The following is a 111,884-nucleotide window of genomic DNA, read 5'->3' on the forward strand; positions in this document are numbered from 1 at the left end:
GGGTCGTGACGTGCGCTTCGAATGGGTCAAGGGACACGCCGGGCACGATCTCAACGAGGCCGCCGACGTCCGCGCGAACGCCGCGGCGAAGGCGTATCAGCAGAAGTCCGAGCCCGACCGCGGGCCCGGGTTCACGGCCGGTCGCGCGAGTCCGCAGCCCGCGGCCCCGGCTCCCGTCTCAGCACCCCGATGGGCCGAGGCGATCGACCTGCTCGCCGGCCTCGACGCCGAGGACGACGCACCCGTCGAGGTCCGTCTCACGCTCACCCCCGCCGAGCACGCCCGTCTGCGCGGCCGCGCCGCGGCGCAGGGCCTCTCGCTCGACGAAGCTCTGCGCCGCCTGATCTGACGCCTCAGCCCCGCGGGGGCGAGTCCGGGTCGACCGGCACCATCGCCTCCGGCGGCGACTCCGGATCCACGCCGACATCCGCCCCCTCGCCCGTGCCATCGTCGGCATCCGCATCCTTGATGATGTCGATGGCCGAGGTGGTGGCGGCGTAGGTCTCGGCGAGAGAGTCGTCGAGCTCATCCTCGTCGACCCACGGATGGTCATCCTTGGAGTGGTCGTAGGCGACCGGTACGAGCGCGAAGTCGCTGCCGTAGCCGCTCAGCCCCGCGCGCACGCTGTGCCGCACCGCACTGCGCGCATACTTGTCGCGCAGGATGAGCGGATCGTTGCGGAGGTCTTTGAAGAACGCGATCATCATGAACGCCATGATCACGGCGAAGGGCAGCGCGGCGATGATCGTCACATTCTGCAGCGATTTGAGGCCCGAGCCTTCCTCTCCGGTGATCAGCAGCACGGCCGCGATGACGCCCACGAGCGTGCCCCACACGACCGCGACCCAGCGCGACGGGTTCGGGCGGCCCTGCTGCGAGAGAGTGCCCATCACGAGCGAGGCCGAGTCCGCGCCGGTGATGAAGAAGATCGCGATGAGCCCGATCAGGGCGACACTGGTGATCATCGGCAGGGGGAGGTTGCCGAGCACGCCGAAGAGCACCTCCTCGGGCGGGTCGACGATGAGGCCCGCGCCGTTCATCTGCTGGTCGATGGCGGTGGCACCGAAGATCGCGAACCACACGAGCGAGATGACCGCCGGCACGACGATGACCACGGACACGAACTGGCGCAGGGTGCGACCGCGTGAGATGCGCGCGATGAACATGCCCACGAAGGGCGACCACGAGATCCACCACGCCCAGTAGAAGATGGTCCAGCCCGAGAGGAACGCCTGCGCCTCGGGCCCCTGCGAGCCGGAGCGGCCGATCATCTGCGGCAGATCGCCGATGAACTCCACGGCCACGGCCGGGATCATGTTGAGGATCAGCAGCGTCGGCCCGACGAAGAACACGAAGAACGCCAGGATGATCGCGGCGACCGCGTTGATGTTCGCCAGCGCGCGGATGCCCTTCGAGACGCCCGAGACGGCCGACGCGATGAAGCAGGCCGTGAGCACGGCGATGACGATGATGAGGATGCCGTTGCCGAGCTCGCCGATGCCGGAGACGATCTCGACGCCGTGGCCGATCTGCAGCGCGCCAAGTCCGAGCGAGGCCGCCGTGCCGAACAGCGTCACGATGATGGAGAAGATGTCGATGGTGCGGCCCACCGCGCCGTCAGTGCGCCCACCGGGCAGCAGCGGCGCGAAGATCGACGAGATCAGAGGTGTACGCCCGCGACGGTATGCACCGTAGGCGATCGCCCCGCCGACGAGGGCGTAGAACGACCACGCCTGCGGACCCCAGTGGTAGAGCACCTGCGCCTGGGCCTGGTGCATCGCCTCGAGCGTGTTCGCCTCGACGGTGCCCGGCGGCGGGTTCTCGAAGAAGGTGAGCGGCTCGGCCGCTCCCCAGAACACCAGCCCGATGCCCATGCCGGCGGCGAACAGCATCGAGATCCAGGAGAACATCGAGAACTCGGGCTCTTCGTCATCCCGGCCCAGCGGGATGCGTCCGAAGCGACTGAAGCCCACGACCAGCATGAAGATGAGCACGGTCGTCGAGATCGAGGTGAGGAAGAACCCGAGGTTCGTGACGACCCAGTCCAGCACCGTCTTCGTCGTGCCGGCGAGGTTGTCGCCCGCGAACACGCCCCAGGCGATGAACGCGAGCGTGAAGGTGACCGCGATGCCGAACACGAGCGGGTCGGTGCGGTAGGTGCGCCCGGTGTCTTCGACGGCGACGCCGGGCACGAGAGCCGGATGCACGGAGTCCCGACCGGGCCCGCGCGTCACCCCCTCGATGATCTTGTGGGCCGCCGTGGCGGCCCGACCAGCAGGGCGTCCGTTCCGGGTGTCCATGCCCTCGATACTTGCACACGGCCTCCGACGCGGGTGGTCGGAGGCCGTGCGCGCAGGGGTCACCGACCGGCGAGCACCTCGTGCTCGAGGCGGGCGAACGAGGCCTCCATGCCGTCGGCCATCCCCGTGGCGAGGATCATGTCGCGGGTCTCGAGGTCGGGGTATTCGATGAGCACGGTGACCAGGGTCGCGCCGTCTTCCTCGTAGAGGTTCAGGTCGTTTATGGTCTCGATCGGCTGCCCCTGCATCCGCTCGGTCGTGACGGCCCGGCGGGGTTCGTCGACGAGCAGCACCTCGCCCTCGAAGCCGAAGGGCTCGCCCTCGGTGTCACCGACGGGCGCCCACGAGGTGCGGTAGCTCTCGCCCACCGTCGTGGACATGACGCACTCCGTCATCTCCCAGCCGTCGGGCCCGAGCATCCACTGCCGGACGAGGTCGGGATCGTGATGCGCCCGCCACACCAGCTCACGCGGCCCGTTCACCAGCCGGGTGATCCGCACGTGCGTGTCGTCGATCAGTTCGACGCGGGTGCCCTTGCCCTCGGCGTACTCGCGGAGATCCTGCAGCACGGCGTCGAGCTGATCCATCGCCATGCGCGTGCCCTCGACCGCGCCCATCGCGACGACCTGTTCCAGGGCATCCGCGCTGTCGAAGTAGCTGGTGTTGACCATGCGCGAGCCGGTGCTGGTCTCTTCGAACGTGAAGCTCATCCGCATCGCGGGGAACCCGTCGAGCGGCTTGCCCTCGTCGTCGACGAACGAATCGAGCACCTCGAAGCCGCGCGGCTCGTCGATCGAGAGGAACTCCCATGAGCCCGATGACTTCTCCCCGCGGGGACTGGTCATGAAGTACTGCGCCCGCCCGCCGACCGTGAAGTCGAACTCGCGGAACGTGGAAGGCCAGCCAGGAGGGCCCCAGAAGCGCTCGAGCTGACGCGGCGTCGTGAACGCGTTCCAGACGCGCTCGACGGGAGCGGCGAACTCGGCCGTGACGGTCATCGTGAGCGCCTCGGGGTCAGTGGTGATGTCGGTGACAGGCATGATCATGCTCCTTGCGGATCGGATGCCGGCGGTTCTGCCAGCAGGTCGTCGAGACGGGCGATCCTGGCCCGCCACAGGTCTTCGTATCGGGCGAGCAGCGCCCTGGCACGCGCGATCATCTCGGGATTCGCGCGGACGAGCCGCTCGCGTCCCTCGGCGCGCTTGATGATGAGGCCGGCGGCTTCGAGCACGGCGACGTGCTTCTGCACCGCCGCGAACGACATGTCGTAGTCGCCCGCGAGAGTCGACACCGACTGCTCGTCCGTGATCGTACGGCGCAGGATGTCGCGTCGCGTCGCCGTCGCCAATGCGTGGAACACACGGTCGATCTCCGCTTCGCCCAGTTCAATTTGTGCAACCATTTGGTTGTACGTTACGACGGCGGGAATGCCGTGTCAAGAGCGTCGTCGCATCAGACCTGACGGGCGACACGGGATCTATCAGCGGGACACGTTTCGTGGCCGCAGGCGACATCGAGTGGCTGCTTGACACGCCGGCTGGCAGCGCCTGCGTTGAAGGGGTTGGCGAGCATCTGCTGGATCGTCGGCAACCCCGGGGACTTCGCAGTCCGCTCGGGTCGGCGACGATCATTGCGAACCGATCGGTGTGGCCGATAGTAGCAGTTCGTCAGTGCTCGACAGACCAGTCAATGTCGGGAGAGTTCAGCAGAACTTCGGTCGTCTTGCCAACATGGTCAGCCAGCAACGAGGCGGCGAGGGCAGCATCACGAGCAAGTATGGCCTCGACGATCGCCCGATGCTCGCCGCTGATGTCGCGCGCCTGCCTGTCAGCGAATGCCAGCGACCAACGCCGGTACACCTCGGCGGAGTCACGTAGCTGCGCCGCCACAGCGGACAGCCGATCGCTGCCACAACCACGCAGCAGAGTCTCATGGAACTCCCGGTGGACGTTTGCCCACTCATCGCTCGACTCGTCGTACTCGCAGGACGCGAGACGGTGGTGCGCGGCGAGCACTTCGGACTCCCACGCGATGTCCTTGCGGTTCACGGCATAGGTGATCGCGAGACCCTCGATACCACAGCGAGCAACCGTTAGATCTTCTAGATCGGTTGCCGAGAGCGACATGACTGCGTAGCCGGATTGATGCGTCAGGGAGATCAGTCCTTGCTCAACCAGCCGTGACAGCGCTTCGCGGATGACGCCGACGCTCACGTCGTATCGCTTGCAGATCTCGTTGAAGCGGAGGCGTTCACCGGGACGTAGCACGCCATGCAGGATGTCGGCGCGCATGCGGTCGAAGGTCGCCTGCTGGCGGGACTTCGCCTGTTGGCGGGGCTTCGCCTGCTCGATCGTCACAATCCGCTCCTTTGCCTGGCACGCATCGTATGCGTTGAGAACTGACTGTAGTCGTAGTCGGATGGTTTTCGGAAGTCATTGACAGTTTCGAAATTTATCCCTACTGTCAGACCAACGGTCCGGAAAACGAAGATGGAGGGCAATGATGCCGAAGGGCAACCGAGCACGGCAGCAGCCGCTGGTCGCACCAAAGTTCCACCACACGACCTTCACCACCAAGAAGCTCGATCGGATGGTGGAGTGGTATTCGACAGTCGTCGGCCTGCGCCCGGTGTTCCACGGCGAGGGCGGTGCCTGGCTGACGAACGACGAAGCCAATCACCGCATCGCGCTGCTCGCGCCGCCGAACCTGAAGGACCCGGAGGACAAGGGTCATACCACCGGCCTGCACCACACTGCCTTCGAATACCCCGACTTCGACGCGTGGCTGAACAACTACATCCGGCTGCGCGACCTCGGCATCCTGCCGTTCCTCCAGCTCGATCACGGCATGACGGTGTCGCTCTATTACCAGGACCCGGACGGCAACGGCGTGGAGATCCAGGTCGACGCATTCGGTGACTGGTCGGAGTCATCGGCGTTCATGTTTTACTCCATCGAGTTCGCTAACGACCCCGTCGGCGAGCACTTCGACGCGGAGCAAATGGTCGAGGCGCGCGAGGGCGGTCTCTCGTTCGAGGAGATCCACCGTCGGGCCCGTGCGGGCGAGTACCGCCCCGAGATCATCCCCGAGATCTACCTGCCCGAGCTCTACTGAGCCACCGGCCAGAACAGAAGGACAAGCGATGAGAATTGCGAATGTTGACGGCCGCGCGACGCTGGTGCTCGAGGCCGGTGCGGGTGCGGATGTCTTCACGGCATCGGCGGGCCAGTTCGGTCCCGATCCGCACGGCATCTTCGAGCAGTGGGCGGAGTTCCGTACGTGGGCGAACAACGTGAACGCGAAGGTCGACGTGCGCTTCGATGCCGAGCAGCTCGGGGCGCCGGTGCCGTCACCTCGACAGATCTTCGCAATCGGGCTCAACTACGACGCGCACGCGAACGAGTCCGGCTTCGCGACGCCGGAGCAGTTGCCGCCCGTCTTCACAAAGTTTCAGAGCTCGCTCAGCGGGCCGCAGACGACGGTGATGCTGCCCGAGGGCGGCAACACCGACTGGGAGGTCGAGCTGGTCGCGGTCATCGGGCAAACCGCGCAGGACGTCCCGGTCGACCGCGCTTGGGAGTACATCGCCGGTCTCACCGTCGGGCAGGACATCTCGGAGCGGATCGTGCAGCTCCGCCCGCCGGCACCGCAGTTCGGGCTGGGGAAGTCATTCGCGGGGTTCGCGCCGACCGGACCATGGGTCGTCACGCCCGATGAGTTCGCCAATCCCGATGACCTCGAACTCGGCTGCGAGATCGACGGCGAGGTCGTGCAGCAGGGCCGCACGAGCGCCCTCATCTTCTCCGTCCCCGAGCTGCTCTCCGAGCTGTCGAGGATCGTCACTCTGTACCCGGGCGACCTCATCTTCACGGGCACGCCCGCCGGTGTCGGCATGGGCCGAGAGCCGCAGCGGTTCCTGCAGGACGGCGAGCACCTCCGCAGCTGGGTCGAGGGCATCGGTGAGCTACGGCAGACCTTCGTCTCACCGTCAGCCCTGCGCATGCAGCACTGAAACCCATCGGACGAGCAGTGTTCACAGCAACGCTGAGAGAGGCCACGTGGCAGACCATGGACACATCGCATGCACCCGCACCAACCGATGCGGCAGAGACGGTCGTTCGAGTCGACGACCTGACCCACTGGTTCGCTTCGTCGCAGTCAACGCACGTCGCATTGAAGTCCATCGACCTCGAGGTACCCAAGGGTCAGTTCCTCTGCCTCGTGGGCCCCAGCGGCTGCGGCAAGACGACCCTGCTCAACATGATCTCCGGAGCCCTGCGACCCGAGCGCGGATCCGTCAACGTCAACACTCAGAAACCTCGAGCATCCGCCGTGGGCTATATGTTCGCCCGGGATTCGCTGATGCCGTGGCGCCCCGTCCGCACCAACGTCGCCTATGCGCTCGAGCTCCGAGGCGTCCGCAAGCAGGACCGTCTCGCCCGTGCCGACGAGATGCTCGAGCTGGTCGGCCTCGGCGGCAAGGGCCACCTGCATCCGCAGCAGTTGTCGCACGGCATGCGGCAGCGCGCCAATCTCGCCCGCACCCTCGCTCTCGACCCCGAGTTGATGCTCGTCGACGAGCCCTTCGGCGCACTGGACGCGCAGACCAAGGCGCGACTCCAGGGGGAGTTCCTCCGCATCTGGGAGGGCACGGGCAAGACCGTCATCTTCGTCACCCACGATCTGAGTGAAGCCGCGCTGATCGCCGACCGCATCGTCGTGATGGGCGAGGGCGAAATCCGCAAGGACATCACGGTCGACTTCGAGCGACCCCGAGACCTGGACAAGCTCCGGTTCGCCAGCGGATACCAGGACCTCGTGCACTCGCTCTGGGGTCTGTTCTCGAGTGGGGAAGAGCAATGACCAGTGCAACGGCCACCATAGTCACGCAGAACGCGCCCGCCGAGCTTGCTCGGGCAATCGAAGGCTCGCAGCAGCGGGCGAAGCGCAAGAAGACGAAGTGGAGCGCGCTCACGGTTGCGCTGCAGGTGCTCAGCCTCGTCGTGGCGTTAGGCATGTGGGAGTGGGCTGCTGCCAGCGGCAGCATCAACACGCTCTTCTTCTCGCAGCCGAGCGCCATCGGCACCTTCGCCATCGCGAATGCAGAGGGACTGTGGAATGACACGTTGGCCACGCTCCGCGCGACCGTCTTCGGCTTCGCCATCGGCAGCGTCGCGGGGGTGGCGGTCGCGTTCTTCATCACCTCGATCCCGCTACTCGATCGTGTGCTGCAGCCATGGATCTCGGTGCTGATGAGCATCCCGCGCGTCGCGCTCGCACCGCTGTTCCTTCTCTGGTTCGGCATCACCGAGACATCGAAGGTGGCGCTCGCGGTCTCCATCGTCTTCTTCATGGTGCTGGTGTCGACCGCAGCCGGCCTGAAATCGGTCGCGCCCGATCTGCTCGCGCTGGGCAAGGCGTTCCATGCCTCGCCGTGGCAGCGCTTCCGCACCATCCTGCTGCCCTCGTGCGTGCCCTCGATCTTCGCGGGCCTGCGCCTCGGCGTCGTGACGGCCATCCTCGGCGTCGTCTCGTCGGAGATGGTCGCCTCGAGCAACGGCCTCGGCCAGCGCATCGTCCTGTACGGCCAGAACTTCCAATCGGCAGGTGTCTTCGCCGTGCTGGCGCTGCTCGCGATCATCACCGGCGTCATGACGGCGCTTGTCGCATGGTCGGAGCGATACCTGCTGCGGTGGCAGGCCATGTAGTAACCCAATCGCGGGGACGTCAGCGACGACGCCCGCAGCGCATCAACCCGGTAGTTCCAAAGGAGGACACACCATGCACAAGCACACCCGCATCACCCTCGGCACGGTCGGAGCGCTCGCACTCGCGCTCAGTCTGGTCGCCTGCAGCACCGGGGGCCACACTCCCAAGCCCAGCGGCAGCGATCCGACGGGCGAGCCGACGGAGCTGATCACCGTCAACTACAGCGCTCCGGTCCCTGGCGCCCTGCCGTTCCTGCCAGTCGATATCGCCGCCGCGCAGGGCTTCTTCGAGGAGGAGGGCATCGAGCTTGTCGTCACGCAGACCTCGGCGCAGGCACTCCCCGCGGCGCTCACCTCTGGTCAGATCGACATGACGGCGGACACGGCGTACAACGTTGGCCGCTACCTGGAGAACGGCGTCGAAGTGCGCTTCGTCTCCGGTCTCAACGACAACGTCGACTTCACGCTCCTCGCCGCGGACGGGGTCGATATCCCCGGCCCCGATGAGGTAGGCGGCTGGCGAGCCTCGATCGAGGCTCTGCGCGGGCTGCGTATCGGCACAGCGGCGCAGGCCGGGCCCATCGGCCTCACGGTCGCTGCGCTACTCGAGGAAGCCGGGGTCGAGGAAGGCGAGTACACCTTCGTCGACACGCCGGGCGCCGCGGCAGGCAACGCACTCGAGGCCGGCCAGGTCGATGCTGTGTTCTCCGGCGGCGGGTTCGACGCACCGCTGGTCGCCAACGGCCTCGCCACACACGTCCTCTCGTTGGGCACTGATATCCCCGACATCTTCGGGGACCAGGTGAACGCCGCGCTCACGATGACCGCCACTTTCATCGAGGAGAACCCCGAGGCGCCGGCGCGCGTCCAGCGCGCCATCGCTCGCGCGATGGAGTACATCCAGGATCCTGCGAACATCGACTCGGTCGTCGCCGACGCCATCGCCTCGGGCACGCCCGAAACAGACGAGCTCGCGGAGAAGATCCAGTCGTACGCTTACTCAGCCGCGCTCTCGATCGACGGTATCCAGGCAGCGCTGGAGTGGGCGAACCGGGCAGGTATCAGCTCGACCGTGATCGACGCGAACGACTCGATCGCCGAAGGGGTCGAGACCGTATGAGCGACAGCGCGGCCCGCGACGGACTGGACGAGGCCCAGCGAGCGGTCTACGACGCCATCCTGAACGGGCCGCGTGGTGCGGCATCGCCCTTCCCGCTCACCGACGAAACTGGGAATCTCCAGGGGCCCTTTGGGATCATGACCAGGTTCCCCATGATTGGCGCTGCCTTGCAGGAGCTCGGATCCGCCATCCGCTACCGGACGAGCCTGACGCAGCGACAGCGCGAGCTCGCTATCCTGCGCGTCGCCGCAGCAACCGACTCCGGCTTCGAGGTGCATGCCCACCGGCTCGTCAGCCTCGCCGTTGGCTTCACCGCAGCCGAGGTGACCGCGGTGCTCAATGGGCGGTACGAAGCCGCCGACGCACTCGAAGGCGACGTCCTGCGCCTCACTGATGCGCTGCTGGCCGGTGGGGGCACCGCCGGAGTCGCACTTCGGCTCGGGGAGCAGGCGGCCGCAGAGGTGGTCACTCTGGTCGGCTACTACCGGCTTCTCGCGCAGCTAATGGAGTGCTTCGAGGTCGGCGTGCAGGCGGCAGAGGCGGAGCTGATATCGGTGCGCGCTGACCCGGACCATCTAATCGACGTCGACCTCTACGGCGCGCCTACCGTAGACGCACCCCTGATCATCTACCTCCATGGCGGCGGCTGGACCGGGGGCAGCCGCAAAGACCATGCCGAACGCTTCCACGCGCTCACGGCGCGTGGAATCTCCGTCGCATCCGTCGACTATCGACTCGCGACCGAAGCCCCGTACCCGGCCCAGCTCGATGACGTGCGGGCCGTGCTCGATTCGCTCGACCGGCAGGACAGACCGACGTTCCTCATGGGTGCGTCTGCCGGGTCGACGCTCGCCGCGCTCGCGGCCTTCAGCGGCCAACTCCACGTCGACGGCTTCATCGGGCTGTTCGGTCGCTACGACATCAGCAGCGCGGGGGACGCGCTAAGACCAGCAGCCGGGCTCAAGTTGCCGCAGGAGATCGTCGACGCCCTCGCCGCGGGGCCGTCGCTGTCGCCGAAGCATCGCGTGGCCATACTCGCCGGCGTTGATCCTGAGCACGCCAGTCACGACGAACTCGCCGCCGTCAGCCCGATCGCACACCTGCATGCCGGCGCTCCTCGCATGCTGCTCATCCACGGCACCGGCGACGCAGTCGTCGACCATCGCCACTCGATCCGTCTCGCGGAGCACGCCAGTCGGTTGGGTGTCGCGTGCGACCTGCGACTGCTGCCGGGCGAGAACCACGAAGCACCCGCCTTCGCCACAGACGCTGTGGTCGACGAGATCGCCGACTTCATCCACCGTAACTTGCACTACTAGTACCAAGGGAACTCACCATGGACACTGACGTTATCGTCGTCGGCGGCGGCCCCTCCGGCCTCGTCACGGCCATCGAAGCAACCCTACAGGGCGCCCGCGTCACCGTGCTCGAGCGCCGCACCGCACCCGTGCAGTCGCGCGCCGGCACCGTGCTACCGCGCGTGCTCGACCTGTTCGACTACCGCGGGCAGGCCGAGCGCTTCATCGGCCGCGCCCGTGACATCCGCCCCAACCCGTTCCTGACGTTCCATATCTGGGCGGGGATGCAGCCGGTGCACTGGCGCAACATCGACGTGAGCTACCCCTACCGCCTGATCCTGCCGCAGAACCACACTGAGGAAGTGCTGCTCGAGATCGCGCGCGAGGCGGGCGTCACGCTCCTGCACGGCCACACAGTCACGGGACTGACCCAGGATCCGGACGGCGCTGCGGTGACCGCGGCCCTGGAGGACGGCGGCGAGGTCGAGATCAGCGGCCGCTACGTCGTCGGCGCCGACGGCGGCAGGAGCATCACGCGCACGCTCGCCGACATCCCCTTCCCTGGCCACGACGGCACGTTCACGGGCATCATCACCGATCTGCCGCTCGCGATGAACTGGCCCGCCGGCCGCGCGATGACCGACAACGAGCACGGCTGGGGCGCATCCTTCCCGTTCGGTGACGACGGCACCACGACTCGCTTCAACTTCGTGCACGCAGAGCGCCGTCACGCCGACAAGTCGGAACCGGTGACGGCCGACGAAGTGCGTCGCTGCCTCAAGGAGATCTGGGGTCTCGAGCTCGAGTTCGACGACGTCGTGTGGGCCTCTCGCTTCACCGACGCCATGCGCATCGCCGATCGACTGCGCGAGGGCCGGGTCTTCCTGGTCGGCGAGAGCGCTCGCATCCACTACCCGGCCAGCGGCGTCGGCATGAACTTCTGCATCCAGGACGCGTTCAACCTCGGTTGGAAGCTGGGCCGCGTGGTCGCAGGGCTGTCGCCCGACGCGGTGCTCGACACCTACGAGAGCGAGCGCAGGCCGGTCATGGAGGCGCTGCTGGAGAGCGTGCAGGCGCAATGCGCCGTGCAGTTTGACTTCAGCCCGGAGGGCATCAGCTTCCGCCGCATGTTCGCCCGCGACATACTTCCGGCCGAGCAGGTCAACCGCGAGATCGGGCTCCAGCTCAACGGACTCACGTCCCGCTACACCGGTGCGAGCGACCACCCGGCGGTCGGGCTGCCCCTTCCGCCTGCGATCCTGCAGACCGTGGAGGGGTCGGTGCGCGTGGCGGAGCTGCTCCATTCCGGCACCTTCGTGCTGTTGGACCTCACCGGCGGAAACGCGTTCGACGGTGTGGAAGTGCCCGGCACGACCGTCGTGACCGGCGTGCTCCCCGACGAACCTGATGTGCTCCGCGGCGTGACCGCCGTGGTCGTCCGCCCTGATGGCTACGTGCACTGGGTGACGACGGATACGTTGCCGTCGGCTGACGAGGCAGGGGCCCAGTTGGCGACATGGGCATTAGCATGAGCACTGCGTCGCGGCTGCTCATCACCGACGCCACCATCGTCTCCGTCGACCCTGGCATCGGCGTCGTCCCGGTCGGCGACATCGCCGTGGAGGACGGCGTGATCACGGCGGTCGGACCGGGGCAGCCGCGCGAGGGCGCGATTGTGATCGACGGCAGCGCGTGGATCGTCGCACCCGGTTTCGTGGACACACACCGTCACACCTGGCTCAGCGCGATCCGGCACAGTTATGGCGACGTCGATCCGCTGCGCTACTTCAAAGAGGTGCTCGGCGGAGCCGGTCCCCGGTACAGCCCAGAGGACGTCTACGCAGCGACCCGGCTAGGCGCAGTGTCGGCGCTCAGCTCCGGGACCACCACGCTGATGGACTGGGCGCACATCCAGAACACGCCCGACCATGCCGACGCCGGGCTTGCCGCGCTCACCGAGTCAGGCATTCGTTCGATCTACGGGCATGGCTGGCCGATGACGACGGACGGTGCCTGGACGAGCAGCAGCGAGCTTCGACACCCGGACGACATCTGGCGGCTCGCAGACATCATCGATGGGCAGGAGCGCACATCGCTCGCGCTCGCGGCTCGCGGGCCGGAGATGGCAGTCGCCGACGTCTGGGAGCACGAGCTGCGGCTCGCGCGCGAGCTGGGCATACGCACCAGCGTGCACGTCGGTGCGTATGCGCCTAACGCGCGGGCCCGCGCTGTCGAGGCCTATGCCCAGCGCGGCCTGCTCAGCGACGACATGACCTTCGTGCACTGCTCGAATACCAGTGACGAGGAGATCGCGATGCTCGCCGAGGCGGGCGCGACGGTCTCGCTCGGCGTACATTGCGAACTCAACTCGCAGGGCATCGGCGACGTCCCGCTCGACCGCCTGCTCGCCCACGGCGTCCGCCCGAGCCTCAGCGGTGACAACGAGACGAAGTGCGCCGGTGACATGTTCACACAGATGCGATCGCTGTTCGCCTACTACCGCTCGTGGGTCGGCGGCCGCCACAGCTCGATCGCCGATCCACACCCGCTCACGCTGCAGGACATGCTCGAGTTCGCCACCATCGAAGGCGCACGTGCGGTCGGCCTGCAGGACTCCATCGGCTCCATCACGCCGGGCAAGCAAGCCGATTTGATCTGTCTGCGTCACGACGACCTGAACATCGCCCCCGTCACCGACCCGGTCGCGGCCATCGTGCTGGGCGCGCACGAGGGCAACATCGACACGGTGTTCGTCGCGGGGGAGCAGCTCAAGTCGGGCGGGCGGATGATCCGCGCCGATTCCGCCGAGACGGTCCGACTGGCACTCGAGGCGCAGCAGCGGCTCTACCCCGAGTGGGATCTCCGGCCGTGACCGCCGCGCCAGCGGTAGCTGCCGCTGATTCTCCCAGTTGCGTTAGCGGTACTTCGGGACTGCAGTACCCCTACTCGTGCAACAATCCCTCTCGCATCGCGGGACGCGCGCGGTCGCCCAGAAAGGCGTCGACCTCGGCAGCGGTCGGGGCGGTGCTCGGGCCGCGCCGGGTCACGGTGATGGCGCCGGCGGCGTTGGCCCGACGGCAGGCATCCACCCACGAGGCGCCTGCGGCGATGCCCGCGAGCAGCGCGCCCGTGTGGGTGTCGCCGGCGCCGTTCGTGTCGACGGGCTTCTGCGGAAAGCCCGGCACGTAGGTGGCCTCGCCCTGCACCGAAACCGCGCACCCCTCCGGCCCGTCGCGCACGATGGCGACGGCGCCCTCGCGCAGCACCGGCTCGAGCGCACGCGCCTGCGCGGCGATCTCGCGCTCGTCGGCGTCGGCAGGAGCGGGGGTCGACAGCACCGCGAGCAGATCTGTCGCCTCTTCGGCGTTGCTCGTCCACACATCCGTGCGGGCGAGCATCGCATCGCGCACCTCGGCCGGCAGCGTCGCGAAGGCCGCACCGGGGTCGAGCACGACGACCGCCTCGGGCGGAAGGGTGGCCATCCATCCCAGCAGCGGGTCGCGGGTCTGCGCCACGGCGAGCGAGTATCCGGTAACGCAGACGAGATCGCCCGGCTGCACGTCGGCGGTCGAGAGCGACTCGACCGTGATGTCGCGCTCCGCGCCGAGGGTCGTGACGAAGGTGCGCTCGGCGGTCGGTTCGACGAGCACGACGCAGACCCCGGTGTCACGGTCGGTCACCGGCGGGGCGGATGCCGTGATGCCGTCGGCCGCCAGCGCCGCCCGGATCAGGTCGCCGCGCGGGCCCGTGCCGTGTGCCCCGGCGTGCACGCACGCGGCGCCCAGGCGCGTCGCGGCCAGCAGCACCGTGACTGCACCGCCGGCGTAGTCGGCTACGGAGTTCGCCATGACGTTCTGTCCCCGCGCCGGAAGCTCCGGCACCTCGACCACCTGATCGACCAGCGCCTGCCCGGTGTGGATGACGCGCGGGCGTCGAGTCGGGCCGGCATCCGTGCGCATGCGGTCAGCCTACCCAGAGCCGCGTCCGTGCTCCTATCCTTGTTCCTCACGCGGCGTTCCTCGCTCACGCCCGGAAGGAGGTCGCCCCATGCCCATCAGGATCGACAATGTCGGCATCGCCGTCGACGACATCGAAGCGGCGATCTCGTTCTTCACCGACCTCGGGCTCACCGTCCTCGGCCGCGACACCGTGAGCGGCGAATGGGCCGACCAGGCGGTGGGGCTGGACGGCAATCATGCCAAGATCGCGGTGCTCCAGACCCCCGACGGTCACGGACGCCTGGAGTTCTTCGAGTACATCCACCCAGATGCCATTGAGACGCACCCGACGATGCCGAACGAGATCGGGATGCACCGCGTCGCGTTCGCGGTGGATGACATCGACGAGGCGCTGGCGATCGCAGCCACGCACGGCTGCTATCCCCTGCGCGGCGTGGCCACGTATGAAGACGTCTACAAACTCACCTATCTGCGCGGACCCAGCGGAATCCTGGTGATGTTCGCCCAGAATCTCACTGCGCAGACGACCTGAGGACGCCTTACGACAATGAATGCCATCATCGACAGCCTGCCCGCAGACGCCACACACCGCGACGCCGAACGCGCCTTCCGCGAAGCGGGCTGGACGCCGTGCGGCGAGGGCGACTGGGCGATCGCCCTGCGCTCCCCCGATGGCACGGCTGCCGTGCGGATCAGCCCGTTCGACCCGGTCGGGCCGTACACCGCTGCGCTGTATCGCGAGGCGGCGCACACGCGTCAGGTTCCGCAGCTGTTCGCTCATCGCCGGCTCGCAGGCGGAGGTGATCTGCAGATGTTGGAATGGCTGAACGAGGTCGACGAGCAGGATGCCGTCAGGTTCCACACCGCGATCGCCGAGCGCGAGACGCACGTCGCGGAGCTCGTCGACATCGTGCGCCGCATCCATGCCGATGCTGTCAGGGAACTGCCGTGGTGCGGTCCGCTCGATCAGAATCCGTCGAACATCATGCGTGGCAGCGACGGGCGTCTCGTCGCGTGCGACCTCTATTACGCGGACGGCCCCGACCTGTACGCGACCGCGGGGTCTGACCCGGCGGGATTCGCCGCACGGATGCCGGAACCCGAGCGCCGGTATATGACCGAGATCCCGCTCGCGTGCTCCGGCCCGTGGGATGCCGCGTCGCGCGAGGCGATGCGGAAGGGCCTCGCCGAGGCGGACGCCGCAGCGGCCCGGAGGGAGTAAGCGCGCCCCGGGGAATCGCTCCTGGAGAAGCAGGTCTCAGGCCCGGTCGTGGAGAGTGATCCGATACCCGTCGGGGTCAGCGAATGTGAAGGTGCGCCCGAACGGACCGTCGATGGGGGCAGACACGATCGTATGACCGTCGGCGACGAGCGCATCGTGGATGGCCTGGGGATCGGTGGCGTGCAGCCAGATCGCCGCACCGATGCCCGGGTGCGGCACGGAGCCGAGGTCAGTGCCCTCGACGACCTCGCGCAGCGCGAACGCGATGGGCGTGGTCTCGAAGACGACCGCATGCGGCGGGCCCACCTGCGAACGGACGAGGCCGAGGTAGTGCTCGTAGAACGCCTGCGATGCGTCGAGGTCGCGGGCCTGCAGAGAGATGAAGTCGGGACCGGTGACGGGCATGGGATTCTCCTTCGTTTGCATGTCAGTTTTCTGACATGTCTGACGGTATGTCAGAATACTGACATGAGTCAGGACGGAAGCGGCATCGACCTGGAGACGTCACTGGGGTATGTGCTCAAGGAGGCTTCGAGCGCGCTCCGTACGGCGATGGAGGCGGTGCTGCGTCCGCTCGGGATGACCATCACGCACTACTCGTGCCTCGAGCTGCTCGCCCAGCGTCCCGGCATGTCGAACTCCGCGCTCGCGCGCGGCACCTTCGTCACGCGACAGTCGATGAACGTCCTGCTGCAGACGCTGGAACGAGACGGTTATGTCACGCGACCCACCGAGGCTCCGGTCGGCAAGGTACTGCCGGTGCAGTTGACGTCACGGGGGCGACGCCAGCTCGAAACGGTGAGCACCGCGGTGCGATCGGTGGAAGAGCGGATGCTGAGGGGCATGAGTCCGGATGAACAGAAGAGCACGCTAAAGGCTCTGCGCGGCATGGTGGCGGCGTTGCGGGACTGATCTCGGACCGAAGGCGCAATGACGCGGCTCCTTTCAATGCATCCGGAAGCAATGACTGACCTCCTCCCCCGAGGCGACAGCTCGTGCTGTCGCCTCGTCAAGCGTGACGAACCTTGCGTTCTCCGCCGCGAGAAGTTGCTCTTGACGACCTGCCGGGCACCCTGGATCACGACGGGCGGGAAGGTGCTGGACGCGATGCTCGAGGGCTGACGATCCAACGAGCGCTGGATATCGTCGTACACGACCGAGAGGTAGCATGCGAGGCCATGGGGAGGATCGTGCGCGCTAATCCGACGCAGGCGGCCGCAAGAGCTCGATGACCTGCTCAATGTGTTTCGCCATGTCAAGGTCGGGATCGAGGAGCCAGAGCGGTTGCAGCCCGTCGGCCAGGGCATGCAGCGTGCGGACGATCCACTCCGCCGACAGGTCGTCGCGCAGCACTCCCTCGCGCTGCGCTTTCTCGACCCAGCCGACCGAGGCGGACTCCATGCGGTCGGTGCGTTCGAGGAAGAAGTCGCGCGCCGGATGCTCGGGCTCTCCCACTTCGATAGCGAGTTGTGCATACAGTCTCACGAGAGGCACTCGTGCACCCCGGTCATAGGCGTCGCGCACGCCGGCGAACGCGTCGAAGATCCGCTTCTGGGAGACGTTACCCCGAGGCGAGGGGGCAGGCGGAGACCATGTGGTCAAGAAGCGGCAAAGAGTACGTCGATCAACTCACGCAGTTCGTCGTCGGCCAACGATCCGAGGTCTGTCACCCTGGACTCGAACTGCACACCCTTGAGCCCAGCCCGAACAATGTCGCGCCGCGGCAAGTCCTTCTGCGTAGATGCGATCTGCTCGCTGATGAACCTCGCGAGCCGATGGTCTGAGGAGAGGTTGCGGTCGATGAGACCGACGAGATCATCTTCGAAGAGTTCAACCTCCGGATCATACAGGAGGGGGCCAAGAACCACAGAGCGCAGGTATGCCCGATAGAACACATTTCGACGCCCCGCAAGAAACCGATCGGGGGACAAGCGGCCGTGCTTGTCGAGCGGAAATCGTCGAACCGCCAGATCTGGGAGAATCGCGATCGTGAGATACGACCACATGCCAGGATGTGCTGCTTGCCCTCGGAGATCGTCCGAGAACCACAGCGCAAGGCTCTCCCCGGCGAGCAGGTCGAACTTGCGATCGTAGTTGCGCTGTCCGGTGGCCACCGTCGACAGTTGCTCACGCATCTCGTTGCGAAGAGCCGCGAGCTCCATCACGGTCACTGTACCGGCGCCGCCTACTCCGAAGTACGCCCGCGGGTGGTGCGTGCCATGGGTGAAGCTTGGCGGCGGCTGCCCCATTGCAACTGCATTCTCGAGTTCCGTGAACGCCCGGCGCGCATCATCCGTTGAGAAGCGTGGGTAGATCGCACCCATCGTCACGCCACCTCCGTCATGAAGCTACTGGCCTCCCGAGCCCGATCGATGAGGTTCATGGCGTCCTCGCTGGCGATTCGCAGTGCGAGTTCGAGGTCGAATCCGAGCACGGACGCGACGTGAGAACAGAACGCCGCGAAGGACGTGACGTCCGTTTCGGCGCATTCAGCGACGAAAGTCGGGGAGTATCCATCGCGTACGGCGGCCAATTGAAAGAGCGCCGCCGAATAGATATCGGCCTGAATCGCCTGATAGATCCACCGTGGTGCCGATCCGTCGAGGATTGTCTCAGCCGCGGCCAGATCGATGTTCACGTAGAGCCTCATCGCCGAGCTAAGCCCCCACGCAGGCTCGGCATCGTGAGCAACATCCACTTGCCAGGGGACTCGCCGCCGCCCGGTTTCGGCAAAGCTCACTGCTGAGGTCGGGAACGCTTCACCGAGGCGCTCGAACGGTATCTTGATCGTTGCGGGCAAGCTCCAAAGGCGCGCCGCGTGGTGTACGCCGCGAGCAGGGTCTGGATGCCCGGTACGTCCGGGGCCGACCACTGCAACATCCAGCAGTGCCTCGACGGCGACCGCATCCCCGTCGACCTTGATTTCCACCTCCGCCGACCAGGTCTGCCCGTCGTGGGCGAAAGGGGACTCGCCTCGCCATTTCTCTCTGGCGACCAGACAAGTCACGTCACCTACGAGCACAACACTCTCATCCACGGGAATGCCGCACTCATCCCAGAACTCCGGCGCGAGCTCGGCACTGACTCGGATCACGAGGTCTTGCCCAGGTTCCCATTCATCTGGAAGTTCGTTCAGCTCGACTTCGGGATTCACGCACCGAACCCGCACCGTGACAGAGCGCTGCGCAGGAACTCGGTACGGGCGCGACTCATTAGCTGGCATTGTCGACGCTCGCATTCATCTCGATGAGCAACGCGCGCCGAGAGGGTCCGACAACAGTGACGGTCTGAGCCAGATTGCCTTTGGCCCGCGCCTTCCCACCCCCTAGATCGCTTGCGCGATCCCAGACAGACAGCAGGTCGTTGGCAGGAAGCCTCATACGGGCGCCGTCGTCGCCGACAACGGAGACAGCGACATCGACGATGAACTCGCCCTCTCCGTCTACAAGAAAGCCGATCTGCTGCTGTTGTCGACCGTCCGAGAAGGTCCTCACGAGGCGGGGAGCTTCGACTGAGATCAGCTGTCTGCGTGAACTACGGCGACCCGCCGCTGGCGGGGTTCGAGGCTTCGATGAGGGCTTCTCTTCCGGCTTCGATGGGAGCAGCATCCCGAGCATGCGGGCAACCGTGCCGACGCCGCGCCGCGCTGAGGCGCCGGGATGTGCCACGTCCGCCGGCTCCGGAACGACGAAGGTCTCCCGGAGAATCGCGCGAACCTTGTTGCGCATGGCACGGATCACGAGCCCTGTCTCACCGCCGGCACTGCTCACCCACATGTCGTGGGCAGGCGGCTCGGCGTCAGCAAAGGTGCGGTCCCACTCACGCGCCGACTTGAATACGGCGACCCAATCGAAGATCGGGGATGCCGTGTGGTCCGACCAATCATCCGTGGCAACAACGAGCTCTGCCTGGTCACGCATCATCGCGATTCGTTGTACCGAGTCGTCGTCCCACACGGGGTCCAGATCGTCCTCGTCGAGCCGTGCTTCCAAAGCCTTCAATCTCTTTACAACCGCGAGGTGCCCGATCGTTTTCCGGTTGCGTACCACGGCGTGCACCTCGACCGGCAATCCAGATGGTGCAATCACGGGCGCTTCATCGTCGCGCACACGAGACCGAATCGCGTTGAGTCCCGCACCCCAGGACGCCAACGCCCCAGGGGTGTCGCCAACCAGATCGACGTTCTGTTCGTGCACCCGCAGCTCGAGCGGCATGGGCGGACGAGCATGGCCAGGCGCCACGATCAGTTTGGGCCACAAGTGCAGTCGCATGGCTCTTCGTGCTTCTCGGGCGAATTCGTGCTCGAGGGTCGTTGGATCCCCGTTTCTCAGCTCAGCGGAGTCGGGCTCATCGAATTCTCCGTTGCGCGGCACGGAGATGAGCGGATCCAGGATCAACAATGAGGTCCCGGTCTCGTCCCCCTCGAAGTGCCGGGCGAAGAAACGTTCGCCGTACGCCTGAGCGACGTCACCGATCAATGGTGCAACCAGCCCGTCCTCGCCGGCTCCCCACCAGTGTCGACCCGTGAACTGCTTGCCTTCCGAAACGTAGGACTCGTGGAATGCCGAAACGACGAGCCGATATTCGAGGCCATCCCGACCATCCCGGCAGCGGCTCCAGAAGAGGACAGTTCCTTGAGCGCTGAACGCGTATGCCGCCGTCTTTCCGAATCCGTACGTTCCACCACCCTTGCCGTCATCGCGCGGGACACCCACCTTGAGAATGAGGTCTTGAAAATTGCACGGCTCGCCGGGAGACGTCGGCGAGAGATCGGTCGGTCCATCGAGCCCGCTCGTCCCTCGGTCGAATACTTCGAGAACATGCAAGTTGTTGACACTGGGAACGCGGTGCCTCCCCGATCGCTGTCGCCCTGTTGCGAACAGCCGGTCGAGATCTGCTCGAAGACGAAAATCGACACGGCGCAGATGCGCACCGTATAGCGGATGGCTGCCGTCGACGCGCGCATCCCAACTGTTCTGAGCTGTCTCGCGGATCAAGACCTCAAGCGGCGACAAATCCGTCCGTCCGAGCAATCGGTCTCCGCCAGTACCGTCCATGTCACCTGCTTGGAACTGCTTGGGAAACCAGAGAAGCGGTTCGATGATCTTGTCCACGCTCACAGCGACTCCAACACGCGGCGCTGCTCGTCCTCCGGGAGCGCATCAGGACATGCGTCAAGGAGGAGCTGATAACTAAGGCGATCGACTCCCTTCAACGACGCAGAGTCCAGTCGGGAGGCCCGCAAACCGGGGAACTCGTCGGACACGAGGTGCAGGCGACGTTCCGTCACCACGAGTCGAAGAGAATCATCGAGAACGAGCGGCTCCTCGTCGTCCACGCGTTCCCGAAGCAAGTCGCTGCTCGCACCGGCCGCGCTTAACTCCCGGACGATATCGGCGATGGTTTCGCCTTCGTCGGATTCTTCCACGCGCAACGACAGGAGGTGCAATTCATGCCCGCTCGGGGGATCCAATTGGTAAGCGCCGTGGATCGTAACTTTCGGACTTCCCGTGCCACCGTATGTCTTCACTTCGAGCGCGTTCAGCTGGGAGAAATCGTGGCGATGCCCCTGGGGCCCTCTCCACAAGGAAACCGCGTCGGTCCCCCGTAGCCGAACGACCTCACGAAGTACGACGAGTTCGCCGAACAAGCCGATCAATGCCTGGCGGCTCAAGCCTGCTTTCCCAGATTGAAGAGCTCGATGCCAATCATCGACGACCTTGGAGACTTCGAGATATACGGTGCCATGCTTCTCGTCGACGCGATCGAGGACCTCGCCGACGAGCGACAGGAAAGTCGATCGCAGGTCGGGGTCGGGGCATTCAATCTTGATCCGTTCTCGCGGAGCATCAGACGACTGCGGAATCCAACTGATCGGCAATGCGCCTCCGACCTTCGGCTCTATCCGCGGGAGTTCCTCCGGACGCTCCACCACAAAGGACAGCCGGTCGGCATAGTCGAGTACCAGGAGAGCCTCACGCATGTGCCAGTCAGGCCCAAGCCGTCGCGCTTTGCTGACTTCGAGCGTCGGCGACTCCTGCAGTAGGGCCCGCAGCGCCTGTTCCACCCGCGAATGGCCGTTGCTCACGACTCACCCTCCCCAGCTGCGAAGTCGGCCTCATCGTCGATGATCTCGGTGTCTCCGTCCTCGTTCTCGTCATCACCGGAATCGAAGATCGATCGGAGCGTAACTGCGTAGTGATCACCGTCCCGTTCGAAAGCGGCCGGTGGGAAGACGACTGCGACACCGATCGGATGACCGGGTGCTTCCATCGCACCTCGAGTCTTCATCGATGAAGAACTGGGTTGCGAGTTCTTCCCGACGGCGTACAGGATGACCAGGCCGTTGTCTGGGCGGACTGCACGGCGGAAACGCTTCACAGCTTGTGCATCGCTTGTGTTGAGCGAATCGAAGTCCGACCGGATCGTATCGTCGAGACGCCCATTCCGACCAAGGATGGTGAGATCAGCCGTCGAGTCCGCGCTCGACATCAGCGCGCGTATGTTCACGATGTCGGCTCCCGCCTCCATGGCCTCGCGGAATCGAGTCTTGTCCCACTCGATGCTCAGAGGCGTGCGGCTAACCACATTCACAACGATGCCCGGGCCGTACTCGAACTGGGCTCCGTTGCTCGCAGGACCGGATACAAGGACCAGATCCCAGGACTTTCCTTCTCCGTGTTCATCCGTCCACTTCTTCATCGCCTCCGGTTGCAACGCGACGTCGACCGAGAACACGCCGTACTTGTCGAGAAACGCGATGAGATCTGCGTGCGAGAGGCCCTCGAAGAGATGTGATGCGGCAACGCCTCCCGACGCGCCCCCGACCGAGTCGAGGGGCGAACCCTGTGCAGCCGCTCGACCAACCAGGTCCCGTACCGCCTGCTGCTGGCGGTCAACACCCGCTTGCGAACGGTCGAGGTAAATGGTCTGTCGACGGTTCCCTCCGAGACCCGTGTGCACGAGGTCGGCGAAGTCCATCTTGCCTGCACCGGTGATCTGCAACCGTCCCTTGTGCCCGCGCACGGGAATCGCGATGTCCGCCGGCGTCTTCCCCTCGCTGACCAGCATGGCGATGTCCTCGCGGAGCTCTCGCTCAACGAGAGCGAGGTGGGCGTAATCGTCGAGCATCCCAGGCGCCGCCCAGACGCGGGCCAGGTCTCGATAATGCGGGCGGAACCCGAACCATCGTCCCATTTGCAGAAGTGTGTCGTACGCGTTCGAGGTTCGGAGGAAGAACGACACCACGAGGCCCTCGAGTGTCAGCCCGCGGGACAGCGTCCCACCCCCGATCGCTATGACGGTCTGCGGGTCGTCGTCCGGGTACGACACGCGGTTGTTCGACGTTCCGTTGTCGACCCGCACCTGCACGCGGGAGAGCAAGTCGTCGACCACGTCCCAGATCTCGAACCACTCGGGCAGGACTTCGCCATCGCGGAGCTCAGACGCGCGATCGATCTCGTCATCGAAGACTGTCCGGAATTCCGGCTGCCGACGATCGGTCTCCAACGCTATGTCCTTGAGAAAGTCGACGACGATGTCACGAAGACGATCATGCGCGTCGACCCGATGCGAGGTATGAAGAAGCATCGATGAGTGTTGCGAAGTCCCGGTACGAATCTGTCGGATCGCAGTCGCGATCAGGAACCACTTGATAGCAACGCTGAGAGAGCAGGTGATGCTCGGATCATAGTCCGTCAGGTCCCGTCCGGTCGGCGCGAGAATCGCGGCTTCCTCATCTGGAACGGTGCGGGCAAGGGCATCCGGCGAGACGCCTTCTTCATCATCGACTCCGGACGTGTCGAAGTATGTGTCCGCGCCCATGTACCCGGTCGGGCGAGGCAGCACCATCGCGAAGTCATCGGGGTACAGATCGCTCTCGTCGTTCGGATTCGTGAAGATAGTGGCGAACGGCGTCGCCGTGTAGGCGACATAGGTTCCCGTCCTCACCTCTGACCAGATATCGCGAATGCGTTGATTGATCGTTGAAACAAGGTTCTTGGCACCCTTGGTGTTCGGCGTCGCCTGATCCGACTCGTCGTCGATGATGAGCACCGCGCGCGACAGGAGCATCTGCGGGTCTTTCTTCGAAATGTCCTTCAGATAGGCGAGGACGTTCGCGAGTCGCCTCTCATTCTTCTTGACGACCATGATGATCGTGTTCGCCTGATTTCCGACCGGGCTGACCGGGTTGCTCGGCGCAATGTCGGAATCCACACTGGTCAGCGGGTACCACGCGACGCCGCCGTCCTTGAGCTCCCGCAACTGAAGGTCTCCGTCCAGCCGGGACTGCGTTTGCGCTCGAAGGTTCGAGTGCATCCCCGCGAGGACGATCACGATGCGGTACCCAGCGTCGACGGCTTTCGCGACGAGCCCGGCATAGTTCGCTGTCTTGCCGGACTGCACGTAGCCGACGACGAGCCCCTTTCGCTTGTCTCCTCGCTCCAGCGGGTTCGCACACTGCGACAGGATCTGGGACGTCGATTCGTCGACGCTGTCAGCCGCAACTGCAGGTAGGCGCGAGGCAAGCTTTACGCGATAGACGGGCCAGATTCCCTTCAAGCTCTTCGGACCGCTGTACCAGGCGATTCTCTTCCGGTCTCCGATGAGGCTACTGGCGGCGACAAGATCTTCGATCCTCTCGCGCTCGGCCGCGAGATGGGTTCGATAGGCATCTGGGAAGTCCGGATCCATAGCCGCAAAGTTGCTGAGGAGCTCAGCATCTCGCGTTTCAGGATCCCGTCCGGCTTGTTTCGCCTGCAAGGCTTCGAACATCGCCTTCAGCTCATCGAACCCAAACCCTGACATCATGTCCCCCGCTCAGATCATCGAGCGCTGATCTAGGCGCCCACGGCTACATTCATATCCGATTGCTCCGACATCGCGCGGGACGCCACTCATCGCGCTTTCGACGACCTGGGCATCTGAGAACGACCCGCCGTCTACCCGTTCCTCCGAGCCTCCTCCTAGTTGACGGCTTGCTCCCGGCGCGACGTGAGCATCTCCCGCAGATCGATATTCGGTTCCACCGAGGGGTACTCAACGCCCGCGAACGACTTGAACAGCGCCACGAAGATCGCTTCCGCCCCCTTCACCGGAACAGCCATTCCGACCTGCTTCCGAACGCTGTCCTTACGCCCGTGGAACACGAACTCGTCAGGAAACGACTGCAGTCGTGCCCGCTCACGGTTCGTGAGGGCTCGATTCTGCACCCAGTGGTACATGTGCGATCCGCCACCGCCAGCGCCCGTCACGGTGTAGGCAGGCTTACCCGGTTCGAGCCTCTTGTACGTCGTGCTGATGGTCGTCCGCGTCTTGATCTTGAGGTGCTCGGGCATGATCTCGAGTGCGCGCGGGGAAAAAGCGTGCTCCCCGGGGAGGATATAGCTCAATCGCTCCACCACGTTGTCCGACTGCCGGGTGTACTCATGGTTCGGAGCACCGACCATGATCCGCGGTTCGCTCAACGCCTTCTCCGCGGAGACGTCTTGCCCGGCATAGATCTCCGGAGACGGAACGCGGAACACTGTGTAGAGATCGCTGCGAACCCCGACGATCACGATTCGCTGTCGACGCTGAGGCACACCGTACTCGTCAAAGGAATAGAGGTGAGGGACGAGGCGATAGCGCAAACCGGGCGCCGGCTCCTGCAGGTGCGCAAGGATCTGCTTGAACGCTTCCCCTTCATTGGCTCCACGTAGCCCGGAGACGTTCTCCGCGACGAACCACTTGGGGCGCTTAGTGGCGAGGACCTTCACCCCATAGGTGTACAGCGGACCGTACTCGCCGTCGAGCCCCTTCCACTCGCCTACCAAGCTGTAGTCATTACACGGGAAACCGAACGCGAAGCCGTCGACGGGACCAAGTGCGTCGATGTTCAGATCGTGCACGTTCTGATGAACGGTTCCGCCACCGGCCTCGGGCAACTCGTCAGCAGATTCGACGACCACAGCATGATCACCGTACGCGGGAACGAGAATATTGTTGCGATAAGTCATGCAGGTATCGCGGTCGTAGTCATTCGCCCACGCGTGCTTGAGCTCGACGCCTTCGATGGTCGCCGCCGCCCGGCGAGCACCTAGCGCCATACCACCAGGCCCACTGAACAGCTCGCCCATCCGGAAATGAAGATCAGACAAAGCTCGCTCCTCGATCATCGAACTCTCCTAAGCAGCCTACCCTGGTTCCGCGGTTGCAGTAGCTCGACCGCGCCGGGGTGGCTCTTCGTATATTAGTTCGAACGTCAGACATTGCGGCACAACTCGCTTCCGAACCGCGCCGTATGCTCATGAGATGTCCTGGGCGAGCACCGAAGGCTCTCGTCGGTCGATGAGAGCCAACCGACGTCGCGACACGAAGCCTGAGCTGGCTATCCGCTCGCCCCTTCACGCAGCTGGGCTCCGCTACCGTGTGGACTTCGCACCGCTCGGCGGAAGACGCCGCGCAGATATCGTGTTCACGCGGTGGCGAGTCGCAGTGTTCGTCGACGGATGCTTCTGGCACAGGTGCCCCCTTCACGCGACCTATCCCAAGCGCAATTGCGACTACTGGTTGCCCAAGCTCCAACGAAACATCGACCGCGATCGGGAAACCGACGAACAACTGAGGTCCTCTGGCTGGATCGTCGTCCGGTGCTGGGAGCACGACCCTCCAGTCGAAGTCGCGAAGAGAATCGAACACCTCGTCCGCAGGCTGCGAACGTAAGTGCCCAGCACAGACCGCGAATGCCTCGTTGCGACGAGACTTCAGTTCCCCCCTCATCCCATCGCTAGGTTGATGTCATGGCCCGCATACGAGAGTTCATCCAAGGCGACCGTGAAGTCAAACCGCCGCTGTCCGAGGTCGATGCCTACGTGCAAGAGGTCCGCGACGCAGAGGGGAACCTCTTCGTGTACCTCTACAACTACAGACAAGGCGGACCTGGCCCCGGCGACAGCCCGACCCAGAGCATCCATTTCGATGTGAGGGCGGCACGCGAGTTCAAGAAGCTCCTCGAAGACGCGTTCGGCCCGCTGTAGCCGCCCCTCCCATGCCCTCCCCTCAGACTCTCGCAGCGCTCCGCGCCTTCGTCGAAGCGCGCGAGTGGGACCAGTTCCACAGCCCCGAGAACCTGGCGAAGAGCATCTCGATCGAGGCCGCGGAACTTCTCGAGCTCTTCCAGTGGACGCCTGATGCGGACCGGGCCCGCGTGGAGGAAGAGCTCGCCGACGTCGTCACGTACTGCATCCATCTCGCGAATGCGCTCGGCGTCGACCTCGACGACATCGTGATGCGCAAGCTGGCATCCACCGAGCAGAAGTATCCGGTTCGCCTCGCCAAAGGGCGCGCCACGAAGTACACGGAACTCGATGAGGTCGCAGACGGCGGCGAGGAAGAAGAATGACCGGGTTCAGCATCCAGCGCCTGCCGTTCGAGAAGACGGCGGTGGATGCCTGGGCACGCGACGACGCACGCCACCCGAACTGGCCGGTCGTCTACGTCATCGACAGCTCGGGCACCAGGCGCAAGCTCTACGTCGGCGAGACGGTGAGCACCGCGACTCGCATGCGCCAGCACCTCACCGGCTCCAAGAAGAACGAGGGCCTCGACTCGATCCGCGTAGTGATCGACGAACGGTTCAACAAGTCGGTGTGCCTGGATCTCGAATCTCACCTCATCCGCTGGTTCCACGGCGACGGGCGGTACGAGCTGCTCAACGGCAACGACGGGCTCACCGACGCCCAGTACTACGACCGCGCCCTATATCGCGAGTCGTTCCGCGACGTGTTCGAGGCCCTGCGCGCCGAGGGACTGTTCTCGCGCAGCATCCCGCAGATCGAGAACTCCGATCTGTTCAAGCTCTCGCCGTTCAAGGCGCTCAACGACGACCAGGCCATCGCCATCACCGACGTCATCGAGGGCCTGCTCGCCGACATGGAGGATGCCGACAGGCGCTCGACGCTCGTCGTTCAGGGCTCGCCGGGTACGGGCAAGACGATCATCGCGATCTTCCTCATGAAGCTCCTCGCCGACATCCGCGACCATCAGGATCATGACGACGTGCAGCCCGACTCGATCTTCGCCGACTTCTTCGTGCCCGAGAACCGCGAACTGCTCGCGGATCTGAGAATGGCGCTCGTCATCCCGCAGCAATCGCTGCGCGAGTCGGTGAAGAAGGTGTTCACGAAGACGCCGCGCCTCGACCCATCGATGGTGCTCACGCCGTTCCAAGTGGGGGAGTCGGATGCCGCGTTCGACTTCATCCTCGTCGATGAGACCCACCGACTCGGGCAGCGCGCGAATCAGGCGTCGGGGGTTCAGAACCGCAAGTTCCGCGACATCAACATCGCGCTGTTCGGCGAGGACGATCCGCGGTACACCCAGCTCGACTGGATCAAGGCGCGCAGCCGACACCAGCTGCTGCTAGTTGACGGCGAGCAGAGCGTGCGTCCGCACGATCTCTCGCCCGCCATCCGCACGCGCGAGGTGCGCGCAGCCCGCGATCAGCATCGCCAGTACCGGCTCACGACGCAGATGAGGGTTCGTGCCGGCGCGGACTATGTCGAGTACGTGCGGGCCCTGCTGCGGGATGAGCGGCCTGTTCGCCCCGATCTCGGCGACTACGACCTTCGGATGTTCGACGACCTGGGCGAGATGCAGGCGGCGATCCGGGCGAGGGATGCCGAGGTCGGCCTCTCGCGCCTCGTCGCCGGGTACGCGTGGGACTGGGTGTCCCGCCGCGATCCTCAGGCTTTCGACATCACGCTCGACGGCATCCGCCTGCGGTGGAACAGCACTGACAAGGACTGGATCAACGCGCCCGGCTCGCTCGACGAAGTCGGTTCGATCCACACCGTACAGGGCTACGACCTCAACTATGCCGGCGTGATCATCGGTCCCGACCTGCGCGTCTCACCGGCCACCGGGCACATCGTCACCGACTGGGACGCGTACCGTGACAAGAAGGGCAAGGAGCGCACCGGGCATCTCGCGGCCTCGTTCGGCGACGACGACCTGCTCGTATTCATCCGCAACGTCTACGGCGTGCTCCTTACGCGGGGCATGCTCGGAACGTATGTGTACGTGTGCGACCCAGAGCTGCGCGAGCGCCTGACGCGGCTGCTCGCCTGAGCACTGTTCGCGCGTATCCACAGAGGCTCGCACAATGTCGGGCGCGACCGATACGCTCGCACCACCTCGAAATCGAGGTCGTCTCGCCTACTGAGATGAAGACCATACGGAACCGGAGTGAACAATGGCGAACGAGACGAACATCACCGTGGTGGGCAACCTCACCGGCGACCCCGAGCTGCGCTTTCTGCAGTCCGGCATCGCCGTGGCGAGCTTCACGATCGCGAGCACACCGCGTACGTTCGACCGTCAGGCGAACGAGTGGAAAGACGGTGAGGCGCTGTTCATGCGCTGCTCCGCGTGGCGCGAGCTGGGCGAGAACGCCGCAGGATCGCTGACCAAGGGTATGCGCGTGATGGCGACAGGCAAGCTGCAACAGCGCAGCTACCAGGATCGCGAAGGCAACAACCGCACGAGCATCGAGCTGACCGTCGACGAAATCGGCCCGTCGCTGCGCTTCGCGACGGCGCAGGTCACACGCGCGCAACGCGGGGGCGGGCAGTCCGGTGCGCCGCAGGCCCAGCAAGGCGCACCCGTCGCGGCCGGAGTACCCGCTGGCGGAGCCGACACCGGCGATGCCTGGGCGACCCCCGGCGGCGGCTGGGCCCCGGACGAGGGCGCGGACACACCGTTCTGAGGCGACGGGGTGCCCGCGTTCACGCGTCGTGGGCGCCCTGTCCTTCATCCTGACTCGGCGCCGAACGCCGAGCTGTTCCTTCAGGGCTCCGATCGTGCGATGGCCGACGCACGTCAACCTCCCATCGGACCGACGGTGCTCGCTGCCTACGCCTCCCCGGGCCACCGGCGGGTGCGGCGCCAGGTGTCGATGGCCATGAGTGTCGGGGTCATGTCGTACGTGCGCAGGTTGAGGCGCAGGGTCTTGCCGGAGGAGAACTGCAGCATGAGCATCGGCTGGCCCTTGACCGGTCCCGTCCGGAAGTCGGTCACGTCGGTGTACGGATGCACCAGCTCACGACCGAGGCCGGTGCGGAAGGCGATCTCGCGGGCACGGGGCGCCACATACCAGTTGCGGTAGACGATCACGAAACCCAGCCCGACGACGAACACTACCGAGCTGGCGATGCGCATCGGCCAGAGTCCCTGCGCCTCCCACGCGGTGAACCCGGCGAGCGCCATCACCCCGCCGGTTGCGACGAGAATCCATCCCGCGATCGCGACGAACACGGGCAGACGCAGACGATCGGGATGCGTTCGTGAGCGGTTCGGCAGCCGCGAGATCCACCACATTCCGCCGATGACCACGATCACCGCGACGGCGATGATCGCGAACTTGACCGCGGCGAAGGACATGAGGCGAGCCTACGGGGACGAATGGCTGAACGAGGCGACGAGACCGGGGACGGATGGCTGGCCAGGGCGGCGCCACACCGACGACACGCCGATGCACTCCATGGATTCGGGCATTTTCGGCTGTGATGCTCAGCCAGGTGCACTCGTGCTCGAGGCAGGGATCAGCCATCCGTGCCACCGCGGAGGCAATGATCACCGCCCGGGACTCGATCGGCCCGGAAACAGCGCGGCGAGCAGGGGAAGCACCGATGCGCCGACGAGGATCCAGCCGAGCACGGGGACGACGGGAACGATGAGGGCCCCGCCGACGAGCAGCGCGGCGAACAGGATCGCCCACAGCACGCGCCGCGCGAGGCGCAGCAGGCGGTCGAGGCGGCGTTCAAGGCGACTGGTGTCGAACGTCACCGTCCCCTCATCGATGCGGGTGATGACGTCGTCGATCCGCTTCGGCAGGCGCCAGGCCACGCTGACGGACTCGAGCGCACGATGCGCCGTCTCCTGCACGACGCTGCCGCTCTCGTCGCGGAGGAGCTTCGTCGCGTACGGCTCGACCGAGTCCCAGATGTTGAACTCGGCATCCAGGCCGCTGCACATCCCCGACGTGAGCGAGACCGCGCGGATGAGCAGTAGCAGGTCTTCGGGCAGCTGGAACGGCAGCGCCCGCACCATGTCTCCGAACTCCTCGGCGAAGTCACGGAACTCGCGCGGATCGACATCCTTCAACTGCGCGAAGCCCATGCCGCCGAACCTTTCGAAGAGGGCGCCGAGCGCACGCTCGAGCCCGGCCGTATCGGCGCGGGGCAGTAGCACGCCGATCTCCTTCGCGGCGGCGACCATCCCGCGCCCATCGCGTGCGGCAACGGCGATCACGAGCGAACGCAGTCCGTGGCGCAGGTCAGGCGAGACCTCGGTCATCATCCCGAAGTCGACGAACGTGAGCCGCCACGGCGCGGAGTCTGTCGGCGCGGCACCGGGTCCGCACGGTGTCACGAAGATGTTGCCGGGATGCGGATCGGCATGCACGAAGCCGTGAGTGAACAGCTGATCGAACATCACCTCGGCGAACGCGCGCGCCACCTCGGCCGGATCGATGCCCGCCGCGCGCAGCGCATCCGCGTCGTTGATCTTGATCGCCGTGACATCCGACAGGGTCAGCACCCGCCGGGTCGTGCGCTCCCAGGCCACCTCAGGGGTGTCCACCCGCGGATCGCCGGCAAACGCCTCGGCGAAGCGCGCGGCGTTCGCCGCCTCGTGCAGATAGTCGATCTCCTCACGGCTGGTCTGCGCGAACTCCTCGACCAGCGCCGGCGCGTCCACCCTCTCGGCGACGAATCTCACCCGCTGCGTCCACCGGGCCACGCGCCGCAGCGCGGACAGGTCGGTCGCGACGACCCCGTCGATACCCGGACGCTGCACCTTGACCACGACATCCTCGAACCCGGTATCGCCGGCGTCCTGTGCCGACAGCCGCGCCCGATGCGCCTGTCCCAGCGACGCAGCGGCAAGCGGCGCCGCCTCGAACGACGCGAAGACTCTCTCCAGCGGCGCTCCCAGCTCGGCCTCGGCGAGCGCGCGGATCTCGGCGAACGGCACGGGCGGCACCTCGTCCTGAAGCCCCGCGAGCTCATCGGTGATCTCGGGCGGCAGCACGTCCAGCCGCGACGACATGAACTGGCCGACCTTGATCATGAGTCCGCCGAGTTCCACCGCCAGTCCGTGGAACCGCCGCGCGAAGCGCCGCATCCGCGCCGCGCGTGTGCGCTCGGCGATGCCTCGCATCCCGATCCTGGGCAGGATGAGCTCGAACCACCAGACCGAGGCGAACTCGCGCGCGGCGAAGAGCAGGATGCGACGGTACCGGGCACGGTGGCGCGCGGGCACCCGATCGGCAGGGTCGGTTGCGGGCGCGGGGTCGGCCGACGTCATCGGACGTCAGTCGGCGAGGATCGTGTAGAGCCTGCGCCGAGCCTCATCGAGCACGGCCACGGCCTGGTCGATCTGCGCGGGCGATCCCGACCGCTGCACCTGCGCGACGGCGGCGGCGAGGTCCACACCTGCCTTGGGCAGCGCGCCGAACGGCGGGGCCGGCTTGGCCGTTCCGGTCTCCCACGGCAACGGCTTCTCCTCGCCTTCGGCGGCCTCGCGCCCGGCATCGGTGAGCGAGTACGTCTTGCGGCCGCTGCGCTCCTCGGCCTCGATGAGCCCCTCATCGGCGAGCAGCTGCAGCGTCGGGTAGACCGATCCGGCGCTGGGCTTCCACGCGCCCTCACTGCGATCTTCGATCTCCTGGATGATCTGGTACCCGTGCATCGGCTGTTCGGCGAGCAAGGCCAGCACGGCGGTGCGCACGTCTCCCCGGGCCATGCGGCTCGGTGCCGGGCGCTGGTCGAACGCCGACCGCAGCTGGTCCATGACCTCCCAGAGTCCCGCCCCGGCGCGGCCGAACGCGGGCCCGAACCCGTTCATCGGGTTACCAGGGCCGCCGGAGCGCTCTCCGCCGAAACCCCTCGATCCGTATCCGTCCATGACGACCTCCTCGATCCGGCCCGCATGCGCGAGCGATAGCTCGACGATATATCGCTATGTATCGGAACGGAAGTGTTTCGGGCAGATGCTCAGGGTTCGCCGCGACAGCGGGGACGGATGGCTGAACGGCACCGTCGCGGGTGGGACAGATGGCTGAGCGAAACGGGCCGATCACACCGACACGCCACCGCGAGGCCGCGACACGCCGTTGGGTCTCAGCCATTCGTCCCCGCCGGCCGCTTGCCGCTCAGCCATCCGTGCCCCGGATCTGCCGAGACCGCCGCCCCCGTAGACTGAACGTGCCCCGCCGGCCCTTCCCTTGGAGTGCGCGTGACCGCCTCGAACACCCCCACGACCCACGTCCCCGACTCGGTCGAGAACGCCCTCGCGACTCCCGAGAAGGAGCAGCCGTACGCGGCCCTCGGGCTCAAGCCCGAGGAGTACGAGCAGATCAAGACGATCCTCGGCCGCCGCCCCACGAGTGGCGAGCTGGCGATGTACTCCGTGATGTGGTCGGAGCACTGCTCGTACAAGTCGTCCAAGAAGTACCTGCGCCGCTTCGGCGAGAAGGTCTCCGACGAGATGCGCGAGCGCCTCATGGTCGGCATGGGCCAGAACGCCGGCGTCGTGGATGTCGGCGAGGGCTGGGCGGTCACGTTCAAGGCCGAATCGCACAACCACCCGTCGTTCATCGAGCCGTTCCAGGGTGCGGCGACGGGCGTGGGCGGCATCGTCCGCGACATCATCTCGATGGGCGCGCGCCCGGTCGCGGTGATGGATGCGCTCCGCTTCGGCGCCATCGACCACCCCGACAGCGCCCGCGTCGTGCACGGCGTGACGGCCGGCATCAGCTTCTACGGCAACTGCCTGGGCCTGCCCAACATCGGCGGCGAGACGGTGTTCGACGCCGTCTACCAGGCCAACCCGCTCGTCAACGCCCTCGCCGTGGGCGTCCTCCGCCACGAAGACCTGAAGCTCGCCAACGCCACCGGCGTCGGCAACAAGGTCGTGCTCTTCGGCGCGCGCACGGGCGGCGACGGCATCGGCGGCGCCAGCATCCTGGCCTCCGACTCCTTCGACGACGGCGGCCCCACCAAGCGCCCCGCGGTGCAGGTCGGCGACCCGTTCGCCGAGAAGGTGCTCATCGAGTGCTGCCTGGAGCTGTACAAGAAGGAGCTCGTGGAGGCCATCCAGGACCTCGGCGCCGCGGGTATCTCCTGCGCCACGAGCGAGCTGGCCGCGAATGGCAACAGCGGCATGCGCGTCTCACTCGACGACGTGCTGCTGCGCGACCCCACGCTCACCGCCGAGGAGATCCTCATGAGCGAGTCGCAGGAGCGGATGATGGCGATCGTCGCCCCCTCTAAGCTCGACGCGTTCATGGAAGTCGTGAACAAGTGGGAGGTCGAGACGAGCGTGCTCGGCGAGGTCACCGGCGACGGCCGGCTCGTCATCGATTGGAAGGGCGAGCGCATCGTCGACGTCGACCCGTCGACCGTCGCCGTCGACGGCCCCGTGTACGACCGCCCCGTCGCCTACCCGACGTGGATCGACGCACTCCAGGCGGATGCCGCCGAACTCCTGCCCCGCTCGAACGACCCCGAGGTGCTGCGCGAGCAGTTCCTGCAGCTGCTGGGCTCGCCGAACCTCGCCGACACCCGCTGGATCACCAACCAGTACGACTACTACGTGCTCGGCAACACCGCCCTGGCCTTCCCCGACGACGCCGGGATGATCCGCGTCGATGAGGAATCGGGCCTGGGCTTCGCGATCTCCACGGATGCCAACGGCCGCTACTGCCAGCTCGACCCCTACGCGGGCGCGCAGCTTGCCCTCGCCGAGGCGTACCGCAACGTCGCCGTCACCGGCGCCGAGCCCACCGCGATCACCGACTGCCTCAACTTCGGCTCCCCGGAGAACCCCGAGGTCATGTGGCAGTTCGGGCAGACGGTCGACGGGTTGGCCGACGGATGCTATGAGCTGGGCGTACCCGTCACCGGCGGCAACGTCTCGTTCTACAACCAGACCGGCGACGTGCCGATCCACCCCACCCCGCTCGTGGGCGTCATGGGCATCATCGACGACGTCTCGCGCCGCATCCCCTCCGGCTGGCAGGACGAGGGGCAGAACATCTACCTGCTCGGCGTCACCGACACCGAGCTTTCCGGCTCCGCCTGGGCCGACGTGATCCACGACCACCTCGGCGGGCTTCCGCCGCGGGTGGACCTCGCCGGCGAGAAGCGGCTCGCAGGGTTGCTGGCCGCAGCGCGCGACGAATGGCTCATCTCCTCCGCGCACGACGTCTCCGAGGGCGGGCTCGGCCAGGCGCTCGCCGAGGGTGTCATGCGCTTCGGCGTTGGCGCCCGCGTGTGGCTCACCGAACTGATGGAGCGCGACGGGGTGGATGCCGCAGCCGCGTTGTTCTCCGAGTCGACCGGCCGCGTGATCGTGACCGTGCCGCGCGAGGAAGACGTGAAGTTCCGGGGGCTCTGCGAAGGGCGCGACTACCCCGTGCTGCGCATCGGCGTGACCGACACCGAAGCGGCACTCGAGGTGCAGGACGTCTTCACCCTCACAGTCGACGAACTGCGCGCGACCTCGCAGGCGACGCTGCCCGCCGCATTCGGGCCGACGGTGACCGAGGAGACCAGCGCATGAGCGACGAGCCGACCGAGGACTACGGCGACCTCGGCGAGCGCCGTAACCACCGCATCCGCGTGATCGCGTGGGTGACGATCGTCGCGCTGATCCTCGTGGGCGGCGGCTCGACCGCGATCACCCTGCTTTTGGGCTGAGGGGCACCGACGGCTCAGCTCGCGGCGGGCTCCGACTCCCGGCCGTTCAGCACTGCAATCACCTGCGCCTGATCCCCGCGCGCCTCGCCGTAGCGCAGGAACTTCACGCGCTCGACCTGCACCTCGGTGACATCCGGCTGGGCCTCGAGGAGCCTCATCGTCTCGTCGATGTAGTCATCCAGCGGCATGGCGTTCGGGTCCTCCGCGTGCCCCGGCATCAGGTCGGTCTGCACGGACGGCGGCACCAGCTCGACGATGTGCACGCTCGTGCCCTCGAACTGCAGCCGCAGGGTCTCGCTGAGCTGGTGGATCGCCGCCTTCGTCGCGTTGTACGTGGGCGTGAACCGCAGCGGCGCGAACGCGAGTCCGGATGAGACGGTCATGATCGTGGCATCCGGCTGGGCGAGCAGGTGCTCGGCGAACGCCGCGATGAGCCGGATCGGACCGAACAGGTTCGTCGTCACGGTCGCCTCGGCCGTCTCGAGGAAGCCGCCGGGCATCGTCCAGTCCTCCGCCCGCATGATGCCTGCCATCGGGACGACCACGTTGAGATCCGGATGACGGGAGATGACTTCCGCCGCCGCAGACGCGATGGAGGCGGAATCCGACGTGTCGATCCGGATCGTGTCGATCCCCGGATGCTGCACCGCGATCTCGTTGAGCAGCGCAGTGCGGCGACCGCCGACGATCACCTGATTGCCGGCGTCCTGTAGCCGCAGCGCGAGGGCGAGACCGATGCCGCTGGTCGCGCCGGGGATGAAGATGGTGTTTCCGTTGATTCGCATGTTTCGAGTGTCAGCATCCTGCGAAGCGAGCGGCAGAGAGCGCTTGTCGGGGGACTGGCGATCCCTGGATGCCGTGACGTGAGACGCGCATGATGGAGCCATGGATCGTGAAGCCCTCGCCGAGTTCCTGCGCACCCACCGGGAGCAGCTGCATCCGAGCGACGTCGGCCTGCCCACCGGTGTGCGGCGGAGAGCACCGGGGCTGCGACGTGAAGAGGTCGCGCAGCTCGCGCTGATGTCGACCGACTACTACACCCGGCTCGAGCAGCAGCGCGGCCCGCAGCCCAGCACGCAGATCCTCACGTCTCTCGCCCGGGGCCTGCGCCTGTCCTCCGACGAGCGGGACTATCTGTACCGGGTCGCGGGCCACGCCGTCCCAGACCGGATCGGCCCGTCCGATCACGTCGCCCCTGCGCTGCGGCGAGTGTTCGACCGGCTCGACGACGCCCCGGCACTGATCATCTCCGGTCTCGGCGAGACACTGGTGCAGAACGATCTGGCGGCGGCCCTGCTCGGTGACAACGTGGGCCTGCCCGGCTTCGAGCGGTACGAGCCGTACCGCTGGTTCCTGCAGCCGGAGCGCGCCCGCGCCCACTACCCCGAGGACGATCACGCACGCAACAGCCGCGCGCAGGTCGCGGGTCTCCGCGCCGCGTACGGCGCGATGGGTCAGAGATCGGCGGCCGGAGCGCTCGTGGCCGAGCTATCGCGGCACAGCGAGGAGTTCCGGGAGCTGTGGGACCGGCAGGAAGTCGCACAGCGGTTCGCCGACCACAAGACGCTGATCCATCCCGAGGTCGGATCGATCGCGGTCGACTGCCAGGTGCTGTTCACGGAGGACCGCGGGCAGGCGCTGCTCGTGCTCACCGCCGCCCCGCGCAGCGAGGACGAGGAGAAGATCAGGCTCCTGCGGGTGGTCGGCGCGCAGCGGTTCTGACGCGACCCCGCCGACTCACCCCTGCCCGAACTCGTATCCGTTGCGGATCAGATCGTGCAGCCAGCCGCTGGTAGCCTCGGCCCTCGAGTGCACGACGACGTGGTGATTCCACCTGTTCTTCGCCACCTGGGTCACGCTGCGGAAGTGCTCGTCATCGATCTCTCGATCGAGCGTCACCGACAGATCCAGGATGCCGTCGGCGGTCTTCTCATACGTCCACAACCAGAGGAACTTCCGCTTGATACCGAAGCTCAGCTGAGACTTCCGCTCCGTCGTCACCGGACCGAGCCCTTCGGTGAACTCGACGAGCGCATCGGCGTACGTCTGCGTCCGCGGCTTGCCGGTGAAGTCGCAGGTCATCCTGTTCGAACCGGGCATGCGTCCACGGTACGCCCGGTCTCTCCGAGCCGCCTCACGCCGAGTCGGACTTGCGGCCACCCGCCTCGAGCTTGTCGCCGGCAGGAAGTTCCTGGTGGCCGCCGAACTGCAGCCGCATCGCCGAGAGCACCTGGTTGGCGAACTGGTCCTCATCGCGCGAGGCGAAGCGCTCGAACAGGGATGCGGCGAGCACGGGCACCGGAACCCCCACGTCGACGGCGGCCTTGACGGTCCAGCGGCCCTCGCCCGAGTCGGAGACCCGCCCGGCGAGTCCGTCCAGCGTCGGATTCTCCTGCAGAGCCGCCGCAGTCAGATCGAGCAGCCACGACGAGATGACCGATCCGCGACGCCAGAGCTCCGAGACCGCCGCCGTATCGATCGGGAACTGATAGAACTCGGGCTCTTCGAGCGGCGCCACTTCGGCGGAGTGCTCGGCCTCGCGCACGCCGGCATCCGCGTTCTTGAGCAGATTCAGGCCCTCGGCGATCGCGGCCATGATGCCGTACTCGATGCCGTTGTGCACCATCTTGACGAAGTGCCCCGAGCCGGCGGGACCGGTGTGCAGGTAACCCTGCTCCTCCGGTGCGAGTTCACCGGTGCGGCCGGGCGTGCGCTCGATCTCGCCGACGCCGGGGGCGATGGTCTTCAGGATCGGTTCGATCGTCTCGTAGGCGCGGTCCGTGCCGCCGACCATGAGGCAGTATCCGCGTTCGAGGCCGAAGACGCCGCCGCTCGTGCCGATGTCGACGTACTCGATGCCCTTCTCCCGCAGGGCCGCTGCCCGCCGCACATCGTCGCGGTAGTTGGAGTTGCCGCCGTCGATGAGGATGTCGCCGGACTCCAGCACAGCGGCGGCCTCGTCGGCCACCTGCCCGGTGATCCCGGCGGGCACCATCATCCACACCACACGCGGGCCAGTCAGCTGCGCTGCCATGTCGGCCATGCTCTCGGCACCGAGCGCACCCTCTGCCGTGAGCGCCGCCACGGCATCCGGGTTCACGTCGTACACGACGCATTCGTGCCCGTCGCGCATCAGGCGACGCACGATGTTCGCGCCCATCCGTCCGAGTCCGATCATGGCGATCCGCATGCTTCTCTCCTCGCTTCGCTGTCGTGCCCATCGTCACGCACCGCCGCGCCCGCGGCAAGGCCCCGCGTCCTGCGCGCCGTGGTGAGCCCGGTGCGGGGTCAGTGCGTGTGCTGGCCGGCACCGGCCAGCTTGAACGCCATCCGCCCGTGGGCGAACGCCCCGCCGGCACGGAGAGCGGATGCGACCCACGCGGCCTCCGCGAGCTCCCCTTCCGTCGCCCCGGCGCTGGTCGCCGCCTTCGCGTGCGATTCGATGCAGTACGCGCACTGGGTGGTCAGCGCTACCGCGAGCGCGATCAGCTCACGGTACTTGCGCGGGATCTCGCGGCCCTCGTCCGCGAACACGGCGCCGTTGAAATCGCCCCACGCCTTCAGGATGTCGGGCGTCTGCTCCTTGTAGACCTTCGCAAACTTCCGGTCCTCGGTCGGTTCGTAGTACTCAGTCATGGCGCCATTATCGCGTGCGGTGGTGGTGGTCAGTGGTGGTGCCCGTCGCCGGGAGAACCGTCATCAGCGTCATCGTCGTAACCGGGCGGGCCGACCCACACTTCCTGACCGTGCTCGATGACGACGAACTGACCCATCATCCCCTCGTCTTCGTGCAGGAGCATGTGGCAGTGGTACATGTACGGCATCGCCGGGTCGGCGTAGTCCTCGAAGCGCAGCAGCAGCCGGTACTCGCGGTTCGGCTCGAGGAAGATCGTATCCTTCGGTCCCGCCAGCTCGGGCGGCGGCGACGCGCCGTCGATCGTGAGGATGCGGAACTGCACATCGTGGATGTGAAAGCTGTGCGGGATGGGCTGACTGCTGTGCACCTCCCACACCTCGGTGTCGCCGACGTAGGCGACCTCGTCGATGCGCGACATGCTCATCTCCCGGCCGTTGATCTCGCGACCCTCAAGCTCGAAGGCGCGGGTGACCGTCGCATCCGTTTCGTGCAGGGCGTCTTCCTCCACGTGCACGGACGGCGCCCACGCAGGCTCGGGCGTGGGCGCAAGAGCATCCGCCGCGCGGAACTCCAGCACGTCGAAGGCGTCGTTCGCTCCGGTCGTGGCCGGCACGACGATGCCGCCCATCTCGGTCACGACCGACCGCATCCGCACCGTCTCGCCGGGCTCGAACGCCACGACGACCTCGGCGCGCTCGCCCGGGGCGAGCCGGATGCGGTCGAGGGCGACAGGGGCATCCATCCGCCCGCCGTCGGTGGCGACGAGCGCGAGCGGATGCCCGGGGATCTCGAACGTGTACGTGCGGGCGGTCGAGCCGTTGAGCAGCCGAAGCCGCACGCGCTCGGTCGTGACCTCCTCCACCGCGCCGACCGTGCCGTTGACCATGACGACATCGCCGAGCATCCCGGGCTCCGCACCGTCGTGGCGCAGCTCGAACTGCCCGTCGCGGTCGAAGGCGCGGTCCTGCACGATCAGCGGCAGGTCGTCGACTCCGTATTCGTGCGGCAGTTGCGCGGCCATGCTCGCGTCGTCGTCGAGGAGGAACATCCCGGCCAGCCCGTTGTACACGTGCTTCTCGGTCTCGCCGTGCGGATGCGGGTGGTACCAGAGGGTCGCCGCGGGCTGGTCGATCGTCCAGGTCGGCGTCCACGTCGCACCCGGCTCGATCATCTGGTGCGGCCCGCCGTCCATTGCCGCGGGCAGGTGCATGCCGTGCCAGTGCACACTCGTGGGCTCGGTGAGCTCGTTATCGACCACGACGCGGATGCGCTCCCCGCGCGCGGCGCGCAGCGTGGGTCCGAGGAAGCCGCCGTCGAAGCCCCACGTGACGGTCTCGCCGTCGACACCGGGGAAGGTGGTGCGGCCCTCCTGCGCGGTGAGGTGGAAGGTGCGCACGCCGTCGTCGACGCTTGAGGCGGCGAGGGGTGGGATGGTCAGGTCGTTCACGAACTCCTGCTCAGCGACCGTGGTCGTCGAGATGCCGCTGCATCCGGAGAGCGTCGCCGCGGCGAGCGCGGCCACGGCGGCCGCGGCGACAGCGCGGGCCCGGCGCATCCCCCGGCGAGAAACCCGATTCTGCATGAGAAACCACCGCGAACGGGGTTTCTCATGCAGAGCGGGGTTTCTCGTGGCCGTGACGCTCATGCCCGCGGCCCTCGCATCTGCTGGATCGCGAAGGCCACGACCCCGGCGAGAAGGCCCCAGAACGCGTCGAGCACGAGCGCGACGAGGTAGGTGAAGAAGGGCCGCTCGCCGCCGCCCATGACGGCAGAGACGATCATGGTGATGAGACCGTGCCCCACCCCGACGAGCGTGAGCACGAGCAGGGGGCGCGGCACACGGCCGAATCCGACGACGCCCACCCAGGTCAGCGCGATGACGGCGATGATGAGCAGGGCACGCGGGCCGCCGTCGTCGAAGCCGAGCAGCGCGGTCAGCGGCCACAGCAGCGACAGGGAGGAGAGGCCGAGGATGAGCAGCCAGGGCAGGGGTGCGCGCGTGGCGGGATGGGGGCTGTGATTCGTCATGCTTCCACGCTCCCTGGATGCGGAATCCGGCACATCGGCGCAGGAGCGTCAGTCCGCATCCGCTCCGGTCGACTTCTCCCGACCGCCGCTGTCGCCCATGAGCGACCCGCCGAGACGCCCCGGAGCGACTGCGCTCGCGGGGCAGGATTCGTAGGCTGAGGGCGTGACCCGCCATCCCGCCGACGCAGCATCGGGTCGCGCGCGCCCGGACGGCTGGATGTCGGATGCGGCGCTGGCGGTCGCCGTCGCGCTGGTGATCTGCGTCGTGATCGCGGCCGACCAGTCGCGCAGCTCCCCCCTCGAGGGATACGTGTGCGCCGTCGGCTTCGGGGCGCTTCTGCTGCTGCGCCGTCGGATGCCGCGCACCGTGCTCGTGGTCACGATCCTCGCGATCTTCGCGTACTACACCGCCGGGTTCCCGCCGATCGGAATGGTGCTGCCGGCCGTCGGCGCGCTGTACTCGGCAGCCGAGCTGCACCGCACCGGATGGGCGATCGCCGCGGCCGCGGTGCTCATCGGCGTCGCATCCTTCTTCCGCCTCGACGGCACCGAGCCCGATGCGAGCTTCAACGGCTACACCTTCATGACCGAGCTGGCACTGGCCGCCGCGGCGATCGCGCTGGGCGCGGCCGTGCGCCTGACCCGCGAGGCCCGCGAGCGCACGCACCGCATCGCCGAGCTCACCGCCGCCGAGCAGCGGCACGCCGCCGACGCTCGCCTGCAGGCCGAGCGGATGCGCATCGCGCGCGACCTGCACGACACCATCGGCCACACTCTGTCGGTCGCGAGTCTGCACTCCGGCGTCGCCGGGGAGGCCATCGGCCACGACGACACCGCCGCCCACGCCGCCCTGGAGCGCGTGCGCGCCGCCACGACCGAGGCGCTGCGCGAGGTGCGCCGCACGGTGAAGGTGCTGCGCGACGACGACTCCGTCGCCCCGTCGCCGGGGCTCGCAGCCGTCGAGACGCTGCTGTCCGCCGCCCGCGAGGCGGGGCTGGAAGTCGACGCGCACATCGACGTCCCCGCGGAGGCGCTGGATGCGTCGACCGACGCGGCGGCGTACCGCATCGTGCAGGAATCGCTCACCAATGTCATCCGCCACAGCGGCGCGCGCAAGGTGCACGTGCACGCGGGGATCGACGGCGGCCGGCTCGCCCTGCGCATCGCCGACGACGGGGGCAGGTCGCCCCGGGCGACCCCCGACACGGCATCCGGCGCCGGGATCCGCGGAATGCGGGAACGCGCCGCACTGCTGGGCGGAACACTCACGGCCGCGCCGACCGCGGGCGGCTTCGTGGTCGAGGCGCACCTGCCGCTGCGCGCACGGGAAGAGGACGCATGAACGAGACCGCGCATCAGATCCGCGTCGTCATCGTCGACGACCAGGAGCTCGTGCGGGCGGGGCTGCGCCCGCTCGCCGAGCGCGACGGCGACATCGAGGTCGTCGGCGAGGCGGCAGACGGACGCTCCGGCCTGTCGCGTGTGCGCGAGCTGCGGCCCGACGTCGTGCTCATGGATATCCGCATGCCCGTCATGGACGGGATCGCCGCGACGCGCGAGATCGTCGCCGACGCCGATCTCGCCGAGGTGCGCGTGCTCATCCTCACGACCTTCGACGAAGACGAGAGCGTCTTCGAGGCCGTGCGCGGCGGCGCATCCGGATACCTGCTGAAGGACGTCTCACCGGAGGGGCTGCGCAGCGCCATCCGCACGGTGGCCGCGGGCGACTCGTTGCTCTCGCCCGGGGTGACTGCCGGCGTCATGCGAGCCGTCGCCGAGGGCGCGGGGCGCGAGCCGGATGCGACGCGCCTCGATGGGCTGAGCGAGCGCGAACGCGAGGTGCTCACGCTCGTCGGCAGGGGTCTGACGAACGACGAGATCGCCGCGGCTCTGTTCCTCAGCCCGGCGACGGCCCGCACGTACGTGAGCCGCCTGCTCACCCGGCTCGACGCCCGCGACCGGGCAGCCCTCGTCATCCTCGCCTACGAGACCGGGCTGGTCCGCCCGGGGGCGTGAGCGCGCGAGACATGCAGAAACCATCCAACGCGCGACGGCGGGCTACCGTGGGCCCATGGATGCGTATGACCGGCTCACCGCGCTGCGAGCGGAAGTCGCCGCACGCGCATCCGAGATCGACGTGACGCTCGACTCCTTCATCCGGGAGCGCGCCGGAGCGAACGACGATGACGAGCACGACCCCGAGGGCGTGCCGCTGTCGGCGGAGTGGTCGCGGCTGAGCGGGCTCGCCGACGCGGCGCAGGCCGAGCTCGATCAGGTGGATGCAGCGCTGGCGCGTGTCGCCGACGGGACCTACGGCATCTGCACCGGCTGCGGCCGGCCGATCCCGGATGCCCGGCTCGAGATCCGCCCCTTCGCCGAGTTCTGCGTCGCCTGCGCCGAGAAGCGCGGGCGCTGAGCGCGCCGGCCGCCAAGACCCACCGCTCGCACAAAACCCACCGTGCGCGAAGCCCGGTCGTTAGGCTGGGAGACATCATGGACGCATTCTTCGAGGGGTTCTGGCACTTCGCCGGCAGCTACTGGTGGCTGATCTTCCCCCTCATGGGCGTGCTCGGCGGCGCCGGCAGAGCGTGGCAGCAGGCGCTGCAGCGCCGGCACGAGCGCAAGCTCGAGACGCTGCGCCTGAAGGGCGAGCTCAAGGCCGCCGAGCTCGCCGCCCGCGGCGGGCAGCCGGTGAACAACCGGGCCCGCCGGCAGCAGGAGCGGATCGATCGCACCGCCGCCGTCGAATCGGACCGCGAGCTCGTCGCGCGGCTCATGAAGGAGCACGACGAGATCACCGCGAAGTGGCTCGACTACGAGCTCGACGTCGCCAAGCTCATCGCCTTCCCCGCCATGAGCGATGGCCGCCAGCCCCTGACAGCCGCGTTCCTGCGGGCGAAGAAGACGGCGGATGCGCTGCGCCCGGCATCGGCCGACGGTCCGTTCGACGACAAGCAGGTGGCGGAGTATCTCGACGCCGTCGGCAACTACGCCGTCGCCTTCGACGTGGCCGAGAAAGACGCCAGGCGCCTGCGCGATTCCACCTTCTCCCCGGCCGAGCGTGAACGCCTCAAGCGCGCCCAGCACATGCTGTCGGTCGCCGTCGACGGATCCGCCACCTCGGCCGAGCGTCAGACCGCGTACAAGCGCGTGCGCAAGGAGCTCGACGGGCTCATCTCGCTGTCGGACGAGGCCGTGGTGAACCTCGAGAAGAAGGTCGCGCTGCAGCTCGAGCCCGGCGTGCAGACGACGCCAGCGGCGCCTTCCGCCGAGACCGCGTCGCCGTCTGCGCACGATGCCGACTCGCAGCCCGAGCCAGACCCGCTCCCGGCATCCGACCCGTTGCGCGCCCCCGACCCGCTCCGCCGCCGCGAACCGTGAGCACCGCGCCCGGCGGAGCGATCGCCGCCGGGATGACCGTCGGCATCCTGGGCGCGGGCGGCATCGCCCCGTGCCACCTCGAGGCGTGGCGCGCGCTGGGCGCGACCTGCCTCATCGCCTCCCGCACCCCGCCGATGCGGCTGGCCGCCGACCACGGGGCCGAGGTGCTCGCCGACGCCGACGAGCTCATCGCCCGTGCCGATGTCGTCGACATCCTCACCCCCACGCCCACGCACGCCGACTACGCGCTGCGGGCCATCGCCGCGGGCCGCTACGTCGTCTGCGAGAAGCCGCTGGCAGGATCGGCGGCCGACGCGCAACGCATCGCGGATGCGGCCGCTGCAGCCGGAGTACTGCTGTTTCCTGCGCACGTCGTGCGGTACTTTCCGGCCTACACCCGCATCCACCGCGCGGTCGCCGCGGGTGTGCTGGGCGGGTTGCGCGAGGTGCGCCTGAGCCGGGTCGGCACCGCGCCGACCGCGGACTGGTTCTTCTCCGAGCGCGCGGGCGGCGGGATCATCCGCGACTTCCTCATCCATGACATCGATCAGGCGCTGTGGCTCGCGGGGCCGGTGCGGTCGGTGAACGCCGCACAGAATCCGCCGACGGTCGGCGACCGTGTGCCGATGCCCGTGCGGGCCGAGGTCGTGCTCGAGCACGAGAGCGGCACGGTGAGCCGCATCCACGGGGCCTGGATGCCCGGGGGCGCCCCGTTCCACACGACGATCGACGTCATCGGCGAGCGCGGTGAAGAGCATTACGACAGCGCCCCGGATGCGGATGCCGGCACCACGGGTTACCTGCCGTCCGCCGAGGGCGACGACCCTTACACGCTGCAGCTCGCTGATGCGGTGCGCGCGATCCGTACCGGCGCCACGCCCGCGGTGACAGCAGCCGACGGTGTCGCCGCGGTCGCGGTCGTGGACGCCGCGTACGCCTCGCTCAACAGAGACGGAGGGCGCCGCGACCGAAGCCGCGACGCCCTCCGAGGGTCGTAAGGATTACTTGACGATCCAGTCGAACTGGTCGCCGTTCTCCTCGATCCACTTGTCGACGGCGTCGGCCGTCTTGTCCTTGTACTCGTCGCTGGTCACGAGACCCTCGAGCGCACCGTACTGCTCGTCGTTCAGCTTGATCTTGCCGAACAGCTCCGCAGCCTCGGGGAACTCGTCGCTGACACCCGCGTGCGCGATGAAGTTCAGCGTTTCGGGCTCACCCATGGCACCCTTCGGGTCCTTGAGGTCCTTCATGTCGTACTTGTTGTACGCCCAGAACGGACGCCACAGAGTCACGACGATGTCGTCCTCCGCGGCGATGGCCGTGTCGAGCTCGGCGAGCATGCCCGAGGTCGACGAGGTGAGCAGCTCGTACTCGCTGTCGAGGCCGTACTCCGGCATCATCGAGTCCTGCGTGACGCCGGTCAGGCCCGCGCCGGGCTCGATGCCGGTGATCTTGCCGTCGAAACGGGCGGCCTGACCCTTGAGGTCTTCGATCGAGTTGATGTCGTCCATGTAGGTCGGAACGGCGATCGTGAGCACGGCGCCTTCGTAGTACGCGCCGAGGTCTTCGAGGTCGTCGCCGTACTGGTCCATGTACGCCTTGTGCGTCACCTGCGGCCATGCCGACGGGTAGACGTCGAAGTCGCCCTGGGCAAGGCCCGTGAACAGCGGCCCCGCCTCGGTCATCTCCTCCATCTCGACGGTGTAGCCGAGCTTCTCGAGCTGGTCCTGCGCGAGGTAGGCCATGCTGAGACCATCGGTCCAGCTGGGCAGGTATCCGAGGGTGATGGTGCCCTTGTCTCCGCCGTTGTCGTCACCGCCACCGGTGCTGCTGTTGTCATCGCCACCGCCCGCGCAACCGGCGAGCGCAAGGGATGCCGCGGCCGCGAGAGCCACGCCTGCTGTGATGTGCCGGAACTTCTTCATGGTGCTTCCTTTCGTATGTTCTGCTGCGTTTCGTATGGGATTCTGTGCCTCATGCCACGACGGGCCGCGCCTCGGCATCCGCCTGCGCCTTGCGCTGCACGTTGCGACGACGGGCGAGCATTCCAAGCAGCGACGAGGGGTGATCGCTCGGCGTTCCCAGCGCCGCGGTGACGCGGTCGAGGAAGACGGCGATGAACACCACGCCGAGGCCCGCCTCGACGCCCTGCGGGATGTTGATGGTCGCGAGGGCCGCCGCGACCTCCTTGCCGAGGCCGTTGGCGCCGCCGATACCGGCGATCACCGCCATCGACAGGGCGAGCATGATGACCTGGTTGATGCCGGCCATGATCGTGGGCATCGCCAGCGGCAGCTGGATACCGCGCAGAATCTGACCGGGGGCCGCGCCGAATGCGTATCCGGCTTCGACGGTCTCGGAGTCGACGCCGCGAATGCCCAGCTCGGTCAGTCGCACGCCGGGAGGCAGCGAGAAGATCACGGTCGCGATCACGCCGGGTACGAAGCCGACACCGAAGAACACGATCACCGGGATCAGGTAGACCATCGACGGCATCGTCTGCATGAAGTCGAGCACGGGTTTCACGATCGCGCTGACCCGGTCGTTGCGCGCCGCCCAGATGCCCAGGGGCACCGAGATCGCGACGGTCACGAGCGCCGCGATGAGCACGAGCGCAAGGGTCTCCATCGCGTGATCCCACTGATCCATCGCGACGATGAGGGTGAACGTGATGGCCGTACCGACCGCGAGCTGCCACGAGCGCAGCAACCAGGCGATGAGGGCGAAGAGGACGATCATGGCCGGCGCGGGAAGGAAGTTCAGCAGATCGGCGAGCCCCTCGACGAGGAAGCCGACGACGTCGGAGATGACGTCGAGCACGACCTTGAGGTTGTCGCGAATCCAGTCGACGAGGAACTTCGCCCACTGGCCGACGGGGATGCGGAAGCCGTCGGCCAGTGGAAGCATCATCATGATGGCGTGCATCAGCGCACCTCCCCTTCGTTCGCGGGAGCTTTGATCGTGGGCACTTCGTTCGCGGACGCCTCGTGCGCAGACTCGGCACCGCCCAGCGCGGCGTCGATCTCGGCATGCGGAAGCGGCGGCATCGGCAGCGTGATCTCCTCGGTCGCGTTGGGGCCGGGGCCCAGAGCGGCCAGCAGCGTCACGCGCGGGATCACGCCGACGAGCCGGTCGTGCTCGTCGGTGACGGCCAGCGGAAGCGGCGACTCCACGGCGGGCACGAAGAGGTTCATGAGCGTCTCGTCCTGCGACACGCTCTGCGGCACGGGCTTGAGGATCGAGCGCAGCGAGTTCTCGCCCTTGCGCACGAGCTTGACGGCGTCGCGGTCGGTGACGATGCCCATCAGCTTGCGATCGCGGTCGGTGACGTACGCGGCCGAGCTGTACGCATCCTTCATCTGGCGCAGCGCGGCGCGGGGGCCGCCGGTATCGGGCACGTAGGGGCGCGGACGCTCCATCACGTTGCCGGCGGTGAGCACACGGGCGCGGTCGACATCCTGCACGAACTGCTCGACGTAGTCATTGGCGGGGTCGGTGAGGATATCCTCCGGCGTGCCGATCTGCACGATGCGCCCGTCGCGCATCACCGCGATCCGGTCGCCGAGGAACATCGCCTCGTTGAGGTCGTGCGTGATGAACACGATCGTCTTCTGCAGCTTGGCCTGCAGCTCGACCAGCTGCTCCTGCATCTCACGGCGGATGAGCGGGTCGAGGGCACTGAAGGCCTCGTCCATGAGCAGGATGTCGGTGTCGGCGGCGAGCGCGCGAGCGATGCCGACGCGCTGCTGCATGCCGCCCGACAGCTCGCTGGGCAGCTTGTCGCCCCAGCCAGCCAGGCCCACCATGGCCAGGATCTCCTCGGCGCGGGCACGCCGGTCGGCCTTGGCGACGCCACGCAGCTCGAGCGGGTACGCGACGTTGTCGGCCACCGTGCGGTGCGGCAGCAGGGCGAAGTGCTGGAACACCATCGACACGCGGTCGCGGCGGATCTCGCGCAGGCGCCCGCGGGGGATGCCCGTGATCGGGTCGCCACCGATGGTCACCTCGCCGTCGGTGATGTCGTGCAGGCCGTTGAGCATCCGGATGATCGTGGACTTGCCCGAGCCGGACAGCCCCATGATCACGAAGATCTCGCCGCGCTGCACGGCGAAGCTCGCGTCGATCACGGCGGCCGTGCCCACGTCGAGAACGTCGTCACGGGTCTCCCCCGCCTTGAGTCGCTTGACTGCCTGGGCCGGGTTGCGGCCGAACACCTTGTAGAGATTGCGCGCTTCGAGAGCGATTTCGGACACGTGTCCTCCCGTCCCGCCGGGTCTTCGGGTCTCGGCGGGCGTGACTTCGGTTGCGTCCGGGTCGTGATCTCAACTGCGAGGGATGCGGATCTCCGCGAAGAGCATCGACCGTACGTGCGCGCCTCGAAGGATGAGCGAAAAGCACCGAGGCATGCCCGCGGACTGGTCTGAGGGCCGTTCAGCCCGTCATTCAACGTAACAAAATGGCCGGTCAGGGGCAAATCTCGGGTGTGGACAGAGCGTCAGTTCTGCGGTCTGACCGGGGATTCTGCCGATTGTCGACATTGGGCGCGTCCGCGTCTCTTCGCGCTTAGCGACGCACCGAGCGCGTCACGGTGAACTTCGGCGTACGCACGATCTGCTCCGTCTCACCGACCGCGGCGGACAGGGCACGGCGGTGATCGAGATGAGCGTTGAACACGGTCCACACTTCGCCACCGGGGCGCAGCAGTCGAGCCGCCGCGTCGATGAGCCGCCGCCCCGCGCCCTCGTGCACGCTCGCACCCAGATGGAACGGCGGGTTAAGCAGCACGAGGTCGGTCCCGCCCGCGGGCAGCTCCGACCCAGCATCGTCGAGCATCGCCGTGACCCGCTCGGCCAGCCCGTTCTCCGCCATCGTCGCGCGGGCCGAGGCGACGGCCGCCGCAGAGCGGTCGGTCGCGATCACCCGCGCATCCGGATGCCGTAGCGCGTAGGCCGCGGCGAGCGCCCCGGCGCCGCATCCGAGGTCGACGACGCGCGCGGCGGCGGGCATCCGATCCATCACCTCCAGCAGCACGCGGGTGCCGATGTCGATGCGGTCGCCGGCGAACACACCGCCCTGCGCGCAGAGCACGATGCCGAACTCCGGATGCTCCGCCCGCGTGGGGAAGGCGGGCGAGGCGGAGACGGGTCGCGGGTCGGAGGCGACGACCAGACGCGACCTGCGCTGCGCGCGCTGGGCTCGCACTGTGCCGAAGAACCGAGCGAGCACGTCGTTCTGGGCAAGGGTCATGTGCTTGACGCGGCCGCCGGCGACGAGCACGGCATCCGGCGCCGCCCAGCGCGCCACCGCATCCGCGATCTGGTCCAGCTCGGCCAGCGCCTTGGGCAGCTGCAGGAGCACGAGCCGCGCGCCGTCGAGCAGGCTCCTGTCGAGCTCGTGCGCGGCGAATCCGGCGACGGCACTCAGCCCGTCGAAGCTGAGCCCATCGAAGCTGAGCCCATCGGAGCTGAGCCCAACGGCGCTGAGTGCCTCGGCGTTGCGCGCGAGGGCGCGGCGACCGGTCACGAGGTCCTGGTGCACGCGGATGCCGCCGAGCCCGGCGAGGGCGAGGGTGATCGCGCCGTAGGCGTCGCCGATGACGGCGATCTCCGTCCCGCGGAGTCCGCGCTCGGTCACAAGCTCGTGTGCACGGGCGACGAGCAGCTCGTCGGTGGCGTCCCACGCCTGAAGGTTCGGCGCCTCGACATCGGGGAAGCGTCGCAGCGCGGCGAAGGGGAACGGCACGGATCCACTGTAGGCGCGGATCCCTCCCTCCCGAATGCGCGGCTTCTCGCCGAGTGCGCGGGTTGTTCCGGGGAACACGCCGCGCACTCGGCGACAAGCCGTGCAGTCGCGGGAGAGGCAGGACCTCAGATCGTGTCGTCGGCGGCGACCAGGTGGATCTCGAACGGCCGGGCATCCGGATCGTCCTGGCTCGCGACGCGCGCGTCCTCGACCAGCGCCGAGATGTCGCCGATGAGCTTCTCGAACGCAGTAGGGGTGAGCCGGGTGTTCATCTCGGAGAAGCAGGAGCGCTCCTCCAGGGTCGGACTGCCGGCGAAGTACTCGGGCATCCGCGCCACGATGCGGCGCACGAGCGCCTCGTGATCTTCGAGTATCCCTGCCAGCACGACGTTGCCGAGGGCGACATCGCTCACCCCGTGCTCGCGGTCGGCGAGGGTGAGCGAACCGCGAATCGGCGTCCACACCCGATCGCGGCGGTCACGCGCACGCTCGGGGGCTTCCTGGATCAGTCCCGCGTCGGCGAGCACCCGCAGGTGGAAGCTGACCTTGTTCGCCGGTTCGTCGAGCGCCGCGGCGATGTCGGCGGCGCGCACGAACTCGTGCTGCGCGAAGTGCTTGAGGATGCGGCGGCGCAACGGGTTCGCGTACGCCTTGAGCATCGCCGAGGTCATGGTGGTCATCGGCCGTGGGTCGGCTGCGTCCGGTGCGGCTGTGTCCGGTGCGTTCTCCGCCATGCTCGCAGTCTAGTCACCAAAACTTGCGCAATTAGTCTTGCGCAATGATAGTTGCGCGATTATTCTTGCCGGTATGACCGCCCTCACGACGCCCGCCTCGCTGTGGACGAACCTTCGCTACCTGCTCTGGCTTGTGAGCGACACCGCGAAGGGCCTCGGCAGCGCGCTCTTCGGGTTCGCGATCCCCCTCATCGCCCTGTTCGTCACCGACGACCCGGCCCAGGCCGGCGTGATCGGAGGCATCGGCATGGCCGTGCGCGTCGCGACCACCCTGATCGGCGGAGTGCTGGCAGACCGGCACCGCCGCATCCTGCTCATGCTGCTGGGCGCCGGGATCGCCGCCGTGCTCTCGCTCGGGTTCACGATGCTCGCCCTCGGCGACGCCCTCACCTTCACGGTGCTGCTCGTCGTCGAGGTGCTCCTCATGCTCCGCGCCGGCCTGTTCGAGCCGGCGAGCGAGAGTGCGCTGAAGGAGCTCGTGCCGGACGCCGCCATGGGCCGGGCGCAGGCCGCGAACCAGGGGCGGGATGCCGTGCTCCAGCTCGCGGGCGGCCCCCTCGGCGGCGCGCTGCTCGCCGTGGGCGCCTGGCTCGTCGGCGTCGCGATGACGGTGTGCTTCGGCGTCGCCGCGTTCATGGCGTGGCTGCTGCGTCGCACGCCCGCGGATCCGGCGCTCGAGGCCGCGGTCTCGAATGGTCCCGTACCGGCGCGTGATCGCAATCCCGCCCGCGGCGTGCTCCGCGAGATCGGCGAAGGGTTCGGCTGGCTGTTCTCCCGGCCCGATCTGCGCGGCGTGCTCTTCGTCGCCACCATCATCAATCTCGGCTTCAACGCGGCGCTGACCACGGTCATCTACGCCCTGCAGCAGCAGGGGCATTCGGCGCTGACGATCGGGCTGCTCTCCACCGCGGCCGGCGCGGCGATGCTCGTGGGCGCACTGGTCGCGCCGATGCTGGTCGCGAAGGTGCCCGCGGGAGTCGTCGTGATCGGCGCCCTGGGCATCGCGGTGGTCGGGATGCTCGGGCTCGTGCCCGTGCACGGCCCGCTGGCGCTGGCCGGGGTTCTCGCCGTGTGCGTGTTCTTCATCCCGGCGGTCAATGCCGCCCTGGGCGGATACTTCATGGTCGCCACGCCCAGCGCCCTGCTCGGCCGCGCCAACAGCGCCAATCAGGTGCTCGGGATGGGCGCCATGCCGCTGGCGCCGCTCATCGCCGGGTTCGGTCTCGCGTGGGCCGGGCGGGAGGCGACTCTTCTCGCAGCGATCACGCTCAGCGCCGTGTCGGTGGTGCTGGCCGCCTCGAACCGCGCGCTGCGCGAGCTTCCCGCCGAGGCGGGGTGGGCTGCGCACGCCGCCCGCTTCGCGATCACCGCCGAGACCCCCGGTCGTTGAGCGCGCGGAGCGAGACGAAACGGAAGAGATGCGCGGACGCTTGACCCGAGACTGAACATTCGTTTAGTCTGCTGTACATGCGTTCAGTATCCGATGATCTCACGGCACGCGCCCGCATCCGCGATGCCGCGATCGCGCGCTTCGGCCGTGACGGATTCGACGGCGTCAGCCTGCGCACGATCGCCTCGGATGCCGGTGTCAGCGCGGCGCTGATCGTGCACCACTTCGGCGACAAGGCGGCGCTGCGCACGGCCTGCGACGAGCACGTCGCAGCGATCTTCACCGATGAGAAGCAGGAGTTCATCGACGCGCCCACCGCCGATCGCATCCGCACCGCGATGGCCGACCTCGCCCGCTACGGCCCCTTCATCGACTATCTCGGGCGCATGCTGGTCGACGGCTCTCCCGCATCGGACGAGCTCTTCGACGCGATCCTGCGCGGCACGCGCGCACTGCTCGACGAGCAGCGCGCGGCGGGTCTGCTCGAACCGATGAGCGATCCCTCGACGACCGCACTGCTGATCGCGCTCATGGGTCTTGCGCCCGTGGTGATGCGGGCGCAGATCACGCGCACGCTCGGTGAGGACCCGCTGAGCCCCGAGGGCCTGCAGCGCGCGACGCTGCCGATGATGGAGCTGATGACCCACGGCCTCTACGCCACGGAGGCGTTCCTCGAGGGGACCAGAGCCGCGATGGGCGCGGCGCCGTCGCCCGGAACGGAGGAGACAGGATGACCGATGCGATCGACGTGCGCGCCCTGCACAAGCGATACGGCCGCCGCACCGCGCTGCACGCCCTCGACCTGCAGGTGCGCCCCGGCAGCGTCTTCGGGCTGATCGGCCCGAACGGCGCCGGCAAGACGACGACGCTGCGCACCCTGCTCGACGTCATCCGCCCCTCCTCCGGCACGGTGCGCGTGCTCGGGGAGGACCCGCGGCGCGGCGGCCCGGACCTGCGGAGGCGAATCGGCTACGTGCCGGGCGAGCTGCACCTGGAAGGGCGTGCGAGCGGGCATCGCCTCCTCTCCTTCTACGCCGAGGTGTCGGGCATGACCGGATCGAAGGATGCCGTCCTGCGCACCGCGCGCGAGCTCGGCGACCGGCTGGGCGTGGATCTCGACCGCCCCGTGCGCACGCTGTCGAAGGGCAACAAGCAGAAGGTCGGCCTCATCCAGGCCTTCATGCACCGGCCCGAGTTGCTGATCCTCGACGAGCCGACCAGCGGCCTGGATCCTCTCGTGCAGCGCGAGTTCCTGGCCATGGTGCGCGAAGTCCGCGAGGCAGGGCAGACCGTACTGCTGAGCTCGCACGTGCTCAGCGAGATCCAGCAGGCCGCCGACGAGGTCGCCGTGCTGGCGGCCGGCCGGATCGTGGCCGAGGGCGACGTCGCCTCGCTGCGCCTGGGATCGATTCGCCGCGTTCGCGTGCGGGTGGACGACGCGGATGCAGCCGAGGTGAGCGCCGCCCTGACGGCGCTCGCGGGAGTCGAGGGCGTCGAAGCCCCGGGGCGAGGTCTGCTGACGGCGACGATCGAGGGCGCGATCGATCCCTTCGTGAAGGCGATCTCCCGGTTCGAGGTGCACGAGCTCACGGTGGAGGAGCCCGACCTGGAGGAATCCGTCCTGCGGCTGTACGGCGACAACCGAGAAGGCGACGACCGAGAAGGGGGGCGCTGACATGGCGGGCATCCTGCCGGTGTTCCGGCGCAGCATCCGCGAGACCTGGCGCAGCCTCCTGGGCTGGACGATCGGGATCGCCGCGGTCCTCTTCCTCTACCTGCCGCTGTACCCCAGCGTCGGGGCCAGCGACCAGATGAAGGAGCTCATCGACTCGCTCCCGAAGCAGCTGATCGACTCGCTCGGATACGACCAGATCACCAGCGGCGCGGGGTACACCGAGGCCACCTTCTACGGGCTGATCGGCTTCCTGCTCATGGCGATCACCGCCGTGCTGTGGGGTTCGGCGCCGGCCGCGGCCGAGGAGAGCGGGCGCGCCGAGCTCGACCTCGCCCACGGCATCGGTCGCACGCAGTACGTGCTGGAGTCGGCGCTGTCGATCCTCGTGCGGATGCTGTGGCTGGGCGCCTTCGCCGCCCTCGTCGTCTGGGCGCTGAACGGGCCCGCCGAGCTCGACCTCGATCCCGTGCGGGTTCTCGGCGCGAGCGCCGCGCTCAGCGGCCTCGCGTTCCTCATCGCGGCGGCGGCGCTGTTCGCCGGCGCGCTGAGCGGGCGACGGCTGTGGGCGACGGGAGTGGGCGCGGCGATCGCCGTACTCGGCTACATCCTGCACGCCGTGGCCCGCCAGTCCGCCGACCTGGAGTGGCTCCACGCCCTCTCGCCGTATTCGTGGGTGTACCAGCACTCGCCGCTGGCCGAGGGCGTCGATCCCGCGGGCCTCGCCCTCACCTGGGGCCTCGCCCTCGTGCTCGTCGCCGCATCCGCGATCGTCTTCCGCCTCCGCGACCTCCGCGGCTGAGGCGCGGGCATCCGCTCCCGCCCCGCGCCCTCCTCGCGAGTGCGCGGGATGTCGTCCATTGCGCGGGATATTCGCGGCAACAGCCCGTGCACTCGGCAGGATGCCGTGCACTCGCGGTGAACATCCGGCCCGAGACACCCGGGTTGACACGACGTCGCTTCCATGGTTACTTAGTTGAGCAAGTAACCACATCACCGCAGGAGGCACCGTGATCGAAGAGGGCAAGCCCCTGTTCCTTCAGATCGCCGAACGGATCGAGGACTCGATCGTCGACGGATCGCTGGAGGAGGAGACCAAGGCCCCCTCGACCAACGAGCTCGCCGCCTTCTACCGCATCAACCCCGCCACCGCCGCGAAGGGAGTCGCCATGCTCACCGACAAGGGCGTGCTGTACAAACGCCGCGGCATCGGAATGTTCGTCACCGCCGGTGCCCGGCAGGCCCTCCTCGGCGAGCGCCGCGACGCGTTCGCCGAGCGCTACATCGATCCCCTCCTGGCCGAGGCCCGCACGCTCGGGCTCGGCCCCGACGACCTCGCCGGGATGCTGCGCAACCGCGCCGCCTCGGCCCCCATCTCCACGGAAGGAACCCCCGCATGACCGCCGTCATCGAGGTGCAGAACCTCACCAAGCGCTACAAGGACAAGCGTGCGCTCGACGACGTATCGCTCACCGTCGAGGGCGGCGCGATCTACGGCCTGCTCGGCCGCAACGGCGCCGGCAAGACCACGCTGATGTCGATCCTCACCGCGCAGAACTTCGCCACCTCCGGCGACGTGCGTGTGTTCGGGGAGCATCCGTACGAGAACGCGCGGGTGCTGAGCCGGATGTGCTTCGTCCGCGAGAGCCAGAAGTATCCCGACGACGCGACCGCGCGGCACGCCTTCGCCGCGGCGCGGCTGTTCTTCCAGAACTGGGATCAGGCGTTCGCCGAGCAGCTCATCGACGACTTCCAACTGCCGATGAAGCAGACCATCAAGAAGCTCTCCCGCGGCCAGCTCTCGGCCGTCGGCGTGATCATCGGCCTGGCCTCCCGCGCCGAGCTCACCTTCTTCGACGAGCCGTACCTGGGTCTGGATGCCGTGGCCAGGCAGATCTTCTACGACCGGCTGATCGAGGACTACGCGGAGCATCCGCGCACGATCATCCTCTCCTCGCACCTGATCGACGAGGTCTCCACGCTCATCGAGCGCGTGATCGTCATCGATGACGGCCGCATCCTCCTCGACGAGGAGACGGATTCCGTGCGCGATCGCGCCGTCACGGTCGTGGGCGACGCGGCCAAGGTCGACGCCTGGGCGGACGGCCGCGAGGTTCTGCACCGCGAGGCGCTGGGGCGCGTGGCATCCGTCACCGTGCTGGGTCGCCTCTCCGGGGCGGAGCGCGCCGAGGTGACCGAGAGCGGCCTGGATCTCGCCCCCGTCTCGCTGCAGCTGCTCATCGTCCGCCTGACGCAGAAGGCGTCGGAGAAGAACGTCCTCGAGGAGGTCCGCTGATGTCCCGCACGCTGAATGTGATCCGTCTGCAGTTCGTCAACAAGCAGACCTTCATCTGGGTGCCGCTGATCGTGCTGGCCGCCGCCACGGCGGTGTCGGTCATCATCTACGCGATGATCCCGATCGACGAGCCGAAGTACGGCGGCGGCGGGCAGGCGCCGCTGTGGGTGTTCTTCGCGGTCGGGCTGTCGGCGATGACCCTGACGTTCCCGTTCTCGCAGGCGCTCAGCATCACGCGGCGGGAGTTCTTCGTCGGCACGATGCTCACCGCCGTACTGGGCAGCGCGTTCATGGGCGTGCTGTTCCTCATCGGCGGCGGGATCGAGCTGCTGACGAACGGCTGGGGCGTGAACGGCTACGTCTTCCACCTGCCGTGGCTGTGGGAGGCGGGACCGCTCGGCGCCTTCGTCGTCTACTTCACTCTCGCCCTGTTCTTCTTCGTCGTCGGGTTCACCGGGGCGACGATCTACAAGAGCTGGGGGCCGACGGTGCTCACCATCGTCGCCGTCGGACTGGGACTCGTGCTCGTGGGGATCGTCTTCCTCATCACGCGCATGGAGCTGTGGGGCGATGTGTTCGCCAGGATCATGGATCTCGGCGCCCTGGGACTCGCCCTCTGGGGGCTCGTGCTGGTCGTGCTCTTCGCCGGCGTCTCGTTCCTCGCCTTCCGCCGGGCGAAGCCGTAGCGGGTCACCCCTCGGAGGCACGGATGGCTGAACGTCTCCGGTGTCGGCGGGACGGACGGCTGAGCGAAACGGCCACCATGCCGCGACACGCCGCCGACTCGTTCCGACACGCCGGTGGGGCTCAGCCATCCGTTCCGAGTGCCGGCCCCCCGCTCAGCCATCCGTCCGGCCGAGGGCGTGATCAGGCGAGCATCCCCCGCCAGATCACGTCGACCGCGGCGGCGACGCGCGCACGGGTCGCCGGCTCGTCGAAGAAGTCGCCGCGCACGACGAGCTGATAGTAGACGGTCCCGGCGATCGCGTCGAAACAGGCCTCTGCATCGAGGTCGCCGCGGAGGATGCCGCCCTCCATGCCGCGACGCAGCGCCGCCTCGACCGGCATCCGCCGGCGCGAAACGTGCGAGCTCCAGTACGCCTTCTGCAGCGTGCGGTCGGCCATCACGAGGCGGATGCGGTGGCGGAACCGCGCCTCTGAGTATCCCGACGTCGCCGCGGCCGTATCGCCCAGCAGCGACCCGACGATCGCCTCGCGCAGATCGCCCTCCGCGTCCACCGGCGGCGGAACCGTGCGTCCGACGTCGAGCGCCGCCGCGACGAGCGCCGTCAACGACGGCCACCGCCGGTACAGGGCGGCCCGGCTCACGCCGCCGCGCGCGACGATGCGCGACACCGTGAGGTCCTCGTCCGCGTCGATGAGCGCCAGCGTCGCCGCGATGATCTGGCCGTCGATGTCCTCGTCGCGGGGGCGACCGGGGCCGCGACGGATTCCTGCTGTCGCAACCGCGGCATCCACCGCCATCATGCCGGCAGCGCCCGCTCGCGCAGCCGCGCCACGGTGTCGTCGCTCAGCCCCGCGGCCCGCAGCGGCGCCAGCGGGTCGCCGTGGCGTTCGCGCAGCGTCGACAGCAGCATCCGCATCGAGACCTCCATCGACCCCTCCCGCAGCGCACTGCCGGCGTGGGCGTCGATGTCGATTCCCCGCGCCTGCCACATCGCGCCCATCACGGGACGGTTGCGCTCCATGATGGCGGGCATGTTCTCGCCCGTGCGGGCGTAGTCGGCGACGATGGCGTCGTCGTCCGCGCCGAGCGCGAGCAGCAGCATGGCGGCGAGCACACCCGTGCGGTCGCGCCCCGCGGCGCAGTGGAACAGCGTCGCGCCCGGCGCGTGGGCGATGATGTTCAGCGCCATGACCAGCTGGGGCGCTGCGCCCTCCACCATCCCGACGTACATCGCGCCCATCGCCTCGTGCCCGAGCTCTGGTGCGCCCTGGGTCACGGTGTCGCCCACGTCGGCGATGAGGGGCAGATGGTGATACGAGACCGGACGCCCCGCGAGCGGCCCGCGGCCGGTGATCGCCGTCTCCCGCGCCGAGCGCAGGTCGATGACCGCGCTCACCCCGGCGGCGAGGAGCTCATCGACGACCTCCTCGGTCGCATAGGCGATGTCGTCGGTGCGGATGGCGAGGCCCTCGCGCAGCGTCCTGCCCTCGACGGGGATGCCGCCGAGGTCGCGCAGGTTGACCGGTGCGCTCAGGTCGATCTCGACGGTGGCGATGGTCATGTGATTCTCCTTCGGATGAGGGCGCTCCCCTGATCGAGGGCGGTGACGAGCACGATGATGCAGATGATGATGGCGCTGAGGTGCCCGTAGTCGTACATGCGCATGGCGGTGGTCAGCTCCAGCCCGATGCCGCCCGCGCCGACCAGGCCGAGGATGGTGGCCCCGCGCACGTTGCCCTCGAACAGCAGCAGCGTGTACGAGACGAGCAGCGGCGCCGCCTGCGGCAGCACGCCGTACTGGATGACCTGGCGCGGCGAGGCGCCGACCGCCTGCATGGCGACGATCGGCCCGCGGTCGACCGACTCCATGGACTCGGCGAAGATCTTGCCGATCGACCCGATCGACCCGAGGGTCATGGCCAGGATGCCGGCGAACGGTCCGAGCCCGACGGCCGAGACGAACATGAGCGCGAAGACGAGGTCGGGCACCGAGCGGATGATGTTCATCGTCCACCGGGCCGGGTAGTAGAGCCACTTCGGTGCGATGTTCGCCGCCGCCGCGACGGCGATGACCAGCGAGAGCACGGCACCGAGCGCGGTGCCGATGATCGCCATCTGCAGCGTCTCGACGAGCAGCGCGAGGATGGTGCCGATCTTGGAGAAGTCCGGCGGGAACAGACGGGAGAGGTACTCGCCCATGTTCACCGCGCCTTCGCCGAGTTTGACGAAGTCGAACCCCACGCCCCCGGCGGACCAGAACAGGATGACCAGCGCGACCGGGATGCCGATGAGGAAGCGCGTGCGCGGCACGGTGAAAGCACGCTCGAGCCGCGTGCGCTCGGCGGGGGCGAGCGCCGGGCGCACGCGCACGGCGCTCGTCTCAGTGCTCGTCATCCTGCGCCTCCTCGTCGTCGTAGAGCGTGGCGAGCCGGGCCGCGTCGAGTTCGGCTGTGGGCGCGGACACCAGCATCTCGCCGTGGCGGAGACCGACGATCCGGTCGCTGTGGGCGAGCGCGAGCGGGAGCACGTGCAGGCTCACCAGCACCGGGATGCCGTCGTGCGTCGCGATCTCGCGCAGGAGGCCGAGCACGGAGTCCGCCAGCTTCGGATCCAGCGACGCCACCGGCTCGTCGGCGAGGATCAGGCGCGGACGCTGCATGAGCGCCCGCGCGATCGCGACGCGCTGCTGCTGGCCTCCGCTGAGCGAGCGCGCCGGGTCCTTCGCCTTGTGCGCGATGCCGACGCGATCGAGCAGTTCGAGCGCGCGCCGCCGATCGGCCGCCGAGAACCCGCCGAGCAGGTTGATCGGGCCGGCGCCGTGCAGTCCGCCGGCGAGCACGTTCGTCAGCACGCTCAGGCGTGGGATGAGGTTGAACTGCTGGAACACCTGTCCGACCTCGGAACGCAGGGCGCGCAGCTCGCCGCGCGCCAGGTTCGTGACGTCATGACCGGCCACCCGCACCGACCCGCCCGCGATCGGCGCGAACCCCGTGAGGCTGCGCATGAGGGTGGACTTGCCGGAGCCGGAGGCGCCCAGCAGCGCGACGGTCTCGCCCGGGAACAGCTCCAGCCCCACGCCGTCGAGCACGGGCCGGTCGTCGTAGGCCACGCGGAGATCGCGGACGGTGACGAGCGGGAGCGCCTGGCGCAGCTGCGCGGTGTCCGACGGCACGGTGCTCTCCGGCCCAGTGCTCTTCGGCACGGTGCTCTTCGGCACGGGCGCCGAGTGCCCCGTCACCGGGTGCCCTGTCGCCGCAGACGCGGGGACGACCGTCATTCGAGGTCCTCGAGCTCGACGCCCGCGATGGAGGCGATCTCGGCGAACGGCGCGTACAGCGAGGCGTCCGGTGCGACGGTCTGCGTCAGGCTCGCGAACGAACCCATCGCACCGAGGCGCTCGGCGTTCTCCGGCGAGAACACCGCCGCGATGCCCTCGGTGATCACCGCGCGCGTGTCGGCGTCGAGCGACTGGCGTCCGAGCACCGTGCCCTGCACGGGCATGGATGCGCTCTCGCCCACTCCGCGCCACTCACCGTCGGCGAACGGGAACATCGGGGCGCCGAGCTCGGTGAGCATGATGGCCGTGCAGGCGGCGTCCACCTGGCCCTGCTGGAGCGCCGCATAGCCGCCCTCGTGACCGCCGGCGAAGATCGCCTTGTAGTCGACGCCCTGCTCCAGGCCCGCATCGTGCAGCATCGAGACGGGCATGAAGTAGCCGGAGCTCGAGGCCTGGTCTGCGAACGCGACGGTCTTGCCCTTGAGATCTTCGAGGGTGTGGATGGGGGAGTCGTCCAGCACGACGCAGGTGGAGACGGGCTTGTCGTCGCCTTCGAAGGCGACGAGCGCGTCGACCTCTCCGGTGTTCACCGCGAGGGCGGAGGGGAATCCGCTCATGATGCCGATGTCGACATGGTCGGCGCGGATCGCCTCCACGACGCTGAGGTAGTCGGGCACGTCGGTCACCTCGACCTGGCGGCCCGTGGCCTCTTCGAACAGCTCGGCGAAGACGTCGATCGGGTTCTCGGCCGTGGGGTCTTCACCGAGGGGGAGCGTGGCGATCGTGATGGGGGCGTCTGGGGCCGTCTCGGTCGTGGCCGCGTTCGAGGCGGCGCCCGAGCATCCGGCGAGAGCGAGCGCAGCGATGCCGAACAAGCCCGCCACGGGGAGGGTGTAGCGACGCATGGGATGACCTTTCGGAGGAGGTTCGTGGCTCCCGGGATTCCGAGAACACCTGTATTCGAACCCCTCCGGGTGTCCGGCTATTACGAGACCGCCGTACTCGCATCGAAACACCGGATGAACACCCGGTGACCTCGTGCGCGGATGCCGGCCTCAGCGCCCTTCGGCGGCCTCCGTGTGGTGGCGGATCACCTCGGCGACGACGAAGTTGAACCACTTCTCGGCGAACTCCGGGTCGAGGTGCGCCTCTTCGGCGAGAGCCCTGAGCCGGGCGACCTGCTGCTCCTCACGCTGCGGATCCGACGCCGGCATATCGTGCTCGGCCTTCAGCGTCCCGACCTGCTGCGTGCAGCGGAATCGCTCGGCGAGCATGAACACGAGCGCGGCGTCGATGTTGTCGATGCTGGCGCGCAGCCGCAGCAGCTGCGCCTGCGGGTCCTCCGTGGCGGGCATGCGATCCTCCTCGAGGCATCCGATCGGAACTCCGACGATATCGTGCCGCGGCGTGATGCACTCGCCTAGTGTGAAGCCATGACCTCTGAGCATGCCGGCGGCCGCAACGCGGATCGCCCCACCGCCGCTGAGCGGGCCGCGGCCGACGATGTCGTCGAGGCGATCGACGATGCGAACGCTGCGGAGGCGTCGGCCGACCGAACGTCGACCGATACCGGCGTCGAGACGACCGACGACGGCGTACCCACCCGGGCGCCGATCATCGAGCCCGCCCCGCCGCGCGCCTCGTTCTGGACCCGGATCGACCGGCCCTTCGGCTTCGGCTTCCTCCTCACGCTGGGAGCCCTGGTCGCCCTCACGCTCGGCTTCACCGTGATGAGCCTGTCGACGGTGCTCATCTACATCGCCTTCGCCCTGTTCGCCGCCCTCGGCCTCGACCCGGCCGTGCGCTTCCTCGAACGGCGAGGGATGTCGCGCCCGTGGGCGGTGGTCACGGTGATCCTCGGCCTCATCGCGGTGCTCGCGCTCATCCTCGTGCTCATCGTGCCGATCATCGTCAGCCAGATCGCCGCCTTCGTGAAGGCCGTGCCCTCGTGGGTGGACAGCTTCATGGCCAGCGACGTGTTCGCCTGGCTGCAGAGCCAGTTCGGCGACCAGGTCGAGACGATCACCGCGGATCTGCAGAAGTTCCTCACCGATCCGGGCAACATCGCGGCGATCGGCGGCGGGGCGCTGCAGGTGGGCGCCTCCATCGCCTCGGGCATCTCGGGCGTCATCGTCGTGCTCGTGCTCACGCTGTACTTCGTCGCGACCCTGCCGACGATGAAGCACTGGATGCTGCGCCTCGCCCCCGCCCGCAACCGCCCGCGCGCCAGCGACATCACCGACCAGATCACCGACTCGGTGGGCGGCTACGTGCAGGGCATGGTCGTGCTCGCGTTCATCAACGCGATGCTCACCCTGTTGCTCTACTCCGTGCTCGGATTGCCGTTCCCACCGCTCATGGCGACGGTGGCGTTCCTGATCACGCTCATCCCGTTGATCGGATCCGTGCTGTTCTGGGTGATCGGAACATCCATCGCCCTGTTCGTGAATCCGGTCGGTGCGATCATCTTCGCCGTCATCTACATGATCTACATGCAGATCGAGGCATACGTGATCACGCCACGGGTGATGAACCGGGCGATCTCGGTGCCCGGATCACTCGTCGTGATCGGAGCCCTCGCCGGCGGCACGCTGCTGGGTCTGCTCGGCGCGCTCGTCGCGGTGCCCGTCGCGGCCTCGGTGCTCATCATCATCAAGCAGGTGATCATCCCCCGCCAAGACGCCCGCGTCTGAGCGGGGCGCCTCGGCGGAGGAGCCGGATGAGGATCAGATCAGCCCCTGTGCCTTCAGCCATTCCGTGGCGATGGCCGCAGGCTCGAGCTTGTCGACCGTGCTCTTCACGTTCAGGCCCACGAGCTCGTCGGTGGTCAGCTTGGCGCTGATCGCGTTGATCACCTCGGAGATCTCATCGGCGACGTCGGCGCTCGCGATCGGCACGACGTTGGAGGAGAGGATCATGTTCTCCGGGTCTTCCAGCGCCACGATGTCTTCGGTCTGGAAGGCCGGGTCGGCGGAGTAGATGTCGGCGACCTGGATCGTGCCGGCCAGCAGCGACTCGAGTGTCGTCGGCCCCGTCGCCGAGAATGCGAGTTCGGCGCCGTAGACCTCCTTGGCCGCAGCCGGGCCGTAGGGGCGCTGCTCGAACTCCGGCGCCGCGCCGACGGTGACCGTGCCTTCGACCTTCGCAAGATCGGCGATCGTGGTGAGCGAGTGCTCCTGCGCGTACGCCTTCGTCACGGTGTAGGTGTCCTGGTCCGAGGCGTCGGCGTAGTCGAGTGCGACGAGGCCTTCGGGCAGCACGCCGGTCAGCGCGTCGTAGACGTCGTCGGGACTCGTCGCGTCGGTGCTGTCGTCGAGGTACTCCAGCAGGTTTCCGGTGTACTCGGGGAACAGATCGATCGCCCCGGATTCCACCTCGGGCATATAGGCGTCACGCTGGCCGATGGCGAACTTGCGCTCCACCTCGATGTCCGCGTTCTCCAGCGCCTGCGCGTAGATCTCGGCCACGATCTCGTTCGAGTAGTACGCCTGCGATCCGATGACGACGGCGTCGGACGAGGACGTGCCCTGCGACGCATCATCGGTCGGCTCATCCAACGGGTTGCTGCTGCCGCACGCGGTGAGCGCGAGTGCGACGGCGATCGCTCCCGTCGCGGCGGCGACGGTGCGGGGAAGACGTGCGTGAGACATGTTGTTTCCTCTCGTGGCGGTCATGCAGGTCGGATGCAGTTGTGGGACGGCGGAAGTCAGGCGAGGGATGCGGCGGCGCGCTTCGCCCGTCGGGCGGCCGAGGGTCGCGCCGGGCGCGAGCGCACTCCCGCGGGGACGACGGCCCGCTGGGCGAGCACGAGCAGAAGGTCGACGACGAGCGCCAGCAGCGCGACGAGGATCGCCCCGCCGAGCACCTGGTCGAAGCGCCGCAGCGGGATGCCCTGGATGATCGGCCACCCGAGTCCGCCGAGGTTCACGTATGCGGCGATCGTGACGGTGGCGATCACCTGCAGTGTGGCCGCGCGCACACCGCCCATGAGCAGCGGCAACCCCAGCGGAAGTTCCACCTTGCGGAATATCTGCCACTCCGTCATCCCCATCGCCCGTGCGGCGTCGATCGTCTGCCGATCGATCGCCTCCACACCCGTGTACGCGCCGGCCAGCAGCGACGGGATCGCGAGCAGCACGAAGGTGACGATCGCGGCGGCGGGCGTCTGCACAACGCCGAAAAGGAGCACGAGCAGCACAAGGAGTCCGAAGGAGGGGATGGCGCGCGCAGCACCGGAGAGCGCGACGGCGATCTCGCGCCCGTGGCCGGTGTGCCCGATGAGCCAGCCCGCGGGCACGGCGATCACGGCGGCGATCAGTATCGAGACGACGGTGTAGAAGAGGTGCTGGCCGAACAGCACCGGCAGCGCGTACGAACCCTGCAGCCGGTCCGGGGAGAACAGCCACGCGAGCGCCTCGGCGAAGAGGTTCATGCGGGGGCCCCCTGCGCGGCGGCGGCACGGACACGTCGCGTCTTCGGAGCGGACGTCGCGCGGCTCCACGGCATGAGCATCCGGCCCACGAGCACGAGCAGCACGTCGATCAGGATGGCGAGCACGACGACGGCGACGACCCCGGCCAGCACCTGCTCGGCGAAGCGACGCTGCAGGCCCGTCGTGAACAGGTAGCCGAGGTTCGTCACTCCGACGAGGATGCCGACCGTGGCGAGCGCGATCGTGCTCACCGCGGCCACGCGCACGCCGGCGAGGATCACCGGGCCGGCCAGCGGCAGGTCGACGGCCCAGAACCGGCGCGTGCCCCCATACCCCATGGCGGTGGCGGCGTCGCGGGTGTGCGCATCGACGGAGTCGAGCCCGTCGGCCACGGCGCGCACGAGGATCGCGACGGCGTAGATGGTGAGGGCGATGAGGAGGTTCGGCTCGTCGGTGGCCGAATAGCCGAACACCGCCGGCAGCAGGATGAGCAGAGCGAGCGAGGGGATCGTGTAGAGCAGGCCCGTCACGGCGATCACGGGTCCGCGGACGAGCCGGAAGCGCCAGGCGATCCAGCCGAGGGGCAGCGACAGCACGACGCCCGCTGCGAGCGCGATGAGGCTCTGACGCAGGTGCACGACGGCCAGCTCGAGGATGAGGCCGATGTTGTCGATGCTCCAGCCCATCTCAGCCCTCGTCTGCCGGGTTCGCGCCGCCGTGCGGGGCATCGTCATCCATGATCGTGCCCTGGGTGCGGCCCGCGGCATCCACGACGACGGTGCCCCGCGGTGTGCTCTTGAGCCGGAAGGCGCGCTTGCCCTTGTCGGCACCGATGAAGGCGGCCACGAAGTCGTCTGCCGGGTTCTCGATGATCTCGCTGGGCGATCCCGCCTGCACGATCCGCGCCCCGACGTCGAGGATGACCACCTGATCGCCCAGGAGGAAGGCCTCTTCGACGTCGTGCGTGACGAACACGATCGTCTTGTCGAGCTCGCGCTGCAGGCGGATGAGCTCCTGCTGCAGTTCGGCCCGCACGATGGGGTCGACGGCGCCGAAGGGCTCATCCATGAGCAGGATGTTCGGGTCGGCGGCAAGGCCGCGCGCAACGCCGACCCGCTGCTGCTGCCCGCCGGAGAGCTGGCTGGGGTAGCGGTCGGCGAGACCGCGATCCAGACCCACCGTGTCGAGCATGACGTCGGCGCGCTCCGTCGCCTCCCGCTTGGCCACACCGGTCAGACGCAGCACGGTGGCGACGTTCTCGCGCACCGTGAAATGCGGCATGAGGCCGGAGTTCTGCATCACGTACCCGATGCTGCGCCGCAGCCGCACGGGATCGCGATCCTGCACGCTCTCGCCGTCGATCTCGATCGACCCGCCGGTGGGATCGACCATGCGGTTGATCATCCGCAGCAGCGTCGTCTTGCCGCACCCCGACGACCCGACGAACACGGTGGTGCGTCGCGAGGGCGCGACGAGACTGAAGTCGTCGACGGCGACGGTGCCGTCGGGGAAGCGCTTGGAGACGGATCGGAATTCGATCATGCGCGCGTCATCGCCCTGCTACGGGCGCACCTCGATCTCGCGTCCGAACGCGACGTATCCGGAGAAGTCGCGGCCCACCCGCTCGATGCCCGAGGCGTACGGCTCGGGATATGACCAGGCGAGGTCCTTGTACGTGGTGCCCGCGACGACCACGGAGAAGTACTGACACTCGCCCTTCCACGGACACACGTACGGCGTGGGGCTCTCCACGAGAACGCCCTCGTGCACCGACGACGGCGGAAAGTAGTGGTTGCCCTCGATCTGGATCAGCTCGGCGTCGTCGGCCTCGGCGATCACGTTCCCTTCGAGTACGGCTTTCATGCTCATTCCCCCTCGGGTCACGTTCGAGCGTATAAGACGCCTCCGACATCCGGGGCGGATCCGTTCGATCCGCTCCCACGACGCGGGGAATGTCGGCGGCGGGGTGCAGACTTGCGGCATGCCGATCATCGCTCCCGCGGAAGCATCCGCCACGGCGCGGGGCCGCGACGAGGAGGCCCTTCCGATCGACCTCCGTCGCGCCGTGCTGTCATCGCCGGTCGGCACCCTCGAGGTGCGCGGCAACGGACGCGCGATCGTCGGCCTCGCCTGGCGCGACCGGCATCGCCCACCACGGGACGGCGAACATGTGCCCCTCGATCCAGTGCTCAGCGAGGCGGTCGGCCAACTGCGTGCGTACTTCGAGGGCGGGCTGCGCCGATTCACCGTTCCTATGGAGCTCGTCGGCGTCTCCCCCGTCGCAACGGCCGTGCTCGCCGCGCTGGAGGCCACGGTCGCCCCCGGGGATACGGTCACCTACGGAGAGCTCGCGCGCCGCAGCGGCACCGACGTGCCTGCGCGGGCGATCGGCACGATCATGGGCATGAATCCGCTGCCTCTGCTCATCCCGTGTCATCGGGTCGTCGCCAGCGACGGCCTCGGCGGCTATTCCGGAGGGATGCGCGGCAAGGGCCTGGAGACCAAGCGCTGGCTCCTCGAACTCGAGGAGGCCCTTCCGCCTGCCCTGTTCTGACCGGTCTGTCCCGACCCGACACCGGTCTCTTGCGCGACGTTCAGGCCCGCGCGTCGTGCACGTGCGGATGCGCCACGGACAGCAGAGTCGCATCGGCGGTGAGCAACGGCATCCGCTCCACGATCGCCTGCGCCAGGAGGAAACGATCAAACGGGTCGTGCCGCACGAGTCCCGGCTCGTCGAGCAGTGCGCTCGCATGGCGTGCGGTGAACGGCAGCTCGGCGAGACCCATCTCATCGAAGACCGCCGGGAAGCGCTCGCCGCCGGGTAGGCCCATGCGCCCGAGCATGTGCTTGATCGCGATCTCCGAGATCGACACGGCGGAGTAGTGCACGCGCACGCCCGAGGCGATCAGCGCGCGAGCCGCGGGCCCCAGACGCGCATCGTCGGTCGCGAGCCACAGCAGAGCGTGGGTGTCGAGCAGCATCAGGCGTGCTCGCCGTAGAACTGCGCGGTGATCTCCGCATCGGCCGCATCGAACTCCTCGGCGTCGTAGGAGAACTCGCCGCGCAGCATGCCGATGACGGGGCCGCTCTCGCGGTGCATGACGAGGTCGACGACGGGCGAGCCCGCACGCGCGATCGTCACCTGCTCGCCGGCGAGCACCTTCTCGACGAGCGCCGACAGCTGCGACTTCGCCTCATGCATGTTCACCTGGATCGCCATGCGCTTAGTCTAGCTTAGCTAAGCGTTCGACGGGCGATCAGCGCGCGAGCACGAGATGCGTCGGCGAAGGCGCGGCGGTGCGATGCCGCACGCGGCCAGGGGCCCCGGTTCGGTCGTCGAGGTCGAGCACGGAGATCTCACCGGAGAGCTGACCCGCGACGAGGAGGGCGCCGTCGTGCACGAGATGATGCCGCGGCCAGGCGACGCCCGACTCGGCGAGGGCCAGCGGCTCGACGATGTCGCCCGCACCCCGCACCCGCAGCGCCGCGACGGCATCGCTGCCGCGGATGCCCGCGTACAGGGTCGTCCCGTCCTTCGAGCGCGAGAGCTCGGCAGGCGCATTTGCGCCGACCAGCACACCGGGCGACACGGTCGTCACCGCCACGATGCTCCACGTTCCGTCGCGCGCAACAGCGAGCGTGAACACCTCGCACGAATGCTCCGTGACGACGTGCAGATGCCCACTCGGATGCACGACCATGTGCCGCGGTCCCACGCCGCGCGGGAGCACTACGCGACTGTCGGCGACCAACCCTGTCGCACCTGCACGCCAGATGCGCACCTGATCGAACCCGAGATCGGTCGTGGCGATGCGCCCGTCGGGCAGGAAGGCGGCGGCATGCGCGTGCGAGGCGCGATCGGAGGCCGCGGCGTCATCGATCCCCTCGACGGCGTAGGGATCGTCGGCCGGCGGCGCGACCTCGGCAGTGCCGAGGCGGCCGTCTGCGGCGAGAGGGATGCGCACCACCCGACCGTCGCCGTAGCAGCTCGCCACGAGGAACCCGCCGTCAGGCGCGACCGCGAGGTGGCACACGAGCTCGCCGGCGTCGACCGGGTCGCCGAGCGGACTCAGCGCCGCATCCCCGGAGCGGATGTACGCCTGCACCGCGCCCTGACCCTCGAGCGCGGCGTAGACGACGTCACGCGAGGGATGCGCGGCCAGCCACGACGGCGACGGTGCTGCGGCGGCATCCCCGCCGTGCACGAGCGTGACCGGTTCGCGGCCGTCATCGCCCGAGAGCACCCCGATCCCGGAGGCATCGCCTCCTAGGTCGCCCCCGTATCCGCCGATCCAGAACGTCGTCGCCATCGCCTCATCCCTCCCTCATCCGTGAGACCCCTGGTTCACGCTGGTCGGCTGGCTCGGGGATGACCGCGACGATGCCGCGGCTATGGAGGCGCCGGCGGATCGCGCGGGGTGCCATCACCACTGAATCGGCGGTACCGCTTCGAGGCCGTCTGCCAGGGCCCGAACTCGTCCGGCGGATCCCGCTACGGCGACCCCATCCGGAACCGCCACACGATCCCCTCGACCACCCGACGATGATCCTGAAACGGCCGCCCGCCCTCGACGATGCGGCCGGCATCAATAGTTCGCTCCGAGCCCACGCGGCATCCGACAACGACTGAGGACGCGACACGCCACCAGCTTGCCGTCACGAACGTCGAAAGGTTAGGAGACACGCCCCCTAGGGGCCGAGGCTGCCTACGCGCTGCCGGCCATAAGACACGACACGCGCTACTGGCGGAGCTCCGGTGCAGAAGCACAGGCACCGGAGCGCAGTCGCCATGTGACGGGCCATAGCGTCTATCTGCGCCCGCGACGACAGGTAGGGCCTCGTGCGCGAGGGTCCTGGGATTCGTCGGTATGGCGGAGAGAGGATCGCCATCGCGACTCTCGTTTCCGGGCCGACCGACCGCTGAGACCGTCTGGTCGACTGTTTCGGTCGATGACATCCCGCTCGCCCCGTGTTAGCGCTCCAGCACGATCGCCAGTCCTTGGCCGACGCCGATGCACAGCGCGACGACGGCCAGGCCGCCGCCTCGATGGGCGAGTTCGTGGGCGGCTCGTCCGACGATGCGGCCACCGGAAGCGCCCAGCGGGTGGCCAATGGCGATCGCACCGCCGTGCTGGTTCACTCTCTGGGGGTCGAGGTCGGGCCATGATCGCATGCAGGCCAGGCTCTGCGAGGCGAAAGCTTCGTTGAGTTCGACGATATCGACATCCGTCCAGGACCGTCCGGCGCGTGCCAGGGCTCGGTCGGCGGCGGCAACGGGGGCGACGCCGAAGACGTCGGGGTCATTCCCGAAGGCGGCGCGCCCTGCGATGCGCGCGAGCGGCTCGGTGTCGAGAGCGCCTTCACCGCCGATTAGGACTGCGCTCGCGCCGTCGCTGATTGGCGACGAGTTGCCTGCGGTCACAGACCCGTCGGTAGTGAACAGCGCCCGGAGATCAGCAAGGGCCGAGAGCGATGTGTCTGGGCGGATGCCTTCGTCGTGGTCTAGGACATGTCCAGGGGTCTGTACGATCTCGTCGTCGAAGACCCCGTCCGCCCATGCCCGCGCCGCGCGCAGATGGGATCGCTCGGCGAAGGCGTCCTGCTCCTCGCGCTCGATCCCGTAGATACGGGCAAGTTTCTCGGCCGACTCACCATTTGAGATCGTCCAGGAGTGGGGCAGAGCTGGGTTTACCATGCGCCATCCGATCGCGGTGTTCCACATCGTCTGATTACCCGTGGCGGGAAACCGCTTCGCGGACTTCTCGACGACGTACGGTGCCCGACTCATCGACTCGACTCCTCCCGCGAGCACGATGTTGGCGTCGCCGGCCTCCACTGCCCGGGACGCCTGGATCACCGCTTCCAGCGAAGAGCCGCAGAGCCGGTTCACGGTGACGCCGGGAACCGTCGTCGGAAAGCCCGCCAGGAGTGCCCCGAGCCGTGCAACGTTGCGGTTGTCTTCCCCAGCTTGATTCGCATCACCGAAGATCACATCGTCGACAGCTGCCGGATCGATCGACGTGCGCCCCACAATCGCCGACATCACCACGGCAGCAAGATCATCGGGGCGAATCTCAGCCAGCGCGCCGCCGGCCCGCCCGAACGGCGTGCGTACGGCATCGTAGACGAAGCTCGCGGTCACGGCCCCTCCTCGGGGGTTAGGAGGGTCAGCCCTGTCAGCTCCTGTAGCTCGGCGAACGACGTTCCAGCCACCAACTCTCGTACGCGGAAACGGTCACCCACGACGTCGAACACCGCCCGATCGGTGTAGACCCGGCTCACGCATGCGATTGCAGTGACGGGGTAGGTGCAGTACGCGACGAGCTTCGACTCTCCGTCCTTGCTGAGCAGGTCGGTCATGACGAAGACCTGCTTTGCACCAATCGCGAGGTCCATCGCACCGCCCACGGCAGGGATCGCTCCTGGCGCGCCCGTCGACCAGTTCGCGAGATCACCACGCTCGGAGACTTGGAACGCACCGAGAACGCAGACATCGAGGTGGCCACCGCGCATCATCGCGAACGAGTCGGCGTGGTGGAAGTAGGCCGCTCCGGGGAGCGCGGATACGGCTTGCTTGCCCGCGTTGATGAGGTCGGGATCTATCAGCTCGTCATGCGGCGTCGGTCCCATGCCGAGCAGACCGTTCTCGGTGTGCAGGACAATCTCCGCGTCCACCGGCAGGAAGTTGGCAACCAGCGTCGGGGCGCCGATCCCCAGGTTGACGTAAGCCCCCTCGGGGATGTCACGAGCGATGAGTGCGGCGACTTCGGCCCGCGAAAGTCCGATTGTCATTCTGCAAGCCTCCAATTCTCGACTTTCGCTCTACCATCCAGATCCACCCCGCCGACAAACACCCCGTCGCGCAACCACGGACGTTCCCCAACTTCCACGATGCGGTCGACGAAGATTCCGGGAGTGACCACCGATTCGGGATCGAGCGCACCCAGCTCATCGACACGGTCGACCTGGGCGATTGTGGTGGTCGCTGCCATCGCCATTACGGGGCCGAAATTGCGGGCAGTCTCGCGATACACGAGGTTCCCCCAGCGATCGGCTCGCAGTGCGCTGATGAGGGCGTAGTCGCCGCGGATCGGATACTCCAGCACGTGGCGACGACCGTCGATGGTGCGCAGCTCCTTGCCCTCGGCGAGCTGCGTTCCGACCGCGGTCGGCGAGAAGAACGCCCCGATGCCCGCACCCGCCGCCCGCAGCCGTTCGGCGAGGTTGCCCTGCGGGACGAGGTCCAACTCGATCTCGCCATCACGATAGAGGCGGTCGAACGCCCAAGAGTCAGGCTGGCGCGGGAAGGAGCAGACTATCTTGCGTACGCGTCCGGCTGCGAGAAGTCCAGCGATTCCTCTGTGGCCGTTACCGGCGTTGTTACTCACGACCGTGAGATCGCCAGCGCCGTGCGCGATGAGGGCGTCGATCAACTCGACCGGCTCGCCGGCCCTGCCGAAACCGCCGATCAACACGGTCGAACCGTCGGGAATATCAGCCACGGCGGCCGCGGCATCGGCCACAGTCTTACAGATCACGATTGCAACCCCTCGTCATTGTGCGAACACGTTTGCTGACCGCGGCTGATCTCGCCGGACCTCGAGAGAGCACCGGAGGCAGCACTTCTCGAACGCCCGGATCTCACCCCAAGCCGCTGAGGAGCACGCGGAACACTTCGTCAGGAGCGCTGCCCTGCTAGGAAGTCCGCGGCTCTCCGATACACGTCCTCGAATTCGGGCAGGTGTGTGAATTTCCCGAGGAACCCGTGCGTTGCCCCCTCGTAGCGGAAGATCTCTGCGGGCACGCCAGCCTCCTTCAGTTTCAGGCCGTAGGTCTCGCCCTCGTCGCGCAGGGGATCGTATTCCGCGGTGATCACTAGGGTCGGAGGTAAGCTCTCCAGCCAATCCTCCTTGAGGGGAGATACAAGAGGATCCGCCGGGTCGGCGCCGCGAGAGAGGTAGAACGAGTAGAAGTCCGGCAGTTGCGCGGTCTCGAGTCCGTAGCCGACTGCGTTCTCCTGCCGTGACGGGTACTCGGACGCGGCGGAGGCGAGGTCGAGTCCGGGGTAGAACAGCACTTGTGCGGACACAACGAAGTCCCGTCGCTCGCGGGCCAACTGGCTCACGGCGGCCGCGAGGTTGCCACCCGAGCTGTCGCCGCAGACCGCCAAGGTCAGACCGTCCCAACCGAGCTCGTGTTCGTGGGAGGTCACCCACGCCGTTGCCTCGTAGCAGTCGAGGAGAGGCGTAGGGAAGGGATGCTCCGGCGCCAACCGATATCCGACGGATACCACCTTGAAACCGGCCGCTGCGCAGAGAGCGCGCGCGATCTCGTCGTGGCTTTCGAGCGTGCCGGAGAAGAAGGCCCCTCCGTGAAAGTACATGAGGATGGGAAGCGGGGCATTGGCGCTCGGCTCGTAGATCCGTACTGGAAGCGGTGAGCCGACATCGATCAGCCGGTCTTCAACGGCGTACACAGCAGCTCGCTGCGCCGGTTCGAGCGCGGGCTGGTCGAGGATCGGTCTCATGACCTCAGGCGTGAAGGCCGGACGAGGGTCTCCGGGGGCAGAGTCTTGCGGTGCGCGAAGCGCCTGTGCAATGTCCGGATGCAGAGTCACTGGGTCACCCCCGCCAGGACTGCTTCATCCCGAACGGCCCACTCCGGGACGTTGTGGAAGATCGTGCCGCTCTGCATGGTGGGGATAATCCGCGAGAGGGCCTGATACCGGTCAGTCAGCGGCTTCCTCAAACTCTCGTACACCTCGAGGGCGTCCGGGAGGCTTCCTGTGCGGAGCGATTCGTCCAAGACGCCCGCATCCTGGATCGCCGAGTTCGCTCCGTATCCCTGGTGGTGGCACATCGCGTGCGCGGCATCCCCCACGAGGACGACCGAGTCATTGTGCCAGGTGCGAAGAGGCTCGATGTCGTGGATCGATCGTTTGACGTAGTGATCGACGCCGGCGGCGATTTTCCTCACTCGCTCGTCGAAGCCGTCGAGCATCTCCGATATGGCCCCGTTGCTCACGTCGGGCTGCCACGCGGGGTCGTCCGAGATCGCCGTGACGTCGAAGGAGACCTGATTGCGATGATGCAGTGGTACGAGATAGATCTGAATCCCGTCCGCCACCAGAATGCGCAACGCGTTGTCCGGCGCGAGCTCGAACGCCTCGGGGTCATTGACGATCGCTCGGTAGGCGTGGAACCCCGAGTAGACGGTCGGCGTGGGTCCGAAGACACAATCACGCACGACGGAGCGGATGCCGTCCGCGCCCACGATGAGGTCGAACTCAGCCACGTGCCCGTTCTCGAACTCCAGACGGGCACCGTCGCCACCTTGCTCCAGCGATGCGAGCCGATGACGGGTGTGAACGCGATCGGGGCCGATTCGGCTCATGAAGATGTCGAGGAGATCGGCTCGATGGATGAACCGAGCGCGCTCTTCGCCGGGGTCGTCGGTGAGCTGCGGCCAGCGTTCACGGACGAAGAGTTCGTTCCTGGCACCGCGGATTTGGATGTGCGGGCTGAATGCGCTCCTCGACGCGAATTCTTCCCAGACCCCCCACCGTCGCAGATGCTTGGCCGTCGTGGCGCGGATCCCCACGCCGGCACCGACCTCGCGGATCTCGGCCGCCTGCTCGAAAAGTTGCACGTCGTAACCGGCGTTAAGGAGTGCGAACGCCGCGGATGAGCCGGCGATTCCTGCACCGACCACCGCCACGCGGGTCGAGCGCGTTGTGCTGTTATTCATCGTCATTTGTCCTCTCTAGGGAGCCGTTATGGGCGTGAAGCCAAGCGACCGGGCATACCCGCCCAGAGTGATGAAGAAGGGTGAGGGAAACCGCGTCGGGTCTAGTTGGTAGTGGAGATCGTGTGCGATCCGGGTGAATGGGTGGTAGGGAGAGTCGATGTCCGGCGTGGGGTCAGGCGACAGGTGACGGCTCGCCGCCTCGGCGATGCGCTCCTCGATCTCCAAGCTCCACGTGATTACCTTGCGGACGGCGTCAGCGCCGTCGATGTGTCCGGGCAGGACTGATCCGTCGGCCGTCACGAACCGGTGCGCAAGCGAGAGGGATGCTGGCTCTATATCCAGCAAGAGCCGAAGACTCTCCCGGTACCGCGCTGGATCCTCGTACGACGGGAATCGATTCATCTCCCCGCCATGCACTTGAACGGCGTCACCGACGAATGCACGTCCCACGCGCTCGATCCAATAGGTGACGGCTCCCGGACTGTGCCCGGGCGTGTGAACCGCACGGACGGTCGCATCTCCGAGGTCGAAGGTCTCATCCCCTGACAAGACGATGCCCGGCGAGACGCCGCCGGAAAACAGAGTGTCGACGATCCGCGGTAGCTCCTCGTCGGCCGCTCCTCGCAGAAACTGGTCATTCACTCGACCGTGGAGCTCGAGATGGGCGTCGGCCCGTTCGAGCAGGCGGACGTCCTCGCCGTGGATCGCGATGTCCGCCGTGCCACCCGTGAGCTGCCACACCTCGCGTGCTCCACCCGCGTGATCGAGATGGCCGTGCGTGAGGAGGATAACTCGCACGTCCTCGAGTCGCCGGCCGGCCTCTTCGAGCGACGGTGCGATATCGCGAGCCGGCGCGCCCGCGGTCGCCGTGTCGACGAGCGTCGGCACCTCGGCAGCGATGTGATAGGTGAACGCGAAGAACTGCCCCACCGGGCATGCGGACACAACTACTTCGGGCGACACCTCAGCTCCCGGTCATCGTGAGTAGCGCGGCGGGATTGCGGACGAGCATCTGAGTGATGAGGTCCTCATCGATGCCCTCGCCACGGACCTCGGGGACGAAGGAATCTAGGAGCTCGGCGACTGAGTGGGGCAGCGACACCCATCCGAGCGGTGCGCAGTTTGCGTCGGCGGAGATGATCAGCCGATCTGCCCAGCCTTCCTGGATGAGATCGACGAGCTGAAGGAGGCGACCGCGCCGAGGTCGAGCCCACGCGGGGGCGGGGTGCTCGGCGTCGGCTTTCTCCGAGTCATATCCGATGAGATCGATTCCCACGTACGCTCCACGGGTGACGACGCGGATGTCGCGCGCGCGGTCAAGGTCGTAGGACACATCGATGTGCCCGAGGATGACCCGCTCGGGAGCGAGCCCCTCACTCTCCAGCAGATCCAGTTGGCGATCAGCATCGACGGCCAGGTGCGTAACAACAGGCACGCCGGTCGCCGCTGCGGCGCGACCGGCGGCGCGATAGATCCTCTCGTCGAGTTCCGTGAGCCCGTACGGCTGGACGCCGACCTTGATGATGCCCGCTTTGGCGTCGGTCCCGTCGATCCCCTCGGTGATTTCCTTGATGAAGAGATCGGCGAGGTACTCGACCGGCTTGTCGCGGAAGAACGGGCGGACTCCTTGTCCCGTCCAGAATCCTGTGCAGGCGACGAAGTTGACGCCGGTGCTCTTGGCAATAACACGGAATCGCGAGATGTCTCGGCCGAAGCCGATGCCGGTCAGCTCAACGTACGTGCGTCCGCCGAGGCCGTGGAAATCGCCGATCATCTGCTCGGCAAGCGCGATCACCTCGTGCGCCGGACGCCACGAACGTGAATTGAGCTCCCAGCCTGGCTGGCCGAAACTAATGTGCTCGTGCATCGCAGTGACGCCCAGCGCCTCGGCCGGGACCGCCCCGAGAACGGTGTTGACAATGCCCATCTGTCAGGACTCGCTTCTGTCGTGAATGGAAAGGAGGCGCTGAGGAGTGCGCTCGAGGATCTCGTCGATCGATTCCTCGCTCACCCCGACATCTCGGAGCGCGAAGATGAAATCGCACATGACTGCAAGGAATCCGTCCTGTGCATCCGCCTCGCCGCCGATCGACACTCCCACCGCGCCGTCCGACACCAGGATTCGTCCCGCATGCCCGGCGTCGAGCAGAGCGCGCACCAACTCCGCCAACTCACGGTGCGTCGCGAACCCCGGACGGCCGGCTGTAGCGATGTGATCGAGCGCGACGACGGCACCTCGCTCCGCGACCTGGAAGGGGATGCCGGCATCGATCATCCTCCGCAGATCCATCGAACCCACAATGACTCTCGCAGGGTCGACGTCTTCTTCGCCGAGGATCTCGAGAAGACGTAGCGGATCGCCGCCAGGGCAGGCGAAGACGGCGACTCCCGCGATTCGGGCGGCGCGAGCACCCGCGCGGGTCGCGATCTCGTCGAACTCGGTGGTTCCGTCGTCGGAACCGGCAACGAGCACCATCCCCGCGCGACCGACTCGTGTTCGCGGTGGCACAACGAGTCCCTCGGCGAGTTCGGCGTCGAAGATTTCCTGCAGCTGATCGGGGGACGTCATCACCGGCGGGTTCTGCGTGAGCGAGATGGGCTTGGTCCAATACGAACCCACGCACCATTCGGCTCCGAAACCCGTGGCGACGACGATCTCAACCCCCGTCGCCTGGCTAAGCAGCTGGTAGAGCTCCGGGTCGCGACCCATCGTCATGCCGCCGACATCCACGATCGTTCCGCCCCCCGCCTCACGGAACGCTAAGAGCGCCTCCCGAAGAGTGTCGAACATCCTCGCACGATCGATCTCGACCTCGGGTGCGAGTTCCGCACCCGGCATGATCTCGAGCAGCTTCTCGGCGATAAGGACCCTTCCGGCTACGCGCACCGCCCGGGCGCCACGAACGGCCATCATCTGCGGTTCACGCGACGTCACTAGATCCATCTGGTGGTGTCCTCTCTGACTCCTACGTATATTATAATACTAATAGATCGGATCGGCGCAAGAGATCGAGATGCCTCAGCTTCTTTGAGCGCGAAGCTTGCGAGTGGAAGGCAAGATTCCGATGGCCGCGAGCCGACAGGTGACGGTCAGGCTGAGGACCGCGTACGCGCGGGCGTCAAAGGCGGACCGGGGCGGATCCTCGACGAGGTGATGTCGACGACGGGGATGGGCCGGTCAACGGCCAGGCGGATGCTCACCCAGCCCGCGTTACCGATGCCTGCCGAGCAGGTCGATCGGCGACAGTTGCGTCCGAAGAGATGCAGCGACGAAACGACCGCCCGCCCCGCGTTCACTTCTCAGTGAGGCACCTCGGAGATCACGAATCGCGTTCGGTCACCGCTGCGAAGTCGCCTACGCCCGTCGCGCATCCGTCGACCGTCCCTCAGTCATGAACGTGGGGCGTCGCGTTGACGCGCGTACGACTGCCGACGAGCGCGAACAGCGAGACGAGGCGAGATCCCTGCGGCACCGATCCGCGTCGCACGGTTGATAGGAGGCTATTCGTCTGTGTATATTGTTATTTCAATACACGAATGAATCTTGGTGCGACTCGACCGGACCTCGATACCCAGGAGGAATCAGCGTGCGCCTTGCAAATCTCACCGGACGACTCGTGATCATGGATGGCGCCGACGCCATTGATGTCGCCCGGGCGAGCCGGGGCTCCTTCTCAGCCGACCCTCAGAGCATCTTCGAAACGTGGGCGGAGTTCGGGATCTGGGCGAAGACAGGGTTGACCGATGCGCCCCGTGAACCTGTCAATTTTGGGGAACTTCAGTGCCCGATACCGGCGCCGCGACAGCTGTTCGCGGTTGGTCTGAATTACGGGGCTCACAACACCGAGGTGAAGCGCTCGTCGTCGGCAGCCCCGGTCGTCTTCACGAAGTTTGTCTCGAGCATCTCTGGGCCCTATGATCCCGTGCACCATCCGGGCGGCGATCTGGATTGGGAGGCTGAGCTTGTCGTCGTCATCGGGCGCGGCGGTCATCACATCTCCGTCGACGCAGCGTGGGGCCATGTCGCGGGCCTCACGGTCGGCCAGGACTTCAGCGAACGGGTTTCGCAGCGGACGGGGTCGCCCCCGCAATGGTCACTCGCGAAGTCGTACGCCGGCTTCGCTCCCCTGGGTCCCGTCATCGTGACGCCCGACGAGTTCGCGCGCCCCGATGACCTCGCCATACAGGCGCGCGTGAACGGCGAGATCGTTCAGTCCGCCAGGACCTCGGAGTTGATCTTCGGTGTTCCCGAGCTCATTTCGTATCTCTCCGAGATCGTCACCTTGCTCCCGGGAGACGTCATCTTCACCGGCACACCCGCGGGGACCGGCATCGGCATGAACCCGCAACGCTTTCTCATGGCAGGTGACGTGGTTGAGACGACCATCGAGGGCATTGGCTCCCTGCGGAACGTCGTGACCGCCGACAGTGAGTTGGTCTGATGCGACGGCTTAGTCTGACCTTCGACAACGGGCCTGTCGTCGGCGTGACGGATCGTGTGCTGGACATGCTCGACGCGCACGGTGCACCCGCCACCTTCTTCGTCATCGCATCACGCCTGCGCGACCCTCAGCTCATGGCCCTCGCCGCGCAGACGCGAACACGAGGGCATCGCATCGGCAATCACACTCTCACACACTCCGCGATGTTCGGCGACATCGACGACCCCGCCTTCGCGGCGCAGGAGATCCATGAGGCTCAGCGCCTCATCGGCGATCTCTCCGACGAGGATCTGCTCTTCCGTCCGACGGGCAAAGGGGGGCACCTCGGCCCGAGGCTGCTCAGCCAGGACGCCGTGAGCGCTCTGGCTGCCGGTCAACACACCCTCGTGCTGTGGAACAGTGTGCCGCGCGATTGGGAGCAGCAGGATTCCTGGCCGGATGCTGCCCTCGCGAGCCTCGAGGATTCGGAGTGGACGGTGCTGGTTCTGCACGACACGACATCAGCGATCGACGAGCTGCCCAGGTTCCTCCGGGAGGTCGAGCGTCTCGGCATCGAGTTGCGGACCGACTTCCCCGACGATTGCGTCCCGATGCGCCGTGGGCGCCTCGAGGGAGACATCACGAGTCTCGTGCAGGATGCTAACGGGGAGGAACATCCCCGTTAGCAGGCGAGCGCGGTCGAGGACGTCGACCTCGCCTCGTTCTCCATCAACGGTGGGGCCCACACGAACGGCCGGCCGACGAGCACTCCATCCGCTCCGAGGGCGAGCGCCTAGACTACGCCTCCGGATCCGTCAGTTCCTTGACGAGCATCGTTCCTGGCGAATTATCTCTGACCCACGCGATCTTGTCCGCACGAGATGCCGGTTCTGCTCGAAGTTGACCCCCGCGTCCGCCTGGGCACCTGGGTATCGCCAGGCCGCCTGGGGACGGCGCGGAAGTTGATGAAGAGCGAAAGGTGAATCGGACGTCCCGCGGTCATGGCTGTGCTCCCGGGTGCGATTCGGAATGAGGCGCCAGTTGATGCGGCGCAATGGTTTCGTCGGAACTCGACGGCGGGCCAACCGGCTCGCGGTCACCTCGCGATCGGATGAGGGTCAGGACGTGTGATCGCAGCTCGGCGAATCGAGGAATCTCCTTGGTCGAGATCTGATCGCGTCCGCGAGGCAGGTCGACCGGAAGGACCTCGACTACGGTGGACGGCCGAGCGGACATGACCACGACGCGGTCGCTAAGGTAGACGGCCTCGTCGATGTCGTGAGTGACGAGCACGATCGTGATCCCGAGGTCATCTCTCACCTTAAGTACGAGATCCTCAAGATCTGCGCGCGTCTGTGCATCGACGGACGCGAACGGTTCGTCCATGAGTAGGACCGACGGTTCGTACGCCAGGCCGCGCGCGATCGCGACGCGTTGCTGCATCCCGCCTGACAACTGCCACGGGTAGCTGTTCTCGAAGCCCGTGAGGCCGACCTCGCTGAGCGCCCGTCGGACGCGTTCCTTGCGCTCGGCAGTGGACTTGAACTTGTTATAGAGCGGAAGCTCGACATTCCGTTGCACTTTGAACCACGGGAAGAGGGAACGGCTGTAGTCCTGGAATACGCAGGCCATCTCCTTCGGCGGCGCGAGGACCGGTGAGCCTACGAGCTCGACAGACCCACTCGTCGGCTGCATCAGTCCGGAGATGCAGCGCAACAGAGTGGTCTTACCGGCACCAGACGGCCCGACGATGCTCACCAGCTCGCCGGCGGCCACCGAGAACGACACATCCGAGATGACATTCAAGGGGCCCGAGCTCGTGTCGAACGATTTCTGCAGTGACTGTACTTCGAGCATCATGACTCCGAGACGTTGGGGTTCCAGGTGAGCAGGCGACGTTCCATCCACAGGAAGGCGATGCTGAGTAGTGCACCGATGAGACCGAGGAGGATCATCCCGGCCCACATGCCGCGAATATCGAAGGCCTGCTGGGCTTGCAGGGTGACGAATCCAATCCCGTTGGTTCCCGCGAGCATCTCCGTGACGATCATCATGATCAACGCGATGCTGAGCGAGATCCTGGCGCCGGCGACTATTCGAGGCAGCGAGTAGGGCAGCAGGACGTAGACCACTCGCTGCGTCCGCGTGAAGTGGAAGACGCGTGTGACATCCTCGTGCCCCCGGTCCAATGAGGCGACAGCGTCGATCGTGTTCAGTAGGACTGGGAAGATGCACACGAATCCGATGAGGAGAATCTTCATCTGGTCGCCGACTCCGAGCATCATCATTGCGATCGGCAGCAGGGCCGGCGCGGGTATCGCACGACCGAAATGGATCAAGGGGCTGACGGCCTGGTAGAGCGGCCGCACGCTGCCGAGCAGGACTCCGACGGCGACGCCGCCGATGACCGCCAGGATGAAGCCGGCGAACATCCGTCCCAGACTCGGCAGCACGTCGCTACCAAATTGCGCGAACACCCACATTTGGCGGAATCGATCGAGGATGTCGCTGAGCGGGGGAAAGAACAGCGAGTCGCTTCCCGCGCTCAGCAGCCACCACAGCGCGATCGCGGCGAGTGGTACGGCCAGATAGACGAAAATGCGTGCGGGTCCGCGGCGGCGGCGATTCGGTCGTCGCGCGACTCGGCCCCTAGCAGCGAGGTTAGTCATTGCCTGCCCCATCTCACGTCGCCGGCCGATATGGCTGGTGCCACTTGAGTAGCTTCGGCTCAAGACGCTCCATGCCGAGATTCGCCATGAGTCCGATGCCGCCGATGACGAGCGTCAGCCCGTACACTGCGGGATAAATGCCATTGATCTGACTGTTGCGCAACGTTGCACCGATACCCGGGATGCTTCCGACAATCTGCACGGTGACGACGACGACGAGGGCGATCGATGCAGCGATCCGGACACCGGTCGCGATGGAGGGCGCTACTCCAGGCAGCAGCACATCGAAGATTCGCTGTCGGCGTGAGAAGCCAAACATCCGTGCAGTCTCCATCGCCAACGGATCCAGCGACTGCAGGCCGTAGACGGTCTGGAAGAAGACTGGCCACACCGCTCCTACGGCAGCGAGCCAGTAGGCGACTTCCGGCGTCGCTCCGAACAGAAGGAGAAGCAGCGGCAGATAAATGATCGCGGGAATGGGGCGCAGGAACTCGATCGGCGCCTGGAGCAGTGCGGAGAGAACGCGGTTGGTGCCCACCAGCAACCCGCCGCCGATGCCCGCCACGGTCGCGATTAGGAGCCCGATCAGCCACTGGAACATCGTGGCGGCGAGATCATCCCAGAAAGCGGCGGTGCCCGCTGCCGTCCACAGCCAAGGTACGACCGCGGAGGGCGAAGACAACTGCGACGGGATGAGCTCTGCGCGGGCGAGCACCTCCCACGCGAGCACGGCCGTGGCCGTGCTCGCGAGAGGAAGCACCCAGCGTCGCCTGCGTCGGGATGTCATCCAAAGACCCCTGGCGCGACAAGCTCGTCGCTCGTGGGCGCCTTGTCCGCGCTGACTACCCCACTGTCGACCATGAAGCTCACGAACGCGTCGTACTCGGCCTCGCTGAACGTCGCCGACCACTCCGAAAGCGGCATGGACGCCACAAGCGCGGGGTCCATCCCGGTCTCGGCACTGATGAGCGCGCGCATCTCATCCGGGTTCTCCGTGGCGTACGCGGCCGCTTCTGCGATGGACTTCTGCCAGGCCTCAAGGACCGTCGGATTCTCGTCGATGAATGCCTGAGACATCAGCGCAATCGCTCCGATCGCGTCGTCACTGTCGAGCGCGGTCAGGACCGTACTACCCAGGACGGTGGCGTCCGCGGACCCGATGGTGATGAAGGGCTGGACCGTCGTGATCGCATCGACTTGGCCGCTCTCGAGCGCCTGAAGCTGATTTGCGAAGGGAACCTGGATGAAGCTGATCGTGGACGAGTCGACCCCTTCCGCGGCCGCAGCGCGGGCCGTGAACTCTGCCCAGCAGCACGAGGTCGAGTGGATTCCGACCGTCTTGCCCCCGAGGTCTCCGAACGAACTAATGCCGGAGCCCGGCGCGGCGAGCGTCGAGTATGTCGGCCCCTGCTCACCATCCACCTCTCCGGTCAAACCGCTCGCCACCACGATGGGAATACCTTCCGAAACTGCGGTGATGCCGACCCCAAGGTGCGTCGGAACAACGTTGACCTGGCCGTTTAGCATAAGACTGACCGCGTTGGCCCCCGAGCCACCGTCCTTCAGTTCGACGTCGAGCCCGTTCGCTTCGAAGAAGCCCTTTTCTTGCGCGAGCTTCATGACGGTGAAGTTGATCACCGGTTCGTAATTGACAACGACCCGAATCGGCTCCCCGCTCGCTTCCGACTGCGATGGTTGCGCAGTATCACCCGCAGAGCATGCCGCGAGAGCGAGCGCGAGGAATCCGACGACTCCTCCCGCGAGCGCACGGCGCCGAGTCGAAACGCCTGAACGCAGCGGACCTGAATTTGTAAGCATGTCGTTCCTCTTCCTTGAGTTGACGCTACGACGGGTCTCCCACCCTCATGGGAGCCGGGATGACCGATCCAACCTAAGAGTATAATAATGTATTGAGATGTCAAATCCGCTGTCGCTCGTAGGCGCAGCGTGCGGCGATGCATCGGAACCATCGAGGTATAGATGCCGGGGGCGACGTCCGACGCTGACGAACGTCTTCATCTGATCCTGGGCGAACAGGTGCGGCGACACGCTCGGGGAGACGCTCTTCTCAATCCGCTGTCATCCCGACCACAACCCGTCACTCCCCTTCCGCGCGCTAGCAGGTCGCGGCTGAAGCGCGGATCGACCGATGTCGCTCGCCGTCAGCCCCAGAGGGGATCATTTGACTCGAACACCAGCTTGAGCTCATCGGGCAGCTGGGCAGATCTGCGCCATGTGCCCGGTCGGCCATCCTTCGTGAAGCCAAGCGTCTCGACGACGAGCACCGGCGACCCCTCCGGAACCTGCAGACCGCGAGACTCTTCGGGGGTGGCACCTGTAAGCCACACGACATGTTCCGATCGAGTGATATTGATGCCATGGTCGCGAGCGAGCAGTGAGAAGGCAGATCCGCTCTGCTTGAGCTCTTCGGCCGTTGGCCGGAACTCCTCAGGGCTGCGGATGAACAGACGCGCCCAGAAGACGGGCGCCCCACCCTCGAGTGCAATCTGCCGACTGAAGGTGAACACGTCCTCATCTGGGGCGAGCTCAAGGGACGCTGCAACAGACGCCGGCGGCCTGCTCCGGTCAAGTTCCGCCACTTCGGTGACGGGGTGAAGACCCCGATCCTGCAAGTAGGAGATAAGACCACCGAACTTGAGGGCGGACGGTCGTTTCACCTGAGAACGTCGCACGGGGAAGGTCCCCTTTGCACGCTCACGGTAAACCACGCCTTCGTCCGATAGCTCACGCAGTGCCTGACGAATGGGTGCGCGACTCACACGGAACCGGCGGAGGAGTTCCTCCTCGGTCATTACCGGGCCAGCGCCATCGGAAGCCTCAATGTCCGCGACGAGGATCTGCTTGATCTGACGGTAGATCGGCACCCCGGACGTTCGATCGATCTTGGCCATGTGAGCCTCCTGGTCGTCAACGCGAGAACCGCAACGGCGGCCAAGTGATGATTTTATTATACGAAAGAAGCGCTTCTGGAGGACAGACTCGCGCAGCGACGCGCAAAAAGCGCCGCCGACCCCCTCGCGCCCGGCCCACGAGCGCAAACCGAGCTGCCACGCAATCGACCGATTGCATGGCAGATGCGGCACTGCCGCACCTGTCGCGCTACGGGAACGAGGAAGCCCTTCGCGCTTCCAACCTTCGTGTGCTATTTAGTATTATAATAGACGAATAGATCCGGCAGTGACCGGGACCACCATCGAGGCGATCTGCCTCGCGACAGATCGAGGGAGCTCGCATGAGGACTATCGCGACTGAAGAAGCCTTCCAGACGAAGGCATTCCGAACGGACGAGGCGGACCGAGTCGCCAGGGGAATCGGTACCCCTCGGTTCGACATCCTCGATGCGTATATGGGCTGGTCCTCTGGGGCATTCATGGAGGTGCTCGGCGACTTGGGTGCCGGACGACTGGCGGACATGGATCGCTGGGGCATCGACATGCAGGTGTTGGGACATACCAACATGCAGATGATCGGTCTAGACGAAGAGCAAGAGCGAGTGCTGGTCACCGAAGCCAACAACGAACTCGCCGAGGTCATCCGCGCGCACCCCGATCGCTTTGCCGGTTGGGCAGTTCTGCCCATGCGGGACCCTGTCGCGGCTATCCATGAGCTGCAGCGGGTGGTCCGGACGCCGGGGATCTGCGGCGTCATGGTGAACGGAGCGGCGCAGACCGGCGGCGTCTTCCTCGACGATGCCCGATACCGCCCGCTCCTACGTGCGGCGGCCGAGAACCAGATCCCAATCTACATTCACCCGGGCTTCCCGCCGCCCGCGGTCAATGCCGCCTACCACGAGGGATTCAGTCCCGCCGTGACGCTCAGCTTGATGTCATCGGGATGGAGCTGGCACGCCGAGACAGGATTGCACGCGCTCCGCCTGATGCTTGCCGGAGTCTTCGACGAGCTCCCTGATCTCCAGATTGTGATTGGGCACATGGGCGAGATGATGCCATTCATGCTCGGGCGCATGGAGATGTGGTTCCCTCGGCAAACGACAGGGCTCGATCGCACGATCGGCGACTACTTCCGTGAGAACTTCTACATCACCACGAGCGGATTCTTCGACCCGGCACCCCTGCAATGCGCCCTGAGCACCATCGGCGCCGACCGCATCCTATTCGCCGTCGACTACCCCTACAGCCGGAATGAAGAGGCACGCGCGTTCCTCGACCACCTGGGCATTGCTCGATCGGACCTCGAGAAGATCACGCACCGCAACGCTGAGCGCCTCCTCAAGCTCGGCTAGGAGTACTTCCCCGGCAGGTTGTGAACGGCTGAGGTAGGCGAAGACCTCCGGGCAGGATGTGAGTTACCACACTCGCATCCTGCTGCGGAGCGGTTCCCCTGCTCGCCCACGACCTCGAAGCGGTGGCTTGACCGGTATCGGGCCGGGCTTCCGCTGATCGACCGCGACTCGAGGCCGGCATCGTCCCCGATCCAGAACGTCGTCGCCATCGCCTCATCCCTCCCTCATCCGTGAGACCCCTGGTTCGCGTCGAGACCCCGGGATACGTGCGCCCGCAACGAGGGGTTTCGACGCCAAGCGGGGGTCTCAGCGTCAGTCGACGAGGTCGTGGCGGACGACGACCTGCTCGCGCTCAGGGCCCACGCCGATGACGGAGATGCGGGTGTTGCTCATCCTCTCCAGCGCCAGCACGTAGTCCTGCGCGGTCTGCGGCAGATCCTCGAAGCGCCGAGCACCCGAGATGTCCTCGGTCCACCCGGGGAACTCCTCGTACACGGGCTTCGCATGGTGGAAGTCGGTCTGGTTCACCGGCACGTCGTCGAAGCGGCGCCCGTCGACGTCATAGCCCACGCACACCGGGATCCGCTCCAGCCCGGTGAGCACGTCGAGCTTGGTGAGCACGAGATCCGTGATGCCGTTGATGCGCGTCGCATAGCGGGTGATGGGCGCGTCGTACCAGCCGACGCGGCGCTCGCGGCCGGTGGTCGTGCCATACTCGCCGCCGGTCTCGCGCAACCAGTCACCGGTCTCGTCGAACAGCTCGGTGGGGAAGGGGCCGGAGCCGACGCGCGTCGTGTACGCCTTGACGATGCCGACGATCCGGTCCAGGGCGCCCGGCCCGACACCCGACCCGGATGCCGCGCCCGCGGCCGTCGCGGTCGACGAGGTGACGAAGGGGTAGGTGCCGTGATCGACGTCGAGCATGGTCGCCTGCCCGCCCTCGAACACGACGACCTCGCCGCGGCGGAGGGCCTCGGCGACGAGGTGCCCGGTGTCGTCGACCATCGGGCGCAGCCGCTCGGCGTAGGAGAGCAGGTCGTCGACGATCTCGTCGACCGTGATCGCACGGCGGTTGAACACCTTCACCAGCAGGTGGTTCTTCTGATCGAGCGCCCCCTCGACCTTCTGGCGCAGGATGCTCTCGTCGAAGAGATCCTGCACGCGGATGCCCACGCGGTTGATCTTGTCGGCGTAGGCCGGGCCGATGCCGCGGCCGGTGGTGCCGATCTGGCGCTTGCCGAGGAAGCGCTCGGTGACCTTGTCGAGCGTGCGGTGGTACGCGGTGATGATGTGCGCGTTGGCGCTGACCCGCAGCTTCGAGACGTCGATGCCGCGGGCGCTGAGCGCATCCAGTTCCTCGAAGAGCACCTCCGGATCGACGACGACGCCGTTGCCGATCACCGGCGTCACGCCAGGGGAGAGGATGCCCGAGGGCAGCAGGTGCAGCGCGTACTTCTCGTCGCCGATGACGACGGTGTGCCCGGCGTTGTTGCCGCCGTTGAACTTGACGACCCAGTCGGTGCGTTCACCAAGCAGGTCTGTGGCCTTGCCCTTGCCCTCGTCGCCCCACTGGACTCCGACGATCACGATTCCCGGCATGGGAGAACCCCCTGTTTCGGCGGCCGTGCCGCCACTGCTTCGCCGGGTTTGCACCGGCCGTGAGCTGCCCCGAACGGGCGCCCCCATCCTACCGGGCGGACCATGCGCCCCTCGTGGCCTGGAGATGCAGAGCCAGGGGAGAGCCGCTGCGGCTCACACCGCCCGGCGCCTCGCGAAGAGGAGGAGTGCGCCACCGCAGATCAGTGCGATCACCCCGCCGGCGAGGAGGGGCGTGCTGTCCGCACCGGTCGTCGGCAGCGGGTCGTTGCCCGACCCGCCCTTGCCCGGACCGTCCGGGTCGTCGGGCGGCGCGGTGACGTCATCCGCGACGAGCACGAAGTCCTGGTCGATGACGGCCTCACCCGAGGCGGTGATCGTCACCTTCCTGCTCGACGGTCCCTCGACAGCGGTTCCGTCCGGCGCGACGACGGAGATGACGTAGTCGCCCGGCGGGAGTTCATCGATCAGATAACGGCCGTCGACGCCGGTGATCACGCTGAGGGCGCCGCCCGGCCCGTCCACCGTGAGCGTGACCCCGCCGATCGGCGCCCCGGCGTCATCCGTGACCGCCCCTGCCACGGATCCGAGACGTGCGAGCTCGAAGTCCACGCCCGAAAGGTCGTCGCCGGAGACGGTTTCCGTCCGCGTGGTGGGCGAGACCGCCACCGTGCCTTCGGGCACCGTGATGGTGATCTCGTACGTCCCGTCGCCGATCAGTGGGAACGCGTAGTTCCCGTCCCCATCCGTCGTGGTGGTGAGCACCCCGTCGGGGCCGGAGGCGGTGACTGCGACCCCAGGGGTGCCGTCGCCCGCCGTCGTGACGGTGCCGAAGAGGGATGCCTTGTCGCGCACGGTGAGGTCGACGACGGCGTCCTGGGTGCGCAGGTCGGCTGCTCCCGTCGTGACAACCCCCGTCTTGCCTGGCGGAGGAGTCGCCGTGACCTCGTACCCGTCGGTGGCGAAGTATCCGGGGAACGAGTACTGGCCCCCGCCGCTGGTCGTCGTCGTGGCGATGACGGTGCCGTTCGAGTCGGTGAGCGAGACGTCGACCCCGTCGAGCACGCCCGTGTTCACATCGCGGACCGTCCCGGTGATGTCGCGTGCCATCGACGCGAACCAGGTCTGGTAGACGGGGAAGCCGGAGCGCTGCGTGAACTCGAACGTCAACGAGACGATCGGGACCGCGGGCTCGAACCATGCCGCGGATCCAGATGTGTCGGACGCCGATGCGTTGCCCATGAGCGTGAGCGATGCCGGATCCCACATCGGCACGTCGTCGGGATCGCCCGTGCACGATGGCTTTCCCGCCGTGCCCGGGGCGCAGTAGTTGAAGCCGCCCTGGAAGCCCAGATCGTCCGCGGTCAGGGGGTCTCCGGCTGCGGAGACGCCCGAGATGCGTACGGAGTCGGCGTCGATGTCACCGAGAGCGAAGGCCCATCCGGACGACGGGGTCGGCGCGGCGAACGTGTAGGTCGTCGTCGACGGACTCGTTGCGGAATCGGCCCGTGGCCGGAGATTGAGGTACGGCTGGTCGCGGCTCGAGCCGTACTTCTCTCCGATGGGTGTCCCCTCCGACAGCCAGGTGGACGCGCCCGAGATGACACCGACCTGACCAGCCCGGGAGTCGCTCGTGATGTCGGCGGTCAGCGCAGGCTGCCCCGCGAGGGTCATGGTCGCGGTGAAGCTGCCGGCCTCGCCCGTGAGCGGCGTCCACGTCGCCCACGCGGTCGTGGTCGCGGCCGAGGCCGCGGGCGCTCCGACAGCCACCAGTGCGGCCGCAAGCGCCGCCAGCACGGGGCGCAGTCGCCGCCGATGCTGCACGATCTCCTGCTGCGGTGCACGTCGAGAGCGATTCATCCGAGCGGCCTCCTTCGTCGTGTCCATCGTCACAGCTTCCCAGGCTGGACGATGCGAGAGCGTTCGATGCCGAGTCCGGCGAGCGTGTCGAGCGCGAGCTGACGCTTGAGGTCGAGCGATTCCCCGATCTCTCGAGCGAGCCGGGGCCGCGAGCGGATCAGCTCGTCGACCGCGGCCAGCGGAAGAACGACCACGGTGAGGATGTCCCCGGCCACCGTGATCGCCTGTGTGCGCTCGCGCGTCAGCGCCGTCTGGCCGATCATCTCGCCCTTCTCCGACGTGGCGAAGTCCACCCGCCCTCCGTCGACGTCGAGCGTGAGGACGGCTCGACCCGAGAGCACGATGCGCACATCGTCGGGGATGATGCCCGCGGGGAGGACGACCTCGCCGATGCCGTATCGCTCCAGGTGCGCCGAAGTCCGCAGCAGTTCGACGTCCTCCTCCCGCAGCTGCAGGGTCGGGGCGATCGTTGCCAGGGCCTCACTGAGCCGCTGCGGCTCGGCGAGCGGATCGGTGGCGTCGCCGTCGAGCGCGAAGCCTCGGCGCCGCGCTCCGTACCAGAGCCACGAGAGATACACCGAGAGCGCTCGCGAGGCGTCGGCGGGCCCGGCGACGGGAATCGACACCCTGTACTTCCCGTTCCCGGAGTATGCGGCGGTGGCGTGCTGCTCGGGCAGACGCATCGGCACGGCGTCCGCCACGTCGATCAGCAGAGCCATGACCTCGTGCGGGGGATCATCCGTGGCGAAGGTCACCTCGGCCGTCGCGGAGTATGGCCCCTCCGGTTCGCTCATATTGGTGAAGGAGGCCCCCGAGAGCGTGGAGTTGGGCACGATCTGGATGCCCGACCCGGTCTCGATGTGCACGGCCCGCCAGTTCACCTCCACGACCCGCCCCTTCACACCCGCGGCGTCCAGCCAGTCACCGATCTTGAACGGCTGCTCGAAGAGCAGCAGGAGCCCGGAGATCACGCCGCCGACGGCGTTCTGCAGTGCCAGGCCGATCACGATCGAGGTGACCCCGAGCGCCGTGATCAGGCCGCCGACGTCCGCCTCCCACACCCAGGAGAACAGCAGCGCGAGACCGACGACGACCAGTGCGAGACGAGCGATCTCGACGAAGATCGTGGGGATGCGGTCACGCCACGATCCCGGCTCCGCGTTGGCGAACAGCGCCACGTTGAATGACGACAGGACGAGCAGGATGACGAGGAAGCCGAACACCGTCGCGACGACCCTCACCCACACCTGATCGGCGGGCGACTGGATGGCGAACGCGAGGAGGGCGAGCAACGCGCCGGCCGGAACCACCCAGTTGCGCAGCATCCGCAGAGGACGGGCGATGGGGTTGCCCCGCCGGGTGAGGCTTCCGATCAACTCCGTCAGCGCGACCAGGAGCACCGGCACGCCGATGGCGAGCGCGATCACCCACCATGCCCATCCGTCTTGAAACACCTCAGCCATCTCGGGCGACCTTCCACACCGTCTCGGTCTTGCCCGCCGAATCGACAGTGCCCGCCTCGACGAAGGTGAAGAGCTCCTGCACGCGATCGCGCACCGTCTGACTGACGTAGATCCCCGGCTCACCGGTCACTGATCTCACCCGATAGGCCAGGCTCACCGCATCCCCCCACAGGTCGTAGGCGAGGTTCGTGCGCGCAACGAGACCGCTGGTGACGGTGCCGGTGTTGACACCCGCGCGAATGCCGAGTGATGTGCCGTTCTGCGCATTGAACCGATCGACGACCTCGACGAGGTTGATCGCGAAACTGACGCTGCGCCGGATGTTGTCGACGCGCGGCACGACGAGCCCTGCGGACGCGAGATATCCGCCGCGGAGGGTGCGCACTTTCTCCACTCCGGCCTTGTCCGCTGCCTCATCGAATCCGCGCATGAGTGTGTTCAGCACCCCGATCTCTTCTTCCCCGCTGAGACCCCGGGTGTAGTCGTCGAGTCCGATCAGCTCGGCATAGACGACGGAGACGTTCTCGTGCGCCTCGGTGATCGCCTCATCGCCCTGCTTGTACCTGACCGCGACGCTCTCGGGCATAAGAGTGTGCAACAGCTTCTCGTTCTCCTGATGCTGCTCGTCGATGAGATCCTGCTTGATCCTGAGACTCGACGCCATGTCGTTGAAGGCGTCGCCGAGATCGCCGAACTCGTCGCGTGAGCCCTGCGGCACCTGAACATCGAGGTTCCCCTCGGCGACACGGCGCACCGCGCCCACGAGCCGATGGATCGGTCTCGTGAAGACCTGCGCGAGAAGCAGCGAGAGCAACGAGACGCCCAGGATGATGCCGAGAACCGACAGCAGCACGATGCGGGTAAAATCGGCGACGGGAGCGAACGCCTCAGCGGAATCGATCCGGGCGATGACGACCCAATCGAGTCCCTCGACCTCCAGCGGTCCGTAGGCCGTTACGCTGTCGCCTCCGAGATAGTCGGTGCCGGTTGTCGTTCCGCTGCGACCCGCCTGTGCCTCCTCGACGGCGAAGGTGTCGACGGGCTGGAGCAGCACCGTCCCGTTCACCTCGACTATGCGGTTGGCGATGCTGGGTGCGGTGCCGCCGTCGATCGCACGCTGCGCGTACGTGTCCGGATGCTGGAGCAGTCGTCGCGAGGTGCTGCGCATGAGGTCGTCGCGACCGACGAGATAGACCTCACCGGTGTCGCCGAGGCCCTGCTCCTTCCAGCTCTCCGATCCTGTCGTGACGTCGTTGATCGTGTCGATGGAGAGCTGGAAGGCGATGGCTCCGGTGATGCCGGAGTCATTTCCGACCGGGGAGATCACCCACATCGTCGGGACACCGAGAGAAGGAATCCAACGCTCGAAGTCGGTCACGCCGATCGCATCGACCGAGTTGGTCGCGATCGTTTCGCGGTAGGTCTGCGCGAACGCGGCATCCCGATAGGGGCCCGTGTTCACATTCGTTCCCAGTTCCACGCCCTTGTACGCGGAGAAGACGACGTCTCCATCGAGATTCAGGAGCAGAGCGTCCTCATAGTCGACTTGATCGACGATCCGTCCGAAGTAGTCGCCGTACTGTCCCGCGGCCTGGGAATAGCTCGTGCCGTCGCCGGTGTCGTTGAGCCCGAGAAGAGTGTCGTAGTCCGCATCGAAGTCCTGATTTTTCGTGGAGTACTGCAGCTGGAGGTACTTTCCGGCGTTCGATTGCGGGATGAAGGCTGTGTCGCCGTATTCGTCGCCGGTGCGCTCCTCCAGCAGCGGAATGAACGTATCCGAGTAGTACTGATCCAGAAGCGCGTCCTGCTCCGGCGTGATCTCCTGCTGCTGCAGTTCGTCGAACGCGGCGTTCAGTGTGCGCGACAACGTCTGCGCGCTGAGGTTCCGCGAATCCAGCGCGGCGCCGCGCTTGACCGACTCGATGGCATTCGCGACCTCGGCCGCCCGCATCGATCGGATCGTGATCAGCTGTTCGACCGCCGCATCGTGCAGCGACTGCCGCCCGTTGATGAAGCCGATCGCGCCGATGACGATGGATGAGACCAGACTCACGCCGAGCAGCATCACGAGAAGCTTCGACTGGATGCTGAGGCCGGCCTTCAGCCGCCCATGCTTCCTTCCCGGCTCGGACGTGCTCGCACTCGGGTCTGCGCTCATCGTTCCTCCATCACGGTCCGCGAGAGGGGCGTCCTCACGCCGACTCTAGCGATATACCGGTACACGCCGAAAGGTGCCTGGCGTCGAATGAGCGCGTCCGACTCATTGCCGATCTTCTCGTCGAGGGTGCTTCGCATGCCGTTGACCTGACCTGCGGCCTTGCCGCCGGTGGCCCTGTCGGCGATGTCTGCCGCCTGGCCGAGCACCTTGTCGGAGATCTCCATTCTGGACGTCGAGACCACCCCGTGGCAAGGTCAGATATATGGGTATATTGCCTCCATTCGGATGCAGGTAAGACGTGCTTCCGCCCTCGACGTACGAACCAGATCCACGGAGAGCGACGTGGCAGAGCACCCATGCGGCAGTGGAACCGCCACCGACCGTCGGAGACGGCTCCGACGACGTCTCGGCACCGCCCCGCGTCGCAGTCGAGAGCACACCGATTCTCCGAAGACGGGACCGGAGAACCTAGCCTGCGCCGGAATGTCGCCGCGCGCAGTCCGGCGGACGCAGTCGTATAGATTTGGCATGAGGAACCCAAGCCATGCCCGTACCCGAACCCGACTCGCCGCTTGTGGGCGAGACCAAAACACTGACCGACGCCGTCTTCGATCGGTTGAGCAGCGCGATCATCGACGGCAGCCTCGCTCCTGGCGAGATTCTCAGAGATCAAGACATCGCTCGCCAGTTCGGTGTTTCCCGCACCCCCGTACGCGAAGCACTCCATCGGCTCACCGCCATGAGCCTGGTGGAAACGGTCGCCAATCGCTACACGCGTGTCACGGAAGTCGACGAGAAGACGATCGCGGACACCATGGAGTACACGGGCCATCAAGCAGGAATCGCGATGCGCATGGCCATCCCCCGGCTGAGCGATGAGGAGATCTCAGAGGCGGTTGCTCGGATGGACGACCTGATTCGAGCCAACCTCGAAGATGATGCGGACGCGGTCTACCGCGCTGCACGTGCGCTCGTCTTGTTCGTGACGCAGCGCACCGGCAACCGAGTCTTCGAGGCAGCCATGCGGGACACGGCGCTGGTCGTCGCGCGGAATCTCCGCACCGTGCGACCTGAACTCGGCACGCGTGATGAGCGCGATAGGTGGTACCAGATGATGAGGCAGGCGATTGTGGACCGAGATGCTGTGAAGGCGGAGTTCGCGTTCCGCAGCCAGCACGGGCTCTGAGAGCGGCCGCCCACACAGGCTTCCGCTTTCACCATTGACTATGGAGGAACAATGACGACCTGGTGGCCCTACGCCCGCCTCGCGGCCGCGATGCTCTGCGGAGCAGCGATCGTTACCCAGCTGGCGCGCACAGTCCAGAACGCGATGGAGACCGGCGGCCACCTGCCCACGGTCGTGGCGAACTTCTTCAGCTTCTTCACGATCGAGTCGAACATCCTCGCCGCCGTGGCGCTGTCGGTCGGGGCGATCTGGGCATGGACGGGGAATCGCGGCGAGCGCGAACCGCAATGGCTCGCCGCTCTCCTGATCTGCGCGAGCACTTACATGATCGTGACCGGGATCGTGTACAACCTTCTCCTGCGCGGCATCGAACTCCCGCAGGGGTCGACCGTGCCGTGGTCGAACGAGGTGCTGCACGTCGTCATTCCGCTGATCATGCTCGCCGATGTGCTGTTCGCACCGCACCGCCGCGCGCTGCCGTGGAATGCGATGCTGATCACCGTCGCGTTCCCGATCGTCTGGGCGGCGTACACGCTGATCAGAGGGGAGCTCATCACCGCGCCGGCAACGGGGGAACCCTGGTGGTATCCGTATCCGTTCCTCGACCCGCACATCCAAGGGGGATACCTCGGCGTCGCGTTGTACGTCGTCGGCATCGCCGTCGCGATCATCGGCGTCGCGGCACTCGTGATCCGGGTCGGTCGCCGGCGAGGGCTACGGATGGTCACGTCTGTGTCGGATGGAGGGTCCTCGTCCAGGTCGTCCGCTCCGGGATCACGGTCCGAGCAGCGCGAACGGCACGACCGCAACGCCATCTGACCGGCGATACGCACGGTTTCCCGTCGTCACGACGATGGCGTCGACCAATCGGTCGCCCATCCGTTCGCGCAACCATTTCAGATGACGCACATCAGCGTCCGACACCGTGGCCGCGAGCTTGACTTCCATCGCGAGCACTCGCTGACCGCGCTCTGCGATCAGATCGATCTCGTGCGTGCCCTTCTGATCGCGGAAGTGACTCAAGCGAGCCTCGGCCGACTGCACGTATGTCTGCATGCTGAGTGTCACGAGCCCCTCGAAGAGACGGCCGAGAGCGGCACCCTGCTGGGGTCCGATCATTTCGTGTGCGCGGATCGCAAGCAGTGCGGATTCGTCCAGGTCCATGAGTCTGGCGGCCAGCGCAGGGTCAGCGAGGTGATGCTTCGATGCTTTGCTCACGCGGCCCAGGTCGACACCGAACGGACGCCACGCTTCGACAGGATCGAGCAACCACAACTGGCTGAGCACGTCACGGTACGCGATGGTCGTGGGCTTGCTCGGCTTGTCGGAGTCTCCTACCGTGGCAGCATCCAGGATGCTCGTGTAACTCGCCGTCGAGCTCGTGGCTCCCGCATATGCGCGAAGCCAGGCTCGAAGAGCCGCGGGCGCGCGTACGCGATACCCCTGCTCCACCATGTCGCGCTCGACGACGCGCGTCACATACCCGTCGAGCGCGAGGCGTCGAGCGCGTGCAGGAAGGTTGCGGATGCCGGGGAACCCGGACGAGACGATCTCTCGGACATAGTCGGGCAGTGTCCAATCCGTCTCGCCCGTAACGGACGCGTCTCCCTCCAGAAGGGCTCGCAGCGAGACTGTGGGGGTGTGCTCGATACGCTCCGCGAGGGCAAGCGGACGCATCCGAAGACGGGTGATGCGTCCCGCTCCTGAGTGCGTGGGCGACGAGACCGGCGCAGCGCTTCCTGCGAGAAGAAACTGCCCGCCGGAACTGTCACGATCCACGGCTCGCCGCACGAGATCCCATGTCTGCGGCAGACGCTGCCATTCATCGATGACCAGCGGTTTGGGTGCTCGTTCGACCAGAGTCGGGTCTGCGCTGAACTCTTCGATCTGCTCGGGACGGTCCAGAGCGACAACAGTTGCCGCCCGCCGACTCGCAGTAGCCGTCTTGCCGACCCCTTTGGGCCCGTCAAGGCTTATCGCGGCCAGGGCCGGAAACACTTCGTCGAGTTCATCGTCGATGACGCGCCTTCGGTACGCAGACATGGATCTACTTTATCAAAACCACCAGATCTACTTTACCAATCCCACTCGTGCTACTTTACCAATCCCACCAAGGCGATAGGGGTGGCCGTCCTGCGGAATGACCTCGGTCACCTCCGATGAACGCGCGAAGGCAGGTCATGAACGAGCTGCGCAGCCTCGTCAGCTCGTTCCACCGCGCAGCATCGATCGGTAGGGTGAAGGCATGCGTGCGGCCGGAGCGGAGGGTGCGGGCGCCCTGCGACGCGATCGGCGTGCACAGGGTGTATCGGACGATAGCGGCGCGCTGCCCAGCGCGGCACCGGTCGAAACGGCCGGAGCAGGGATCGCCTCCGTCGACGGTCCTCGGGGGAGCACCATCCTCATCGCTGCGGCCATCGGCGCCTTCCTGACGATCACGGGGTGCGTGCTCGCCGTGCTCTCTCCGCCGGCCTCAGGGACGCAGGCCGCCGGGCCCGCCCCGGCCGGGGTGCGGACGATCCTCGACGACGCGGACTGCACGATGTCTCCGAGCCCGGAAGAAGAACGGGCGCATGCCGGATGCCGGAGCGATGACGACCGCGCGGCCCCGGAGACGCGCACGCCGACGCCCGCGCCGCCGGCCGGCACCGATCCGTCCACACCGGCCCCATCCGCACCCAGCCCGTCCGCACCCGGGGAGCGCCCGACGGCCCCGGGTCCCGACCCCTCCGGCGTGCCCGACCCCGAGTCGCCCGATCCCGCCGCACCCGACCCGATCGGCGCTCCCGATCCGGTGGTCGTTCCCCCGCCGGCACCCGCCCCTGACCCCGTCGGCGTGCCCGATCCTCCCGTCGTGGTGTTCCAGCCGCTCGCCTTCACGGGACTCACCGAGCATCACACGATCACTCTGCTCGGCATCCGGATCCTCAGCGGATACACGCTGTCACTCTCCGGGCATCCAGGATCCACGGCGACCGTCTGGTACGGCGGCGCGCGCGCCGGCTCGGTCACCTTCTCCTCGGCCGGAACCGCGTCGCTCACCCTCGGAGGCTCGCTGCTCGACCTTGGTCTGGGCAATCCGACCATCCGCGCCGCCTACTCCGACGGCACCCCGGGAAGCGAGATCTCTCAGCCGCGCGACTCGATCTGACGCCGGCGAGCATCTCGTCTCACGCCCTGCTCCCGATGCAGAGACGTGCGCTTATCGCGGGTGCGCGCGCCGACCACCTGCTCGGCCAAGGCGTCGAGTCGGGCGACGATCGCAGATTCCAGTTCGACGCCGACGGCGCCGAGATTGTCGTCGACGTGCGCCGCACGCCGCGATCCCGGAATGGGAACCACGGTCGCGCCGTACTCGCGGCCCTTCGCCACCAGCCAGGCGAGCGCGAGCTGCGCGGGGCTCAGCCCGGCCTCCTCGGCGAGGGCGCGGTGCTCGGCGAGCAGCGGGGCGTTGGCGGCGAGCGCCTCGGGCGCGAAGCGCGGGAAGCTGCGGCGCACATCGCCCTCCCCCACCTCGGCGGGGTCGAAGCGGCCCGTGAGCCATTTCCGGCCGACCGGCGCGTAGGGCACGACGCCGATGCCCAGTTCTGCGGCGGTGGGCACGACATGCGCCTCCACGTCGCGGCTGAGCACGCTCCACTCGCTCTGCACGGCGGCGATCGGATGCACGGCGTGCGCCCGGCGCAGCTCGTCGCCCGTGGGCTCGGAGACGCCGATGTGGTGCACCTTGCCCTCCTGCACGAGCTCGGCGAGGGTGCCGATGGAGTCCTCGATCGGCACCTCCGGGTCGACGCGGTGCAGGTAGTAGAGGTCGAGACGATCGGTGCCGAGGCGGCCCAGGCTCAGGTCGATCTGCTCGCGGATGTGCGCGCGGTCGCCGCGCAGCTCACGCCGCCCTGCCGACCCGCTGCCGGGCACGATGCCCGCCTTGCTCACCAGCTGCACCTCGTCGCGGCGGGTGCGCAGCAGGCCCGAGATGATTCGCTCGCTGCGCCCGGAGCCGTAGATGTTCGCGGAGTCGATGAAGGTCACCCCGCGGTCCACGGCGTGCACGAGGGTGGCGTACGCGGTGGCGTCGTCGACCACGCCGTAGGCATCGGACAGCGACATCGCGCCGTACCCCTGCGGCGAGACCCGCAGACCGTCGCCGAGATGGACAGTGTCGGTGAGGGATGCGGTGGTCACCCCCTCGAGGGTAGCCGGGGCGCACGGCTGGCAGACAGAGTGCACGGCGTGCGGACAGGGAGCGCCGTGACCGTCGCGTTACGCTGGCGTGCGGGGGACGGTCGTGAGATCTCTCCCCGGCGCGACGGAGGAGACGACGATGACCGAGCCCCAGCCCGCATTCCACGGCGGCCAGGCCCCACCCCCGCCTCCACCGCCTCCTGCGGCGGCTGCGCCCGCCCCGCAGACGCCCACCCCGACCGCGCCTCCGGCGAGCGCCGCGGATGCGAAGCCGGCGCCCACGGATGCCGAGCTCGCGGCCGCGCGGGCGACGCTGCGCACGGTCTCCGAGGCGTATTCGGCCAAGATGGTCGGCCAGGAGCGGCTGCGCACGAGCCTGCTGATCTCGCTCATGGCCGGCGGGCACATCCTGCTCGAATCCGTTCCCGGTCTCGCCAAGACCACCGCGGCGAGCACGCTGGCCGACACCGTGCAGGCGGAGTTCAAGCGCATCCAGTGCACGCCCGATCTGCTGCCCAGCGACATCACCGGCACGCAGATCTACGAGTCCGCCACCGGGACCTTCCGCACCGTGCTCGGCCCGGTGCACGCGAACTTCGTGCTGCTGGATGAGATCAACCGCTCCAGCGCCAAGACGCAGAGCGCCATGCTCGAGGCGATGCAGGAGCGGCAGACGACGATCGGCGGCGAGGTGCACAAGGTGCCCCATCCGTTCCTCGTGATCGCCACGCAGAACCCCATCGAGCAGGAGGGCACGTACGAGCTGCCCGAGGCGCAGATGGACCGGTTCCTGCTCAAGGAGATCGTGGAGTACCCGAGCCCCGCCGAAGAGCTGGAGGTGCTCGCGCGCATCGACTCCGGCGCGCTCGACCCCGAACGCCACGTGCGCACATCGGCGACCCTCGCCGACGTGGAGCAGCTGCAGGACGTCGCCTCCCGCATCTACGTCGACCCCGCCGTGCGGCAGTACATCGTGTCGCTCGTGTACGTCACCCGCAACCCTGTGCCGTACATCGGCGAGCGCCTGGGCGGCTTCATCAAGTACGGGGCGAGCCCGCGCGGCACGATCGCGTTCCTGCAGGCGGCGCGCGCGCTCGCGCTGCTGAACGGGCGCAACCACGTCATCCCCGAGGATGTGCGGAGCCTGCGCCACCTCGTGCTGCGGCACCGCGTGCTGCTCACCTTCGAGGCCGAGGCTGAGGGCGTGCGCAGCGAAGAGATCATCGACGCCGTGTTCGGCGCGGTGCCCACCCCGTAACCGCCGCATCCGCACAGGACCTCCATGCCGAGTCTGCTCACCCCGGTGAAGGGCAAGCTCTTCATCCATTCGTCGCGCCGGTCGACGCACGCGCTCGACGGTGCGTACGCGTCGCTCATGCGCGGGCGCAGCCTCGACTTCGAAGACCTCCGCGCCTACGAGTACGGCGACCCGGTGCGCGACATCGACTGGAAGGCGACCGCCCGGTTCGACTCGCCCATGGTGCGACGGATGCGCGCCACGCGCATGCACACCGTGCTGTTCGCCGTCGACACGGGCGTGCCGATGACCGCGCTCGCGCACGACGAGCGACCCAAGAAGGAGCTCGCGATCCTCGCCGTGGGCGCGCTGGGCCTTCTGACCCTGCGCCACGGCGACGACTTCACCCTCGTGCACGGCGACGCCTCCGGCGTACGCCGCCGCCCGATCGGGCGCAGCGAGGGCGCGCTGGAGCACGCCCTGCGCACGATCGACGCCGCCGTCGACGCCGCATCGGCGCCCTCAGACCGCGACGCGCTGCTCTCGTTCGTGGCCCGTACGGTCACGCGGCGGATGATCGTGGTCGTCGTCACCGACGACGCCCCGCTCACCGACGAGAACGAGCGGCTGCTGAAGCGGCTGCGCGTGCAGCACGACGTGCTGTGGCTCACCCTGCACGACGCCGAGCCCGTGCTCGATCACCGCGCCCCCGACGTGCGGCGCGACGTGGGCACCTCCTGGGTCGTGCCCTCGTTCCTGCACGGCGACGCCGAGATCGCCGCGGCCCTGCACGAGGCCGACCGGGCGGATGCGCAGCACCGCGCCGACGTGCTCGACCGGCTGGAGATCTCGCACGCGACCCTCGGCGCGCAGGACACGGCCGTGGGCGAGCTGCTGCGCATGCTGGATCGGAGGTCTCATGTCGGGGCCCGATGAGCTCTACCCGCCGGCGCAGTACGGGTGGGGGTGGATCCTGCTCGTGTTCGGCATCCTCGTGGCCATCGTGCTCGTGGTCGCCCTCGTGCTCCTGCTCACCCGCCGCCGGCGCGCCGCCGCCGAGCCCGCCCCGCCGCTGCCGTTCGAGCAGGGTGTGGTCGCCACCGATGTGCTGCGCGAGGAGTACCTCGCCGAGATCGCCCGCGTGGAGCAGTCGTACCGCGACGGCGGGATCGACGCGCGCAGGGCGAACCTCGAGCTCAGCCGCACCGTGCGCCGGTTCGTCAACGAGTACAGCGGGCTGGAGGCGCCCGTGCTCGCCCTCGATGACCTCGTGCGGCTCGGCGTGCAGCGCGCGCTCGTCGACGCCATCCGGCACAACTACTATCCGAGCGTGTTCCGCCGCGGCGAGCCGTTGGATCCCGCATCCGGCGCCGACGCCGCCCGCACCGTGGTGACGACGTGGCGGTGAGGCGATGACTCTGACCGCGCTGTGGATGCTGCTGGCCGCCGTCGGCGCAGCGATCGTCGCCGTGCTCGTCGGCCTGCTGCTCGGGCGACGCCGCGGCAGGGCGGATGCCGCGGTCGACGGTGCGCGCGTCGCCAGGGCCGAGCGCGTGCGCGCCCTCCCCGCCTTCGCCCGCGCGGTGCGTCGCCGCCAGGTCGCGCTGGCCGGCATCGTGGCGCTCGGCGTGCTCGGCGTCGTGCTCGGCGGGGTGATCGCCGCCCGGCCCATCGCCGCCGAGACCATCCAGCCCGAGAACGTCAACCGCGACATCATGCTGTGCCTCGACGTCTCGGGCTCGATGACCGACGTCGACCAGGAGATCGTGACGATCTTCGACGAGCTCGCCACCGGGTTCAAGGGCGAGCGGATCGGGCTGACCATCTTCAACAGCTCGCCGGTGCAGGTCTTCCCGCTCACCGACGACTACGACTTCGTGCGCGAGCACCTGCAGAGCATGGCCGAGAGCTTCGACTACTCCCAGGCCGTGCCCGAGCACTGGGTCGGCACGCTCAACGGCCCCGGCGCCTCGCTCATCGGCGACGGCCTCACCGCCTGCGCGCTGCGCTTCGACCACGACGACGAGGATCGGGGGCGGGCGATCATCCTCGCCACCGACAACGAGTTGAACGGATCGTCCATCCTCTCCCTCGAGCAGGCGGCGGCATACGCGGCGGGCAAGGGCATCCGGCTGTACACGATCAACCCGGTCGACGGGGTGAACGCCGCCCTCAGCGACGAGCTCACCAAGGCCGCCGTGCGCACCGGAGGCAAGGGCTTCAGCCTGCGCGCGACGACCACCGTGGGCGACATCGTCGACGAGGTGCAGTCGCTGGAGGCCACGGCGCTGCGCGGCGAGGCGCAGGTCGTGTGGAACGACGTGCCCCAGCCCTGGATCGGCGCGCTGCTCGTCGTGGCGCTCGGGTTCATCCTGCTGCTGTGGAGGGTGCGCCTGTGATCTTCCAACCCGTGCTGCATCCGATGCTCGTGCTGGTGCTCGTCGTGCCGGCGCTCGCCGCCGCCGGATGGATGCTCGTGCGCGCCTGGCGCGGCCGCATCCGTCCGGGAGGAGAACGCAGCCTCGGGAGGACGGATGCCGCGCCAGACTCCTCCCAAACGCGCGTTCTCCGCCCGAACGAGGGGCGTGCAGCGGATGCGCGGGGCGCGGGGCCTGCGATGTGGGCGCTGCGGGTCGTGCTCGTGCTCGCCTGCGGCCTGTTGCTGCTGCGCCCCGGCCTGCCCGGCGGGGAGATGCGGGCGTTGGCGACCGACACCGACGTCGTCGTCGTGATCGACACGACCGCGAGCATGGTCGCCGAGGACTGGGCCGGCGAGCCGCGCATGGACGGCGTGCGCGACGACGTGCGCACGATCATCGAGACCTACCCCGGCGCGCGCTTCGCCCTCATCACCTTCGCCGCCTCGGCCGAGCTGCGCCTGCCCCTGACGACCGATGCGAGCGCCCTCGTCTCGGCCGTCGACGTGCTCATCCCCGAGGTCACGCGCCAGTCGCGGGGCAGCTCGATCGGCGTGGCCGCGCCGCTGCTGGCCGAGATTCTCGGGCGTGCGGCGGCATCCTCGCCCGAACGCGCCCGGATGGTGTTCTACCTCGGCGACGGCGAGCAGACCGTCTCGAGCAGCCCGGAGTCGTTCGCGGCGGCGTCCACGACCGTCGACGGCGGCGGCGTGCTCGGCTACGGCACGGCCCAGGGCGGTCCGATGCGCGAGACGACCGGCGACCCCGACGACCGCGGCGACTACATCGAGTACCAGGGCGAACGGGCGCTGTCGGTCATCGACGAGGATGCGCTGCGCGCCATCGCCGACCAGCTCGGCGTGGACTACACGCACCGCACCGCCGACGACACGGTCGCGCTCCCCGAGGCGCCCGCGACCACGACCGCCTACCGGGAGGACGGCACGACGCGGCACGTGAACGACCTGTCGTGGATCCTCGCCCTCGTGATCGTCATCCTGCTGTGCCTCGAGATCGCCCGAGCGAGCATGCTCATCGCCCGGATGCGCGGCCTCGCCGTGCGCGCGCCGCTCCCGTCTGGCGCGGCCTCACCACCGGCCTGGTCCTCCACCTCGCCCCCGGCCTCACCCCCCGGCGTGTCCGCGAAACGACGACTCCCTTCCGAGACGACGGAGGATTCGCACGGTCTCGGGACGCGGTCGTCGTCTCGCGGGGAAGGGGGGACGCCGTGAGCACCGACGCACGCACGGCCGCCGAGGCGCTCATCGCCGCGAACCGCACGCGGCGGCGCATCCGGCTCTGGATCGGGATCGCGCTGGCGCCGTTCCTCCTCGCCGCACTGCTGCTGAGCGGCAAGCTGCTGAGCATGTACGCCTTCGCGTACCAGTCGATCTCGTCGTACGTGGCGGGCGATCATTCCGGATCGATCCGCGCGGCCGAGGGCCTGCAGCCTTTCAACTGGTTCGAGCCGTACAAGGCCCCCTACGACCTCGGCGTGGGGCTGGCGGCGTCGGGCCGGCTCGACGAGGCCGAAGCCCGATTCGAGGATGCGCTCGCGCTCGCGCACGGCACCGAGGTGTGCGCCGTGCGCATCAACCTCGCGCTCGTGCTGGAGTGGCAGGGCGATGCCGCCGTGCAGGATGGCGATCCCGTGCGCGCGCAGGAGCTGTACGGCCGCGCGCTGGTGATCACCGCCGAGACGCCCGATGAGTGCCGCGATGACCAGGCGCAGGAGGACTCGCCGGATCCGAACCGCGACATGAGCGACACGCTCGACGAGCAGCAGCAGCGCCTGCAGGAGAAGCAGCAGCAGAGCAGTCAGGACCCCTCGCAACCGGATCCCGATGAGGAGGAGCCGCAGGATCAGCCGGATCAGTCCGACCTCGACGATCTCGAAGACCGCCTCAGGCAGGGCGAGCAGGAGCGTCAGCAGAACGAGCGCGACCAGAACGACGACGGCAGCGGGGGAACGGATCGGCCATGGTAGACCGCGGATCCCGCTACGTCGCCGGCACCGAAGGCGCTCCCCCGCTGCCCCCGCCCGGCGGCTATCGCGGCGCACGCCGGGTCGCGCCGACGACGCCGCCGGTCGCGCCCCCGGCATCCGGCGCTCCGACAGCTCCTGCGCCCCCGCCGTCTGCCCCGCCCGCCGCCTGGCCTCTTGCGGATCACCACGCCCCCGAAGCCGCCGCGCCGCGGGAGCGCTCGGCGCACACCGGGGCAATGGGATGGATCGCGATCGGCGCAGCGACCGTGTTCGCCCTCATCCTGCTCGTGACCCTCGCCAGCGGGGCGGTCGGCGCGCTGTACGGCACGACGCTGCTCGTGCTGCAGCTGCTCGTGCTCGTCGCCGTCGTGGCCGCCCTGTGCACGGCACGAGGGCGACTGCTCGGGGCGGCCGCGCTCGCCGTCGCGCTCGTGTTCAACGTCGCCACGCTCGGCGGGGTGGGCGCCGTGGGCGCGGAAGCGCTGGGCGCCTATGACGGTCAGAAGAGCGACGAGCAGAAGTTCTGGGAGGCCTACCCCGGCATCAAGGACGACGATCCGGGTCAGGCGCTGTACCAGCCGTCGCTGGAGGATGTGCGCGCCGAGGCCGAGGCGACGCTCGCCGCCGTGCGCCAACGGCTCACCGCCGAGTACGGCATCCAGTGGGTGGCGGTGGGCGACGAGGTGCTGCGCCCCGAGCGCAACGGCTACGGCGGGGAGTCGATGCTGCAGCAGTACACGTCGGCGTCGTGGGCCTCGACCGAGCCGATCACCGGGTACACGCGCAAGCTCGCGGTGATGCACACGATCGAAGACGTGCTCTGGGAGCGCGGCTGGGAAGGCATGTGGGCGTTCAACGACCCGCGCTCGGGGATCGATCCGTCGATCATCCAGAAGATGTACGGCGGCGACCGGCCCGAGAACCAGGTGAACTGGGAGTGGTACGCCGAGCTGTGGCCCGATCCGGGCCTGTTCTACGCCGACATCGTCGACCTCGCCAACGACGGCACCGGCCAGTACCGCGCCTCGCGCGAGGCGACGAGCGCTCGCACGGGCGAGCCTCTGGAGGGGCTGCAGCTCGTCGTGATCGCCGGTGAACTGCTCAGCGCCGACGACGCCGCAGCCTATGAAGACGCGCTGAAGCGCTATCCTTGATCCCATCCCTCGAATATTTGTTTGACCTCAGTATAAGTAGGCTTGTTGTTCGTTCGTTCTTTTGTACTAGACTGGGGGCATGGAAGCGCTCGAGAGCATCGAACAGGATCCGCGGGTGGTGGTGCTGGACGAATGGGTCGCGGTGCGGCGGCGGATCGCGATGCTGGAGGCTCCTGACCCTCGACCCGGCACCCGTCCACGGCGAGCCGGTGGAGGGGATCCGGGCGCGCATCCAGGTCACGATCGCCGCGACCACGCTGGCGGGGCTGGACGATGAACCGGCCGAGCTCGACGGGCACGGGCCACTGGATCCCGATATCGCCCGACGCCTCGCGGGGCGTGAGACCGGATGGACGAGGATGTTCCTCACCAGCACCGGCACGATCCACCGCACCGACACGTACTCGCCGACGGTGGGTATGCGACGGTTCCTGCAGGCACGAGACCGGCACTGCCGGTTCCCGGGTTGCCGCATCCCCGCGGTGCGCTGCGAGATCGACCACAACCAGGATCACGCGCGCGGCGGCCCGACCAGCACCGACAATCTCAGTCACTTCTGTCACGGGCACCACGTCCTCAAACACCCCGATATCCCCGACATCGCACGGTGGACCGCCCGTCCCCGATCCGACGGGAGCATCGCCTGGACCAGCCCCCACGGACGCGTCTACACCGACCCCGCGCCGCCACGCGTCATGTTCACATGACGCCCATGCGCCGGTCTAGAGTGAGCCCGTGACCACCTCCGTCGCCGAGATGCGCTCTGGCCGCGCGCAGCGCTCCTCCAGCACGCTCATCTGGGGCTCCGCGCGACTGTTCGCCGCCGTCCTCATCCTCGCCGCGATCGTCACTCAGCTGTCGTTGTCGATCCGCAATGCGCTCGCCGCGACGACCCCGCACGCGAGCCACCTCCCGACCGTGCTGGCGAACTTCTTCAGCTACTTCACGATCCTCTCTAACGTGTTCGCCATCGTGGCACTCGCCATCGGCGGCATCTGGATGCTCGCCCGCGCCCGCGACGCACGGCCCGAACCGCGGTGGCTGGGTGTGCTCATGGCGTGCGTGGCCACCTACATGATCACGACCGGCATCGTCTACAACCTGCTGCTGCGCGGCATCTCGCAGGTGGGCATCTCGGCCCCGTGGGTCAATGAGGTGCTGCACGTCGTGGGGCCGCTCATCCTGCTGCTCGACGTGCTGTTCGCCCCGGCGCGGCGGCGCCTCGGCTGGCCGACCGTGCTCACCATCGCCGCCGTCCCGATCGTCTGGGCCGTCTACACGCTCCTGCGCGCGAACCTCATCGTCTCCCCCGTGACCGGGACGCCGTGGTGGTACCCGTACCCCTTCCTCGACCCGCATCAGGTGCCCGGCGGCTACCTCGGCGTGGCCGGCTACATCGCGGGAATCGCCGCGGCAATCCTCGCGATCGGCGCCGGCGTCGTCGCCCTCTCCCGTCGCGCGCGCCGTTGATCCTGGACCCACCGGTCGCGGTGGTGACCACCCCGGTCGTTGAGCGAGGCCGCGCGCAGCGCGACCGAGACGAAACGCGGTGACCTCCGCCATATCGATCATGGACGCCGGTTCAAGCGTTTCATCACTTCGCTTCGCTTGCTCAGTACATCGCTCCGCCCCTCGCCGCCTCCGCAGGGCGACCGGGAGAGACACCGGCGGATCCAGGTTGAACGGACGGGTCATCGAACAAGGCAGTCGGACGAAACACCCGCATCCCGCGATCTAGGATCGGTGCCATGCGCGTCCTGCGAACCTCCGTCGGCACTCTGGTGCTCGTGATCGCCCTCACCGGCTGCAGCGCTCCCGCGCCAGCGCCCTCACCCTCGCCGGATGCCGTGGAGATCGCATCCGACGTCCTCGCCGAGTACACCGCGACCTGGACCGCGGTCTCGGGAGATGCCGGCGAAGCGCCGGAGCGCTTCTCCGAGATCGCCACGGGAGAGGCGCTCGACGAACTCCTCGTGGCCTCGGGACCTGGCGCGACCTGCGGATCGCGTGGAAGGGCGAGCTCGTAGAGGAGGTCGAGACCGCGGCATTCGACGACGGGACGATTGCTATGACCTACTGCTCGGACTCCATGTCGTTCTGACCGTACGGGCTGCATGGGAGCGAGGTCGGCTTCGACGCCGGCCGTCATCGCTTCGATGCGACGCTCATCCACGACGGATCGGCCTGGCTGATGGCGGAGAAGACCCCGGCTGGCGACTGCTGATCCCCATCCTCACCCTCTGCCTCCCGACGCCAACGCTCGACCGTCGGAGGAGTTCACGGCTCACCGCGCAGAGCATCGTCCGGTGCCGCGAGTGGTCAGTCCTGCCGCGGAGATCACCGATCCAGAGCAGATCGCCTTTCCCATCGGTCAGGCCGGAGCAGACCCGTCGTTTCCTCGACCGTCTCACTCCCCCGTGCGCGCGGCGCTCCCGTAACCGACCGCGTCGAAGCTTCCGGCGCCCGGCCCGTCGAAGTATGCCGCGATGCTCTCGACAGTCCACTCGCCGCGAGCCATCGCTCCGATGCGCGGATGGGATATCACGCCGACCTCGTCATGACTGCGGCGAACGATCTGACCCCGAAGTCGCGCAGAGCGATCGCTGACGAGATAGCAGACCGCCTCGGCAATGTCCTCGGGTCGAGCATGCCCATCATAGGGCGGGAGCTTCATCGGGGTGATGGCGAGGGGGGAGATCGCATTGACGCGGATCGGTCCGTCCCACAGCTCGAGTGCCCAGCCGTATGTCAGCGACGCCACCGCGCCCTTGGTCGCGCCGTAGACCGACAGTCCGCTGCTGCCCAGATGAGTTCCCGACGTCACGTTCACGATGCTGCCGCCCTGAGGCTGGCGGAGCATCTCACGGATTGCCGCGTGCCCGCAGTGGATGGTGGCGGCTATGTTGACCGACAGCATCCGATCGACCCAGTCGTCAGAGATCTCCCACGACGGGCCCTGCCAGAGAACGCCCGCGTTGTTGACCAGTCCATCGATCGACCCGAACTCTCCCACGCACTGCTGGACGAGCGATGCCGCTCCCGCGGGTTCGGCCACGGATGCCGTGTGCACGGAAACCGCCGGGCCGAGCGCCGCGATCTCCTTCGCTACTTCTGCAGCGGCGTCCGCATCGATGTCGTTGACCACGACAGACGCTCCGCGTTTCGCGAGAGCGAGCGCGTATGCGCGGCCGAGTCCGCGACCGGCTCCTGTCACGACGACCGCTTTCCGGTCCAACGTGATCCGTTCCGGTTCCTGCGTGCTCATCGGCCGACCTCCAGGGCGAAGACATTGTTGATGTGAGCGATCATCTGGTAGTAGCCAGCCACGACGACGAGGGCGAAAAGCCCCTGCTGGTCATGACGATCGAGGATCGCGTTGTAGACGGGCTCAGGCACGACCCGCGAACCGATCATCGCCACCACGAAGTCATAGACTTCGCGGTCGGCGACATCCTCGAAGACGGGTGCCGTCCGCAGCGTCTCGATCGTCACACGGGGCACGCCGGCCGCCGCGGCCAGACCTGCGTGCGCCGCCCATTCGACGTCGCTCGACATGAGGTGCGCGACCGTGAGTATCGCAACCTCCTTGAGCCGGTCGTCGATGCCGGATTCGAAGCGAGCGGCTCTGCCGAGTCGCTCGAGAGGACCCCCGACACCGGGATGCAGCAGCATCGCGCGATACGGCCCGGAGAGCACGCCTTCGGCATCCGCGACCGAGAAGAACGATGCCTCGCTCTGCCGCGGACCGCCGACGATGAGATCGTAGAGCTCCCTCTGCGATGCGCTGAGCACTTCGGGCCCGAAGCGCGGCAGTCTCATGTCAGTCATTGTTCGGAACCTCCGCCGCCTCGCGGACGGCGTTGATCCCTGCGAGCCTTCCGAAGACGAGTCCCCGCAGGACCGAGGTGGCACCGGGGTACTTGCCGTAGTAGATGCCTGTGCACTCGCCTGCCGCGTAGAGTCCCCGCATCGGTGCGCCCTGCCCGTCGACGACGCGCGCATGCGCATCCGTGGCGACGCCTCCGTAGGTGAAGACGATGTCGACGATGAGCGGCACCCCGATGAACGGGGCCTCGACGATGGGACGCGCCCAGTTGGACTTCGGCGGGTCGAGACGCTCGGTCGCGCAGCCGTCGAGCCCCGTCGGATCATACGACCCACCATCGGCGGGTGCGGCGTTGTTGAACTTCGCGATCGTTGCACGAAGCGCGTCCCGGTCGAGGCCCAGCGCGTCGGCGAGCTCCTCGATCGAAGCGGCCGTGACGGGCTTGCGGTCGGTCAACATGCCCCGCTCGATCCCGGGTACGCGATCGAACTCGGCGTCGCTGATGAGGAACGCACGCTGATTCGATCGTTCGAGGATCGCACGGCTGAGATCCTCGTAGTTCTCATCGGCTGTGCTCGCCCCCTCGTCGAAGAAGCGCTCGGCGTTCTCGTCCACGACGATCCCGTAGCCGAAGGTCATGACGGAGGCCTCGGACTGATCGCTGCGGCTGTCGACGGGTTCCCCGTGGAAGTTGGACCACTCGCCGCCGCGCGCCGCGCCCAGCTCGATGAGGCTCTCGACGACGTCGCCCGTGTTCAGGGCTCCGCCGGGAGCGATGGGATGCATGTCGCGCGCGTGCGGGCCGATGTGCTCGGCGAGCATCTCGGGGCTCCCCTCGAACCCGCCTGACGCGACGACGACGACGTCCGCGCTCAGCGGGACGGCGCCCGACTCGAACGTCAGCTCGTAGGCGTCCCCCACGGCACGAACGCCCGTGACCCGGTGCGAGTATCGGATCTCGACTCCGAGCTCCCGCGCGGCGGCGGTCAGCTGGCGCACGATCGACTCCCCGCCGCCGACGGGCATCATTCGAGGCCGGGAAGCCGTGACGAAGTAGGTCGGCCGCCGGTGGAACCGCACGCCGTGCCCCTGAACCCAGTCCATCGTCTCCGGCAACTCCTCCAGGAGGGCGTCGACGTAGTCGGCGTCAGTGCGTCCGTCCGAGAACGCGATCATGTCCTCGGCGAAGTTCTCGGCCGGCTCGTAGACGTCCTGCAGCCGCAGATAGGCATCCGTCCAGCGTGTGTTGCCCCCCGCCTCATTGTCGGGGGCGCGATCCAGCAGCACGACGGTGGTACCCGACCCGTTCGCGGCCGCGGTCTCCGCGGCTGCGACTGCGGCGGACAGTCCCGCTGCACCCGCGCCGACGACGGCGACGACCCGGGCGCTCACTGCGTCACCCCCGCTCCCGAACGCACGAGGTGTCGGCAGATGAGCTCGGACACCTCATCGGGGCGATCCAGGCTCGGTGCGTGACGAGCCGGCAGCGTGCCGACCGTGACGAGTCTGCTGATGCCCTCGAAGTTCTTCTCCCAGCCGGGCTCCAGGAGAGGGTCGTCGTCGCACCCGATGACCATCGTGGGCACGCGCACCTGCGCGAGGGCGGCCGGCCATGCGGCGGGTGCCGGGGCGGGCGGGCGCTGCAGTCCCGCGGGTGGCTTGATCGAGCCGACCATCATCGACTCGACGTGCCCCGGCGCGGCGACGTTGCGCATGCGGGCCTCGACGAACTCGTCGCGCCCGGGGAACTCACCGGCCATGTGCTCGAGCATCCGCTCGATGTCCGCTGCGGTTCCCTCGAAGCGCCCGAGCTCGGCGGCCCCGAACTCCGATCGCCACGGCCCGCCTGAGCCTGAGATCGACAGGACGCTGGCGAGCGGGATCGGGGCGCCGGACGAGACCGATGCGCGTAGCAGCAAGGAGCCCCCGAGCGATGTGCCCGCTCCGTGCACCGATGTGCCATTGGGAAGGACAGCACGCACGAACGAGCCGAGGTGCTGGGCGCGATAGGCGTACATGGGCCGATCGAAGTGCACCGTCTTGCTCGTTCCACCGAATCCGAGCATGTCGGGTGCGAGGACGTGGTAGTCCTCCGCGAGTCGCTCGATGACACTGCTCCACAGCGTCTCGGCGTCGGCTCCGTACCAGCCGTCATGGACGAGGAGGACCGTGCCTCCCGCCGGATTTCCGGCCTCGACGTAGGTGGTCGTCACTCCGTCGTGCGTGATCTCGCGACGCGTGTAAGTGGCGCTGGACATTCATCGCTCCTTGTTTCAGTGGGTGGTAACGGCTCAGCAGTGCGGGCGGAGCTCAGTCGTCCTGCCACGGCACGGCGATCTTGGCGAGTGCCGTGATCGCCGAGGAGCCGAGCCATCCGACGAGGCCGACGATCGCGAGGCCCACGAACATCAGCGGAACGTTCAGGATCTGCCAGGAGTGCCAGATCAGGTAGCCGACGCCGTCATCACCGCCGACGAACTCGGTCGACACGACGATAATGAGCGCCTGTCCGAACCCCAGCTTGAGGCCGCCGATGACGGACGGGATCGCTGCGGGAAGGGTGATGCGGAACAGGCGCACGATGCGCGGCACCTGGAAGGCCGTCCCGACCTCGCGGTAGATCGCGGGACTGTATGTGACGCCCGAGACCGTGTTGATCGACACCATGAAGAAGACGCCGAGCACGACCAGGGCGAGCATGCTCGTGTTGCCGATGCCGAAGAACATGATCATCAGCGGATACAGGGCGAGCTTGGGCAGCGGATAGATGCTGTTGATGAGAGGGCTCAGGGAGTAGCGCACCCATGGGATCAGTCCCATGAGCAGCCCCACTGCGAGTCCCGCGACCGAGCCCAGGAAGAAGCCGAGGAAGAGACGAGTGCCGGACTGAGCCATGTCTTCCAGCAGCGCCGCTCTCAGGACGGGGTCGACGAACTGGTTCACGGCATCCACGAAGACCGTCGTCGGGGCGGGGAAGAAGCGCTCGTCGAGAACCCCCGAGCGGGAGAGGATCTCCCAGACCCCGAGCAGGAAGAGCGGGGTCAACGTCCCCCAAAGGATCTTCTTGGTGCGTTCACGCTTGCGGCGT

116 protein-coding genes and 1 pseudogene (2 of these 117 running past the window's edge) are annotated in these 111,884 nt (G+C 67.5%); 51 read left to right on the forward strand and 66 right to left on the reverse strand.

Annotated elements, in window-relative coordinates:
* Positions 1-349: the 3' portion of a ribonuclease H family protein gene (locus BKA02_RS04645; protein WP_179431738.1), read on the forward strand. It extends 323 nt beyond the left edge of the window; the window shows 349 of its 672 coding nt (coding positions 324-672); its start codon lies beyond the left edge, outside the window; its stop codon occupies positions 347-349.
* A gap of 4 nt (positions 350-353) precedes the next feature.
* Here BKA02_RS04645 and BKA02_RS04650 read toward each other — a convergent pair whose 3' ends face one another.
* From BKA02_RS04650 to BKA02_RS04665, 4 genes are all read right to left on the reverse strand, one after another.
* A complete protein-coding gene (locus tag BKA02_RS04650) occupies positions 354-2,300 on the reverse strand; it encodes a BCCT family transporter (RefSeq protein WP_179431740.1) in 1,947 nt (648 codons plus the stop codon).
* Between the two features lie 59 nt (positions 2,301-2,359).
* Positions 2,360-3,340 (reverse strand): SRPBCC family protein, encoded by a 981-nt coding sequence (locus tag BKA02_RS04655; protein ID WP_179431742.1) that lies wholly within the window; start codon positions 3,338-3,340, stop codon positions 2,360-2,362.
* Positions 3,341-3,342: 2 nt separating this feature from the next.
* Positions 3,343-3,702 (reverse strand): ArsR/SmtB family transcription factor, encoded by a 360-nt coding sequence (locus BKA02_RS04660; RefSeq protein ID WP_179431744.1) that lies wholly within the window; start codon positions 3,700-3,702, stop codon positions 3,343-3,345.
* 265 nt (positions 3,703-3,967) lie between these two features.
* Positions 3,968-4,657: an FCD domain-containing protein gene (locus BKA02_RS04665; RefSeq protein ID WP_218844446.1), complete on the reverse strand. Its 690-nt coding sequence runs from the start codon at positions 4,655-4,657 to the stop codon at positions 3,968-3,970.
* A 145-nt stretch (positions 4,658-4,802) separates the two neighbouring features.
* Between BKA02_RS04665 and BKA02_RS04670 the strand changes: the two genes are divergently transcribed.
* The 8 genes from BKA02_RS04670 (at position 4,803) to BKA02_RS04705 (ending at position 13,298) form a co-directional block, all read left to right on the forward strand.
* Positions 4,803-5,414, forward strand: a complete 612-nt coding sequence (locus BKA02_RS04670; protein ID WP_179431746.1) for a VOC family protein — start codon at positions 4,803-4,805, stop codon at positions 5,412-5,414.
* Between the two features lie 28 nt (positions 5,415-5,442).
* Positions 5,443-6,312, forward strand: coding sequence for a fumarylacetoacetate hydrolase family protein (locus BKA02_RS04675; RefSeq protein WP_179431748.1), 870 nt, complete (start codon positions 5,443-5,445; stop codon positions 6,310-6,312).
* Positions 6,313-6,473: 161 nt separating this feature from the next.
* Positions 6,474-7,163, forward strand: a complete 690-nt coding sequence (locus BKA02_RS04680; protein ID WP_179431750.1) for an ABC transporter ATP-binding protein — start codon at positions 6,474-6,476, stop codon at positions 7,161-7,163.
* Positions 7,160-8,008 (forward strand): ABC transporter permease, encoded by an 849-nt coding sequence (locus BKA02_RS04685; protein ID WP_179431752.1) that lies wholly within the window; start codon positions 7,160-7,162, stop codon positions 8,006-8,008. Before BKA02_RS04680 ends, BKA02_RS04685 begins: the two co-directional genes overlap by 4 nt.
* Positions 8,009-8,081: 73 nt before the next feature.
* Positions 8,082-9,128 (forward strand): ABC transporter substrate-binding protein, encoded by a 1,047-nt coding sequence (locus BKA02_RS04690; RefSeq protein WP_179431754.1) that lies wholly within the window; start codon positions 8,082-8,084, stop codon positions 9,126-9,128.
* Positions 9,125-10,447: an alpha/beta fold hydrolase gene (locus BKA02_RS04695; protein ID WP_179431756.1), complete on the forward strand. Its 1,323-nt coding sequence runs from the start codon at positions 9,125-9,127 to the stop codon at positions 10,445-10,447. The genes BKA02_RS04690 and BKA02_RS04695 overlap by 4 nt, the downstream gene beginning before the upstream one ends.
* Before the next feature lie 17 nt (positions 10,448-10,464).
* Complete coding sequence (locus BKA02_RS04700) at positions 10,465-11,958, forward strand: FAD-dependent oxidoreductase (RefSeq protein WP_179431758.1); 1,494 nt, start codon at positions 10,465-10,467, stop codon at positions 11,956-11,958.
* Entirely contained in the window at positions 11,955-13,298 is a 1,344-nt protein-coding gene (locus BKA02_RS04705; RefSeq protein ID WP_218844448.1) for an amidohydrolase family protein, read from the forward strand. Before BKA02_RS04700 ends, BKA02_RS04705 begins: the two co-directional genes overlap by 4 nt.
* A 70-nt stretch (positions 13,299-13,368) precedes the next feature.
* On the opposite strand, the gene BKA02_RS04710 is transcribed toward BKA02_RS04705, so the two are convergent.
* On the reverse strand, positions 13,369-14,385 hold the full coding sequence (locus tag BKA02_RS04710; RefSeq protein ID WP_179431763.1) for a PfkB family carbohydrate kinase: 1,017 nt from the start codon (positions 14,383-14,385) through the stop codon (positions 13,369-13,371).
* A gap of 88 nt (positions 14,386-14,473) precedes the next feature.
* Between BKA02_RS04710 and BKA02_RS04715 the strand changes: the two genes are divergently transcribed.
* Entirely contained in the window at positions 14,474-14,917 is a 444-nt protein-coding gene (locus BKA02_RS04715) for a VOC family protein (protein WP_179431765.1), read from the forward strand.
* A 15-nt stretch (positions 14,918-14,932) separates the two neighbouring features.
* A complete protein-coding gene (locus BKA02_RS04720) occupies positions 14,933-15,607 on the forward strand; it encodes a hypothetical protein (RefSeq protein WP_179431767.1) in 675 nt (224 codons plus the stop codon).
* A gap of 36 nt (positions 15,608-15,643) precedes the next feature.
* On the opposite strand, the gene BKA02_RS04725 is transcribed toward BKA02_RS04720, so the two are convergent.
* Positions 15,644-16,012: a VOC family protein gene (locus tag BKA02_RS04725; protein WP_179431769.1), complete on the reverse strand. Its 369-nt coding sequence runs from the start codon at positions 16,010-16,012 to the stop codon at positions 15,644-15,646.
* A gap of 63 nt (positions 16,013-16,075) precedes the next feature.
* Between BKA02_RS04725 and BKA02_RS04730 the strand changes: the two genes are divergently transcribed.
* Positions 16,076-16,519, forward strand: a complete 444-nt coding sequence (locus tag BKA02_RS04730; protein WP_179431771.1) for a MarR family winged helix-turn-helix transcriptional regulator — start codon at positions 16,076-16,078, stop codon at positions 16,517-16,519.
* Positions 16,520-16,804: 285 nt separating this feature from the next.
* Here the strand turns inward: BKA02_RS04730 and BKA02_RS04735 are convergent, their stop codons facing one another.
* The 7 genes from BKA02_RS04735 to BKA02_RS04765 all read right to left on the reverse strand — a co-directional run bounded on the left by BKA02_RS04735 (position 16,805) and on the right by BKA02_RS04765 (position 25,764).
* Positions 16,805-17,062 (reverse strand): TetR family transcriptional regulator C-terminal domain-containing protein, encoded by a 258-nt coding sequence (locus BKA02_RS04735; RefSeq protein WP_179431773.1) that lies wholly within the window; start codon positions 17,060-17,062, stop codon positions 16,805-16,807.
* 143 nt (positions 17,063-17,205) lie between these two features.
* Positions 17,206-17,931: a DUF6339 family protein gene (locus tag BKA02_RS04740; RefSeq protein ID WP_179431775.1), complete on the reverse strand. Its 726-nt coding sequence runs from the start codon at positions 17,929-17,931 to the stop codon at positions 17,206-17,208.
* Between the two features lie 2 nt (positions 17,932-17,933).
* Positions 17,934-18,761, reverse strand: coding sequence for a hypothetical protein (locus BKA02_RS04745; RefSeq protein ID WP_179431777.1), 828 nt, complete (start codon positions 18,759-18,761; stop codon positions 17,934-17,936).
* A 58-nt stretch (positions 18,762-18,819) separates the two neighbouring features.
* Complete coding sequence (locus tag BKA02_RS04750) at positions 18,820-20,721, reverse strand: hypothetical protein (RefSeq protein WP_179431779.1); 1,902 nt, start codon at positions 20,719-20,721, stop codon at positions 18,820-18,822.
* 2 nt (positions 20,722-20,723) lie between these two features.
* The gene (locus BKA02_RS04755; RefSeq protein ID WP_179431780.1) at positions 20,724-21,695 is read right to left on the reverse strand and encodes a PD-(D/E)XK motif protein; all 972 of its coding nucleotides are present in this window, start codon (positions 21,693-21,695) and stop codon (positions 20,724-20,726) included.
* Positions 21,692-24,418, reverse strand: a complete 2,727-nt coding sequence (locus BKA02_RS04760; RefSeq protein WP_179431781.1) for a Z1 domain-containing protein — start codon at positions 24,416-24,418, stop codon at positions 21,692-21,694. The genes BKA02_RS04755 and BKA02_RS04760 overlap by 4 nt, the downstream gene beginning before the upstream one ends.
* A 155-nt stretch (positions 24,419-24,573) precedes the next feature.
* Complete coding sequence (locus tag BKA02_RS04765; protein WP_179431782.1) at positions 24,574-25,764, reverse strand: DNA cytosine methyltransferase; 1,191 nt, start codon at positions 25,762-25,764, stop codon at positions 24,574-24,576.
* 136 nt (positions 25,765-25,900) lie between these two features.
* On the opposite strand from BKA02_RS04765, the gene BKA02_RS04770 reads away from it, so the two are divergent.
* From BKA02_RS04770 to BKA02_RS04790, 5 genes are all read left to right on the forward strand, one after another.
* Complete coding sequence (locus tag BKA02_RS04770; protein WP_179431783.1) at positions 25,901-26,311, forward strand: very short patch repair endonuclease; 411 nt, start codon at positions 25,901-25,903, stop codon at positions 26,309-26,311.
* A 77-nt stretch (positions 26,312-26,388) separates the two neighbouring features.
* Positions 26,389-26,625: a hypothetical protein gene (locus tag BKA02_RS04775; RefSeq protein ID WP_179431784.1), complete on the forward strand. Its 237-nt coding sequence runs from the start codon at positions 26,389-26,391 to the stop codon at positions 26,623-26,625.
* An 11-nt stretch (positions 26,626-26,636) separates the two neighbouring features.
* A complete protein-coding gene (locus tag BKA02_RS04780) occupies positions 26,637-26,990 on the forward strand; it encodes a nucleotide pyrophosphohydrolase (RefSeq protein ID WP_179431785.1) in 354 nt (117 codons plus the stop codon).
* Positions 26,987-28,717 (forward strand): DUF2075 domain-containing protein, encoded by a 1,731-nt coding sequence (locus BKA02_RS04785; protein ID WP_179431786.1) that lies wholly within the window; start codon positions 26,987-26,989, stop codon positions 28,715-28,717. Before BKA02_RS04780 ends, BKA02_RS04785 begins: the two co-directional genes overlap by 4 nt.
* Before the next feature lie 124 nt (positions 28,718-28,841).
* Positions 28,842-29,354, forward strand: a complete 513-nt coding sequence (locus BKA02_RS04790) for a single-stranded DNA-binding protein (protein WP_179431787.1) — start codon at positions 28,842-28,844, stop codon at positions 29,352-29,354.
* Between the two features lie 146 nt (positions 29,355-29,500).
* On the opposite strand, the gene BKA02_RS04795 is transcribed toward BKA02_RS04790, so the two are convergent.
* From BKA02_RS04795 to BKA02_RS04805, 3 genes are all read right to left on the reverse strand, one after another.
* The gene (locus tag BKA02_RS04795; RefSeq protein ID WP_179431788.1) at positions 29,501-30,028 is read right to left on the reverse strand and encodes a hypothetical protein; all 528 of its coding nucleotides are present in this window, start codon (positions 30,026-30,028) and stop codon (positions 29,501-29,503) included.
* Between the two features lie 192 nt (positions 30,029-30,220).
* Complete coding sequence (locus BKA02_RS04800; RefSeq protein WP_179431789.1) at positions 30,221-31,954, reverse strand: ABC1 kinase family protein; 1,734 nt, start codon at positions 31,952-31,954, stop codon at positions 30,221-30,223.
* Positions 31,955-31,960: 6 nt separating this feature from the next.
* Positions 31,961-32,554 carry a PadR family transcriptional regulator gene (locus tag BKA02_RS04805; protein ID WP_370467844.1) on the reverse strand — a complete coding sequence of 198 codons (594 nt, stop codon included), beginning with the start codon at positions 32,552-32,554 and terminating at the stop codon, positions 31,961-31,963.
* A gap of 330 nt (positions 32,555-32,884) precedes the next feature.
* Between BKA02_RS04805 and purL the strand changes: the two genes are divergently transcribed.
* Positions 32,885-35,212 carry a phosphoribosylformylglycinamidine synthase subunit PurL gene (gene purL / locus BKA02_RS04810; protein ID WP_179431790.1) on the forward strand — a complete coding sequence of 776 codons (2,328 nt, stop codon included), beginning with the start codon at positions 32,885-32,887 and terminating at the stop codon, positions 35,210-35,212.
* Positions 35,209-35,349, forward strand: coding sequence for a hypothetical protein (locus BKA02_RS04815; protein ID WP_179431791.1), 141 nt, complete (start codon positions 35,209-35,211; stop codon positions 35,347-35,349). The genes purL and BKA02_RS04815 overlap by 4 nt, the downstream gene beginning before the upstream one ends.
* Positions 35,350-35,363: 14 nt before the next feature.
* Here the strand turns inward: BKA02_RS04815 and BKA02_RS04820 are convergent, their stop codons facing one another.
* Complete coding sequence (locus BKA02_RS04820; RefSeq protein ID WP_179431792.1) at positions 35,364-36,134, reverse strand: SDR family oxidoreductase; 771 nt, start codon at positions 36,132-36,134, stop codon at positions 35,364-35,366.
* Positions 36,135-36,234: 100 nt separating this feature from the next.
* Between BKA02_RS04820 and BKA02_RS04825 the strand changes: the two genes are divergently transcribed.
* On the forward strand, positions 36,235-37,071 hold the full coding sequence (locus tag BKA02_RS04825; protein WP_179431793.1) for a helix-turn-helix transcriptional regulator: 837 nt from the start codon (positions 36,235-36,237) through the stop codon (positions 37,069-37,071).
* A 15-nt stretch (positions 37,072-37,086) separates the two neighbouring features.
* On the opposite strand, the gene BKA02_RS04830 is transcribed toward BKA02_RS04825, so the two are convergent.
* The 5 genes from BKA02_RS04830 to BKA02_RS04850 all read right to left on the reverse strand — a co-directional run bounded on the left by BKA02_RS04830 (position 37,087) and on the right by BKA02_RS04850 (position 41,014).
* A complete protein-coding gene (locus BKA02_RS04830; protein WP_179431795.1) occupies positions 37,087-37,449 on the reverse strand; it encodes a DUF5655 domain-containing protein in 363 nt (120 codons plus the stop codon).
* A 34-nt stretch (positions 37,450-37,483) separates the two neighbouring features.
* Complete coding sequence (gene gnd / locus BKA02_RS04835) at positions 37,484-38,539, reverse strand: phosphogluconate dehydrogenase (NAD(+)-dependent, decarboxylating) (protein ID WP_179431797.1); 1,056 nt, start codon at positions 38,537-38,539, stop codon at positions 37,484-37,486.
* Between the two features lie 98 nt (positions 38,540-38,637).
* Positions 38,638-38,985 carry a carboxymuconolactone decarboxylase family protein gene (locus BKA02_RS04840; RefSeq protein ID WP_179431799.1) on the reverse strand — a complete coding sequence of 116 codons (348 nt, stop codon included), beginning with the start codon at positions 38,983-38,985 and terminating at the stop codon, positions 38,638-38,640.
* Between the two features lie 29 nt (positions 38,986-39,014).
* Positions 39,015-40,541, reverse strand: coding sequence for a multicopper oxidase family protein (locus tag BKA02_RS04845; RefSeq protein ID WP_179431801.1), 1,527 nt, complete (start codon positions 40,539-40,541; stop codon positions 39,015-39,017).
* A gap of 86 nt (positions 40,542-40,627) precedes the next feature.
* Entirely contained in the window at positions 40,628-41,014 is a 387-nt protein-coding gene (locus BKA02_RS04850) for a hypothetical protein (protein ID WP_179431803.1), read from the reverse strand.
* Positions 41,015-41,177: 163 nt separating this feature from the next.
* Here BKA02_RS04850 and BKA02_RS04855 point away from each other — a divergent pair, with 163 nt between their 5' ends.
* The 5 genes from BKA02_RS04855 to BKA02_RS04875 all read left to right on the forward strand — a co-directional run bounded on the left by BKA02_RS04855 (position 41,178) and on the right by BKA02_RS04875 (position 45,393).
* Positions 41,178-42,356, forward strand: a complete 1,179-nt coding sequence (locus BKA02_RS04855) for a sensor histidine kinase (RefSeq protein WP_343045350.1) — start codon at positions 41,178-41,180, stop codon at positions 42,354-42,356.
* A complete protein-coding gene (locus BKA02_RS04860) occupies positions 42,353-43,030 on the forward strand; it encodes a response regulator transcription factor (RefSeq protein WP_179431805.1) in 678 nt (225 codons plus the stop codon). Before BKA02_RS04855 ends, BKA02_RS04860 begins: the two co-directional genes overlap by 4 nt.
* A 55-nt stretch (positions 43,031-43,085) precedes the next feature.
* Complete coding sequence (locus BKA02_RS04865; protein ID WP_179431807.1) at positions 43,086-43,430, forward strand: TraR/DksA family transcriptional regulator; 345 nt, start codon at positions 43,086-43,088, stop codon at positions 43,428-43,430.
* A gap of 77 nt (positions 43,431-43,507) precedes the next feature.
* Complete coding sequence (locus BKA02_RS04870; protein WP_179431809.1) at positions 43,508-44,395, forward strand: hypothetical protein; 888 nt, start codon at positions 43,508-43,510, stop codon at positions 44,393-44,395.
* Positions 44,392-45,393, forward strand: a complete 1,002-nt coding sequence (locus tag BKA02_RS04875) for a Gfo/Idh/MocA family oxidoreductase (RefSeq protein WP_179431811.1) — start codon at positions 44,392-44,394, stop codon at positions 45,391-45,393. Before BKA02_RS04870 ends, BKA02_RS04875 begins: the two co-directional genes overlap by 4 nt.
* 3 nt (positions 45,394-45,396) lie before the next feature.
* Here BKA02_RS04875 and BKA02_RS04880 read toward each other — a convergent pair whose 3' ends face one another.
* The 5 genes from BKA02_RS04880 to BKA02_RS04900 all read right to left on the reverse strand — a co-directional run bounded on the left by BKA02_RS04880 (position 45,397) and on the right by BKA02_RS04900 (position 50,871).
* On the reverse strand, positions 45,397-46,320 hold the full coding sequence (locus BKA02_RS04880) for a glycine betaine ABC transporter substrate-binding protein (protein WP_179431813.1): 924 nt from the start codon (positions 46,318-46,320) through the stop codon (positions 45,397-45,399).
* A gap of 49 nt (positions 46,321-46,369) precedes the next feature.
* Positions 46,370-47,320, reverse strand: a complete 951-nt coding sequence (locus BKA02_RS04885) for an ABC transporter permease (RefSeq protein ID WP_246285973.1) — start codon at positions 47,318-47,320, stop codon at positions 46,370-46,372.
* A complete protein-coding gene (locus BKA02_RS04890) occupies positions 47,320-48,648 on the reverse strand; it encodes a betaine/proline/choline family ABC transporter ATP-binding protein (protein ID WP_179431815.1) in 1,329 nt (442 codons plus the stop codon). Before BKA02_RS04890 ends, BKA02_RS04885 begins: the two co-directional genes overlap by 1 nt.
* 310 nt (positions 48,649-48,958) lie before the next feature.
* Positions 48,959-50,137, reverse strand: a complete 1,179-nt coding sequence (locus tag BKA02_RS04895) for a methyltransferase (RefSeq protein ID WP_179431817.1) — start codon at positions 50,135-50,137, stop codon at positions 48,959-48,961.
* A gap of 125 nt (positions 50,138-50,262) precedes the next feature.
* A complete protein-coding gene (locus BKA02_RS04900; RefSeq protein WP_246285974.1) occupies positions 50,263-50,871 on the reverse strand; it encodes a winged helix-turn-helix domain-containing protein in 609 nt (202 codons plus the stop codon).
* 73 nt (positions 50,872-50,944) lie between these two features.
* On the opposite strand from BKA02_RS04900, the gene BKA02_RS04905 reads away from it, so the two are divergent.
* From BKA02_RS04905 to BKA02_RS04935, 7 genes are all read left to right on the forward strand, one after another.
* On the forward strand, positions 50,945-52,261 hold the full coding sequence (locus tag BKA02_RS04905; RefSeq protein ID WP_179431819.1) for an MFS transporter: 1,317 nt from the start codon (positions 50,945-50,947) through the stop codon (positions 52,259-52,261).
* A gap of 77 nt (positions 52,262-52,338) precedes the next feature.
* Positions 52,339-52,995: a TetR/AcrR family transcriptional regulator gene (locus tag BKA02_RS04910; RefSeq protein ID WP_179431821.1), complete on the forward strand. Its 657-nt coding sequence runs from the start codon at positions 52,339-52,341 to the stop codon at positions 52,993-52,995.
* Complete coding sequence (locus BKA02_RS04915; protein ID WP_179431823.1) at positions 52,992-53,936, forward strand: ABC transporter ATP-binding protein; 945 nt, start codon at positions 52,992-52,994, stop codon at positions 53,934-53,936. Before BKA02_RS04910 ends, BKA02_RS04915 begins: the two co-directional genes overlap by 4 nt.
* Position 53,937: 1 nt before the next feature.
* Positions 53,938-54,735, forward strand: coding sequence for an ABC transporter permease subunit (locus BKA02_RS04920; protein ID WP_179431825.1), 798 nt, complete (start codon positions 53,938-53,940; stop codon positions 54,733-54,735).
* Positions 54,736-54,943: 208 nt separating this feature from the next.
* Positions 54,944-55,333, forward strand: coding sequence for a GntR family transcriptional regulator (locus BKA02_RS04925; RefSeq protein ID WP_179431827.1), 390 nt, complete (start codon positions 54,944-54,946; stop codon positions 55,331-55,333).
* Positions 55,330-56,229, forward strand: a complete 900-nt coding sequence (locus BKA02_RS04930) for an ABC transporter ATP-binding protein (protein ID WP_179431829.1) — start codon at positions 55,330-55,332, stop codon at positions 56,227-56,229. The genes BKA02_RS04925 and BKA02_RS04930 overlap by 4 nt, the downstream gene beginning before the upstream one ends.
* Positions 56,229-56,915, forward strand: coding sequence for a hypothetical protein (locus BKA02_RS04935; RefSeq protein ID WP_179431831.1), 687 nt, complete (start codon positions 56,229-56,231; stop codon positions 56,913-56,915). The genes BKA02_RS04930 and BKA02_RS04935 overlap by 1 nt, the downstream gene beginning before the upstream one ends.
* Positions 56,916-57,096: 181 nt before the next feature.
* Here BKA02_RS04935 and BKA02_RS04940 read toward each other — a convergent pair whose 3' ends face one another.
* The 6 genes from BKA02_RS04940 to BKA02_RS04965 form a co-directional block, all read right to left on the reverse strand.
* On the reverse strand, positions 57,097-57,714 hold the full coding sequence (locus BKA02_RS04940) for a TetR/AcrR family transcriptional regulator (RefSeq protein WP_179435225.1): 618 nt from the start codon (positions 57,712-57,714) through the stop codon (positions 57,097-57,099).
* The gene (locus BKA02_RS04945) at positions 57,714-58,478 is read right to left on the reverse strand and encodes a tyrosine-protein phosphatase (protein ID WP_179431833.1); all 765 of its coding nucleotides are present in this window, start codon (positions 58,476-58,478) and stop codon (positions 57,714-57,716) included. The genes BKA02_RS04940 and BKA02_RS04945 overlap by 1 nt, the downstream gene beginning before the upstream one ends.
* Positions 58,475-59,311 (reverse strand): phosphonate ABC transporter, permease protein PhnE, encoded by an 837-nt coding sequence (gene phnE, locus BKA02_RS04950; RefSeq protein ID WP_179431835.1) that lies wholly within the window; start codon positions 59,309-59,311, stop codon positions 58,475-58,477. The genes BKA02_RS04945 and phnE overlap by 4 nt, the downstream gene beginning before the upstream one ends.
* Positions 59,298-60,194, reverse strand: a complete 897-nt coding sequence (locus tag BKA02_RS04955; protein WP_179431837.1) for a phosphonate ABC transporter ATP-binding protein — start codon at positions 60,192-60,194, stop codon at positions 59,298-59,300. The genes phnE and BKA02_RS04955 overlap by 14 nt, the downstream gene beginning before the upstream one ends.
* Positions 60,191-61,099, reverse strand: a complete 909-nt coding sequence (phnD, locus tag BKA02_RS04960; RefSeq protein ID WP_179431839.1) for a phosphate/phosphite/phosphonate ABC transporter substrate-binding protein — start codon at positions 61,097-61,099, stop codon at positions 60,191-60,193. The genes BKA02_RS04955 and phnD overlap by 4 nt, the downstream gene beginning before the upstream one ends.
* Before the next feature lie 150 nt (positions 61,100-61,249).
* Positions 61,250-61,549: a chorismate mutase gene (locus BKA02_RS04965; RefSeq protein ID WP_179431841.1), complete on the reverse strand. Its 300-nt coding sequence runs from the start codon at positions 61,547-61,549 to the stop codon at positions 61,250-61,252.
* Positions 61,550-61,627: 78 nt separating this feature from the next.
* Here BKA02_RS04965 and BKA02_RS04970 point away from each other — a divergent pair, with 78 nt between their 5' ends.
* Positions 61,628-62,887, forward strand: a complete 1,260-nt coding sequence (locus tag BKA02_RS04970; protein ID WP_179431843.1) for an AI-2E family transporter — start codon at positions 61,628-61,630, stop codon at positions 62,885-62,887.
* A gap of 33 nt (positions 62,888-62,920) precedes the next feature.
* Here BKA02_RS04970 and BKA02_RS04975 read toward each other — a convergent pair whose 3' ends face one another.
* The 5 genes from BKA02_RS04975 to BKA02_RS04995 are packed head-to-tail and all read right to left on the reverse strand — an operon-like array spanning position 62,921 to position 66,489.
* The gene (locus tag BKA02_RS04975) at positions 62,921-63,844 is read right to left on the reverse strand and encodes an ABC transporter substrate-binding protein (protein ID WP_179431845.1); all 924 of its coding nucleotides are present in this window, start codon (positions 63,842-63,844) and stop codon (positions 62,921-62,923) included.
* A 56-nt stretch (positions 63,845-63,900) separates the two neighbouring features.
* The gene (locus BKA02_RS04980; protein WP_179431847.1) at positions 63,901-64,626 is read right to left on the reverse strand and encodes an ABC transporter permease; all 726 of its coding nucleotides are present in this window, start codon (positions 64,624-64,626) and stop codon (positions 63,901-63,903) included.
* Complete coding sequence (locus tag BKA02_RS04985; RefSeq protein WP_179431849.1) at positions 64,623-65,312, reverse strand: ABC transporter permease; 690 nt, start codon at positions 65,310-65,312, stop codon at positions 64,623-64,625. The genes BKA02_RS04980 and BKA02_RS04985 overlap by 4 nt, the downstream gene beginning before the upstream one ends.
* Before the next feature lies 1 nt (position 65,313).
* A complete protein-coding gene (locus tag BKA02_RS04990; RefSeq protein ID WP_179431851.1) occupies positions 65,314-66,168 on the reverse strand; it encodes an ABC transporter ATP-binding protein in 855 nt (284 codons plus the stop codon).
* Between the two features lie 18 nt (positions 66,169-66,186).
* Entirely contained in the window at positions 66,187-66,489 is a 303-nt protein-coding gene (locus BKA02_RS04995; protein WP_179431853.1) for a DUF427 domain-containing protein, read from the reverse strand.
* Between the two features lie 118 nt (positions 66,490-66,607).
* Between BKA02_RS04995 and BKA02_RS05000 the strand changes: the two genes are divergently transcribed.
* Positions 66,608-67,180, forward strand: a complete 573-nt coding sequence (locus BKA02_RS05000; protein WP_179431855.1) for a methylated-DNA--[protein]-cysteine S-methyltransferase — start codon at positions 66,608-66,610, stop codon at positions 67,178-67,180.
* Between the two features lie 40 nt (positions 67,181-67,220).
* Here BKA02_RS05000 and BKA02_RS05005 read toward each other — a convergent pair whose 3' ends face one another.
* The 11 genes from BKA02_RS05005 to BKA02_RS05055 all read right to left on the reverse strand — a co-directional run bounded on the left by BKA02_RS05005 (position 67,221) and on the right by BKA02_RS05055 (position 77,287).
* Complete coding sequence (locus tag BKA02_RS05005; protein WP_179431857.1) at positions 67,221-67,607, reverse strand: type II toxin-antitoxin system VapC family toxin; 387 nt, start codon at positions 67,605-67,607, stop codon at positions 67,221-67,223.
* On the reverse strand, positions 67,607-67,846 hold the full coding sequence (locus tag BKA02_RS05010) for a type II toxin-antitoxin system Phd/YefM family antitoxin (protein ID WP_179431859.1): 240 nt from the start codon (positions 67,844-67,846) through the stop codon (positions 67,607-67,609). Before BKA02_RS05010 ends, BKA02_RS05005 begins: the two co-directional genes overlap by 1 nt.
* A gap of 37 nt (positions 67,847-67,883) precedes the next feature.
* Positions 67,884-68,936, reverse strand: a complete 1,053-nt coding sequence (locus BKA02_RS05015) for a lactonase family protein (RefSeq protein WP_179431861.1) — start codon at positions 68,934-68,936, stop codon at positions 67,884-67,886.
* A gap of 662 nt (positions 68,937-69,598) precedes the next feature.
* Positions 69,599-70,768: an acetyl-CoA C-acyltransferase gene (locus BKA02_RS05020; protein WP_179431863.1), complete on the reverse strand. Its 1,170-nt coding sequence runs from the start codon at positions 70,766-70,768 to the stop codon at positions 69,599-69,601.
* Positions 70,765-71,418, reverse strand: coding sequence for a 3-oxoacid CoA-transferase subunit B (locus BKA02_RS05025; protein WP_179431865.1), 654 nt, complete (start codon positions 71,416-71,418; stop codon positions 70,765-70,767). Before BKA02_RS05025 ends, BKA02_RS05020 begins: the two co-directional genes overlap by 4 nt.
* Positions 71,415-72,164, reverse strand: coding sequence for a 3-oxoacid CoA-transferase subunit A (locus BKA02_RS05030; RefSeq protein ID WP_179431867.1), 750 nt, complete (start codon positions 72,162-72,164; stop codon positions 71,415-71,417). Before BKA02_RS05030 ends, BKA02_RS05025 begins: the two co-directional genes overlap by 4 nt.
* A gap of 140 nt (positions 72,165-72,304) precedes the next feature.
* Complete coding sequence (locus BKA02_RS05035) at positions 72,305-73,153, reverse strand: alpha/beta hydrolase (protein ID WP_179431869.1); 849 nt, start codon at positions 73,151-73,153, stop codon at positions 72,305-72,307.
* Positions 73,154-73,239: 86 nt separating this feature from the next.
* Positions 73,240-74,373, reverse strand: a complete 1,134-nt coding sequence (locus tag BKA02_RS05040) for an FAD-dependent oxidoreductase (protein ID WP_179431871.1) — start codon at positions 74,371-74,373, stop codon at positions 73,240-73,242.
* A gap of 15 nt (positions 74,374-74,388) precedes the next feature.
* Positions 74,389-75,303, reverse strand: coding sequence for an MBL fold metallo-hydrolase (locus BKA02_RS05045; RefSeq protein WP_179431873.1), 915 nt, complete (start codon positions 75,301-75,303; stop codon positions 74,389-74,391).
* 34 nt (positions 75,304-75,337) lie between these two features.
* Positions 75,338-76,300 (reverse strand): phosphotriesterase family protein, encoded by a 963-nt coding sequence (locus tag BKA02_RS05050; protein WP_179431875.1) that lies wholly within the window; start codon positions 76,298-76,300, stop codon positions 75,338-75,340.
* Positions 76,301-76,303: 3 nt separating this feature from the next.
* The gene (locus BKA02_RS05055; protein WP_179431877.1) at positions 76,304-77,287 is read right to left on the reverse strand and encodes a phosphotriesterase family protein; all 984 of its coding nucleotides are present in this window, start codon (positions 77,285-77,287) and stop codon (positions 76,304-76,306) included.
* 709 nt (positions 77,288-77,996) lie between these two features.
* Between BKA02_RS05055 and BKA02_RS05060 the strand changes: the two genes are divergently transcribed.
* The gene (locus tag BKA02_RS05060; RefSeq protein WP_218844451.1) at positions 77,997-78,815 is read left to right on the forward strand and encodes a fumarylacetoacetate hydrolase family protein; all 819 of its coding nucleotides are present in this window, start codon (positions 77,997-77,999) and stop codon (positions 78,813-78,815) included.
* Entirely contained in the window at positions 78,815-79,480 is a 666-nt protein-coding gene (locus tag BKA02_RS05065) for a polysaccharide deacetylase family protein (RefSeq protein ID WP_179431879.1), read from the forward strand. The genes BKA02_RS05060 and BKA02_RS05065 overlap by 1 nt, the downstream gene beginning before the upstream one ends.
* 313 nt (positions 79,481-79,793) lie before the next feature.
* Here the strand turns inward: BKA02_RS05065 and BKA02_RS05070 are convergent, their stop codons facing one another.
* The 5 genes from BKA02_RS05070 to BKA02_RS05090 form a co-directional block, all read right to left on the reverse strand.
* Positions 79,794-80,654, reverse strand: coding sequence for an ATP-binding cassette domain-containing protein (locus BKA02_RS05070; protein WP_218844453.1), 861 nt, complete (start codon positions 80,652-80,654; stop codon positions 79,794-79,796).
* Positions 80,651-81,463: an ABC transporter permease gene (locus BKA02_RS05075; protein ID WP_218844455.1), complete on the reverse strand. Its 813-nt coding sequence runs from the start codon at positions 81,461-81,463 to the stop codon at positions 80,651-80,653. The genes BKA02_RS05070 and BKA02_RS05075 overlap by 4 nt, the downstream gene beginning before the upstream one ends.
* Positions 81,464-81,476: 13 nt before the next feature.
* Complete coding sequence (locus BKA02_RS05080; protein ID WP_179431881.1) at positions 81,477-82,193, reverse strand: ABC transporter permease subunit; 717 nt, start codon at positions 82,191-82,193, stop codon at positions 81,477-81,479.
* Positions 82,194-82,246: 53 nt separating this feature from the next.
* On the reverse strand, positions 82,247-83,101 hold the full coding sequence (locus BKA02_RS05085) for an ABC transporter substrate-binding protein (RefSeq protein WP_179431883.1): 855 nt from the start codon (positions 83,099-83,101) through the stop codon (positions 82,247-82,249).
* 524 nt (positions 83,102-83,625) lie between these two features.
* On the reverse strand, positions 83,626-84,375 hold the full coding sequence (locus tag BKA02_RS05090) for a GntR family transcriptional regulator (protein ID WP_179431885.1): 750 nt from the start codon (positions 84,373-84,375) through the stop codon (positions 83,626-83,628).
* 341 nt (positions 84,376-84,716) lie between these two features.
* On the opposite strand from BKA02_RS05090, the gene BKA02_RS05095 reads away from it, so the two are divergent.
* Positions 84,717-85,727, forward strand: coding sequence for an amidohydrolase family protein (locus BKA02_RS05095; protein WP_179431887.1), 1,011 nt, complete (start codon positions 84,717-84,719; stop codon positions 85,725-85,727).
* A gap of 81 nt (positions 85,728-85,808) precedes the next feature.
* A pseudogene (locus BKA02_RS05100) lies at positions 85,809-85,916 on the forward strand (IS481 family transposase); the annotation flags it as partial.
* Positions 85,917-86,039: 123 nt separating this feature from the next.
* On the opposite strand, the gene BKA02_RS05105 reads toward BKA02_RS05100, so the two are convergent.
* The 5 genes from BKA02_RS05105 to BKA02_RS05125 all read right to left on the reverse strand — a co-directional run bounded on the left by BKA02_RS05105 (position 86,040) and on the right by BKA02_RS05125 (position 93,028).
* Complete coding sequence (locus BKA02_RS05105; RefSeq protein ID WP_179431889.1) at positions 86,040-87,326, reverse strand: adenylosuccinate synthase; 1,287 nt, start codon at positions 87,324-87,326, stop codon at positions 86,040-86,042.
* Between the two features lie 153 nt (positions 87,327-87,479).
* On the reverse strand, positions 87,480-89,210 hold the full coding sequence (locus tag BKA02_RS05110) for a carboxypeptidase-like regulatory domain-containing protein (RefSeq protein WP_246285975.1): 1,731 nt from the start codon (positions 89,208-89,210) through the stop codon (positions 87,480-87,482).
* 2 nt (positions 89,211-89,212) lie between these two features.
* Entirely contained in the window at positions 89,213-90,646 is a 1,434-nt protein-coding gene (locus BKA02_RS05115; RefSeq protein WP_179431891.1) for a mechanosensitive ion channel domain-containing protein, read from the reverse strand.
* Positions 90,639-92,804 carry an adenylate/guanylate cyclase domain-containing protein gene (locus tag BKA02_RS05120; RefSeq protein ID WP_179431893.1) on the reverse strand — a complete coding sequence of 722 codons (2,166 nt, stop codon included), beginning with the start codon at positions 92,802-92,804 and terminating at the stop codon, positions 90,639-90,641. Before BKA02_RS05120 ends, BKA02_RS05115 begins: the two co-directional genes overlap by 8 nt.
* Positions 92,801-93,028, reverse strand: coding sequence for an antitoxin (locus tag BKA02_RS05125; RefSeq protein WP_179431895.1), 228 nt, complete (start codon positions 93,026-93,028; stop codon positions 92,801-92,803). Before BKA02_RS05125 ends, BKA02_RS05120 begins: the two co-directional genes overlap by 4 nt.
* Before the next feature lie 320 nt (positions 93,029-93,348).
* Here BKA02_RS05125 and BKA02_RS05130 point away from each other — a divergent pair, with 320 nt between their 5' ends.
* On the forward strand, positions 93,349-93,990 hold the full coding sequence (locus tag BKA02_RS05130) for a GntR family transcriptional regulator (protein ID WP_179431897.1): 642 nt from the start codon (positions 93,349-93,351) through the stop codon (positions 93,988-93,990).
* A gap of 51 nt (positions 93,991-94,041) precedes the next feature.
* On the forward strand, positions 94,042-94,809 hold the full coding sequence (locus tag BKA02_RS05135) for a Pr6Pr family membrane protein (protein ID WP_179431899.1): 768 nt from the start codon (positions 94,042-94,044) through the stop codon (positions 94,807-94,809).
* On the opposite strand, the gene BKA02_RS05140 is transcribed toward BKA02_RS05135, so the two are convergent.
* Positions 94,765-96,033 (reverse strand): ATP-binding protein, encoded by a 1,269-nt coding sequence (locus tag BKA02_RS05140; RefSeq protein WP_179431901.1) that lies wholly within the window; start codon positions 96,031-96,033, stop codon positions 94,765-94,767. The genes BKA02_RS05135 and BKA02_RS05140 overlap by 45 nt on opposite strands.
* A 202-nt stretch (positions 96,034-96,235) precedes the next feature.
* On the opposite strand from BKA02_RS05140, the gene BKA02_RS05145 reads away from it, so the two are divergent.
* Positions 96,236-97,141 (forward strand): hypothetical protein, encoded by a 906-nt coding sequence (locus tag BKA02_RS05145; RefSeq protein WP_179431904.1) that lies wholly within the window; start codon positions 96,236-96,238, stop codon positions 97,139-97,141.
* On the opposite strand, the gene BKA02_RS05150 is transcribed toward BKA02_RS05145, so the two are convergent.
* The gene (locus tag BKA02_RS05150) at positions 97,120-98,175 is read right to left on the reverse strand and encodes an aldo/keto reductase (RefSeq protein ID WP_343045352.1); all 1,056 of its coding nucleotides are present in this window, start codon (positions 98,173-98,175) and stop codon (positions 97,120-97,122) included. The two genes, BKA02_RS05145 and BKA02_RS05150, sit on opposite strands and share 22 nt — an antisense overlap.
* A gap of 139 nt (positions 98,176-98,314) precedes the next feature.
* Between BKA02_RS05150 and BKA02_RS05155 the strand changes: the two genes are divergently transcribed.
* The 10 genes from BKA02_RS05155 to BKA02_RS05200 all read left to right on the forward strand — a co-directional run bounded on the left by BKA02_RS05155 (position 98,315) and on the right by BKA02_RS05200 (position 106,997).
* Complete coding sequence (locus BKA02_RS05155; protein ID WP_179431906.1) at positions 98,315-99,433, forward strand: AAA family ATPase; 1,119 nt, start codon at positions 98,315-98,317, stop codon at positions 99,431-99,433.
* A gap of 24 nt (positions 99,434-99,457) precedes the next feature.
* A complete protein-coding gene (locus BKA02_RS05160; RefSeq protein ID WP_179431907.1) occupies positions 99,458-100,348 on the forward strand; it encodes a DUF58 domain-containing protein in 891 nt (296 codons plus the stop codon).
* On the forward strand, positions 100,332-100,820 hold the full coding sequence (locus BKA02_RS05165) for a hypothetical protein (protein ID WP_179431909.1): 489 nt from the start codon (positions 100,332-100,334) through the stop codon (positions 100,818-100,820). The genes BKA02_RS05160 and BKA02_RS05165 overlap by 17 nt, the downstream gene beginning before the upstream one ends.
* Positions 100,821-100,824: 4 nt before the next feature.
* On the forward strand, positions 100,825-101,811 hold the full coding sequence (locus BKA02_RS05170) for a VWA domain-containing protein (protein WP_246285976.1): 987 nt from the start codon (positions 100,825-100,827) through the stop codon (positions 101,809-101,811).
* Entirely contained in the window at positions 101,808-103,061 is a 1,254-nt protein-coding gene (locus tag BKA02_RS05175) for a VWA domain-containing protein (RefSeq protein ID WP_179431911.1), read from the forward strand. Before BKA02_RS05170 ends, BKA02_RS05175 begins: the two co-directional genes overlap by 4 nt.
* Positions 103,058-103,816: a tetratricopeptide repeat protein gene (locus tag BKA02_RS05180; RefSeq protein ID WP_179431913.1), complete on the forward strand. Its 759-nt coding sequence runs from the start codon at positions 103,058-103,060 to the stop codon at positions 103,814-103,816. The genes BKA02_RS05175 and BKA02_RS05180 overlap by 4 nt, the downstream gene beginning before the upstream one ends.
* Complete coding sequence (locus BKA02_RS05185; RefSeq protein ID WP_179431915.1) at positions 103,810-104,970, forward strand: hypothetical protein; 1,161 nt, start codon at positions 103,810-103,812, stop codon at positions 104,968-104,970. Before BKA02_RS05180 ends, BKA02_RS05185 begins: the two co-directional genes overlap by 7 nt.
* Before the next feature lie 209 nt (positions 104,971-105,179).
* Positions 105,180-105,677, forward strand: coding sequence for an HNH endonuclease signature motif containing protein (locus BKA02_RS05190; RefSeq protein ID WP_179431917.1), 498 nt, complete (start codon positions 105,180-105,182; stop codon positions 105,675-105,677).
* Between the two features lie 28 nt (positions 105,678-105,705).
* A complete protein-coding gene (locus BKA02_RS05195; protein WP_343045353.1) occupies positions 105,706-106,440 on the forward strand; it encodes a Pr6Pr family membrane protein in 735 nt (244 codons plus the stop codon).
* Positions 106,441-106,718: 278 nt separating this feature from the next.
* Positions 106,719-106,997, forward strand: coding sequence for a hypothetical protein (locus BKA02_RS05200; RefSeq protein ID WP_179431919.1), 279 nt, complete (start codon positions 106,719-106,721; stop codon positions 106,995-106,997).
* A 380-nt stretch (positions 106,998-107,377) separates the two neighbouring features.
* Here BKA02_RS05200 and BKA02_RS05205 read toward each other — a convergent pair whose 3' ends face one another.
* The 5 genes in view from BKA02_RS05205 to BKA02_RS05225 are tightly spaced (at most 52 nt apart) and all read right to left on the reverse strand, a layout consistent with a single transcriptional unit that may run on beyond the window.
* Positions 107,378-108,235, reverse strand: a complete 858-nt coding sequence (locus BKA02_RS05205) for an SDR family NAD(P)-dependent oxidoreductase (protein ID WP_179431921.1) — start codon at positions 108,233-108,235, stop codon at positions 107,378-107,380.
* Positions 108,232-108,789 (reverse strand): carboxymuconolactone decarboxylase family protein, encoded by a 558-nt coding sequence (locus tag BKA02_RS05210; RefSeq protein ID WP_179431923.1) that lies wholly within the window; start codon positions 108,787-108,789, stop codon positions 108,232-108,234. Before BKA02_RS05210 ends, BKA02_RS05205 begins: the two co-directional genes overlap by 4 nt.
* A gap of 1 nt (position 108,790) precedes the next feature.
* Entirely contained in the window at positions 108,791-110,188 is a 1,398-nt protein-coding gene (locus BKA02_RS05215; RefSeq protein ID WP_179431925.1) for an FAD-binding protein, read from the reverse strand.
* On the reverse strand, positions 110,185-111,054 hold the full coding sequence (locus BKA02_RS05220; RefSeq protein ID WP_179431927.1) for an alpha/beta fold hydrolase: 870 nt from the start codon (positions 111,052-111,054) through the stop codon (positions 110,185-110,187). Before BKA02_RS05220 ends, BKA02_RS05215 begins: the two co-directional genes overlap by 4 nt.
* A gap of 52 nt (positions 111,055-111,106) precedes the next feature.
* A protein-coding gene (locus BKA02_RS05225; RefSeq protein WP_179431929.1) for an ABC transporter permease subunit crosses the window boundary here: on the reverse strand, positions 111,107-111,884 show its 3' portion. It continues 80 nt past the right edge of the window; only the last 778 of its 858 coding nucleotides appear in the window; the start codon falls outside the window, past its right edge; its stop codon occupies positions 111,107-111,109.

The sequence above is a fragment of the Microbacterium pseudoresistens genome, assembly GCF_013409745.1.
Lineage (GTDB): Bacteria > Actinomycetota > Actinomycetes > Actinomycetales > Microbacteriaceae > Microbacterium > Microbacterium pseudoresistens.

What these genes read in the sequence shown, in the direction of transcription:
- BKA02_RS04905 (WP_179431819.1), top strand. Translation starts at nt 50,945, where the DNA reads ATGACCGCCCTCACGACGCCCGCCTCGCTGTGGACGAACCTTCGCTAC.
- BKA02_RS04695 (WP_179431756.1), top strand. Translation starts at nt 9,125, where the DNA reads ATGAGCGACAGCGCGGCCCGCGACGGACTGGACGAGGCCCAGCGAGCG.
- BKA02_RS05165 (WP_179431909.1), top strand. Translation starts at nt 100,332, where the DNA reads ATGTCGGGGCCCGATGAGCTCTACCCGCCGGCGCAGTACGGGTGGGGG.
- BKA02_RS04980 (WP_179431847.1), bottom strand. Translation starts at nt 64,626, where the DNA reads ATGAACCTCTTCGCCGAGGCGCTCGCGTGGCTGTTCTCCCCGGACCGG.
- BKA02_RS04795 (WP_179431788.1), bottom strand. Translation starts at nt 30,028, where the DNA reads ATGTCCTTCGCCGCGGTCAAGTTCGCGATCATCGCCGTCGCGGTGATC.
- BKA02_RS04970 (WP_179431843.1), top strand. Translation starts at nt 61,628, where the DNA reads ATGACCTCTGAGCATGCCGGCGGCCGCAACGCGGATCGCCCCACCGCC.
- BKA02_RS04880 (WP_179431813.1), bottom strand. Translation starts at nt 46,320, where the DNA reads ATGAAGAAGTTCCGGCACATCACAGCAGGCGTGGCTCTCGCGGCCGCG.
- BKA02_RS04710 (WP_179431763.1), bottom strand. Translation starts at nt 14,385, where the DNA reads ATGCGCACGGATGCCGGCCCGACTCGACGCCCGCGCGTCATCCACACC.
- BKA02_RS04915 (WP_179431823.1), top strand. Translation starts at nt 52,992, where the DNA reads ATGACCGATGCGATCGACGTGCGCGCCCTGCACAAGCGATACGGCCGC.
- BKA02_RS04725 (WP_179431769.1), bottom strand. Translation starts at nt 16,012, where the DNA reads ATGCCCGTCACCGGTCCCGACTTCATCTCTCTGCAGGCCCGCGACCTC.
- BKA02_RS05135 (WP_179431899.1), top strand. Translation starts at nt 94,042, where the DNA reads ATGACGACCTGGTGGCCCTACGCCCGCCTCGCGGCCGCGATGCTCTGC.
- BKA02_RS04920 (WP_179431825.1), top strand. Translation starts at nt 53,938, where the DNA reads ATGGCGGGCATCCTGCCGGTGTTCCGGCGCAGCATCCGCGAGACCTGG.
- BKA02_RS04685 (WP_179431752.1), top strand. Translation starts at nt 7,160, where the DNA reads ATGACCAGTGCAACGGCCACCATAGTCACGCAGAACGCGCCCGCCGAG.
- BKA02_RS04715 (WP_179431765.1), top strand. Translation starts at nt 14,474, where the DNA reads ATGCCCATCAGGATCGACAATGTCGGCATCGCCGTCGACGACATCGAA.
- BKA02_RS05105 (WP_179431889.1), bottom strand. Translation starts at nt 87,326, where the DNA reads ATGCCGGGAATCGTGATCGTCGGAGTCCAGTGGGGCGACGAGGGCAAG.
- BKA02_RS05210 (WP_179431923.1), bottom strand. Translation starts at nt 108,789, where the DNA reads ATGAGACTGCCGCGCTTCGGGCCCGAAGTGCTCAGCGCATCGCAGAGG.
- BKA02_RS04655 (WP_179431742.1), bottom strand. Translation starts at nt 3,340, where the DNA reads ATGCCTGTCACCGACATCACCACTGACCCCGAGGCGCTCACGATGACC.
- BKA02_RS05110 (WP_246285975.1), bottom strand. Translation starts at nt 89,210, where the DNA reads ATGGACACGACGAAGGAGGCCGCTCGGATGAATCGCTCTCGACGTGCA.
- BKA02_RS04690 (WP_179431754.1), top strand. Translation starts at nt 8,082, where the DNA reads ATGCACAAGCACACCCGCATCACCCTCGGCACGGTCGGAGCGCTCGCA.
- BKA02_RS04850 (WP_179431803.1), bottom strand. Translation starts at nt 41,014, where the DNA reads ATGACGAATCACAGCCCCCATCCCGCCACGCGCGCACCCCTGCCCTGG.
- BKA02_RS05125 (WP_179431895.1), bottom strand. Translation starts at nt 93,028, where the DNA reads ATGGAGATCTCCGACAAGGTGCTCGGCCAGGCGGCAGACATCGCCGAC.
- BKA02_RS04780 (WP_179431785.1), top strand. Translation starts at nt 26,637, where the DNA reads ATGCCCTCCCCTCAGACTCTCGCAGCGCTCCGCGCCTTCGTCGAAGCG.
- BKA02_RS05055 (WP_179431877.1), bottom strand. Translation starts at nt 77,287, where the DNA reads ATGATGGCCGTTCGTGGCGCCCGGGCGGTGCGCGTAGCCGGAAGGGTC.
- BKA02_RS05170 (WP_246285976.1), top strand. Translation starts at nt 100,825, where the DNA reads ATGACTCTGACCGCGCTGTGGATGCTGCTGGCCGCCGTCGGCGCAGCG.
- BKA02_RS05075 (WP_218844455.1), bottom strand. Translation starts at nt 81,463, where the DNA reads ATGACTAACCTCGCTGCTAGGGGCCGAGTCGCGCGACGACCGAATCGC.
- BKA02_RS05065 (WP_179431879.1), top strand. Translation starts at nt 78,815, where the DNA reads ATGCGACGGCTTAGTCTGACCTTCGACAACGGGCCTGTCGTCGGCGTG.
- BKA02_RS05000 (WP_179431855.1), top strand. Translation starts at nt 66,608, where the DNA reads ATGCCGATCATCGCTCCCGCGGAAGCATCCGCCACGGCGCGGGGCCGC.
- BKA02_RS04675 (WP_179431748.1), top strand. Translation starts at nt 5,443, where the DNA reads ATGAGAATTGCGAATGTTGACGGCCGCGCGACGCTGGTGCTCGAGGCC.
- BKA02_RS05025 (WP_179431865.1), bottom strand. Translation starts at nt 71,418, where the DNA reads ATGACAATCGGACTTTCGCGGGCCGAAGTCGCCGCACTCATCGCTCGT.
- BKA02_RS05050 (WP_179431875.1), bottom strand. Translation starts at nt 76,300, where the DNA reads ATGGGCATTGTCAACACCGTTCTCGGGGCGGTCCCGGCCGAGGCGCTG.
- BKA02_RS04760 (WP_179431781.1), bottom strand. Translation starts at nt 24,418, where the DNA reads ATGATGTCAGGGTTTGGGTTCGATGAGCTGAAGGCGATGTTCGAAGCC.
- BKA02_RS05070 (WP_218844453.1), bottom strand. Translation starts at nt 80,654, where the DNA reads ATGATGCTCGAAGTACAGTCACTGCAGAAATCGTTCGACACGAGCTCG.
- BKA02_RS04805 (WP_370467844.1), bottom strand. Translation starts at nt 32,554, where the DNA reads ATGGACGGATACGGATCGAGGGGTTTCGGCGGAGAGCGCTCCGGCGGC.
- BKA02_RS04705 (WP_218844448.1), top strand. Translation starts at nt 11,955, where the DNA reads ATGAGCACTGCGTCGCGGCTGCTCATCACCGACGCCACCATCGTCTCC.
- BKA02_RS04885 (WP_246285973.1), bottom strand. Translation starts at nt 47,320, where the DNA reads ATGCACGCCATCATGATGATGCTTCCACTGGCCGACGGCTTCCGCATC.
- BKA02_RS04815 (WP_179431791.1), top strand. Translation starts at nt 35,209, where the DNA reads ATGAGCGACGAGCCGACCGAGGACTACGGCGACCTCGGCGAGCGCCGT.
- BKA02_RS04650 (WP_179431740.1), bottom strand. Translation starts at nt 2,300, where the DNA reads ATGGACACCCGGAACGGACGCCCTGCTGGTCGGGCCGCCACGGCGGCC.
- BKA02_RS05145 (WP_179431904.1), top strand. Translation starts at nt 96,236, where the DNA reads ATGCGTGCGGCCGGAGCGGAGGGTGCGGGCGCCCTGCGACGCGATCGG.
- BKA02_RS04770 (WP_179431783.1), top strand. Translation starts at nt 25,901, where the DNA reads ATGTCCTGGGCGAGCACCGAAGGCTCTCGTCGGTCGATGAGAGCCAAC.
- BKA02_RS04740 (WP_179431775.1), bottom strand. Translation starts at nt 17,931, where the DNA reads ATGGGTGCGATCTACCCACGCTTCTCAACGGATGATGCGCGCCGGGCG.
- BKA02_RS04700 (WP_179431758.1), top strand. Translation starts at nt 10,465, where the DNA reads ATGGACACTGACGTTATCGTCGTCGGCGGCGGCCCCTCCGGCCTCGTC.
- BKA02_RS05160 (WP_179431907.1), top strand. Translation starts at nt 99,458, where the DNA reads ATGCCGAGTCTGCTCACCCCGGTGAAGGGCAAGCTCTTCATCCATTCG.
- BKA02_RS04975 (WP_179431845.1), bottom strand. Translation starts at nt 63,844, where the DNA reads ATGTCTCACGCACGTCTTCCCCGCACCGTCGCCGCCGCGACGGGAGCG.
- BKA02_RS05090 (WP_179431885.1), bottom strand. Translation starts at nt 84,375, where the DNA reads ATGGCCAAGATCGATCGAACGTCCGGGGTGCCGATCTACCGTCAGATC.
- BKA02_RS05220 (WP_179431927.1), bottom strand. Translation starts at nt 111,054, where the DNA reads ATGTCCAGCGCCACTTACACGCGTCGCGAGATCACGCACGACGGAGTG.
- BKA02_RS04765 (WP_179431782.1), bottom strand. Translation starts at nt 25,764, where the DNA reads ATGATCGAGGAGCGAGCTTTGTCTGATCTTCATTTCCGGATGGGCGAG.
- phnD (WP_179431839.1), bottom strand. Translation starts at nt 61,099, where the DNA reads ATGCGTCGCTACACCCTCCCCGTGGCGGGCTTGTTCGGCATCGCTGCG.
- BKA02_RS04670 (WP_179431746.1), top strand. Translation starts at nt 4,803, where the DNA reads ATGCCGAAGGGCAACCGAGCACGGCAGCAGCCGCTGGTCGCACCAAAG.
- BKA02_RS04945 (WP_179431833.1), bottom strand. Translation starts at nt 58,478, where the DNA reads ATGACCATCGCCACCGTCGAGATCGACCTGAGCGCACCGGTCAACCTG.
- BKA02_RS04985 (WP_179431849.1), bottom strand. Translation starts at nt 65,312, where the DNA reads ATGGGCTGGAGCATCGACAACATCGGCCTCATCCTCGAGCTGGCCGTC.
- BKA02_RS04845 (WP_179431801.1), bottom strand. Translation starts at nt 40,541, where the DNA reads ATGCGCCGGGCCCGCGCTGTCGCCGCGGCCGCCGTGGCCGCGCTCGCC.
- BKA02_RS04800 (WP_179431789.1), bottom strand. Translation starts at nt 31,954, where the DNA reads ATGACGTCGGCCGACCCCGCGCCCGCAACCGACCCTGCCGATCGGGTG.
- BKA02_RS05200 (WP_179431919.1), top strand. Translation starts at nt 106,719, where the DNA reads ATGCGCGTCCTGCGAACCTCCGTCGGCACTCTGGTGCTCGTGATCGCC.
- BKA02_RS05120 (WP_179431893.1), bottom strand. Translation starts at nt 92,804, where the DNA reads ATGAGCGCAGACCCGAGTGCGAGCACGTCCGAGCCGGGAAGGAAGCAT.
- BKA02_RS05035 (WP_179431869.1), bottom strand. Translation starts at nt 73,153, where the DNA reads ATGAGACCGATCCTCGACCAGCCCGCGCTCGAACCGGCGCAGCGAGCT.
- BKA02_RS05015 (WP_179431861.1), bottom strand. Translation starts at nt 68,936, where the DNA reads ATGGCGACGACGTTCTGGATCGGCGGATACGGGGGCGACCTAGGAGGC.
- BKA02_RS04900 (WP_246285974.1), bottom strand. Translation starts at nt 50,871, where the DNA reads ATGGCGGAGAACGCACCGGACACAGCCGCACCGGACGCAGCCGACCCA.
- BKA02_RS05155 (WP_179431906.1), top strand. Translation starts at nt 98,315, where the DNA reads ATGACCGAGCCCCAGCCCGCATTCCACGGCGGCCAGGCCCCACCCCCG.
- BKA02_RS04720 (WP_179431767.1), top strand. Translation starts at nt 14,933, where the DNA reads ATGAATGCCATCATCGACAGCCTGCCCGCAGACGCCACACACCGCGAC.
- BKA02_RS04830 (WP_179431795.1), bottom strand. Translation starts at nt 37,449, where the DNA reads ATGCCCGGTTCGAACAGGATGACCTGCGACTTCACCGGCAAGCCGCGG.
- BKA02_RS05185 (WP_179431915.1), top strand. Translation starts at nt 103,810, where the DNA reads ATGGTAGACCGCGGATCCCGCTACGTCGCCGGCACCGAAGGCGCTCCC.
- gnd (WP_179431797.1), bottom strand. Translation starts at nt 38,539, where the DNA reads ATGCGGATCGCCATGATCGGACTCGGACGGATGGGCGCGAACATCGTG.
- BKA02_RS04865 (WP_179431807.1), top strand. Translation starts at nt 43,086, where the DNA reads ATGGATGCGTATGACCGGCTCACCGCGCTGCGAGCGGAAGTCGCCGCA.
- BKA02_RS04775 (WP_179431784.1), top strand. Translation starts at nt 26,389, where the DNA reads ATGGCCCGCATACGAGAGTTCATCCAAGGCGACCGTGAAGTCAAACCG.
- BKA02_RS05140 (WP_179431901.1), bottom strand. Translation starts at nt 96,033, where the DNA reads ATGTCTGCGTACCGAAGGCGCGTCATCGACGATGAACTCGACGAAGTG.
- BKA02_RS04840 (WP_179431799.1), bottom strand. Translation starts at nt 38,985, where the DNA reads ATGACTGAGTACTACGAACCGACCGAGGACCGGAAGTTTGCGAAGGTC.
- BKA02_RS04860 (WP_179431805.1), top strand. Translation starts at nt 42,353, where the DNA reads ATGAACGAGACCGCGCATCAGATCCGCGTCGTCATCGTCGACGACCAG.
- BKA02_RS04790 (WP_179431787.1), top strand. Translation starts at nt 28,842, where the DNA reads ATGGCGAACGAGACGAACATCACCGTGGTGGGCAACCTCACCGGCGAC.
- BKA02_RS04730 (WP_179431771.1), top strand. Translation starts at nt 16,076, where the DNA reads ATGAGTCAGGACGGAAGCGGCATCGACCTGGAGACGTCACTGGGGTAT.
- BKA02_RS04660 (WP_179431744.1), bottom strand. Translation starts at nt 3,702, where the DNA reads ATGGTTGCACAAATTGAACTGGGCGAAGCGGAGATCGACCGTGTGTTC.
- BKA02_RS05115 (WP_179431891.1), bottom strand. Translation starts at nt 90,646, where the DNA reads ATGGCTGAGGTGTTTCAAGACGGATGGGCATGGTGGGTGATCGCGCTC.
- BKA02_RS04910 (WP_179431821.1), top strand. Translation starts at nt 52,339, where the DNA reads ATGCGTTCAGTATCCGATGATCTCACGGCACGCGCCCGCATCCGCGAT.
- BKA02_RS05010 (WP_179431859.1), bottom strand. Translation starts at nt 67,846, where the DNA reads ATGGCGATCCAGGTGAACATGCATGAGGCGAAGTCGCAGCTGTCGGCG.
- phnE (WP_179431835.1), bottom strand. Translation starts at nt 59,311, where the DNA reads ATGACGAGCACTGAGACGAGCGCCGTGCGCGTGCGCCCGGCGCTCGCC.
- BKA02_RS04820 (WP_179431792.1), bottom strand. Translation starts at nt 36,134, where the DNA reads ATGCGAATCAACGGAAACACCATCTTCATCCCCGGCGCGACCAGCGGC.
- BKA02_RS05130 (WP_179431897.1), top strand. Translation starts at nt 93,349, where the DNA reads ATGCCCGTACCCGAACCCGACTCGCCGCTTGTGGGCGAGACCAAAACA.
- BKA02_RS04990 (WP_179431851.1), bottom strand. Translation starts at nt 66,168, where the DNA reads ATGATCGAATTCCGATCCGTCTCCAAGCGCTTCCCCGACGGCACCGTC.
- BKA02_RS04785 (WP_179431786.1), top strand. Translation starts at nt 26,987, where the DNA reads ATGACCGGGTTCAGCATCCAGCGCCTGCCGTTCGAGAAGACGGCGGTG.
- BKA02_RS04825 (WP_179431793.1), top strand. Translation starts at nt 36,235, where the DNA reads ATGGATCGTGAAGCCCTCGCCGAGTTCCTGCGCACCCACCGGGAGCAG.
- BKA02_RS05005 (WP_179431857.1), bottom strand. Translation starts at nt 67,607, where the DNA reads ATGCTGCTCGACACCCACGCTCTGCTGTGGCTCGCGACCGACGATGCG.
- BKA02_RS05060 (WP_218844451.1), top strand. Translation starts at nt 77,997, where the DNA reads ATGGATGGCGCCGACGCCATTGATGTCGCCCGGGCGAGCCGGGGCTCC.
- BKA02_RS05205 (WP_179431921.1), bottom strand. Translation starts at nt 108,235, where the DNA reads ATGAGCACGCAGGAACCGGAACGGATCACGTTGGACCGGAAAGCGGTC.
- BKA02_RS04870 (WP_179431809.1), top strand. Translation starts at nt 43,508, where the DNA reads ATGGACGCATTCTTCGAGGGGTTCTGGCACTTCGCCGGCAGCTACTGG.
- BKA02_RS05040 (WP_179431871.1), bottom strand. Translation starts at nt 74,373, where the DNA reads ATGAATAACAGCACAACGCGCTCGACCCGCGTGGCGGTGGTCGGTGCA.
- BKA02_RS04995 (WP_179431853.1), bottom strand. Translation starts at nt 66,489, where the DNA reads ATGAAAGCCGTACTCGAAGGGAACGTGATCGCCGAGGCCGACGACGCC.
- BKA02_RS04965 (WP_179431841.1), bottom strand. Translation starts at nt 61,549, where the DNA reads ATGCCCGCCACGGAGGACCCGCAGGCGCAGCTGCTGCGGCTGCGCGCC.
- BKA02_RS04955 (WP_179431837.1), bottom strand. Translation starts at nt 60,194, where the DNA reads ATGACGGTCGTCCCCGCGTCTGCGGCGACAGGGCACCCGGTGACGGGG.
- BKA02_RS05095 (WP_179431887.1), top strand. Translation starts at nt 84,717, where the DNA reads ATGAGGACTATCGCGACTGAAGAAGCCTTCCAGACGAAGGCATTCCGA.
- BKA02_RS04935 (WP_179431831.1), top strand. Translation starts at nt 56,229, where the DNA reads ATGTCCCGCACGCTGAATGTGATCCGTCTGCAGTTCGTCAACAAGCAG.
- BKA02_RS04940 (WP_179435225.1), bottom strand. Translation starts at nt 57,714, where the DNA reads ATGGCGGTGGATGCCGCGGTTGCGACAGCAGGAATCCGTCGCGGCCCC.
- BKA02_RS04930 (WP_179431829.1), top strand. Translation starts at nt 55,330, where the DNA reads ATGACCGCCGTCATCGAGGTGCAGAACCTCACCAAGCGCTACAAGGAC.